The sequence below is a fragment of the Sphingomonas colocasiae genome (assembly GCF_019880585.1).
In the GTDB taxonomy this organism is placed as follows: Bacteria; Pseudomonadota; Alphaproteobacteria; order Sphingomonadales; family Sphingomonadaceae; genus Sphingobium_A; species Sphingobium_A colocasiae.
Genome location: NZ_JAINVV010000011.1, coordinates 280,395 through 395,375, shown reverse-complemented (window position 1 = coordinate 395,375; position 114,981 = coordinate 280,395). Strand labels below are relative to the sequence as shown.

The 114,981-nt window shown below is 66.3% G+C and carries 98 protein-coding genes (2 of these 98 running past the window's edge); 35 read left to right on the top strand and 63 right to left on the bottom strand.

Going from position 1 to position 114,981, the window contains the following annotated elements; genetic code table 11:
* Positions 1-1,087, top strand: partial view of a M20/M25/M40 family metallo-hydrolase gene (locus K7G82_RS23440; RefSeq protein WP_222992375.1) — the 3' portion only. Its footprint begins 332 nt before the window's first position; only the last 1,087 of its 1,419 coding nucleotides appear in the window; the start codon falls outside the window, past its left edge; the stop codon is at positions 1,085-1,087.
* Between the two features lie 5 nt (positions 1,088-1,092).
* Here the strand turns inward: K7G82_RS23440 and K7G82_RS23435 are convergent, their stop codons facing one another.
* The 5 genes from K7G82_RS23435 to K7G82_RS23415 all read right to left on the bottom strand — a co-directional run bounded on the left by K7G82_RS23435 (position 1,093) and on the right by K7G82_RS23415 (position 4,604).
* Positions 1,093-2,136 (bottom strand): alpha/beta fold hydrolase, encoded by a 1,044-nt coding sequence (locus K7G82_RS23435; protein WP_222992374.1) that lies wholly within the window; start codon positions 2,134-2,136, stop codon positions 1,093-1,095.
* A gap of 63 nt (positions 2,137-2,199) precedes the next feature.
* Positions 2,200-2,745 carry a hypothetical protein gene (locus tag K7G82_RS23430; RefSeq protein ID WP_222992373.1) on the bottom strand — a complete coding sequence of 182 codons (546 nt, stop codon included), beginning with the start codon at positions 2,743-2,745 and terminating at the stop codon, positions 2,200-2,202.
* A gap of 10 nt (positions 2,746-2,755) precedes the next feature.
* Positions 2,756-3,592 carry an EamA family transporter gene (locus K7G82_RS23425; RefSeq protein ID WP_222992372.1) on the bottom strand — a complete coding sequence of 279 codons (837 nt, stop codon included), beginning with the start codon at positions 3,590-3,592 and terminating at the stop codon, positions 2,756-2,758.
* Between the two features lie 58 nt (positions 3,593-3,650).
* Complete coding sequence (locus tag K7G82_RS23420; protein WP_222992371.1) at positions 3,651-3,965, bottom strand: DMT family transporter; 315 nt, start codon at positions 3,963-3,965, stop codon at positions 3,651-3,653.
* A gap of 15 nt (positions 3,966-3,980) precedes the next feature.
* Positions 3,981-4,604, bottom strand: coding sequence for an FMN-dependent NADH-azoreductase (locus tag K7G82_RS23415; protein WP_222992370.1), 624 nt, complete (start codon positions 4,602-4,604; stop codon positions 3,981-3,983).
* A 94-nt stretch (positions 4,605-4,698) separates the two neighbouring features.
* Here K7G82_RS23415 and K7G82_RS23410 point away from each other — a divergent pair, with 94 nt between their 5' ends.
* The 3 genes from K7G82_RS23410 (at position 4,699) to K7G82_RS23400 (ending at position 7,031) form a co-directional block, all read left to right on the top strand.
* Positions 4,699-5,529, top strand: coding sequence for a LysR family transcriptional regulator (locus K7G82_RS23410; protein ID WP_222992369.1), 831 nt, complete (start codon positions 4,699-4,701; stop codon positions 5,527-5,529).
* A gap of 69 nt (positions 5,530-5,598) precedes the next feature.
* Positions 5,599-6,093, top strand: coding sequence for a DUF3291 domain-containing protein (locus K7G82_RS23405; RefSeq protein WP_222992368.1), 495 nt, complete (start codon positions 5,599-5,601; stop codon positions 6,091-6,093).
* Positions 6,090-7,031, top strand: coding sequence for a carbon-nitrogen hydrolase family protein (locus K7G82_RS23400; RefSeq protein ID WP_222992367.1), 942 nt, complete (start codon positions 6,090-6,092; stop codon positions 7,029-7,031). Before K7G82_RS23405 ends, K7G82_RS23400 begins: the two co-directional genes overlap by 4 nt.
* Positions 7,032-7,196: 165 nt before the next feature.
* On the opposite strand, the gene K7G82_RS23395 is transcribed toward K7G82_RS23400, so the two are convergent.
* The 3 genes from K7G82_RS23395 to K7G82_RS23385 all read right to left on the bottom strand — a co-directional run bounded on the left by K7G82_RS23395 (position 7,197) and on the right by K7G82_RS23385 (position 11,769).
* Positions 7,197-10,160 (bottom strand): TonB-dependent receptor, encoded by a 2,964-nt coding sequence (locus K7G82_RS23395; protein ID WP_222992366.1) that lies wholly within the window; start codon positions 10,158-10,160, stop codon positions 7,197-7,199.
* Positions 10,161-10,240: 80 nt separating this feature from the next.
* Positions 10,241-11,200 (bottom strand): FecR family protein, encoded by a 960-nt coding sequence (locus K7G82_RS23390; RefSeq protein ID WP_222992365.1) that lies wholly within the window; start codon positions 11,198-11,200, stop codon positions 10,241-10,243.
* Positions 11,197-11,769, bottom strand: coding sequence for an RNA polymerase sigma factor (locus K7G82_RS23385; protein ID WP_222992364.1), 573 nt, complete (start codon positions 11,767-11,769; stop codon positions 11,197-11,199). Before K7G82_RS23385 ends, K7G82_RS23390 begins: the two co-directional genes overlap by 4 nt.
* A 253-nt stretch (positions 11,770-12,022) precedes the next feature.
* On the opposite strand from K7G82_RS23385, the gene K7G82_RS23380 reads away from it, so the two are divergent.
* Positions 12,023-13,006: an alpha/beta hydrolase gene (locus K7G82_RS23380; RefSeq protein ID WP_222992363.1), complete on the top strand. Its 984-nt coding sequence runs from the start codon at positions 12,023-12,025 to the stop codon at positions 13,004-13,006.
* Between the two features lie 154 nt (positions 13,007-13,160).
* On the top strand, positions 13,161-15,617 hold the full coding sequence (locus K7G82_RS23375) for a M20/M25/M40 family metallo-hydrolase (protein WP_222992362.1): 2,457 nt from the start codon (positions 13,161-13,163) through the stop codon (positions 15,615-15,617).
* Between the two features lie 6 nt (positions 15,618-15,623).
* Here the strand turns inward: K7G82_RS23375 and K7G82_RS23370 are convergent, their stop codons facing one another.
* A complete protein-coding gene (locus tag K7G82_RS23370) occupies positions 15,624-16,268 on the bottom strand; it encodes a TetR/AcrR family transcriptional regulator (RefSeq protein ID WP_222992361.1) in 645 nt (214 codons plus the stop codon).
* Positions 16,269-16,386: 118 nt separating this feature from the next.
* Between K7G82_RS23370 and K7G82_RS23365 the strand changes: the two genes are divergently transcribed.
* From K7G82_RS23365 to K7G82_RS23350, 4 genes are all read left to right on the top strand, one after another.
* Positions 16,387-16,983 carry an RNA polymerase sigma factor gene (locus tag K7G82_RS23365; RefSeq protein WP_222992360.1) on the top strand — a complete coding sequence of 199 codons (597 nt, stop codon included), beginning with the start codon at positions 16,387-16,389 and terminating at the stop codon, positions 16,981-16,983.
* Entirely contained in the window at positions 16,955-17,923 is a 969-nt protein-coding gene (locus tag K7G82_RS23360) for a FecR family protein (RefSeq protein WP_222992359.1), read from the top strand. The genes K7G82_RS23365 and K7G82_RS23360 overlap by 29 nt, the downstream gene beginning before the upstream one ends.
* Positions 17,924-18,197: 274 nt before the next feature.
* Positions 18,198-20,666 (top strand): TonB-dependent receptor, encoded by a 2,469-nt coding sequence (locus K7G82_RS23355; RefSeq protein WP_222992358.1) that lies wholly within the window; start codon positions 18,198-18,200, stop codon positions 20,664-20,666.
* Between the two features lie 106 nt (positions 20,667-20,772).
* Positions 20,773-21,828 (top strand): amidohydrolase family protein, encoded by a 1,056-nt coding sequence (locus K7G82_RS23350; RefSeq protein ID WP_222992357.1) that lies wholly within the window; start codon positions 20,773-20,775, stop codon positions 21,826-21,828.
* Positions 21,829-21,861: 33 nt separating this feature from the next.
* Here the strand turns inward: K7G82_RS23350 and K7G82_RS23345 are convergent, their stop codons facing one another.
* The 5 genes from K7G82_RS23345 to K7G82_RS23325 all read right to left on the bottom strand — a co-directional run bounded on the left by K7G82_RS23345 (position 21,862) and on the right by K7G82_RS23325 (position 24,925).
* Positions 21,862-22,593, bottom strand: a complete 732-nt coding sequence (locus K7G82_RS23345; protein ID WP_222992356.1) for a creatininase family protein — start codon at positions 22,591-22,593, stop codon at positions 21,862-21,864.
* A 13-nt stretch (positions 22,594-22,606) separates the two neighbouring features.
* On the bottom strand, positions 22,607-23,479 hold the full coding sequence (locus K7G82_RS23340) for a DMT family transporter (RefSeq protein WP_222992355.1): 873 nt from the start codon (positions 23,477-23,479) through the stop codon (positions 22,607-22,609).
* 100 nt (positions 23,480-23,579) lie between these two features.
* Complete coding sequence (locus K7G82_RS23335; RefSeq protein WP_222992470.1) at positions 23,580-23,735, bottom strand: hypothetical protein; 156 nt, start codon at positions 23,733-23,735, stop codon at positions 23,580-23,582.
* Between the two features lie 152 nt (positions 23,736-23,887).
* Positions 23,888-24,097, bottom strand: a complete 210-nt coding sequence (locus K7G82_RS23330) for a hypothetical protein (RefSeq protein WP_222992354.1) — start codon at positions 24,095-24,097, stop codon at positions 23,888-23,890.
* A 186-nt stretch (positions 24,098-24,283) separates the two neighbouring features.
* Entirely contained in the window at positions 24,284-24,925 is a 642-nt protein-coding gene (locus K7G82_RS23325) for a dihydrofolate reductase family protein (RefSeq protein ID WP_222992353.1), read from the bottom strand.
* 71 nt (positions 24,926-24,996) lie between these two features.
* Between K7G82_RS23325 and K7G82_RS23320 the strand changes: the two genes are divergently transcribed.
* Positions 24,997-25,491 (top strand): winged helix-turn-helix transcriptional regulator, encoded by a 495-nt coding sequence (locus K7G82_RS23320; protein ID WP_222992352.1) that lies wholly within the window; start codon positions 24,997-24,999, stop codon positions 25,489-25,491.
* Positions 25,492-25,593: 102 nt separating this feature from the next.
* Here the strand turns inward: K7G82_RS23320 and K7G82_RS23315 are convergent, their stop codons facing one another.
* The 6 genes from K7G82_RS23315 to K7G82_RS23290 all read right to left on the bottom strand — a co-directional run bounded on the left by K7G82_RS23315 (position 25,594) and on the right by K7G82_RS23290 (position 31,718).
* On the bottom strand, positions 25,594-26,505 hold the full coding sequence (locus tag K7G82_RS23315; protein ID WP_222992351.1) for a DUF2268 domain-containing putative Zn-dependent protease: 912 nt from the start codon (positions 26,503-26,505) through the stop codon (positions 25,594-25,596).
* A 49-nt stretch (positions 26,506-26,554) separates the two neighbouring features.
* Positions 26,555-27,514 carry a helix-turn-helix transcriptional regulator gene (locus K7G82_RS23310; protein ID WP_222992350.1) on the bottom strand — a complete coding sequence of 320 codons (960 nt, stop codon included), beginning with the start codon at positions 27,512-27,514 and terminating at the stop codon, positions 26,555-26,557.
* 30 nt (positions 27,515-27,544) lie between these two features.
* Positions 27,545-28,231: a cysteine hydrolase family protein gene (locus tag K7G82_RS23305; protein WP_222992349.1), complete on the bottom strand. Its 687-nt coding sequence runs from the start codon at positions 28,229-28,231 to the stop codon at positions 27,545-27,547.
* 11 nt (positions 28,232-28,242) lie between these two features.
* Entirely contained in the window at positions 28,243-29,028 is a 786-nt protein-coding gene (locus tag K7G82_RS30095) for a TonB-dependent receptor (protein ID WP_222992348.1), read from the bottom strand.
* Positions 28,973-30,382 (bottom strand): TonB-dependent receptor, encoded by a 1,410-nt coding sequence (locus K7G82_RS23295; RefSeq protein WP_222992347.1) that lies wholly within the window; start codon positions 30,380-30,382, stop codon positions 28,973-28,975. The genes K7G82_RS30095 and K7G82_RS23295 overlap by 56 nt, the downstream gene beginning before the upstream one ends.
* Positions 30,383-30,548: 166 nt before the next feature.
* The gene (locus K7G82_RS23290) at positions 30,549-31,718 is read right to left on the bottom strand and encodes an alpha/beta fold hydrolase (RefSeq protein WP_222992346.1); all 1,170 of its coding nucleotides are present in this window, start codon (positions 31,716-31,718) and stop codon (positions 30,549-30,551) included.
* Positions 31,719-31,918: 200 nt separating this feature from the next.
* On the opposite strand from K7G82_RS23290, the gene K7G82_RS23285 reads away from it, so the two are divergent.
* Entirely contained in the window at positions 31,919-32,566 is a 648-nt protein-coding gene (locus K7G82_RS23285; protein ID WP_222992345.1) for a TetR/AcrR family transcriptional regulator, read from the top strand.
* Here the strand turns inward: K7G82_RS23285 and K7G82_RS23280 are convergent.
* Positions 32,458-33,669 (bottom strand): MFS transporter, encoded by a 1,212-nt coding sequence (locus K7G82_RS23280; protein ID WP_222992344.1) that lies wholly within the window; start codon positions 33,667-33,669, stop codon positions 32,458-32,460. The genes K7G82_RS23285 and K7G82_RS23280 overlap by 109 nt on opposite strands.
* The gene (locus tag K7G82_RS23275) at positions 33,666-35,096 is read right to left on the bottom strand and encodes a M81 family metallopeptidase (protein WP_222992343.1); all 1,431 of its coding nucleotides are present in this window, start codon (positions 35,094-35,096) and stop codon (positions 33,666-33,668) included. Before K7G82_RS23275 ends, K7G82_RS23280 begins: the two co-directional genes overlap by 4 nt.
* Before the next feature lie 514 nt (positions 35,097-35,610).
* Between K7G82_RS23275 and K7G82_RS23270 the strand changes: the two genes are divergently transcribed.
* The 3 genes from K7G82_RS23270 (at position 35,611) to K7G82_RS23260 (ending at position 40,973) form a co-directional block, all read left to right on the top strand.
* Entirely contained in the window at positions 35,611-38,388 is a 2,778-nt protein-coding gene (locus tag K7G82_RS23270) for a TonB-dependent receptor plug domain-containing protein (protein ID WP_222992342.1), read from the top strand.
* A 92-nt stretch (positions 38,389-38,480) separates the two neighbouring features.
* Positions 38,481-40,439, top strand: coding sequence for a serine hydrolase domain-containing protein (locus K7G82_RS23265; RefSeq protein WP_222992341.1), 1,959 nt, complete (start codon positions 38,481-38,483; stop codon positions 40,437-40,439).
* Between the two features lie 72 nt (positions 40,440-40,511).
* A complete protein-coding gene (locus K7G82_RS23260) occupies positions 40,512-40,973 on the top strand; it encodes a cupin domain-containing protein (RefSeq protein WP_222992340.1) in 462 nt (153 codons plus the stop codon).
* On the opposite strand, the gene K7G82_RS23255 is transcribed toward K7G82_RS23260, so the two are convergent.
* Positions 40,961-41,821 (bottom strand): ThuA domain-containing protein, encoded by an 861-nt coding sequence (locus K7G82_RS23255; RefSeq protein ID WP_222992339.1) that lies wholly within the window; start codon positions 41,819-41,821, stop codon positions 40,961-40,963. The two genes, K7G82_RS23260 and K7G82_RS23255, sit on opposite strands and share 13 nt — an antisense overlap.
* A gap of 323 nt (positions 41,822-42,144) precedes the next feature.
* Entirely contained in the window at positions 42,145-42,603 is a 459-nt protein-coding gene (locus tag K7G82_RS23250; protein ID WP_222992338.1) for an Lrp/AsnC family transcriptional regulator, read from the bottom strand.
* Positions 42,604-42,726: 123 nt separating this feature from the next.
* Here K7G82_RS23250 and K7G82_RS23245 point away from each other — a divergent pair, with 123 nt between their 5' ends.
* The gene (locus tag K7G82_RS23245; RefSeq protein WP_222992337.1) at positions 42,727-44,013 is read left to right on the top strand and encodes a cystathionine gamma-synthase family protein; all 1,287 of its coding nucleotides are present in this window, start codon (positions 42,727-42,729) and stop codon (positions 44,011-44,013) included.
* Positions 44,014-44,320: 307 nt separating this feature from the next.
* Here K7G82_RS23245 and K7G82_RS23240 read toward each other — a convergent pair whose 3' ends face one another.
* From K7G82_RS23240 to K7G82_RS23230, 3 genes are read right to left on the bottom strand one after another with little or no spacing between them, the layout of a single operon-like run.
* Entirely contained in the window at positions 44,321-44,638 is a 318-nt protein-coding gene (locus K7G82_RS23240; protein WP_222992336.1) for a DUF3325 domain-containing protein, read from the bottom strand.
* Entirely contained in the window at positions 44,628-46,232 is a 1,605-nt protein-coding gene (locus K7G82_RS23235; protein ID WP_222992335.1) for a PepSY-associated TM helix domain-containing protein, read from the bottom strand. The genes K7G82_RS23240 and K7G82_RS23235 overlap by 11 nt, the downstream gene beginning before the upstream one ends.
* On the bottom strand, positions 46,229-46,483 hold the full coding sequence (locus K7G82_RS23230; RefSeq protein ID WP_222992334.1) for a hypothetical protein: 255 nt from the start codon (positions 46,481-46,483) through the stop codon (positions 46,229-46,231). The genes K7G82_RS23235 and K7G82_RS23230 overlap by 4 nt, the downstream gene beginning before the upstream one ends.
* Before the next feature lie 151 nt (positions 46,484-46,634).
* Between K7G82_RS23230 and K7G82_RS23225 the strand changes: the two genes are divergently transcribed.
* On the top strand, positions 46,635-48,947 hold the full coding sequence (locus K7G82_RS23225; RefSeq protein WP_222992333.1) for a TonB-dependent siderophore receptor: 2,313 nt from the start codon (positions 46,635-46,637) through the stop codon (positions 48,945-48,947).
* A gap of 41 nt (positions 48,948-48,988) precedes the next feature.
* Here the strand turns inward: K7G82_RS23225 and K7G82_RS23220 are convergent, their stop codons facing one another.
* Positions 48,989-50,089 (bottom strand): calcium:cation antiporter, encoded by a 1,101-nt coding sequence (locus tag K7G82_RS23220; RefSeq protein ID WP_222992332.1) that lies wholly within the window; start codon positions 50,087-50,089, stop codon positions 48,989-48,991.
* 79 nt (positions 50,090-50,168) lie between these two features.
* Entirely contained in the window at positions 50,169-51,449 is a 1,281-nt protein-coding gene (locus tag K7G82_RS23215) for an MFS transporter (protein WP_222992331.1), read from the bottom strand.
* Between the two features lie 119 nt (positions 51,450-51,568).
* On the opposite strand from K7G82_RS23215, the gene K7G82_RS23210 reads away from it, so the two are divergent.
* Positions 51,569-52,027, top strand: coding sequence for a winged helix-turn-helix transcriptional regulator (locus tag K7G82_RS23210; protein ID WP_222992330.1), 459 nt, complete (start codon positions 51,569-51,571; stop codon positions 52,025-52,027).
* Between the two features lie 120 nt (positions 52,028-52,147).
* Here K7G82_RS23210 and K7G82_RS23205 read toward each other — a convergent pair whose 3' ends face one another.
* Complete coding sequence (locus K7G82_RS23205) at positions 52,148-55,120, bottom strand: TonB-dependent receptor plug domain-containing protein (protein WP_222992329.1); 2,973 nt, start codon at positions 55,118-55,120, stop codon at positions 52,148-52,150.
* 552 nt (positions 55,121-55,672) lie between these two features.
* Here K7G82_RS23205 and K7G82_RS23200 point away from each other — a divergent pair.
* Entirely contained in the window at positions 55,673-58,075 is a 2,403-nt protein-coding gene (locus tag K7G82_RS23200; protein ID WP_222992328.1) for a penicillin acylase family protein, read from the top strand.
* A gap of 10 nt (positions 58,076-58,085) precedes the next feature.
* Here the strand turns inward: K7G82_RS23200 and K7G82_RS23195 are convergent, their stop codons facing one another.
* From K7G82_RS23195 to K7G82_RS23185, 3 genes are read right to left on the bottom strand one after another with little or no spacing between them, the layout of a single operon-like run.
* Positions 58,086-59,105 (bottom strand): alpha/beta hydrolase fold domain-containing protein, encoded by a 1,020-nt coding sequence (locus K7G82_RS23195; RefSeq protein WP_222992327.1) that lies wholly within the window; start codon positions 59,103-59,105, stop codon positions 58,086-58,088.
* Positions 59,102-60,139 (bottom strand): alpha/beta hydrolase, encoded by a 1,038-nt coding sequence (locus K7G82_RS23190; RefSeq protein WP_222992326.1) that lies wholly within the window; start codon positions 60,137-60,139, stop codon positions 59,102-59,104. Before K7G82_RS23190 ends, K7G82_RS23195 begins: the two co-directional genes overlap by 4 nt.
* 13 nt (positions 60,140-60,152) lie before the next feature.
* The gene (locus K7G82_RS23185; protein WP_222992325.1) at positions 60,153-62,201 is read right to left on the bottom strand and encodes a TonB-dependent receptor; all 2,049 of its coding nucleotides are present in this window, start codon (positions 62,199-62,201) and stop codon (positions 60,153-60,155) included.
* Positions 62,202-62,403: 202 nt separating this feature from the next.
* On the opposite strand from K7G82_RS23185, the gene K7G82_RS23180 reads away from it, so the two are divergent.
* The 4 genes from K7G82_RS23180 (at position 62,404) to K7G82_RS23165 (ending at position 65,778) form a co-directional block, all read left to right on the top strand.
* On the top strand, positions 62,404-62,898 hold the full coding sequence (locus K7G82_RS23180) for a nuclear transport factor 2 family protein (protein WP_222992324.1): 495 nt from the start codon (positions 62,404-62,406) through the stop codon (positions 62,896-62,898).
* Positions 62,895-63,671 carry an SDR family NAD(P)-dependent oxidoreductase gene (locus K7G82_RS23175; RefSeq protein ID WP_222992323.1) on the top strand — a complete coding sequence of 259 codons (777 nt, stop codon included), beginning with the start codon at positions 62,895-62,897 and terminating at the stop codon, positions 63,669-63,671. The genes K7G82_RS23180 and K7G82_RS23175 overlap by 4 nt, the downstream gene beginning before the upstream one ends.
* A 39-nt stretch (positions 63,672-63,710) precedes the next feature.
* The gene (locus K7G82_RS23170; protein WP_222992322.1) at positions 63,711-64,487 is read left to right on the top strand and encodes a glucose 1-dehydrogenase; all 777 of its coding nucleotides are present in this window, start codon (positions 63,711-63,713) and stop codon (positions 64,485-64,487) included.
* A 124-nt stretch (positions 64,488-64,611) separates the two neighbouring features.
* The gene (locus K7G82_RS23165; protein WP_222992321.1) at positions 64,612-65,778 is read left to right on the top strand and encodes a helix-turn-helix transcriptional regulator; all 1,167 of its coding nucleotides are present in this window, start codon (positions 64,612-64,614) and stop codon (positions 65,776-65,778) included.
* 50 nt (positions 65,779-65,828) lie between these two features.
* Here K7G82_RS23165 and K7G82_RS23160 read toward each other — a convergent pair whose 3' ends face one another.
* The 4 genes from K7G82_RS23160 to K7G82_RS23145 form a co-directional block, all read right to left on the bottom strand.
* A complete protein-coding gene (locus K7G82_RS23160; protein ID WP_222992320.1) occupies positions 65,829-66,962 on the bottom strand; it encodes an NADH:flavin oxidoreductase in 1,134 nt (377 codons plus the stop codon).
* Between the two features lie 138 nt (positions 66,963-67,100).
* Positions 67,101-67,988: an alpha/beta fold hydrolase gene (locus tag K7G82_RS23155; RefSeq protein ID WP_222992319.1), complete on the bottom strand. Its 888-nt coding sequence runs from the start codon at positions 67,986-67,988 to the stop codon at positions 67,101-67,103.
* A complete protein-coding gene (locus K7G82_RS23150; protein ID WP_222992318.1) occupies positions 67,978-68,454 on the bottom strand; it encodes an SRPBCC family protein in 477 nt (158 codons plus the stop codon). The genes K7G82_RS23155 and K7G82_RS23150 overlap by 11 nt, the downstream gene beginning before the upstream one ends.
* Positions 68,451-68,789 carry an ArsR/SmtB family transcription factor gene (locus K7G82_RS23145; RefSeq protein ID WP_222992317.1) on the bottom strand — a complete coding sequence of 113 codons (339 nt, stop codon included), beginning with the start codon at positions 68,787-68,789 and terminating at the stop codon, positions 68,451-68,453. Before K7G82_RS23145 ends, K7G82_RS23150 begins: the two co-directional genes overlap by 4 nt.
* 149 nt (positions 68,790-68,938) lie before the next feature.
* Between K7G82_RS23145 and K7G82_RS23140 the strand changes: the two genes are divergently transcribed.
* The 6 genes from K7G82_RS23140 (at position 68,939) to K7G82_RS23115 (ending at position 75,630) form a co-directional block, all read left to right on the top strand.
* A complete protein-coding gene (locus K7G82_RS23140; RefSeq protein ID WP_222992316.1) occupies positions 68,939-69,493 on the top strand; it encodes an RNA polymerase sigma factor in 555 nt (184 codons plus the stop codon).
* A 63-nt stretch (positions 69,494-69,556) separates the two neighbouring features.
* Positions 69,557-70,492: a FecR family protein gene (locus K7G82_RS23135; RefSeq protein WP_222992315.1), complete on the top strand. Its 936-nt coding sequence runs from the start codon at positions 69,557-69,559 to the stop codon at positions 70,490-70,492.
* Positions 70,493-70,613: 121 nt separating this feature from the next.
* Positions 70,614-73,877, top strand: coding sequence for a TonB-dependent receptor domain-containing protein (locus K7G82_RS23130; protein ID WP_222992314.1), 3,264 nt, complete (start codon positions 70,614-70,616; stop codon positions 73,875-73,877).
* 11 nt (positions 73,878-73,888) lie between these two features.
* The gene (locus tag K7G82_RS23125; protein ID WP_246623799.1) at positions 73,889-74,482 is read left to right on the top strand and encodes a biliverdin-producing heme oxygenase; all 594 of its coding nucleotides are present in this window, start codon (positions 73,889-73,891) and stop codon (positions 74,480-74,482) included.
* Positions 74,475-74,882 carry a YbaN family protein gene (locus K7G82_RS23120; RefSeq protein WP_246623798.1) on the top strand — a complete coding sequence of 136 codons (408 nt, stop codon included), beginning with the start codon at positions 74,475-74,477 and terminating at the stop codon, positions 74,880-74,882. The genes K7G82_RS23125 and K7G82_RS23120 overlap by 8 nt, the downstream gene beginning before the upstream one ends.
* A 13-nt stretch (positions 74,883-74,895) precedes the next feature.
* The gene (locus K7G82_RS23115) at positions 74,896-75,630 is read left to right on the top strand and encodes an energy transducer TonB (RefSeq protein WP_222992313.1); all 735 of its coding nucleotides are present in this window, start codon (positions 74,896-74,898) and stop codon (positions 75,628-75,630) included.
* A 4-nt stretch (positions 75,631-75,634) separates the two neighbouring features.
* Here the strand turns inward: K7G82_RS23115 and K7G82_RS23110 are convergent, their stop codons facing one another.
* The 3 genes from K7G82_RS23110 to K7G82_RS23100 are packed head-to-tail and all read right to left on the bottom strand — an operon-like array spanning position 75,635 to position 80,272.
* Positions 75,635-77,062 (bottom strand): amidase family protein, encoded by a 1,428-nt coding sequence (locus K7G82_RS23110; RefSeq protein ID WP_222992312.1) that lies wholly within the window; start codon positions 77,060-77,062, stop codon positions 75,635-75,637.
* Between the two features lie 33 nt (positions 77,063-77,095).
* Complete coding sequence (locus K7G82_RS23105; RefSeq protein WP_222992311.1) at positions 77,096-77,971, bottom strand: alpha/beta hydrolase; 876 nt, start codon at positions 77,969-77,971, stop codon at positions 77,096-77,098.
* Between the two features lie 39 nt (positions 77,972-78,010).
* Entirely contained in the window at positions 78,011-80,272 is a 2,262-nt protein-coding gene (locus K7G82_RS23100) for a TonB-dependent receptor (protein WP_222992310.1), read from the bottom strand.
* A 121-nt stretch (positions 80,273-80,393) separates the two neighbouring features.
* On the opposite strand from K7G82_RS23100, the gene K7G82_RS23095 reads away from it, so the two are divergent.
* The gene (locus K7G82_RS23095; protein WP_222992309.1) at positions 80,394-81,014 is read left to right on the top strand and encodes a TetR/AcrR family transcriptional regulator; all 621 of its coding nucleotides are present in this window, start codon (positions 80,394-80,396) and stop codon (positions 81,012-81,014) included.
* Positions 81,015-81,038: 24 nt separating this feature from the next.
* On the opposite strand, the gene K7G82_RS23090 is transcribed toward K7G82_RS23095, so the two are convergent.
* Together K7G82_RS23090 and K7G82_RS23085 are read right to left on the bottom strand one after the other, a co-directional pair.
* Positions 81,039-81,734, bottom strand: coding sequence for a hypothetical protein (locus K7G82_RS23090; RefSeq protein WP_425517306.1), 696 nt, complete (start codon positions 81,732-81,734; stop codon positions 81,039-81,041).
* A 51-nt stretch (positions 81,735-81,785) separates the two neighbouring features.
* Positions 81,786-82,265: an Lrp/AsnC family transcriptional regulator gene (locus K7G82_RS23085; protein ID WP_222992308.1), complete on the bottom strand. Its 480-nt coding sequence runs from the start codon at positions 82,263-82,265 to the stop codon at positions 81,786-81,788.
* A 220-nt stretch (positions 82,266-82,485) separates the two neighbouring features.
* On the opposite strand from K7G82_RS23085, the gene K7G82_RS23080 reads away from it, so the two are divergent.
* Complete coding sequence (locus tag K7G82_RS23080) at positions 82,486-83,616, top strand: acyl-CoA dehydrogenase family protein (protein WP_222992307.1); 1,131 nt, start codon at positions 82,486-82,488, stop codon at positions 83,614-83,616.
* A 166-nt stretch (positions 83,617-83,782) separates the two neighbouring features.
* Here the strand turns inward: K7G82_RS23080 and K7G82_RS23075 are convergent, their stop codons facing one another.
* The 10 genes from K7G82_RS23075 to K7G82_RS23030 form a co-directional block, all read right to left on the bottom strand.
* A complete protein-coding gene (locus K7G82_RS23075; protein WP_222992306.1) occupies positions 83,783-84,742 on the bottom strand; it encodes an SDR family NAD(P)-dependent oxidoreductase in 960 nt (319 codons plus the stop codon).
* A gap of 163 nt (positions 84,743-84,905) precedes the next feature.
* Positions 84,906-85,925 carry an amidohydrolase family protein gene (locus K7G82_RS23070; RefSeq protein WP_222992305.1) on the bottom strand — a complete coding sequence of 340 codons (1,020 nt, stop codon included), beginning with the start codon at positions 85,923-85,925 and terminating at the stop codon, positions 84,906-84,908.
* 69 nt (positions 85,926-85,994) lie between these two features.
* Positions 85,995-87,272 (bottom strand): MFS transporter, encoded by a 1,278-nt coding sequence (locus tag K7G82_RS23065; protein WP_222992304.1) that lies wholly within the window; start codon positions 87,270-87,272, stop codon positions 85,995-85,997.
* Positions 87,273-87,352: 80 nt separating this feature from the next.
* Complete coding sequence (locus K7G82_RS23060; RefSeq protein WP_222992303.1) at positions 87,353-87,721, bottom strand: reverse transcriptase-like protein; 369 nt, start codon at positions 87,719-87,721, stop codon at positions 87,353-87,355.
* 19 nt (positions 87,722-87,740) lie between these two features.
* On the bottom strand, positions 87,741-88,373 hold the full coding sequence (locus K7G82_RS23055; RefSeq protein ID WP_222992302.1) for an acetyltransferase: 633 nt from the start codon (positions 88,371-88,373) through the stop codon (positions 87,741-87,743).
* 297 nt (positions 88,374-88,670) lie between these two features.
* Positions 88,671-89,165: a hypothetical protein gene (locus K7G82_RS23050; protein ID WP_222992301.1), complete on the bottom strand. Its 495-nt coding sequence runs from the start codon at positions 89,163-89,165 to the stop codon at positions 88,671-88,673.
* A gap of 158 nt (positions 89,166-89,323) precedes the next feature.
* Complete coding sequence (locus K7G82_RS23045; protein WP_222992300.1) at positions 89,324-89,875, bottom strand: outer membrane protein; 552 nt, start codon at positions 89,873-89,875, stop codon at positions 89,324-89,326.
* 434 nt (positions 89,876-90,309) lie between these two features.
* Positions 90,310-90,747: an FxLYD domain-containing protein gene (locus tag K7G82_RS23040; RefSeq protein WP_222992299.1), complete on the bottom strand. Its 438-nt coding sequence runs from the start codon at positions 90,745-90,747 to the stop codon at positions 90,310-90,312.
* Positions 90,748-90,972: 225 nt separating this feature from the next.
* Positions 90,973-91,401, bottom strand: coding sequence for a hypothetical protein (locus tag K7G82_RS23035; RefSeq protein ID WP_222992298.1), 429 nt, complete (start codon positions 91,399-91,401; stop codon positions 90,973-90,975).
* Between the two features lie 65 nt (positions 91,402-91,466).
* Positions 91,467-92,288, bottom strand: coding sequence for a PP2C family serine/threonine-protein phosphatase (locus tag K7G82_RS23030; protein ID WP_222992297.1), 822 nt, complete (start codon positions 92,286-92,288; stop codon positions 91,467-91,469).
* 258 nt (positions 92,289-92,546) lie between these two features.
* Between K7G82_RS23030 and K7G82_RS23025 the strand changes: the two genes are divergently transcribed.
* The 3 genes from K7G82_RS23025 (at position 92,547) to K7G82_RS23015 (ending at position 97,626) form a co-directional block, all read left to right on the top strand.
* Positions 92,547-93,491, top strand: coding sequence for an alpha/beta hydrolase (locus K7G82_RS23025; RefSeq protein ID WP_222992296.1), 945 nt, complete (start codon positions 92,547-92,549; stop codon positions 93,489-93,491).
* A gap of 212 nt (positions 93,492-93,703) precedes the next feature.
* Positions 93,704-96,466, top strand: coding sequence for a TonB-dependent receptor domain-containing protein (locus K7G82_RS23020; protein WP_343228628.1), 2,763 nt, complete (start codon positions 93,704-93,706; stop codon positions 96,464-96,466).
* Positions 96,467-96,651: 185 nt separating this feature from the next.
* Positions 96,652-97,626 carry a hypothetical protein gene (locus K7G82_RS23015; protein ID WP_222992295.1) on the top strand — a complete coding sequence of 325 codons (975 nt, stop codon included), beginning with the start codon at positions 96,652-96,654 and terminating at the stop codon, positions 97,624-97,626.
* Positions 97,627-98,132: 506 nt separating this feature from the next.
* Here K7G82_RS23015 and K7G82_RS23010 read toward each other — a convergent pair.
* The 8 genes from K7G82_RS23010 to K7G82_RS22975 all read right to left on the bottom strand — a co-directional run bounded on the left by K7G82_RS23010 (position 98,133) and on the right by K7G82_RS22975 (position 108,775).
* Positions 98,133-99,908, bottom strand: a complete 1,776-nt coding sequence (locus K7G82_RS23010) for a DUF885 domain-containing protein (RefSeq protein ID WP_222992294.1) — start codon at positions 99,906-99,908, stop codon at positions 98,133-98,135.
* A gap of 32 nt (positions 99,909-99,940) precedes the next feature.
* Positions 99,941-101,245: a spinster family MFS transporter gene (locus K7G82_RS23005; protein WP_222992293.1), complete on the bottom strand. Its 1,305-nt coding sequence runs from the start codon at positions 101,243-101,245 to the stop codon at positions 99,941-99,943.
* Positions 101,246-101,656: 411 nt separating this feature from the next.
* Positions 101,657-102,562, bottom strand: coding sequence for a bifunctional methylenetetrahydrofolate dehydrogenase/methenyltetrahydrofolate cyclohydrolase FolD (gene folD, locus K7G82_RS23000; protein ID WP_222992292.1), 906 nt, complete (start codon positions 102,560-102,562; stop codon positions 101,657-101,659).
* Complete coding sequence (gene purU, locus K7G82_RS22995) at positions 102,559-103,419, bottom strand: formyltetrahydrofolate deformylase (protein WP_222992291.1); 861 nt, start codon at positions 103,417-103,419, stop codon at positions 102,559-102,561. The genes folD and purU overlap by 4 nt, the downstream gene beginning before the upstream one ends.
* Before the next feature lie 432 nt (positions 103,420-103,851).
* Positions 103,852-104,328 carry a sarcosine oxidase subunit gamma family protein gene (locus K7G82_RS22990; protein WP_222992290.1) on the bottom strand — a complete coding sequence of 159 codons (477 nt, stop codon included), beginning with the start codon at positions 104,326-104,328 and terminating at the stop codon, positions 103,852-103,854.
* The gene (locus K7G82_RS22985; RefSeq protein WP_222992289.1) at positions 104,321-107,242 is read right to left on the bottom strand and encodes a sarcosine oxidase subunit alpha family protein; all 2,922 of its coding nucleotides are present in this window, start codon (positions 107,240-107,242) and stop codon (positions 104,321-104,323) included. The genes K7G82_RS22990 and K7G82_RS22985 overlap by 8 nt, the downstream gene beginning before the upstream one ends.
* The gene (locus K7G82_RS22980; RefSeq protein ID WP_222992288.1) at positions 107,239-107,520 is read right to left on the bottom strand and encodes a sarcosine oxidase subunit delta; all 282 of its coding nucleotides are present in this window, start codon (positions 107,518-107,520) and stop codon (positions 107,239-107,241) included. The genes K7G82_RS22985 and K7G82_RS22980 overlap by 4 nt, the downstream gene beginning before the upstream one ends.
* A gap of 10 nt (positions 107,521-107,530) precedes the next feature.
* Positions 107,531-108,775 carry a sarcosine oxidase subunit beta family protein gene (locus tag K7G82_RS22975; RefSeq protein ID WP_222992287.1) on the bottom strand — a complete coding sequence of 415 codons (1,245 nt, stop codon included), beginning with the start codon at positions 108,773-108,775 and terminating at the stop codon, positions 107,531-107,533.
* 554 nt (positions 108,776-109,329) lie between these two features.
* On the opposite strand from K7G82_RS22975, the gene K7G82_RS22970 reads away from it, so the two are divergent.
* Entirely contained in the window at positions 109,330-110,559 is a 1,230-nt protein-coding gene (locus K7G82_RS22970) for a metal-dependent hydrolase family protein (RefSeq protein WP_246623797.1), read from the top strand.
* A gap of 194 nt (positions 110,560-110,753) precedes the next feature.
* On the opposite strand, the gene K7G82_RS22965 is transcribed toward K7G82_RS22970, so the two are convergent.
* The 3 genes in view from K7G82_RS22965 to K7G82_RS22955 are tightly spaced (each overlapping or abutting the next) and all read right to left on the bottom strand, a layout consistent with a single transcriptional unit that may run on beyond the window.
* The gene (locus tag K7G82_RS22965) at positions 110,754-111,980 is read right to left on the bottom strand and encodes a phosphorylase family protein (RefSeq protein WP_222992286.1); all 1,227 of its coding nucleotides are present in this window, start codon (positions 111,978-111,980) and stop codon (positions 110,754-110,756) included.
* Positions 111,977-112,441 carry a response regulator gene (locus tag K7G82_RS22960; RefSeq protein WP_222992285.1) on the bottom strand — a complete coding sequence of 155 codons (465 nt, stop codon included), beginning with the start codon at positions 112,439-112,441 and terminating at the stop codon, positions 111,977-111,979. Before K7G82_RS22960 ends, K7G82_RS22965 begins: the two co-directional genes overlap by 4 nt.
* Positions 112,438-114,981 carry the 3' portion of a tetratricopeptide repeat protein gene (locus tag K7G82_RS22955; protein ID WP_222992284.1) on the bottom strand. The gene runs 891 nt beyond the window's last position, so the window shows 2,544 of its 3,435 coding nt (coding positions 892-3,435); its start codon lies off the right edge, out of view; the stop codon is at positions 112,438-112,440. Before K7G82_RS22955 ends, K7G82_RS22960 begins: the two co-directional genes overlap by 4 nt.

The following is a 114,981-nucleotide window of genomic DNA, read 5'->3' as shown; positions in this document are numbered from 1 at the left end:
CAATGCGCGGCGCGCGGACTGGGAGCGCGATCCGTACAAGTTCATCGAGGAAAATGGCTATTATTACGGCCGTGGCGCATCGGACATGAAGGCGATGGTCGCCGCCTGGGTCGATGCGATGGCGCGGTTCAAGAAGGAAGGCTTCAAGCCGAAGCGCACGATCAAGATGGCGCTCACCTGCGGCGAGGAATCGGGTGCGCGGATGAACGGCGCGCAATGGCTGGCGGAGAACAAGCCCGATCTGATCGCGGCCGAATTCGCGCTCAACGAAGGGGGCGGGGGCCGTACCGACGGCACGGGCAAGGTCGTCACCCAATCGATGCAGGTGGGCGAGAAATCCAATCGCAGCTTCGATCTGGAAGCGACCAATCCCGGCGGTCACAGCTCGATCCCTGTCGACGACAATGCGATCTACGAACTGGCCGATGCGCTGGTGAAGGTGCGCGCCTATAAATTCCCGATCCGTTTCAACGACACGACACGCGCCTTCTTCGCCAAGGCGGGGGCGGCGCGCAGCGACGAACTTGGCCAGGCGATGGTGCGGCTTGCGCAGGATCCGGCGGACAAGGCGGCTGAGGCGATCGTCTCCAGAGATCGCGGCTTCAATTCGATGCTGCGCACCACCTGCGTCGCGACCATGGCGGAGGCGGGGCATGCCGCCAACGCGCTGCCGCAGCGGGCGAAAGCGACGATCAATTGCCGGATCGCGCCGGGCGAGGACCAGGACACGACGCGCGCCGCGCTGCAACAGGCGATCGGCGACCCCAAGGTGAGCGTCACCCTGGTCGGGCGGCTGCGCCCGATCGCCGTCACCCCGCCGCTCGACCGCAAGATCATGGAGCCCGCCGAAAAACTGGTCGCGCGCTATTTTCCCGGCGTGCCGCTGATCCCGACCATGTCGACCGGCGCCACCGACGCCACCTATCTCGCGCCGATCGGCATCCCCACCTATGGCGTGCCCGGCGGCTGGGGCGATCCTGACGGCAACGGATCGCACGGCCTGAACGAACGACGCGCGATCCGATCGGTGATGGTCGGGCGCGAATTCCTCTACGATCTGGTCAAGGCGTACGCGAACCAGCCTTGAACGGGCTACCGCGCCGTTTTCCGTGCCGCCGCGATGACGTCCTTGATCGCGGCGATCACCAGATCGGGGCGTTCGTCCTGTATGTAATGGGCACTGTCGGCGACGCGGCGATTTTCACCGCGTAACGACAGCGCCGCGAGTTCGCGATGCGCTTGCGCCAGATCGAGCTGGAAGGCCGGGATCTGGTCGAACACGGCCTGGGGCGTGCCGGGGGGCAATTGCTGCATCTTCTCGGCGGACAGGACGATGAGCGGCATCGCGCCATAGTCGCGCGCGGGATTGGCGACGAGTTCGGTGCTGCGCGAGAAATTGGCGGTGAGCGAGATCGTCGCCGCCCAGCGCGCCTGGCTCATGTCGCGCGTCTTCAGCGCCTGTGACAATGCCCTGGGGTAAGTGGGCGGATAGGCCAGGCAATTGTCGGGATCGGGGGAGGTGGGGGTCAGCTTGCCGCTCGCCACCGCCGCCGCGCAATCGCGCGCTTTCTTCCGCATGCCCGCATAGATCTCGTCGGCAAAGGCGGGCAGCGCTGGGGCGGCCTTTTTCTGCCGGGCTTCCTGGTGCGGGATGCTGGGATCGACGAGCACCATGCCGATCACCTCTTGCGGGTGGCGATCCTTGAACAGCAATGTTTCATAGCCGCCCATCGAATGGCCGACGAGGATGTAAGGCCCCTTGATCCCCGCGCTTTTGAGCGCGGCTTCCAGATCGGACGTGGTGGTGTCGACGCCCTGTTCGATGGTGCTGCCGTCGCTGAAGCCGAAGCCCGCGCGATCCCAGGCGCAGGCCCGCACGCGGCTGTCCTTCACGATCGCGGGCTGGATGTTGCGCCAGGTCTGCGCCCAGTCGCCGAGCCCCGCGGTCATGATCACGGTGGGCGATCCGCTGCCCATGCATTTCAGATGGATGCGGCGGCCGTCGGGCAGGCGGGCGAGTATGCCGGGCTTCACATAGGGGGTGAGCAGGGGATCGGGCGTTGCGGGCGGTGCCGGCTGCGCCTGCGCGGCGATCGCCATCAGCCCCGAAATGATCGCAAATCCCCAAAAACGCATGTCTCGTCTCCCCGAAGCGGGGATCATGGCATCGGCATCCGATGCTGTCGATGCATCGCCGTGTCAGCGGGAAACCGGAACCAGTTCCATGTCGGGCGCCGGCCTGTCGGGCATGGCGAGAAAGGCCTTCAACTGGGATTCGACCAATGCCCGATCGCGGAAATTGCAGGTCGGCGCGCTGTTGGGATCGCTCGACACGAATCCGCCCGCGCGCTCGACGGCGGCGCGCACCGATCCGCCGCAGGGCAGGATCGTGATCAGGTAGCGTCCATCGCGGACCTGCATCAGCAGGAAGGATGCGCCCAGATCATGCCCCTTGCCGCCCATCTTCTGCATCTGGACGAGGTAATTGCGCTCGGCCGCCGGCCCGAACGGCACGCTGACGATGCGCCACGGCGTCTCGACGGTGACCGACTGGCTGCCATCGTCATTGCCCGCGACGAGCAGGATCTCGTCGCCTTCGGGCGGGGCGCCGGGCTCGACCAGGCGATAGTCGCCGGCCGGGATCACGGCCTGTCCTTCGGTGGCGGGGTACCAGGGCTCACCCTCCCAGCAGGCGGCGAGCAGTAGTGGCGCGATCAGCACCGCGATCGATCTCCACATCTTCATCGTTCGTCCTTCAACCCGATCGCAATATGGCCGCACCCGCCGCGATCACGCAAACCGCCACGATCCGCGCCGTACTGACACGTTCCTTCAGCACCATGCCCGAAATCGCGACGCCGAACAGGATCGATGTCTCCCGGAGCGCCGCGACCACCGCCACCGGCGCCATCGTCATCGCCCACAGCGCCAGGCCATAGGATGCGAGCGTCCCCAGTCCGCCGGCCATCCCCAGATGCCAGTTGCGCGCGGCATAGCCGACAAAGGCGCGTCGCCGCGCCAGCAGCGCCCAGGCGGCGAGCGGCAGGCCGGTCAGCAGGAAGATCCACAGCGTATAGGCGGCGGGCGCGCCCGAGCGGCGCACGCCCAGCCCGTCGATCACCGTATAGCCCGCGATCACCAGGGCATTGAGCAGGGCCAGCAGCAGCCCGGCCCGGTCGCCGCCGCGCCGCCCGTCCGCCGCCATGCCGAAAATGCCCGCTGATAGCACCGCGACACCGGCCCAGGCGGATGCGGACAGCGGCTCGCCGATCCAGGCGGCGCTCGCCAGCGCAACGAGCAGGGGCGCGGCGCCGCGCATCAGCGGATAGGCCTGGCTCATGTCCGCCACGCGATAGGCTGCGGCGACCAGGATGAAATAGACGATCTGGAACAGCGCCGAGACCGCGATGAACGGCCAGCTCGCCGGGGCGGGGGCGGGCAGCAGCGGCAGCGCCGCCGCCGCGACCAGTGCCGCCGATGCCGTCACCAGCACCGTCGTCAGCAGCGTATCGCTGCCGCGCTTGACGATCGCGTTCCAGCCCGCGTGAAGCAGGGCGGCGAACAGGATCAGTCCGAAAACGGCGATCGGCATGGGTGGTCAATATGGGAAACGGACGCGTTCCGCCATGGCCGGCCGCACCGAAAATGGCTCAATCGGCCAGCTTGAGACCCGCTATGCCGAGCAGGACGATGCCCGCAAGGGCCAGTCGCGGTCCGCCCAGCGGCTCCGCGAACATGATCGCCCCCAGCGCGAGCGTTCCGACCGCGCCGATCCCCGTCCAGACGAGATAGGCGGTGCCGAGCGGCAGGACCTGCAAAGCCCGGGTCAGCAAAATGATGAACGCGGCGAGCAGCAGCAGCGAGATCGCGCTCCAGCCCATATGGGTGAAGCCGGCCGATCGCTTCGCGGCATAGGCCCAGGCGACGTCGATAAGACCCGAGGCGACGAGCATCGCCCAAGCCATGGCATTGCCCATCGCTCAGCCCTCCGCCGCGATCGCGGACAGGCGAGCCATCGCCGCCAGCCGCGCCGTCGTCATCGCCTGTGGATCGCCGATCGTCGGGCCTGCGCTCACGATCTCTGCGTCGGTGAGGCCGATGAACGCCAATGCGGCGCGCAGATAGTCGCTGGCGAGATCGGGGCGGCCCCAACTCGGGCCTTCGCGATAATCGCCGGCGCTGGCGAGGATGATCGTCACCGGGCGAGGCGCGAGCAATGGTGCATAGCCGGTGGCGGGATCGAAGCTGAAGCTGAGCCCGGGCTGGGTGATCAGATCGATCCAGTGCTTGAGCTTGTAGGGAATGCCGAAATTCCACATCGGCGTCGACAGCAGCACGCGATCGGCGCGACGCAGGCGATCGACCAGTGCTGCGACCTCCGCCCAGGCGCGTGCCTGTTCGGGATCGAAGGGCTGCCCGGCGAGGCGTTTGTATTTGGCGTCGAGCATCGCGCCGTCGAATTCGGGCAATGGATCGCGCCACAAGGGCAGGTGATCGACCGTCCAGCCCGAGCCTGCGAACGCAGCGGCGAAGGGGGCGGCAAGCGCGGTCGAGGCCGATCGCGCGCCGCGCGGCGAGGCTTCGATATGGAGCAGGATGGGCATTGCGATCTCCCATTGGGTGGTGGGGGAGATCTAGTGTCGCACTTCTGCAAAGACTTGACGTTTCGGTGCATATCGGTTTCGCATCGATGCGAAGATGATCGAGCATGACGATATCGGCCTGGTGGCGACGATCGCGCGGACGGGCGGACCGGTGCGCGCCGCGGCCGCGCTCGGCACGCATGTCGCGACAATCTATCGCCGGCTCCATCGGCTGGAGGATCGGCTGGGGCTGGGCCTGTTCGAAAAGCTCGACGGGCGCTATCTGCCGACACCTTTCGCCGAGGAGCTGATCGCCGCGGCGGATGCGATGCAGTCGACGCTCGACGAACTGGCGCGCAAGGCGGCGGGGCATGACGGGCGGCTGACCGGAACGCTCTGTGTCACCACGACCGATACCGTTCTGCCGATGCTGAGCCAGGCGATCGCGCCCTTCATCGCCAACCATCCGGAATTGCGGATCGACATCGCGATCGGCAATGCGATGGCGGACATGACGCGTCGCGCGGCCGATATCGCGGTGCGGCCGACAAGCACTCCGCCCGAAACGCTGATCGGGCGGCGGATCGGGGCGATCACCTTCGCCGTATTCGCGGCTCCGGGCGGCGCGGAGGGCTGGATCGGTTTCGATGATAGCCTTTCGGCGGTGCCGGCGGCGGTCTGGCTGGAGGAGCGGGCGGGGCAGGCGCTGCGGCTGCGCGTCAACAGCCTGTGGGCGGCGGCGCAGGCTGCGGCCGCAGGCCTTGGCCGCGCCGTGCTTCCCACCTATCTGGCGCGCGGCCTGCCGATCGCGCCGGTCGAAGGGCCGATCGACGCGCTCGGCTCCGATCTCTGGCTGCTCTATCACCCCGATCTGAAACGCACGCCGCGTGTGCGCTATTTCGTCCGCGACGTCGCGCCGCGCCTGGCGAAGCTGCTGGCGGGCTGAAAAACTTTGTGAAGACGGTGCAGCCTGTGCATTGCTGTCACGGTCGATTCAACGCTTCAGGAATCTACCATGCCCGAGATCCGAGACCATCATCTGGCGCAGATCAACATCGCGCGGTTCCGCGTGCCGATGGCCGATCCGGTCAATGCCGATTTCATCGCCAATCTCGATCGCGTCAACGCGATCGCGGAAGGGAGCCCCGGCTTCGTCTGGCGGCTGGTGGGCGAGGGCGGCAACGCCACAGATATCCAAGCGTTCGACGATCCGGACGTGATCGTCAACATGTCGACCTGGGCCGATATCGATGCGCTGGCGGCCTTCACCTATCGCGATCCCGCGCATCTGGAGATCATGCGCCGCCGCAAGGAATGGTTCGAGCGCATGGAATTCGCGATGGTGCTCTGGTGGGTTCCCGCCGGCCATCGCCCGACGCCGGCCGAAGGCAAGGCGCGGCTCGAACTGCTGCGTCGGCAGGGTCCGAGCGAAGACGCCTTCACCTTCGCCCGGCCTTTCGGCCCGCCGGGTACCGGGCAGGCAGAGCCGCTGCTGGATCGCTGCGCATGAGCGGCACCGTTGTCGCCGCCCTCCAGATCGGCTCGGACCCTCGTGGCAAGGCCGCGACGCTGGAAGCGATCCTCGGCTTCGAGGCGGAGATCGCCGCTTCCGGCGCGTCGCTGGTGGTGATGCCGGAGGCGCTGCTCGGCGGCTATCCCAAGGGCGAGGATTTCGGAACGCGGCTGGGCTATCGCCTGCCCGAGGGGCGGGCGGCGTTCGCGCGCTATCATGCCAATGCCGTCGATCTCGACGGGCCGGAAGTGGCGGCGCTGGCCGGGCTGTCGGATCGCACGGGCGCCGCGATCGTGCTGGGGGTGATCGAGCGCGCGGGATCGACGCTTTATTGCACCGCCTTGTTCATCGAGCCCGGCCGGGGCCTTGTCGCCAAGCATCGCAAGCTGATGCCGACGGGGCTGGAGCGGCTGATCTGGGCCAAGGGCGACGGATCGACCATGCCGGTGGTCGAAAGCCGCGCCGGCCGCCTGGGCGCCGCGATCTGCTGGGAAAACCATATGCCGCTGTTCCGCGCGGCGATGTACGCCAAGAATGTCGAGATCTGGTGCGCGCCCACCGTCGACGATCGCGACGTCTGGCGCAGCACCATGCGCCATATCGCGCATGAGGGGCGCTGCTTCCTGGTCAGCGCGTGCCAAGTGATGGGCTCGCCCGGCGAACTGGGCACGCAGGCGGACAGATGGGAGACGGATCGCCCGCTGATCCGTGGCGGCAGCATGATCGTCGGCCCGCTGGGCGATGTGCTCGCGGGGCCGATCGAGATGGAGACCGCGCTGATCACCGCGACGATCGATACCGCCGAACTGGCCGGTGCGCGCTACGACCTCGACGTCGTCGGCCATTATGCGCGGCCCGATATCTTCGAGCTGAGGGTGAACGAGACGCCGCGGCCGGGGGTGGCGATGCGCGTCGATCCGGACGAGGCGGGCTGATGGCGCGCATGCGGAATCGTCACGCAAAGCGGAATATCATGCCCTTCCGATGTCATCCCCGCGTATGCGGGGATCCAGCTTCTTCTTCTTTTCCTGATGCTTCACGGAATAGCTGGATCCCCGCTTTCGCGGGGATGACAGGTTGGTTCAACGCTCACGTCCAGGTCAGAAACTCACGCGCGCGCCGGCCGTGAACATGGTGCCCACCGTGTCGTAATAGATGCTGCTGGTTGTCGTGATCGGCAGCTTGACGTCGAACAGGTTGCTGACGTTGCCGAACAGCGTGAACCGCTCCGCAACCTTGAACTGCGCACCGATATCGACATAGGTCCGCGCATCGATGCTGTTGTCGACCAGCGTGGTCAGCAGGTGGTTGAACTTTCCGCCGCCGATATGCCGCAGCCGCGCGTCGAGCCCCAGCCGGTCATTCTGGTAATTCACGCTGAGCACGCCGCGCCAGTGCGGCATGGCATTGGCGGTCGCATCGCCGACATCGCCTGCCGTGTCGACGCGGGTGAGGCCGGTATCGAAGATGAAGCGATCGACATAGGTCGCCAGCGCGCGGAAACGCAGCGTGCCCGGCAGGCTCGCCGCGATCCGATCCATCGCGACCGAATAGGACGCTTCGAAATCGAGCCCGCGCGTTTGGAAGCTCGCGATATTCTGCGCGTTGGAGAGTACCTGCGTCACCGTGCCGGTGGCGTCGCGGGTGATGCGTGCGCAGGCGGCGGTGCTGCCGCGCGCGCAGGCCAGCGTCAGGTTCGATCCGGAAAGTGTTGCGATCGCGCCCTTTACCTTGATGTCGTAATAATCGACCGAGATGTCGAAGCCCGGAAGGAAGGCGGGCGCATAGGATGCGCCCAGCGTCAGCGTCTTGCCGATCTCCGGCACCAGATCGGGATTGCCGCCGCCATAGGTCGTCACCTGCGCGGGATTGGGGTTGTAGCCCGGCGTGCCGGTGCGGCCGGCCGTATCCTGATCGACCAGCGGCCCGATGCCGATCGCGCGGTTGGAGAAGAGTTCGCTGACATTGGGGGAGCGGATGTCGCGCGATCGGGTGGCGCGCAGCAGCAGATCGTCGAACAGCCGTACCGTGGCGCCGGCCTTCCACGACCAGATGCCGCCGCTGGTGCTGTAATCCGAATAGCGGACCGCGCCGTTGAGATCGGCCTTCACCGCGCCTTCGGCATCGATCAGCGGCACCACGATCTCGCCAAAGCCCTCCTTCACGCTGAACCCGCCCGAAACGGGCGCGCCGAAGCCGGACAGGCCGAAGGCGCCGGCGGCGTCGAGCGCCCCGCGCGATCCGGTCTGTTCCTCCCACCGGGCTTCCGCGCCGACGACGACAGTGACCGGGCCGGCCCAGAGCGAAAAGGGATCGCCCTGGATCTCGAACCCCGCAGAATCCAGCTTCGTCACGACGTTCGAAACCTGCGTGCCGCGCACATAGGCGAGCGCTTCGGGCGTATTGTTGCCCTCCCCGAACGGATTGATCGGGCGGCAGGCGGGATCGTCGTTGCTCGCGATCGCATCGGCATTCACCGCGCAGACGATCTGGCCGTTGCTCGAAACCGCGTTGATCGCCCTGGCGAAATTGGCGGCGATCCTTGAATTCTCGAACCGGGAGCGCGTGTCCACTTCGCCATGGCTGTAATGCGCGCTGTATTTCCAGCCCTTGCCGAAGCGGCCCTCGATCCCGATCGCGCCTTCCTTGTTCTCGCGGACCGAGCCGAAGCGCATCGGGAACACGTCCATGAACACGCGCGACAGGGTGAAGCTGGTCTGGCCGGCGGCGGCGAGCTGGTTGCGGATGCCGGCGGACAGGAACGGGTTGCTTGCCTGGATCGTCAGCGGCGCGATCAGGAAATCGGGAAAGAACACATAGCTGGATGTCGCCCGTCCATAGGCGATATCGGCCCAGAGTTTGGCGTTTCCGATCTCGTAGCTCGCCCGTGCATAGCTGTTGAAGCGTTCGAAGGGGGAGGCGGCGTAAAGATCGTCATACAGGCCGACGGCGTCGCGGCCGCCGATGCCCTGCGCATTGGGGCCGTCGAACGGGCGCAGGCTTCCGTCATTGTTGAACATCTGCCCCGCCAGCACGCCGCTGGCGATGACGCCGCCATGGCTTTGATAGGCATTGACGTCGCGCGCCAGTTGCGTGCGCAGGTCGGTCAGGCTGCCCGGCGAAACGCGCACGATGCCCGAACTGCCGAGATTGGGCCTCGAATTGCGGTCCGCTATGCCGTTGTCGTCGACATATTCGGCGCCGATCATGAAATGGCCGGCCCCGCCGGCAAAGCGCGTGCCGAAGCTCGCGTCGAAACCGAGACGGGCTGCGTCGCCGCGCGACGAGATGCCGCTGGATGCGCCGGCGGAAAACCCGTCGAGATCGTCGTTCAGGATGATGTTGACCACGCCCGCGACCGCGCCCGACCCCCAGGCGGCGGAGGCGCCCCCCGTCACCACCTCGACGCGTTCGACCAGGCCGGTGGGCACGAAATTCAGGTTGTTCTCGCCCGCGAACCGGCGGCCGTTGAGCAAGGCCAGCGTCCTGACATTGCCAAGCCCGCGCAGGTCGACGGGGGCCACGCCGGTCAGCGTGCCGCCGACGGTGACGGCCGGATTGATCGTGGGGCGGAATTGCGGCTGATCGTTCAGCACCTGCTGGAGATTGGCGCGCGCGGCCTGGCGGATCTCGCTCTTGCCCAGAACCGTGGTCGGCGTCGGCTGGGCGAAGCCCGCGCGTTCGACGCGCGACGCGGTCACGACGATCGCGGCATCCTGCTCGTCGTCGGCGGCCGCGCCCGTCGCCTGTGTCTCGTGCGCGCGCATGATCGCGATCGCGCCGGAGGAATCGCGTTCGGCGACGAAGCCGCTGCCCGCCAGGATCCGCGCGAGCGCGGCGTCCACCGGGGCGACGCCGCGAATGCCCTTCGTCCGGGCGCCGCTTACCTCGTCGGGCTTGTAGATGATCTGGATGCCGGCCTGGCGGCTGAAACTGTCGAGCGCGGTCTTGAGATCGCCGGCCGGAACCGAAAATGCACGGTCCTGCGCGTGCGCTGCCGTCGATACCGCGATGACGGCGACGCCGGCCGCCAGGATGTTGCGAAATACATGGCTGGAACTCATCGGTCTTCCCCCCTTTGTGCGGGCGGCTCCAGGGCGGCCCTGCAAGGTTGGACAGGCGAGGGGCGAATTACCCTTGGTCCTCATTCGCTGATTTCCAGCGTGTCGGCGGTTTCGCGGATCTTCAGGCCATAGGCCTTGCCCAGCAGGCGCGCGAAGGCGTCGACATTGTCGGCGTCGAACCGGCCACTGATCGTCATCCGGTCCAGCGCGCCCGATCCGATCCGCAACTGCCGGCGATTATAGCGATTGAACTCCGCCGCCGCGTCCGCCAGCGCCGTCCGGTCGAACAGCAGGGCGCCGGTCCGCCAGCTCAGTGCCGCCGCGATGCGATCCTGCGAGGTGGGCAGGATCAGTGCGTTCGTGCCCGATGCCATCGCCTGATCGCCGGGGCCGAGCAATCTGAGCGGGGCCGTGCCCAGGCTGGCCGGCTGGACGGGTTCGACGCGAACGCGCCCCTCGAGCACGCTGACGCGCATATCCGCGCCATCGCGCCGCACCGAGAATTTTGTGCCGACGACGATCACGCGATGCGAGCCCGCCAGCACTTCGAAGGGCCTGGCCGGATCGTGCGCGACATCGAAAAAGGCCTCGCCGCGTTCGAGCCAGACGCGGCGGCGGTCGTTCGCGATCTCGGTGCGGATCACGGTGTCGGTATTGAGTTCGATACGCGATCCATCGGCCAGCGGCACCGCCGAATGCCCGCCGCGCGCCGTCGCGAACCGTTCGGGCGTCGCGACCGGCGGTGATCGATGGATGAGCACCGCCGACACGCAGAGCAGAAGCAGCGATGCCGCGACCGCCATCGGCCACCAGATGCGCGGGCGCGCCGCGCGCCCGGTTCCGCGCGCGGGCACCCTGAGCGCCGCCAGCCGATCGGCCGCGCGCCAGGCGCTTTCCAGCCGGTAGAAGGAGACCTCATGCTCGATGCACTGGTCCAGCCAGTGTGCGAACGCGGCGGCGTCGGCCGCGTTCCAGTCGCCGCCATCCTGGCGGGCCAGCCAGATGGCGGCTTCCTGTTCGATGATTGCGGCCGTCCTCATGCGCCCCGGCTCCGTGCCCCGGCGCCATGAACCGTGCCCGGATCGGCGGGTTCGCTTCCCTCGCGCATCATGTCCGCCAGGCCCCGCATGCCGCGCGTCAGATGCGCTTCCACCGTCTTCAGGCTGAGGCCGGTATGCGCGGCGATGTCGCGGTGCGACATGCCCTCGACTTTGCGCAACATCACAATCTCCTGGCAGCGCGCCGGCAGCCGGGCGACGGCGGCGCGCACGTGCCGCAGTTCGTCGCGCGCGACGGCATGGCGTTCAGGCGTCAGTTCCTCCGCGGGGGCGGGAACCTCCTCCAGATCCGCGACGAGTTCGAAGGAGACGATCGCCGCGCGGCGCGCATGGTTGATCAGCAGGTTCCGCGCCGTGGTGAAGACGAAGGCCCGGGCATTGCGCGGCAGTTCCTGGCATCCGGCCGCGAAGACCCTGGCATAGACCTCTTGCCGGAAGTCCGGGATATCCTCGCCCGTCCGCCAGTTCCGGCGCAGGAACGCCGTCAGCACATGCTCAAGCGGCAGCACTTCCCGGCAGAACCATGATTTGACTTCGCTGCGCTCGACCATGTGCCTCCTGCTCCGACGACAATCGAGCGCGGCAAAACCCTTGGCTTCGAAAATGCCGATGCGCGCGCGCTGATGGCCGGCGCGGGAATCGGCACAGGGTTCGGATGATCCCGATTGTCTTGCGCTCATGCGGGCCGCATCGAATCGGCTTGCCGGGCATTAAGCTATATGAATTAGCTTAAATTCGTAAATCGGCCAGTGAAGAGGAGTTTTCGGGGTGGTGGCAAAGGCAAAATTCGGAATTGCATTAGCTTTGACGGCGGCGCAGTTGTGCGCGCTCGGTGGTCCGGCGATCGCGGCCGCGCCGCCGGCGGGGCAGGCCGGCGCGGTCGTGCCGGCGTCCGCCGAATGGGACATGCGCTCCGAAGCGACGGGGGCGACTTACAGGATCTCGGTCGCGGAACCGGTTTCGGGCATGCCGGCGGCGGGCGTGCCGGTCCTGTATGTGCTCGACGGCAACGGATGTTTCGGCACGGCGACCGATATGGCGCGCATCCAGGAACTGGGCATGGAAACGCGTGGTGTGCTGGTCGTCGCCATTGGCTATCCGCTGGGCGACGATCCCGCCGCCACGCGCGAGCGGCGCCGGTTGCAGCGGGTGATGGATCTGACGCCCGACGCCCCCCAGGGCGCGGAGGCGCTGGTCGCCCGCCAGATGGGCGGCGCCCCTGTCGGCGGTGCGGCGCGTTTCCTGCAGTTCCTGAAGCGCGAACTCGAACCCGAACTGGCGCGCCGTTATCGGATCGACGCGGCGGACACCGCATTGTTCGGTCATTCGCTGGCCGGCCGTTTCGCGCTCGACACCGCCTTCACCCATCCCGAAAGCTTCCGCACGATCGTCGCGGCGAGCCCGTCAATCTATTGGGGCGGCGGCGATCTGCTGGCGCGCGAGAAGGATTTCGCGCGCCGCGTGGCGGCGGGCGGCAAGGGCCCCAGGCTGTTGATCACCGTCGGCGGACTGGAGGAGACGGTGCTCGACCTGCCGTTGCCGGGCGAGGCCGACCGTGCCGGCTATGCCCAATATGTTCGCGAGGCACGGACCGTTGAGAATGCCCGCGAAATGGCCGGCCGCCTGGCAAAGCTGCCGTCCGGATCGGGCTTCGTCACCGATTTCGCGCTTTTCGAGGGCGAAACCCATGTCGGCACCGTGGCCGCCGCGCTGGCGCGCGGCATCCGCTTCGCGTTCGCCGCATTCGCATTTCCCAAGGCGGATGCCGGGGCAGGCGGCCGGCGCTGATCGGCCTCTGGCCATATAGCCGCATGGCATGCCCCGCCCATCGCCGACGATGGCAGCCGATATGGCGGGCATTGTAGGGTGTACGATCATCGGCGGGCAAGCTAGTTGGATTAGCATCCGCCGCGCGGGCCGCGACAATGAAGGTGACGGGAACATGGATCAGGTGTCTCAGGGAACGAAGCCGGACGCCGGAACGGGCGGGGCGCTCAACTGGCTGCTGATCGGCCTTGCGCTCGCGATCGGCCTGGCTCTCGCCTGGGGCACGACGACATTGCCAGCGCCCGCGCCCAGGTCCGCGCCCGCCGATGTTTTCTCGGCCGAACGCGCGATGGACGATGTCCGCGCGATCGCGGTGCGCCCGCATCCGATCGGTTCGGCGGAGATCGAGCAGACCCGCGCCTATCTGATGACGCGCATGCAGGCGCTGGGGCTCGATCCGCAGATGCGCACGCAGACCGCGATCACGACGCATCCGCATTTCAAGGATCTGGCGCTCGCCGGCCGCGTGCGCAACATCGTCGGCGAACTGAAAGGGAGCGATCCCAAACTGCCCGCCGTGATGGTGATGGCGCATTACGATACCGTGCCGCATTCGCCGGGCGCGGGCGACGACACGTCGGGCGTGGCCGTGGCGCTGGAGACGGCGCGCGCGCTCAAGGCATCGGGCGGGCTGCAGCGCTCGGTCGTTTTCCTGATGACCGATGGCGAGGAAGCCGGGCTGCTCGGCGCGAGCGCCTTTTTCCATGACGACCCCTTGCGCGGCCGCATCGGTCTGGTGATCAATCTGGAGGCGCGCGGCGACAATGGCCGCAGCCAGATGTTCCAGACCAGCCCGAACAGCCGCGGGCTGATCGAGGTCTATCGCGATGTCGTGGCGTCGCCCTCGGCGGATTCGCTCACCGCGACGCTCTACAAGCGGATGCCCAACGACACCGATCTCACCATCCCGCTGATGAAGGGTTATGCGGGGTTGAATTTCGCCTTTGCCGGCAACCAGATGGCCTATCACACGCCGGTCTCGACGCCCGAGAGCCTGAGCGTCGGCAGCCTCCAGCATATGGGCGATCAGGTGCTGCCGACGGTGCGCGCCTTCGCGCAGGCGGGCACCTTGCCCAAGAGCCTCGACGAGATGGTCTATGCCGATCTGCTGGGCCTGACCTTCGTCTCCTATCCCGCATGGTTCGGCTGGCTGCTCGCGCTCGTCGCGGTCGTCACCGCTTTCGGTGCGCTGGGGCTGGGCATCGCCCGGCGCCGCATCGCCTGGAAAGAGGCGGCGCGGGGTGCCGGCGGATTGCTGGCGCTGCTGCTCGGCATCGCCACCGCGCTGCTCGTCGAACTGCGCCTGGCGTCCTTCCTGCTGAAGGACGTCGCCTCGCCCTATGCGCTGATCGCGCAATTCGGCTGGCTGCTGGCCGCCGCCGGGCTGATCGCGGGCGGCGCGGGCGTGCTGCTGTTGCGTGCCGCCGCCAATGGCAAGCGCCGCGCGGCCGCGCTCTGGCTGCTCGGGGCGGGATTGCTGTGCGGCGTGCTCGGCAGCTTCAGCCTGGTCGCGATGGCGGTGGGGCTGGTCGCGGCCTTGCTCGCCTTTGTCAGCTTCGGCCGGCCGGCCGGGCTTGCGGGGTTCTTCGCGGGCGCGGTCGCGCTGGTCGCGCTGTTCACCGTCGCGCTCCAGATTGCGCTGCCCAATGGCGCGCATGCATTGGTCTGGCCTTTGCTGCCGCTGGCCGGCGTCTCGGCGCTGCTGGTGCTCGCGCCCGAACGGGCAGGGCGCACCGCCGCGCTGGCGGGCATCGCGGTCGCCGCGGCCCTGCTGATCGGATTGATGGCGACGCAGAGCTATGGCTTCTTCGTGCTGATGGGGCCGATGCTGCCGATGATCGTCACGCCCTTCGTCGCGCTGGCCGCGCTTGGGCTGGCGCCGCTGTTCTGGTCGCTGAGGGGATCTGCCTGGACCGGGGCGGCCGTGCTTGCGGCCGGCGTGCTGTTGTGCGTGTTCACCGGCATCCATGGGCGTACGCCGACATCGGCGACGCCCGAACTGGTCCAGGCCTTTTACCTGACCGATATCGACAAGCGCGCCAGCTATTGGGCGAGCACCAAGCTCGATCCCTTCGGCTGGACGAAATCGGTGCTGGAGCAGGATGGCGGCGCCGCGACGCGCCGGCCGATGGAGCCGCTGTTCAAGGATCCGTTGCTGTCGGCGCGCGCGCGGCAGGCGGCGTTCGTGCGGCCGGTGCTCGATCTGTCGATGGCCGGAGAGGGCGCGGCACGGCGGATCAATCTGCGCGTCGCCAATGCCAATGGCGGCCGGTATCTGCAGATCTTCATGAAGCCTTCGGCGGATATGACGGGGCTGACGCTGGAGGGCCGGCCGCTGCCGGGCAAGCTCAGCGCGGGCAAATGGTCGCAATTCCCCTTCTATGCCAGCGGCGCCGATCCGGTGACGCTGACGGTGACGCCGGGTGCGCGCGGGCGACTGGAGGTCGAACTGGTCGAGGTGCGCGACGGCTGGCCGGCGGGCGCGAAGGTGCCGGCGCGGCCCGCCAATGTGGTGCCGGTCGGCCGGGCGGATACGAGCATGATCCTCGCCCGGTCCAGACTGGCCTGGTGATCGCCTCTATCGCAGCAGGCTGAGCGCGAGCGAAGCCGCGCGCGATTGCAGGCGTTCGAGTTCGGCCACGCCGATCGCCGCGCTGGTGCCCGAATAGGGCCAGACGAGCGATACCAGGACGGTGCCGAACATCATCGAGAAGAAGCCGGGATCGAGATCGGCGGTGAACGCGCCATCGGCGATGCCGCGCCGATGCGCGGCGCGCAGCGCGTCGACCATGCGCGAGACGCCGTCGAGGCGGGGCGTATCCTCGACCGCGCCCAGCGCGGCCGAGATCGGGCCGAAGCCGCCCGGCGTTGCCAGGTCGCGCAGGATCATCCGGCCATAAGCGGGCTTGTTCGCGAAGAACCAGACCAGGCCGCGCGCCCAGCTTTCCATCCAGGCGACGGGGTCAAGCGCGGGATCGGGGCTCAGGAACTGCGCCAGTTCCTCCACCATCGCGCGCGCCAGTTCGGCGATGATCGCCTCGCGGCTTTCGAAATGACGGTAGATGGAGGGGATGCGAATGCCGACGGCATCGGCGATGTCCTTCAGGCGCATCTCCTCGACGCCGTCGCGCGCGATCAGGCGCATCGCTTCCTCGAGGATCAGGCTGCGCGTGCCCACCGGTTCGTTCTGGCGCAGCCGCCGTCGCGGCGTCCGTTCGCTCATCAATCCTTCCCAGACGTGTCTTCGGAAAGGCTAATTGTCATAGCATCGGGGCGGCTGTCCATGCGTTGCATGCCCATGCTCTTGTCGGCGGGCGCGGTTTCGTATCAATTAGCCGGCTATGCATCGCTATGACGAACGCGCCCTGTGGCTGGCCCGCAACGTGCTTCCGCACGAGCCGGCCCTGCGCGCGTGGCTGTCGCGGCGGCCGGTGGACGGGCTGGACATCGACGATATCGTCCAGGAAACCTATGCGCGGCTGAGCACCACCCAATCGGTGGAGGAGATCCGCAATCCGCGCACCTACCTCATCACCACCGCGCGATCGGTGATCCTCAGCCATATCCGCCATGCTCGCGTGGTGCCGATGCATTCGATGACCCAGCTCGAGGCGATGGACTTCGTGTCGGACGAGCCCGATCCCGAAACCGTCGCCGCCGATCGCGACGAGCTGCGCAAGCTGGCCGAGGCGATCGCGCAATTGCCGCCGCGCACGCGCGAGGTGTTCGTGCTTCGCCGGGTGAAGGCGATGTCGCAGCGCGAAGTGGCGCAGGAACTGGGCGTCGCCGAAAGCACGATCGAAAAACAGATGAGCAAGGGCTTTCGCCGCCTCGCCGATATTCTGGGCAGGGGTGGAAAAGCGGAGGCTGGCGCGTCTAGGGAAGCAACGGAAGGAAATGCCGGGACTTATGCACAGAGAGACAAGCCAGGAGATTGACGCCGTCGCGGCCGATTGGGCGGCGCGGATCGATCGCGGCGCGCTCTCTCCGGCGGACGAGGGCGAACTGGACGCGTGGATCGCGGGCGATGCGCGCCGGCTGGGCGCGTTCATGCGCATGCGCGCGGTGGCGCTCCAGTCGAACAGCGCGCGTGCGCTCGGCCCCGATTTCGATCCCGAGGCCTTTGCGCAGGCGGAGCCGCCCGCCGCCACGCCGATCACGCGCCGCCGCCTGTTCTGGCTGGGCGGATCGGCGGTCGCGGCGTCCGCGCTGGGCGCGATCGGGCTCGGCCTGATGATGCGCGACACGGTGTACGAGACGAAGCTGGGCGAGATGCGCGTGGTGACGCTGGAGGACGGATCGGCCGTCACGCTCAACACCGCCTCGCGCATCCGCGTCGCCTTTGCCGATGCACGGCGAACGGTGACGCTGGAGGAGGGGGAGGCGCTGTTCGACGTCGCCAAGGATCCGGCGCGCCCCTTCATCGTCGAGGCGGGCGGCACCTCGGTCCGCGCGGTGGGAACCAGTTTTTCGGTGAAGCGGCTGAGCGACGCGCCGGTGGAGGTGCTGGTGCGCGAAGGCATCGTCGAGGTTGCCCAACCCGCGACGCCCCGGCCGGTGCGGATGACCGCCAATATGCGCATCGTCACCAGCCATGCGGTGGCGCAGCCGGTCGCGATCGCGCCGACCGAGGTTGATCGCGAGATCGCCTGGCGCAGCGGCCGCATCGCCTTCGAAGGCGAGCCGCTGGCGCAGGCCGCCGCCGCATTCGGCCGCTACAGCGACACGCGGATCATCATCGAGGATCCCGGTATCGGCCGCGAGGAGATCACCGGGCTGTTCGCGTCGAACGATCCCGTCACCTTCGCCAGGGCGGCGGCGGCGAGCCTGGAACTGAAGGCAGTGATCGGTCCGGGTGAGGTGAGGCTGTCGCGCTGAGACTTCGATCTGCCTGTCTCTGTCATTCCCGCGCACGCGGGAATCCAGCTTTTCCGTGAAGCATCAGAAAGAAGAAGAAGCTGGATTCCCGCATGCGCGGGAATGACAGGATGGAGCACTGCGGGTGAAGCGGTGGAGCAATCCAGCGTATGACCGCCGCGTCCAGCCCCCCCAAATATATTTCAGATTTTTTTCAGTACCGGATAGCGGATTTGAAATCGGCCGCGCGTCTAGGCCCGAACGCCCGCAGCAAGCGGGCTCTGGGGGGACGGATATGACACGGAAGAAAAGCATCTCGACATTGGCGGCCGCCTGCGCGATCGCCGCTCTGGCGCTTGGCCAGCCCGCTCATGCGCAGCAGCGCCGCTTCGACGTGCCCGCGCAGGATGCACGCCAGGCGATCCCGCAATTCGCGCGTCAGGCCGGCATCCAGATCTCGGCGCCGACCGGCCGGCTGCGCGGCGTGCGCACCCGCGCGATCAAGGGCGATCTCGACGCCCGGGCGGCGCTGCGCGCGATGATCGCGGGCACCGGCCTGTCGATCGCCAGTGACGACGGATCGATGATCATCCTCAAATATGGGGAGGCGCAGCGCCCGACATCGTCGGCCGCGCCCGCCGAGGCCGCCCCCGAAACCGCGGAGGCCGACCCATTCGCCGACAGCGAGATCATCGTCACTGCCGGCAAGCGCAACGAACGGCTGCTCGACGTGCCGTTCTCGATCACCGCGCTCAAGGGCGATACGCTGACGCGCAACGGCGAAGTGCGGCTGGAGGATTATGCGGCGCGCGTGCCCGGCCTGAACGTGACCAACAACGCGACGGGCGGCGCGCAATCGGGCGTCAGCATCCGCGGCATCACCACCGGATCGGGCAACCCTACGGTCGCCGTCTATATCGACGACACGCCGGTCACCACGAGCACCTTTTTCGGCGGTGGCAATTCGATTCCCGATCTCGATCCCAATGATCTGGAACGGATCGAGGTGCTGCGCGGGCCGCAGGGCACGCTATACGGCGCGGCCAGCCTTGGCGGGCTGATCAAGTTCGTCAACAAGGCCCCCGATTTCAGCAATGTCGGCGGTCGTGTCGAGATCGGCGCCACCGCCATCGACGGCGGCGATGTCGGCGTGGCGGCACGGGGCCGCATCAACCTGCCGCTCAGCGAGACGGCGGCGGTGGTCGCCAGCGGCTTTCACCGTGTCGACCCCGGATTTCTCGACGATCCGGCGCGCGGGCGCAAGGATCGCAACCGTTCGCTCTACGACGGCGGCCGGGTGGCGCTGGCGCTGAAGCCCACAGAGACGATCAGCATGAACCTGTCCGCGCTGCACCAGCGGATCCGTATCAGGGGCAATCCCGTCATCGATGTCGATCCCGCCACCGGGCGGCCGATCGGTGGAGACCTGGTTTCGGCGCCCGTGCCCGGCACCGACGTGTCCAACGCTTCGCTCTGGCTGTTCGATCTCGCGATCAAGGGTGATTTCGACGGGTTCGAACTCGTCTCCGACACCAGCTACAGTCGCCGGCGCTTCAGCGGCATCGTCGATTATTCGCCGGTGCTCGGGCCGCTCATCACGCAATTCTTCGGCGTGCCGGGCGCGGGCGGCGGGCTCGTCACCCAATTGGGCGCCAACAAGTTCACGCAGGAAGTGCGGCTTACGTCGAGCGCGTCGGGGCTGCTCGGCTGGCAGGTCGGCGCCTATTACACGCGGGAAACCAGCACGCTGCACCAGGAGACGAGCAATCTCGACGGTGCGACGGGGGCGGTGCTGCCCACCGTTCCGCTGCTGCTGTCGGTCGACGGCCCGACGCGCTACGAGGAAATCGCGGGCTTCGGCAATCTGACGCTCAACCTGAGCGAGCGTTTCGACGTGCAGGCGGGGCTCAGATACAGCCATAACAGCCAACGGTCGAAATCGATCACCGACGGGCTGCTGACCGGTGCGGGCGTGATCCCGGCTTCGTCCTCTGAAAACCAGCTCACCTTCTCGATCAATCCGCGCTTCCGGATCAGCAACACGCTGATGGTCTATGCCCGTGTCGCCTCCGGCTTCCGGCCCGGCGGCCCCAATGCCGGGCTGACCGGCCCGTTCGCCACCTATGGCGCGGACAAGGTGATCAATTATGAACTGGGAACCAAGGCCGATCTGTTCGATCGCATGCTGAGCCTGGATCTCGCCGGCTTCTTCATCGATTGGGACGATGTCCAGATCCGCGGCACCGATCCGGTCACCGGGCTCAACTTCTATCGCAACGGCGGCAAGGCGCGCAGCAAGGGCGTGGAAGGATCCTTCGCGCTTCGGCCCGTCACCGGCCTGACGATCAACGGCAATATCGCCTATACCGACGCCTATACGCGATCGGCATCGGCGGCGCCGACCTTCGCCAATCCGGGCGATCGCCTGCCCAACACGCCGAAATGGGCGGGGCTGCTGGGCGCCGAATATGGCTTCGCCATCGCCGATGCGTGGAACGGCTATGTTGGCGCCAATTACCGCCATGTCGGCAGCCGGCTGGAGATCTTCACCGCGAGTGCCGCGATCCCGCGCTTCGTGATGCCGTCCTACGACACGGTGGATCTGCGCGCGGGCCTGTCGCACAACGGCTATGCGCTGGACGTCTATGTCCGCAACGTCGGCGATACGCGCGCCTTTCTCAGTAATTCGGGCACCGGCGGGATCCAGCGCATCGCGATCATCCAGCCACGGACCTTCGGTGTCTCGCTATCGAAGACATTCTGATCCATATCGGTTCGTTTGATCCGAAAGTTTAAACCGGAATTGGCATTCGCTGCCGGGGCACCCGGACGGCGAATGCCGGAACATGCGATAAAAGGGGAACAACCCGATGACGAAATCGACGCTACGATCCAGCCTGGCCGTCGGTGCGGCGCTTTTCGCGGCAGCCTGGTCGATGACGGCGCGGGCGGAGGACAAGCCGGCCGCGGCGCCGGTGGCGATCGGCGATTATCACATGCATATCCAGGGGCCGGCGGTCACCGCCGATCTCAGGCGGATGAAGGCGGCGAAGCCCGAGATCTTCGCCGGCATGTCCGACGATATGATGAACGAGCGCAGCGGCGCCGATGCGCTGGCGGTGCTCGACAAGGCCGGGGTGCGCCAGGGGACCTTGCTGTCCGTCGCCTATATGTTCGCGTCGCCGCTGATGCAGCCGGCGCCCGCCGACATGGCCGCGCTGACCCGCACGGAAAATGCCTATAATGTCGCCGCCGGCCTGGCCTCGAACGGCCGGCTCCAGGCGTTCATCTCGGTCAATCCGCTGGCGGCCAACGCGATGGACGAACTGAATTACTGGCGCGACCGGCCGGGCGTCAGCGGGCTGAAGCTGCATCTGGCCAATAGCGGTTTCAATCCGCGTGCCGACGCCGATATCGAGAAGCTCGCCGCCGTCTTCGCCTTTGCCGGGCGCAACGCGCTGCCGATCGCGATCCATGTCCGCAATGCCAAGGATTATACGGCCGACGACGCCCGCGCCTTTATCGATCGGGTGTTGCCGGGCATGGGCGATGTGCCTGTCCAGATCGCGCATGGCGGAAGCTGGGGCGAACTCGACCGGATCACCATCGACGCGCTGGCGCTTTATGGCGATGCGATCGCGAAACAGGCCAAGGGCACCAGGAACCTGCGGATCGAACTGGCCTTGCTCGTGGTGAACGACAAGACCGATCCGGTGCTCGCCGGCGACTATGTGAAGGAGATGCGGCGGATCGGCATGGACCGCTTCATCCTGGGATCCGATTGGCCGGCCATCTACACGCCCGACCAATATTATGCGCTGCTGCGCACCCAGTTGCCGCTGACGCCGGAGGAATGGGCGGTGATCTTCGGCAACGAAGCGCCCTATTTCACGCACCCGAGGGTGTCGCCCCGCAAGGCGCGGTGACGGCGGCGCATCGCACCGTCACCCGCGGTGCGATCACCAGCCGGCCAGAAGATCCTCCGCAAGGCCGCTGACCGCCGTGGCGACGAGTTCGCCGCCGGCTTCGGGCGTGGCGAGCAGGGGGTTGGATCCCATCCGTCCGTCCGGATGGCGCTGCCGGAAATCGGCGGCTTCGCGCACCGGGCCGCTCGATGCGATCTCCGGTTCGCAGGCGGCCTGCTTGATCTGATCGGGGTAGCGCCACTGGGTGATCGCGATTTCCGACGGCGTCGCATGGCTGCCATGGCCCTTGGGAAATTGCCGTTCGGCGAGCCTGGCGATGCCGGGCAGATCCCACCAGTTGCGCAGGCGCAGCGTGTAGCCGAGCGAGCGGCGGGCGAAGCTCGCCTCCGCATAGATTTCGGAAAAGGCGGCCTCGATCGTCGGCACGTTGCCGCCATGGCCGTTGAGGAAATAGAGGCGGGTGAAGCCATGCGCGGCAAGCGACCGCGCCCAGTCCGCGATCGCCGCCATGAAGGTGGAGGGGCGCAGCGAGATCGTGCCGGGAAAGGCCAGGTGATGCTGCGCCATACCGATATTGAAGGTGGGGGCGACCAGGATATCGCGATCGCGCTGCGCTTCATGCGCGATGATCTCCGGGCAGAGCCAGTCGGTGCCGAGCAGGCCGGTGGGGCCATGTTGTTCGTTCGATCCGATCGGGATCACCACCGTCTGCGAGCGTTCGAGAAAGGCGGCGATCTCGGGCCAGGTCGACATATGGAGCAGCATCGGAGATCCTTTTTCAGGCTTGGGGTAAAGGGGCGGGACGGCGCCCGGCGAGCGCGGCCAGCGCCGCGCCGGCGGCGACCAGCAGGCAGGCGATGGCCAGCCGCCCGCTTGCCGCGGCATGGCCGGTGAGCACGAGCAGGCAGGTGGAGAGCACGGGGGCGGCGAAGGCGAGGATGCCGAGCAGGCCGACCCGGCCATGCTTGGTGCCGAGATCCCATGCCAGGAAGGCGATGCCGAACGGCCCGATGCCGATGGCGAGGATGATCAGCGCCTGGGATGTGCCGGGCCAGGGCAGCGCCGCGCCGCCGAGCGCCAGCGCCGCGCCGCCGATCAGCGCGACCAGGCCGAATATGCCGATCAGCGCTTCGCTCGGGATCGCCGCATAGCGGACATTGCGGATGCTGTAGCGCGTCCAGACGATCGCGGCGGCAAGCGCCGCCGCATGGCCAGGTTCGGGCCGGGCGAAGCCGCCGGGCTGATAAAGCAGCAGCGCGACGCCGGCAAAGCCGATCAACGCGCCGGGCAAGGTGCGCAGGATCCGGCTGCGATCGGCGAACACCGCGATCAGCAGCGGCCAGAGATAATTGATCAGATTGGCCTCTGCCGCGGGCGCTGAACGCAGCCCCTGGAAATAGAGCAGGTGATAGCCGGCGAGCGACAGCCCCGCCTCGATCACGAAGGCACGCGGCAGCCGGCGGATATCGAGCAGCGCGGCGCGGCCGGTGGCGGCCAGCCACAACGCGCCGGCGAGGAAGGCGATGCCGAACGCCGCGGTCATCAATTGCAGCGGGCCATAGGCGGCGGCCCCCATGCTGAGCGTGGCGAGGCTCGCCCACAGCAGGATGGCGACGGCGCCGATGGCGGTGGCGGGTCCGGATCGGATCATGCCGCGTCGAAACCCGTCAACCGCCCCCGCCGTCAAGCGGAATCGACCGGAGGCGGGCCGGAACAACGCGGTCAGGAGCCGGCGACGGAGATCGGCCGCTTCAGCGGTCGTCGGTGAAGCGCTTCACCTTGTTGGGCAGGTCCTTGCCCTTGCTGCGCCGCGACGGCAGTTGCACGGGATGCTTCTTCTTCCATTCGGCCCAGGTCATCGGCCCGTCGGGCGTTTCGATGATCTGGTCGTCCAGCGAACTGCTCACATCAACCTCCGCCGCGGCGCGAGCAGGCTGCGCGAAACTTGAATCGCGCAACCTGCTCGCGCTGTTTGTGATCGCATCATATTTGCGGAAAACCGGTTCCCACCCCCGCCTTCGCGAGGGCAGGCTTTTTCCGCACGATGCTCCAGCGCTGCTTATTTGCTGGCGATCTGATCGGTTTCGACGCGATATTGCTCGCGGACGAAGGCGCGCGCGGCGGTCTGCGTCTTGAAGCCGTCCGCCAGCATCTCGCTCGAAACCAGCGGATAGCCCTGAGAATTATAGCGCGTCGTCCGGACGGTGACGCGAAACACGCCATCTTCATCCTTGGCAACAAGATAGGGGCGGACGGCGGTTCTCGACATGGAAAGCTCCCGGAACTGGATGATTTGCGACAATGTCATCGCGGTCGCAAATGGGAACCAGCGCTGCCCTGATGCGATCCGGCATGCCTGGGGCGTGCCTGTGCATCCCCAGTGGGCGCCTCCGTCGCTTTGGACAAGTGCAAGCATGTGCCTGCGACATGCACGCGGTGCATGCCGCACGATGCCCTATCGCGTGATCACGACATGGGTGGCGCGTTCGCCCGCCACGCTTTCGGCGACGCGATAGCCCAACGCCGGCAGGTCGAGCCCGGCGAACAGCGGTTCGCCACGGCCGAGCAGGACCGGCGCGATCGCCAGGTGCATCTCGTCGATCAGGCCGGCGCGCAGATATTGGCGGACAGTCTCGGCGCCGCCGCCGATCTTCACGTCCAGCGCGCCCGCCGCCTGGCGCGCGCGCTCCAGCGCCGCCTCGATCCCGTCGGTCACGAAGTGGAAGACGGTGCCGCCCTCCATCTCGATCGCGGCGCGGAGATGGTGCGTCAGGATGAAGGTGGGTGCGTGATAGGGCGGATTGTCTCCCCACCAGCCTTTCCACTGATCGTCGGGCCAGTCGCCGCGAACCGGGCCGAACATGTTGCGCCCCAGGATGAAGGCGCCGAACCCGGCCATGGATTGCCGCGCGAAGCGCTCGTCCACACCCTCTTCGCCGCCCTGTTCGCCGAACATCTCGCGGAAGGTGCGCGTGGCGAAGGCCCATTCGTGCAAGGATCGGCCGCCCTTGCCCAGCGGATCCTCCAGGCTCTGTTCGGGGCCCGCGCCGAACCCGTCGAGCGACAGCGCGAAACCGGCGACCTTGACCTTGCCCATGGCGATCTCCTGACCGATATTGATTTGCAATCAGTTGCGTCTGTCACAACCAGTTGTATATTGCAAGTAGTATGACGACCATCCGTTCCGGCTGCCCGATCAACCTGACCGTCGAACTGCTCGGCGATCGCTGGACGCTGGTGATCGTGCGCGACATCATGTTCGGCAATCGCCGGCATTTCCGCGAATTGCTGTCGCGTTCCGACGAGGGCATCGCATCGAACATCCTGTCGGACCGGCTGAAGAAACTGCTCGACAACGGCCTGCTGACGCGCGCCGACGATCCGACGCACCGGCAAAAGGCGGTCTACAGCCTCACCGAAAAGGCGATCGAACTGGTGCCGATGCTGGTCGCGCTGGGCGCATGGGGGCGGCGCCATCTGCCGGTGACGCCGCCGCTGGCGATCCGCCAGCAATTGCTGGAGGAAGGCGGCCCGGCCTTATGGGCGGCGTTCATGGACGAACTGCGCCACCTTCACCTCGGGACGCCGTTGCCGGAAGGTCATGAACCGGTGCTCGAACGGCTGACCGCCGAATTCCAGCGCGTGATGGCGGAGCAGGGCTGAGAGTTTGTTTTGAAATGCGCCGGTGCGGCTCTGGAAATGTGCTCTTCCGCACATTTTCAAACGGACTCTGAGGCCACCACCAGCGTCATTGAGATAACGCGTTCAATCCAGCTTCATGCCCGGCTTCCAGCCGCTTGCGGCGAGAAAGGCCCTGGGATCGGGCATCTCGATGATGGCCTTGAGCGCGGCGCGCTTGTCCTTCGCCTTGCGGTAATAGGCCTTGGAAATGCGGTAGCCGACCCAATAGCCGAGATCGCCGGGGCGCTCGGGGGTGCCACGGCCATTGTACAGCCAGTCCGATCCCAGCGCCTTTTTGTCGCTGTCCGCGAGGAAGGCGGTTTCCAGCTCCGCCTCGCGCCCCTTGGTCGCGGCGATCAGATGGCGATAGCTGACCGATCCCGAGATCAGTTCGCCGACGAATTCGGCGGCGCCTTCGGTCAATGCGGCGGTCAGCACGCTTTCGTCGGGATTCTCCACCTGTGCTGCGGGTTGCTGCACATGCGCATATTCATGCGCGATCACATAGACGAAGCGATCCTCCGGGTCGGGCTCCATGAAATCGAAGGCGCACAAGGTTTCCAGCCCGATCATCACGCCCGACGCATTGGCGGTGCCGCCGGTCTTGCCGCGCCCGACGGCGAGCGTAACCGGCGGATAGACGCCCTTGGGATAGAGTGCCGCGAGCTTCGCCAGCGCGGGCGCGAGCCGCGCCTTCACCCGGGGCAACACGGCGTTGCAGCGCCGTGCATCGTCGAACATCTTCGGGTTCGCCGCGATGGCCGCCGCCATGCGTTCGCCGGTGATGGTGCGCAGCCGGGCGAATTCGGCAAGACCCGCGCTGCCCTTGTCCAGATAGTCGCGCTGGAGCTGTTCGGCAGTCGGCTTGCCGCCGGCCGCATCGTAGAGCGCATAGAAGCGCGTCACATCGTCTGTCAGGATCGCCGGACCCTCGCCGGCCGGCGGCGCGGCGGCGGCGAGCAGGGCCAATGGGGCCAGGCGAAAAAGCCGTTTCATGTCATCTCCCGGAAAACGGGGGCACGGTTGTGCGCTATGCGCGCGGCCGTCAAGCCGCCAGGCTGCGCAGGAACAGATCGAACAATTGCGCCTGCGAATGGACGTCGAGCTTGGCGTAGATATGGCGCTTGTGATTGGCGACGGTGCCGGCGTCGATGCCGAGCACGCGCGCCATCGACTTGGTCGAATGGCCCTTGAGCATCAGCTCCACGGTATCGACCTCGCGCGGGGTGAGCGCGCCCGGCTGCATCGCGCGCACCTTTTCGCGCAGGTCGAAGGCGGGGGCGGGCGCAAGGCGTTCGGGCTCTCCCTGATCGGCCCAGGCGATATGCGCGGCCACGAAGCGCAGCACGAAAGGGGCAACGGCGTGCAGCCGCGCCATCTCGGCGGCCGAAAAAAGGGCGCCGCCCTCCCGCTCGATGAAGATATGGACGGTGCGCGCGGCGTCTGGCTGGACGATGTAGCGCAACTCGTCCGACACATCGGTGAATTTGTAGAAGCGGCGATGATATTCGGACTGGGGAAAGGCCTCCGGCATGATGTCACGCATCCGGAACAGGCCCGATGCGCCCTCCAGCGTCAGCCGGTGAAAGGGGTCGAGCGCGTAGAGCCCGTGGATATAGCCGGCCATGCTGTCCTGCATGCGCGGCATGCCGCGATTGCTGTGGATCAGAGCGGGCGACGCATCGGCGCGGAAGACATAGACGATGAAATTCTGGAAGGCGCAGATCGCGCCCAGCTCCGCGCACAGTGCGCCGAAGCCGTCGGGCGTGGCGATCGCGTCGATCAGCCGCGCGCCCGCTTCGGCCGCGGCGGCGAGCCCCGTTTCGTTTCGGTCCTGCTCCATCCTCGTCCCCGCATCGGCGAACGGCATGTCCATGACATGGTCCGCCCGATGAACAGAGCGCGGCGTCGCGGCCGATGCAAGCCCGGCATCACGCCGGCATTGCGGCCGGACAAGGCGATGGAGAGAAGAGGGGGAGGGGGCTTCGATGGCTGTGTGGGTCATTCGCTGCTGCTCCGCGCAAGCGTTTCGGCGTTATCCCGCGCGCGCCGATCCGAGCCCCGCGATCACCGCATCGGCGGTCGCGATCGTGCCGAAGATGCCGTCCTCCACGGTGATCATGTGGATCGCAGCCTCGTGCGCATAGGCGTCGCCGCTCGCGCAGCAATCGATGACGGTCAGGCACTGATATTTGCGGTCGACCGCTTCGCGCAACGTGGTGTGGACGCAGACATCGGTGGTGATGCCGCTGAACAGCAGATGGGTGATGCCCTGGGCATGCAGCACCATGTCGAGATCGGTCTGGCAGAAGGCGCCGTTGGCGGTCTTGTCGACGATGATGTCGCCCGGGGCAGGGCGCAGTTCGTCGACGATATCGAAGCCCGGTGTGCCGCGCAGCAAGGCGGCGGCATCGCCGCCGTCGTCGAAGACGATGCCCGCACGCGCCGCGCGCCAAAGATCATAGGGGGATGCGTCCGCCAGGTCGGCGCGATTGCCCTGCCGCGTCCAGACGATGCGGCAGCCCGCCGCCCGCGCGGCGTCGACCAGCCGGGCAAGCATGGGAACGATCGCGCGCATCGGCGCCGGATCATAGCCCCTGCGCGCGAAATAGCCGTCCGGCGCCAGATAATTGTTCTGCATGTCGATGACGAGCAGCGCCGTCCGCTCGGGATCGAGCCGCCCGTCATAGGGATAGTCGAAGGGTTTCGCCGCGATCACCATGCCTGTCATCCTCAGAAGCTGAAACCCAGCCGTGCTTCCACCGTCCGCGGCGCGCCGTAGAATTCGGTGTCGGCAAAGCCGGCGTAATAGAAGCGCTGCGTCTTGTAGAGGCGGTTCGTCAGGTTGCGGCCGATCAGCGCGACATGCATCCGTCCGCCCGGCAGATCATAGCGCAGATTGGCGTTGAGCAGCGCATAGCCTGACTGGCGCTCGCGTTCGAAATCGGTGAATTGCGGGAAGTTGACCGAGGACTGGTAGCTGACCTCTCCGCGCGCGGTGAGCGATCCGCCGGTGCCCAGATCCAGCCGGTACTGCGCGCCCGTCGTGAAGCTGACCCTGGGACTGAGCGGCATCGGCAGGCCGACGACCCTCTCTTCGGTGACCGGCGAGATGAACTCCTTGAGCCTGGTCTTGAGCCAGGCTCCGTTGAAATCGACCGACAGCCCTTCGGCGGGCCGCACCATCGCCGAGAGTTCCAGCCCGAGGATCGATGCACTGGCGGCGTTGGTGATGCGCGTGAAAATGCCTTCGGGGGTGAACAAGGTCGTGCGGAGCTGAAGGTCGGTATAATCGTAATAGAAGGCGGCGATGCCGAATTCGGCGCGGCCGTCGGCGGTGCGGTTCTTGCTGCCGATCTCGTAGGCCCAGATCCGCTCGGGGCGGAAGACGGTGGCGGTCGTCTCCAGATTGGCGCCGCCGCTCTTGAAACCGCGCGTCGCGCTCGCATAGAGCTTGCCGCCGTCATAGGGCCGGTATTCGACGAGCAATTTGGGGGTGAACGCGTCGCTTTTGGCCACCGCTTCCAGCGCGATCGGGATCGGGCAGGAACAGCGGTGCGGCGAAGACGCCTTCGCTCACCTGCCGCTCGCGCGTGTAGCGCGCGCCCGCCAGCAGCGACAAGCGGGGGGAAAGCGGCACCGAGACCTCGCCGAACAGTGCCCGGCTCTTGCTTACGCGATGTTGCGAGACGTCGGTGTACACATAGGGATCGATCACGGGATAATCGGAATCGATCTCGGTGCCGAAACCGCCGAACGTCTCGCGCGCATAATAGGCGCCCGCCGTCCAGGAGGTCGCACCGGGGCCGCCGCCGGAAATCTGGAATTCCTGCGAGAAGAAATCGGAGTCCACTTCGGAGACCACATAGGCGATCAGCCCGCCCGCGCCGTCGACATCGCTGCGCTCGCGCGTGGAATAGTCGATATAACCGGTGACCGATTTGATCGTGATGCCGCCAAGGTCGAGCGTGAGCGTGCCCGAGAGCAGCAGCGCCTTCTGGTCGAATTCCGGCGGCACGTCGAAATTGACGCGGCGCGGATTTTCACGCTGCGGCGCGATGCTGGCATAGACCGGGGAGTCGGGATTGTTGCTACCGCCGAAACCCGTCGTGCCTTTATCGCGGGCATATTGCGCGGTGAAATCGGCGGTCAGCGTTTCGGTCAGCGCATAATGGCCACGCAATCGCAGTCCGGCATAATGGCGATCGTCGATCTCGCCGCCCGCGGCATTGATAGCCTTTGTATAGCCGTCGTCATTGGCATAGGCGCCCGAGAGGCGCAGGCCGCCGTGCTCGCCAAGCGGCACCGTGACGCCCGCCTGCGCGGTCATCAGGTCGCGGCTGCCATAGCCTATATAACCGTCGGCCGCGAAACTCTCGCCAGGTGCGCGCGAGACGATATTGATTGCACCCCCCGTGGCGTTGCGGCCATAGAGCGTGCCTTCCGGCCCCTTCAGCACTTCGACGCGATCGACGTCGAACATTTCGGCGATGGCGAGACGGGTATTGGGCACGTAGATGCCGTCGAGATGGACCGCGACCGACGGACCGCCCGCTGCGATATTGGTGCCGACACCGCGCAGCGAGATGCGCGTCGAACCGCCGCCCACCGCAACCTTCAACCCCGGCGTCTGATATTGCAGGTCCGCGATCGTCGCGACGCCGCTGGACTGGAGCGTCTCTCCCGAAAACACGTTGAGCGAGGCGGGCACGTCGATCGCGCGTTCGCTGCGCTTGCGCGCGGTGACGACGATCTCCCCGCCCAGCGGATCCTCCGCCTGCGCGGCCTCCGCCGTCTGGGCGGCGGCGGCGGCGGGAATCAGCGCCGCGAGCGCGACGGCGGCAAGCGACGTGATGGGGGCGTGCGCGTTCATTCTCGTTTCTCCCTGCAATGCCTCGCAAATTCCCGCTGCGATGCCGCGGCCTTCGGGCCGTCTGGCGTGTCGGGATTTACGGGGGCGGGAGACGCGCTGGCTATATCCTAGATATGACGGGTGCCCCCGAGCCGGTTGCGCGAAGCCCGGCTTTTCCTGAGTTCCGCTACCGGCCGGTCCCTTGTCGCGCCGGTGCCGGGACCGGAGCCGTCGCGAGCGGCAGCACCTCATCCGTCAATATCTTGAGCAGTCGTGCGGGCTCCTCGAGGAACATGACGTGCGCCGAATGCTGCAGGATGTTCATCGCCTTATAGGGGGCGTCGATCTCCCGCTCCAGTTCGGCGGTCTTGCCGACGGGTGTCGTCAGGTCATGGCGCCCCGAAACGAAGATCATCGGCACGTCGAAGCGCCTGCCCAGATCCTTGCGGAAATCCCAGGCGGCGACCGAACGGACCAGCGGCAGCCTGGTCTTCCGTGAATCGTCGCGAAACAGCGTCGATGCGAATTCCCGGAGCGAAAGGCTGGGTGACAGCAGCGGCCAGCTCAACGTGCGCCGTGCGAGATCCTCGCCGCTTCTGGCATTGTACCAGAAATAGCCCTTGGGTGCGGCCTCCGCCTGGATGGTGCCGCTCCATTCGCCAAAGGCCTCGACATTGGAAGCGGGCGGGCCGGGGGGGATGCGCGTCAGCCGCGCGGCGAAATCCTTGTCGCCGGAGGCGCGTGCGATCGCTAGCATCGCATCCTTGCTGTCCTGGAAAAGCGTCGGCCAATTGGTCACCTGCCCGAGCCCGACATAGGCGTGCAGCAGATCGGGGCGCGCGCGTGCGACGCTGGCGCCGATGATCGTTCCAAAGGAATGGCCGACAAGGATGACCTTGTCCTGGCGATAGCGCTTGCGCAGCACTTCGATGAGTTCGATCGCATCGGCGACCAACTGGTCCTTGGTGACGGGCCCCATCCTGTCGAGATCGACGGCCGATCGCCCGAAGCCGCGCTGATCCCATTGGACGACGGTGAAATAATCCTCCCACGGCTTCTGAAAGGCATAGGAAAAATCGCTCACCGCGCTCCCCGGGCCGCCGTGCACGTAAAGCAGCAACGGCTGGCCCTTCGACATGGCGCGCGCCGTGATCCACTGGCGGACGCCACCGATCGTCACATAACCTTGATCGGCAACGCCATCGGCGCGGTAGATTTCGGATATGCCGGCGTTGATCCTCTGTATCTGCGATCGCGTCCACAATGCACCGACAAGCCACATGGCGAAGAGTAGCAGCGCTATCGCCGATATGAGCAGGGCGTATCGGCATATCCGTTTTGCGAGGGCTTTCGTCACGAAGCTGTTCCTTCTTTTCTGGGGGCTGGGCCGCTCTGCCGGGCCACGGCGTCACGATCGCGCCGAGCATATTTACGCTACATTAAAGTAGCGTAATGTCAAATATCGCTCCACCGGAGTGGCGAAATTGTCAGTGCCAGGCTAAGACTGCGCTGAACTGAAACGAAAATTTCGATCCCGCACGACGGGACGCGAGGAAGATGGACGCCGAACTCAAGCCAAGGGGCAGGCCGAAGGATGCCGCGGTCGAGAAGCGCATGCTGGATGCGGCGATCGACCTGTTGATCGAGGTCGGTTTCAGCGGCCTGACCGTCGACAAGATCACCGCGCATGCGGGCATTCCGCGATCCACCTTTTATCGGCGCTGGCAAACGGTCAACGAAGTCGTGATCGCGGCGATCAGGGACGTCTATGCCGATACTTATCCCACGCCGCCCGATACGGGCCATGTCATCACCGATCTGCGGCAAATGGTCCGAGCGATGGCGAAGCTCGTCGCGGACCGCCGGCTTGGCCGCGTCTTCCGTTTCCTCATCGCCGAGATGGCGGTCGACGCGGATCTGCGCGAGGCGACGATGGAGATCGTCCGCCAGCGCCGCACGATCGCCACGGCGGTGCTTCAGCGCGGCATCGACAAGGGCGAACTGCGCCCGGACATCAACGTCCCGATGCTGATCGAGGTGATCTCCGGCGCGATGTTCTTCCACCAGTTCTTCGGCGAGACCGAGATCGACGAGACCTATGTCGACAATGTCGCGACATTGGTGCTTGAAGGCGCCCTCAACAGCGCCAGCAGCAGCGCTGAAAGCAGCAGCGCGACGGCGGCGAGCACGACCAGCGCGGGATAGCCGATCGCCTGGGCGAGAAGCGCGGCGCTGACCGGCCCGATCGCGGCGCCGAGCATGAAAGCGGCCGCCTGCATCGCATAGATGCGGGAAAAATATGCCAGGCCGAAGAGGCGGCTGACCAGATAGGATGCGACGTCGCTTTCGGCCCCCATGCACAGGCCGAAGGCGAGGGAGGCGCCGATCAGGGCCGCGCGCTGATCGGGAAGGCTGGCCAGCATGAGTAGCCCGGCGGCGCCGATCACGCCGAATATCGCGCCGATCGCGTTTGCCGGATATCGATCCATCAACCAGCCCCCCAGCAGCCGGCCGCCGATCGTCGCGGCCCCGATGCCGAGTTGAAAGCCCGAGGCGCTGAGCACATCGATTTCCAGCCGATCCCAGATCTGGGCGAGTTGAGCGATCACGCCCGCCAGCGCCAGGCCGAACAGCAGGAACGCGGCGGCCATGATGAGGAAGGCGGGCGTTCGTGCGGCCTCGCCCAGCGAATGGCCGTTTCCTTCGGGTGCGATCGCGCCTGGTTTTCGCCGCATATCGCCGGCCGCCAGCGCACCGATCAGCGCCGCCGTCAGCGCGATGACGGCGAGCAGCCGCATCGCACTGCGCCAGCCTTGTGCCGCAACGGCCGGTTCGACGATGTGCGGCAACACCATGGCCGCCACGCCGACGCCGGACAGCGCGATGCCCAGCGCCATGCCGCGGTTATGCTCGAACCGTTCGACGATCGGCCTGATATAGGTGACGGGCGATGCGCCGGCGCCCAAGACCGCCGCGAGCGCAAAGGCCAGATAGAGGCCGAGGTGGCCGGGCGGGAGTGTCGATATCCACCAGAGGCAGCCGGCATAGAGCAGCGCCGAGGCGACGATCGTCGCGCGGGCGCCGATCCGGTCGGCGATCATGCCGGCGGCCGGCAGCGCAAAGATCAGCAACCCCATATGCAGGCTGATCGCGCCGGAGATTTCGGCCGGCGTCATCCGCAGATCGCGCGCCATCGGCAGGGCGAGATAGCTGAAGACGGTGATGAGCAGGACGGTGACGCCGCACGAGATGCCGATGGCGCTGCATAGTGGGATCAACGGCCTGGGCACGCGAAGCGCGACCGTCATGCCGCGCTCTCCAGCCGGGGCCAATGCGTTCTTGGGACATGGCGGTAGGGCAGGCGTTCGAAGCGCAGCGACAGCGCGCCCGGCGTGTCGACATAAAGCACATGATCGGCCAGCGCATCGAAGCCGGCGCGGAAATGCTGGGTGCTTTTCACCGCGATGATCTTCATCTCCTCTGGCGCGATACCCACGGCTCGGAAGATGGCGGGGGAAAAGACCTGGCTGCGCAGCGTCGACATCACGACCGTGAGCGTGTCGATGCGGATCGCCGCGACATCGCCGAAATCGATGGTCACGTCGCCATAGCCTGGCGCGGTTTCGCGATGATCGCGCGCCAAGCCGACCACTTCGCCGACGATGTCGACGGGATCGCCCGACGAGGCGCCGACCTTGCCGCCGATCCTGAGCGCGATCCGGTTGCCGAGGCCGGCCTTGAACGCCAGGCCGACGCTCACGGGATCCCAGATCGCGCCGATCAGGCTCGGCGGCCCGGGCTGCTGGAGCAGGGATTTGAGCAGGAAGGTGGAGTCGCCGGGGGCGCCGCCGCCAGCATTGTCCGCGATATCGGCCATCACGACGATGCCGTCGAGTTCGCGCGCGATCGAAATCGCCCGGGCGGCATCCAGCGGCTTCGGTCCGCACTTGCCGCGCAGGGCGATCATGCGGCTGCCGATATCCGCCGCCAGCGCCCGGCCGCGTTCGATGTCGGACCGGACATAGACGAGGATCTTGGTGCCCAGATCGGCGCTGTCTCCCCAGGGGAAACCATGGATGATCGATATGGAGAGGATCTCCGGATCATCCTCCATCTGCTCGAGTTCCGCCAGCAGATCGCGCATCGGCGCGGCGGCGGTGTAGTAGATGTCGATCTGTGCGCAATCGAAGACGCAGGGCAGCATCGCGATCCCTAGGCACAGGCGCCGGACGCAGAGATCGAACAGCTTCGCCGTTGCATCGGCAATGTCGGTATGCGGATATTCGCGATAGGCGATCAGCACATCGGCATGCCCCAGCATGGCGGGGGTCAGATGGCTGTGCGGATCGAGCACCGCGCCGATGAAGACGCCGGGGCCGACAAGCGCGCGCACGCGACGCAGGATATCGCCTTCGCAATCCGATACCGTCTCAGCCGCCATGGCGCCATGCAGATTGAGGATGATGCCGGAAAACGGGCCGAGTGCCGCAATGTCGTCGATCAGCGCGCGCGTCAGCGCTTCATAGGCGGCGGCGATCACCGGGCCGGCGGGCTGTGCGATCAGGTTAAGGCCCCTGGTCACGGTGCCGCCGACGGCATGAACGGCCTCGAAGACCAGATCCGTATCGGGCCTGTCTGTTGTCAGCAGCCCAGAATCGACGAAATCTTCGACCCCGCACGGGATCGGGGAAAAGGCGTTCGTCTCGGTCGACAGGCCACCATAATAGATCTTCAAATCGCTCTCCCTTGCCGCGCCGGGCGGCGTTCCACCAAGGCGCGCACCGCGCTTCATCGCCGATCGGCAACGCTGCTATCATTACGCAACAAAAATGTATTGTAAATGGCGCGGGCGGTTGTAAACACGGATCAGGTCAGCCCGGCGGAAGATTCGGCGACCTCGGGCAAGGTTTAATTTCATCCTGGAGAGGATCGATGAATCCCTATGTCGGGGAAGGGGAGGCAATATGCTCGCCTTTGCAGAAGATTGTGCGCGAGATGATGTTTCCGATCGCGATATGCGATCGGAACAGGGTGTCGTCATTTTCGCGGTCTTCTCGAAAGCTATCCTGGAAAAAGCATGAGCAGGCCATGATCCGAAATCAACTTCGGCATCTGCTCAAATAAATTCGCACATCATTGTCGCGCCAGCCGGTGATGGCTGGAGAGTCTTGCGCGCGCCCGTGTTCCGCCACGACCGACGGCCGCGCCGCGCATCAGCATGATCACATCGGAAAACAGGGGAGAGGTTCATGAAAACCAGATCGATGACCCGTATGCGCCGTGGAGGACGAGCCGCCTGGGCCGGTGCGCTGCCGCTTGCCTTCGCTCTTCTGGCCGGCCCGGCCATGGCGCAATCCACCGACGAGACCGCGCGGGCGCGAAGCGGCGAGGAGACGGGCGAAGAGATCGTCGTGACCGCGTCGCGCATCAGGCGGGACGGTTTCGTCGCGCCGACCCCCACCACCGTGGTCGGCCCCGCCGAACTGGCGCAGGGCGGGCGGACCAATATCGCCAATGTGCTGGGGGACATACCGCAATTCCGATCGACCGACTCTCCCACGACGACGACCACCACCACCAATACCGGCTCCGCCACCGCCGATCTACGCGGTCTCGGGTCTGTCCGGACGCTGGTGCTGATCAACGGCCGCAGGCCGATATCGAGCGGCAGCGGCGGCACGGTCGACCTGAACGACGTGCCGTTTTCGCTCGTCGAACGCGTCGAGGTGGTGACCGGGGGCGCGTCCGCCGCCTGGGGTTCGGGCGCGGTGGCCGGCGTCGTCAACATCATCCTCGACGATCGCCGCAAGGGGCTCGACCTGAGCGCCCAATATGGCGTGTCGTCACGCGGAGACGGTGACGAATACAAGCTCGGCGGCTCCTTCGGCACCGATTTCGCGGATGGACGCGGCCATCTGAGCGTTGCCGCCGACTATGTCGAGACCAGCGCGATCCGGCCCAAGACCAGCCGGGGCAGGGTGGGGCGCTGGGCGTTGATCCGCGATCCCGATGCGACCGAGGAGAATGGGCGGCCGCTGTTCGTGACCGTGCCCAATGTGGGCTTCTCGATCCTGAGCCGTGGCGGGCTGATCCTTTCGGGGCCGCTCGCGGGCCAGCAGTTCCTGCGCGGCGGCGCGCTGGCGCCGTTCGATTATGGCGCGATCGTTTCGGGCGCCTATACGACGAGCGACGACGCGCCGTCGTTCGACGACGGTTCGGCGCTGTCCGCGCCGGTCCGCAGGATAACCGCCTATGGCCGGGCCACCTATGCGCTTGGCGACGACATCCGCCTTTCCTTCGATGCGTCGCACGCCGATGTCAGGAGCGTTTCCGACACGCGGCCGGATTCCAACTTCGCCGATCTGTTCATCCGTGGCGACAATGCCTTCCTGCCGGCCGCGGTGCGCGCGGCGATCGTCGCACCGGGCCAGGATCCGGCGGAGGCGGGCTTCATCATGGGCCGATACAATGCCGATTTCGGACTGGTACGCGCGGATACGCGGCGCCGATCGACGCAGGGCACGATCGGTCTCGACGGCAGCCTTGGCGATGGCTGGAAATGGGACGCCTACTACACCTATGGCGTGACGCGATCGATCGTGCAGCTTCAGAAGCTGCGGATCGCGTCCAATTTTCTGGAGTCGGTGGATTCGGTGATCCATCCGGTGACGGGGCGGCCGATCTGCCGTTCGGCGCTGACCGTGCCCACCACCGCGTGCGTGCCCATCGACCTGTTCGGCGAAGGGGCACCGTCGGCCGAAGCCCTGCGTTATATCCAGGGCGATCTGTTCGCCAACACCAGGGGGCAACTCCATGTCGCGGCGGCGAGCATCCGGGGCGAACCGTTCTCGCTCTGGGCGGGACCGGTTTCGGTCGCTGCCGGCGCCGAATGGCGACGGGAATCGGCGCGGCTGACCATCGATCCGCTGTCGGCCGGGCTGCGCTTCGCTTCGATCAACGCCTCGGGGCTTTCGGGCGGAGTTTCGGTTCGCGAAGGGTTTTTCGAGACGGTCGTCCCGCTCGTCAAGGACGTGCCCCTGTTCAAGGCGCTGGAGCTCAACGGCGCGGTCCGTTTCAGCGACTATTCCACCAGCGGCGGCATCTTTTCGTGGAAAATCGGCCTCACCAATCAGGTGACCGACGACCTTCGCCTGCGCGCGACCCGGTCACGCGATATTCGCTCGCCTAACGTCTCCGAACTCTTCTCGGCACGCGATACGCTGCATACCAGCATATTCGATCCGGTGAAGGACACGCAGGTCCAGATCGTCCAGTTCACCGGCGGCAACCGCGACCTGAAGCCCGAAACCGCGAACACATTGACGCTCGGCGCTATCTATTCGCCGAAATGGGCGCCGGGGCTGAATCTGTCGGCCGACTATTATTCGATCGACATCAGCGGCGCGATCAAGGCGATCTCGGCGCAGGATATCGTCAATCGCTGCGTGGGCGGAAATGCTGATCTGTGCGGACTGATCGCGCGTGACGGGGCGGGTAACATCGTTTCGACCAATGCCGCGCTCATCAATCTCGCCCGTTTCGAGGCGCGCGGGATCGATTTCGAGCTGTCCTACGAGACCGACCTCACGGCTCTGTCGTCCACGCTCCCCGGGCGCATCCAGTTCCGGCTGATCGCCAATCATGTCGACAAATATATCAATGACGACGGCGTTTCGCGGATCGATGCGCTGGGCGATCTCGGATCCGAAGTGCTGGCGGTGCCGCGCTGGCGCGGCGTGGCGAGCGCCACCTACAGCGATCGCGACCTGACGGTGAATCTGCGCGCGCGCTATGTCGGCAAAGGCGCGATCGACAAAAACCTCTCGATCGCGAACAACCATATCGATGCCCGGACCTATGTCGATCTCGGCTTCGAATATCGGATCCTTTCGGATGCCAAACGTCGCCTGAGCTGGTTCGGCAACGTCAACAACCTGTTCGACCGCGCGCCGCCGCTGAACCCCAATCCGGTGCATTACGACATTGTCGGCCGCTATTTCACGACCGGCATTCGCGCGTCGTTCTGAAACGACCCCGGCCCATCGCGGCGATGCCGGTTGCCGGCGTCGCCGTCCCGGCCTCGCCTGGCGGGGGCCCTTGCGGAAATCGAGTGAACATCATGCCCAAGATCCTGTCCGTCCTGTTCTGGATGCTGGTGCTCGTCGCCCAGCCTGCAATGGCGAAGGCCTTGCCCAATGCTGCGCCCGCGCATTCAGACATGCTGCGGCCGCTCGACCGGATCGATGCGGAGGCCTGGCTCGACGGACTGGTGCCGATCGCGCTGAAACGGGGCGGCGTCGCCGGTGCGGTGGTGGTAATCGTGAAGGACGGCCAGGTGCTGGTCCAGAAAGGCTACGGACATGGCGATGTCGCCAGGGGACGGCCGGTACTGCCGGAACGGACGCTGTTCCGCATGGGATCGCTCGCCAAGCCGGTCGTCTGGACCGCGGTGATGCAACTGGTCGAGCAGGGCAGGCTCGATCTGGATGCGGATATCAGCCGCTATCTCGATTTCCCGATTTCGCGGCGCCCGGACGGGCCGGTGACCCTGCGCCATCTGATGACGCATAGCGCCGGTTTCGAGGAAACCGCCAAGGGCATCGTCTTCACCGATCCCGCCTATATCGTTCCGCTCGGCGCGCGGCTGAAGGCCATTCAGCCGCGACGGATCTACAAGGCGGGTACGACCCCCGCCTATTCGAATTATGGCGCCGCCCTGGCCGGCTATATCGTCGAGCGCGTTTCGGGTGAGCCGTTCGAATCCTATGTGGACCGCCATATCTTCGCGCCGCTGGGCATGACGCGCGCGACCTTCCGTCAGCCGCTTCCCCCGGCCTGGCGCGGCGACATGTCTCAAGGCTATGACGCGAGCGACGGAGCGCCCAAGCCTTTCGAGATCATCGGGCTGCCGCCGGCGGGCGCGCTGACCGCCACGGCGGGCGACATGGCGCGGTTCATGATCGCGCATCTCCAGAACGGTGCTTTCGAAGGCCGCGCCATATTGCGCCCGCGAACCGCCATGGCTATGCATGGCACGCCGATGTCGTTGCTGCCGCCATTGCACCGCATGGTGCTGGGTTTCTGGGAGAACGACATCAACGGCCAGCGGGTGATCGCGCATAGCGGTGATACCGGCGCGTTCCATACCGATCTCAATCTGTTCCTCGACCGGAATATCGGCGTGTTCGTCGCGGTGAACAGCAATGGCGTCGCGGGTGGTTCGGCGGCGCTGATCGACGCGGTGCGAACGGGCTTCGCTGATCGCTATTTCTCCCGGCAGGCGGGCGGCAGGCCGATCGATCCGGGCACGGCGGCGCTCCACGCGCGAATGATGGCGGGCAACTGGATCAGTTCCCGGCGCTGGGACAGCAATTTCATGAGGATCGTCAATCTCTTCTCGCAGCTCACGCTCGACGTGGGACATGACGGATCGATCGAGGCCCCGTTCAAGGGGCCGAACGGCGCTCCACGCAAATGGATCGAGATCGCGCCTTTCGTCTGGCGCGATGCCGACAGCGGCGAGCGGCTCGCCGCGAAGCTGGAGGCGGGGCGTCCAGTGCGCTTCAGCATCGATGGCGCCGCGCCGATCATCGTGTTCGATCGGGCGCCATGGTGGGCATCGGCGGCCTGGCTTGTCCCCGGCCTGTATGGCGCGCTCTGCGCATTCGCGGCGATGCTGATCCTCTGGCCCGTCGCCGCACTGGTCCGCCGCCGCCATGGCGCATCGCTCGATCTGCAGCCGCCCGAACGGCGCGCCTATCTCGTGATCCGGATCATGGCGGCATTGGCGCTGCTGACGCTCGTCGGATGGGGCGTGGCGATCAGCGCCGCGGTCAACGAACATGGCGCACAGTCGTTGCCGATCGATATCGACGTCATCCTCTGGTTCATGCAGATCGCCAGCCTGCTCGTTTTTCCGGCCGCCTTTGCTGCGTCGCTCTGGAATCTGCGACTGGCATGGGCACGCGATAGCGCCTGGCCGGCACGCCTGTGGAACGTCGCCCTCGTCATGTCGGCCGCGATCCTCCTATGGACGGCACTCGCCTTTCGCCTGATCGGCTTCACGACGAGCTATTGATCATCGCCGGCGCCGGATCCGATCGCGCCGTTGCGGGTTGGATGCCGACGATATGGAGAGGAGCGATATGCAATGCCCAGGATCGATATCGCATCGGTGCCGGTGGAAACCGGATGCGACTATCCCGACGTCTTTCGCGCGATCTGCCTGGGATCGACGTGGCGGCGGCTGGGCGACGCCGTCGGGCTGACCGATTTCGGCGTCAATCTCGTCCGCCTGCCGCCGGGCACATGGTCCAGCCAGCGCCACTGGCACAGCCATGAGGACGAATTCGTGATGGTGCTGGAGGGAGAGGTGATCGCGGTCGAAGAGGATGGCGATCACCGCCTTGTCGCCGGCGACTGTATCGGCTGGAAGGCCGGGGTACGCAACGGCCATTGCCTGCAGAACCGGGGAGCGCGCGACGCCGTCTATCTCGAACTCGGCTCGCGTCGGCCGGGTGTGGATGCATGCGACTATCCCGATATCGACATGATCGCCCGGCCGGGCGAGCCGGGTTATCGCCACCGCGACGGGACGCCCTATCGCGGCTGAGCGGAACCCATCGCCTGTACGGGCGCGAGCGACCGGACGCCGTTTCGGGGCACCGGCATGCCGGCGGTCCAGACGATCGCGTTGAGCAGCATCCGGCGGAGATCGGGTTCGTCGAAGGCGTTCAGATAATGGGCACCGGTGAACAGGAAGGCGCGGCCGCCGCCGTCGCGCTCATAGGCCCAGGCGACGGTTCGCGTTTCGGGCGCGATCGCGACGGTCTTGCCCGACTGGAACTGGATGCCGAGCGGACCGCTGAGCACCGGCACCGATCGGCCATGGCCGGTATCGAAGCGCAATGTCGGATAGAATTCGTCCTTGTAGCGGAAGGGGCGCACGCCCTGCATCGTCGGATGGCGGGCGGGCGTGAGTTCGGCCAGTTCATCGGTGCGGTTGAGCATGCCGTAGCGCGCGGCGCCGAGCCAGGCGGGCAGGGGGATGGCGCGGTCGTCGGGCGAAAGCGTGGAGGACTGGTGGAGCGTGACGAGGCCAACGCCCTTTTTCATCAGCCGGCCGAATTGTTCGCGCCGGGCGGGATCGTTGAGCGGGTGGCGCGCCAGCCCGTCGAAATACCAGATGATGGTGGCGGCGTGCTCCAGCGCCGCCGGGTCGTCCGGCCAGCCCTCGGGATAGGCGTCCACGCTGACGCCGCGCAGATCGGGGGAGGTCTCGATCAATGCCTTCAGCACGCGGATGCCGTCGGGATGGGCATGTTCGCCCGGCGCATGGCTTTCGCGCCCGCCGATCAGCACGATATGTTTGCCCGGCGGCGCCTTGGCCATCGCGGCCTGCGCGCCGATGGCGAGCGCGGCGCAGAGCAGGGCTTTGAGGGGGCCGGAAAGACGCATCATGGCAGGCGCTCCGTTCGGTGGATGCCGGGGAGAATAAGCGGGATTGCCGGGGTGTGTCACGGGGGTGGGTTTGGCTCAAAACGCGAGCCCTTCCTGTCGCTGGAGCGACGGTGTTTTCCTTTTAAGCCCAGCACGTCACCCCAGCCCTTCGACTGCCTGCAAGCAGGCGCTCAGGACAGGCCTCGCCTTTGGCGAGGGCTGGGGTCTGCCACAGGATAAAGAGCGATCTGGTTGGCAGACCCCAGCCTGCGCTGGGGTGACGTGCTGGATTAGATATTTCAATTAGTTGCAATTATTTTTTATTGAGAACTATCAGGATTTCCCTAAGCCCGCCGCTCCTTGATCGTGCTCATCACGAAATTGGTCTCGATCGACGCCACGCATTTCAGGCGGGCGACCTTTTCCTTGATAAAGCGCTCATAGCTGTCGAGGCCGCTGCTCATCACCTTGAGCACATAATCGGGCGTGCCGGCGACGAGATGGCATTCGATCACCTCGTCCCAGCCGCGCACCGCATCCTCGAACATGTCGATCTCGTCCTCATGCTGGCGGCTCAGCCGGATGACGAGGATCGCACTCATCGTCCAGCCGTCCACCGCCGGGTCGACGCGGGCGGTGTAGCCGCGGATGATTCCGGCTTCCTCCATGCGGCGGACACGGCGCAGGCACGGGGAGGGAGACAGGCCGACGCGTTCGGCCAGGTCGGCATTGCTGATCCGCGCATCGGCGATCAGGGCCTTCAGGATTCGGCGATCGATGGGGTCGGCAATTTTCTGCTGCATGACTGGCCTGATATCGATGAACGTTGCTCGATCAATGCGAATGATCGGCCGAATTGGCAAGCACCTGTGCCGTGATTATCGATAAATTGCGTGCATCGTCCACCAGCCACTCCAGGAGAGACCATGACCGCGCCGCACCCGTACGAGACGCATATCGGCGATCATCCGCTGCATCCCGAAACCCAGATGCTCAATTACGGCTATGATCCCCAATTGTCCGAAGGCGCGGTGAAGCCGCCGGTATTCCTCACCTCCACCTTCGTGTTCCGTTCGGCGGAGGAAGGCCGCGATTTCTTCGACTATGCGTCGGGCCGCAAGGAGCCGCCGGCGGGGCGCCAGTCGGGCCTGGTCTATTCGCGCTTCAACCATCCCAATAGCGAGATCGTCGAGGATCGCCTGTCCGTCTACGAGCGGACCGAGGCGTGCGCGCTCTTCTCGTCGGGCATGTCGGCGATCGCCACGACATTGCTGGCATTCGTCCGCCCCGGCGACGTCGTCCTCCATTCGCAGCCGCTTTACGGCGGCACGGAAGTGTTGATCGCCAAGACGCTGGCGGAGATGGATATTTCGGGCGTCGGCTTCTCCGACGGTCTCGATGAAGCAGCGGTCCAGGTTGCCGCGGACGCCGCCTGCGCCAAGGGGCGCGTATCGGCGATATTGATCGAGACGCCGGCCAATCCCACCAACAGCCTGGTCGATCTGGCGATGATGGCGCGGATCGCGGACCGGATCGGCGTGGCGCAGGACGGCCATCGCCCGGTGCTGGCGTGCGACAACACGCTTCTCGGCCCGGTCCATCAGCGCCCGATCGAGCACGGCGCGGATATTTCGCTGTACTCGCTCACCAAATATGTCGGCGGCCATTCGGACCTGATCGCCGGGGCGGCACTGGGATCGGCGGCCCTGATCAAGCGGGTCAAGCAGTTGCGCAGCTCGATCGGCACCCAGCTCGATCCGCATAGCTGCTGGATGCTCGGCCGATCGCTCGAAACATTGGGCATCCGCATGGAGCGTGCGGCGGCGAACGCGCGCGCGGTGGCGGAGCATCTCGCCGGCCATGCCAAGGTGGCCGCGATCCATTATCTGCCCTTCGCGGCGCCCGATACGCCGACAGGCCGTGCTTTCGCGACGCAATGCACCGGGGCGGGCTCCACCTTCGCCTTCGATATCGTCGGCGGGCAGGCGGCGGCGTTCCGCTTCCTCAATGCGCTGCGCATCATGAAGCTGGCGGTCAGCCTGGGTGGCACGGAATCGCTCGCCAGCCATCCGGCGACGATGACGCATTCGGGCGTGCCGGTGGAGGTGCGCGAGCGGATCGGCGTGCTCGACTCCACGATACGGCTTTCGATCGGCATCGAGCATCCGGACGATCTGGTGGCGGATCTGGAACGGGCGCTGGCGGCGGCGTGATGAAGGGGGAGGGGGTGATTTTTCACCTCCTCCTGTCGCCCCCGCGAAAGCTGGAGCCTAGGCAAGGCCTGGAACTTTGCTGAAGCGGACGGATCGCATGGGCTCCAGCTTTCGCTGGAGCGACAAGGTTTGCTGGTCCTTATCCCACACGTCACCCCAGCCCTTCGACTGCCTGCAAGCAGGCGCTCAGGACAGGCCTCGCCTTTGGCGAGGGCTGGGGTCTGCCAACCAGATCGCACTTGATTCTGGGGAAGACCCCAGCCTGCGTTGGGGTGACGTGTGGGGCGGAGAATAGGGGTTTTTGCCCCTACGCCAGCGCGAGCGGCACCGCGAGCGCCAGCACGGGCAGCCAGGCCTGCAACGCCCTGTCCGGCCAGCGCGACATGGCGAGGACCAGCGCGATGCCGCTTAGACTCAGCAGGCCGATCCAGGCGATGCTGCCCTGGAAGGGGCCGAAGCGGAGGAACGCCGCGATGCACGAGGCGGCGATCAGCGCCCAGCCCGCCGCCCGCGCCGATCGCGGCGAGGCGAGCGGACCGCGCGGCGCGGCCTTGCGATGGCGGTGGCTGGCCCGCGCCAGGCTGGCGAGGCCGGCATAGCCCAGACAGGCGATCTCAAGCGGCATCGGCCACCTCGCGCGCGGTGGCGGCGATCGGCGCCGGGGGACGGCGGTTGCTCGGCAAGGATGCGGGCCGGCGCGCCGCCTGCCACGCCGTGAAACCGAGCAGCGCGGCGCTTGCCAGCATGACGATGTCGAACGCGACGAACAGCCCGTCGCCGGTCATGATCGAGCGCATCAGTCCGCGATCAGTGGTGACCGCGTTGACCACCGGCACCGCCGCGCACAACGTCGCCGCGATCGTCAGCGTTTCGATCCAGGCGCGCCGCACCGGGCGGATCAGCGAGGCAGCGGCCAGGCCGAACCAGACCCAGAACATCGCCGCGACCTCCATGTCCTGCCGCCCCGGCAGCGCCGCCGGGATCAGCCGGTTGGCGAGCAGGAAGGCCGCCATGCCCGCCGGCAGGCAGGCGATCGCGCCGATATTGAGGCGCTGCACCAGGCGATAGCCGAAAAAGGGCAGGGCGCCCGGCTTGCCGCGCTTGGCCGTCCACAGCATCAGCCCGGTGCCGACCATCGCGGTGCCGGCAAGGCCGAGCAGGAAATAGGCCCAGCGCAGGAAGGGTCTCGCGAAATGGCCGAGATGCAGGCCCAGCATCACCCCCGCCGTCTCGATCGCAGGCCCCGGCGGGGCGGAGGCGGAGAGGCGCGCGCCGGTGACGCCCGAATAGATGATCGACTGGCCGCGCGCATTGAGCGTGTCCGCGCTGTCGCGCGCCACGGTGATCGTCGCCGCCGCGTCATTGGGATTGCGGACGGTGATGCGCGCGGGTGCACCGCCATGCCATTCCCGGGTCGCGGCGCGCAGCAGCGGGGCGATGTCGGTCAGCGGTGCGGGGCGGCCCGAGGCCTCGCTCTCCTCGTCGCGACCATAGGCTTCGGCGGTGAAGGCCGATGGTTCCGCGTAATTGGCGGCGATCGGCCAGGGCATGTACATCAGCATCAGCGTGATCAGCCCGGTATAGGTGATCATCGCATGGAAAGGCAGCGCGAGCACGGCCGAGACGTTATGCGCGTCGAGCCAGCTTCGCTGCCCCTTGCGCCAGCGCAGGGTGAAGAAGTCGGCGAAGATGCGCTTGTGGGTGATCACGCCCGAGACGATCGCGGCCAGCATGAAGATCGCGCACAGTCCGGCGAGCCAGCGGCCCCAGGGATGCGGGATCTGGAGCTGGAAATGAAAGCGGTAGAAATGCTCGCCGCCGCGCGTCTCGCGCGCGGCGACCGTCTTGCCCGTCGCCGGATCCAGGCGGATCTCCGGCGTGCGCGGCGGCTTTGGCGCCTTGGGATCGGGATTTTCACGCGCGCGCGTGAAGATGCGCGTACCCACCGTCCGCTCGTCCGGCAGATAGATGGTCCATTGCTCGTCCTGCGGATGCGTCGCCTGCATATGCGCGATCGCCGTCTGTGCGGCACGCTCGGGCGATGCTGACTGGAGCTCGATCTCCGGCTGCATCCAGCGCGTGATCTCCGGCCGGAAATAGCTGGCGGTGCCGGTCAGGAACATCGCGAACAATATCCATCCGGCAAGCAGTCCAAGCCAGGTGTGGATCCATGCCATCGATTGGCGCAGGCCGGTTTCCCTGGCCGGTTTTGCGCTCATGGCCGTACGCCCAGCAGCATGGCGGCCGCGATCGAGAACGCGGCGAGGCCCCAGACAAGCCCGGCGACGCGCGACAGGCGCGGCTCATGAAAGCACCACAGGCCGATGACGGCATAGAACAGGAACGACAGGATCAGCGCCCAGCCCGTCGCCTCGACGCGCGCGACCGGAAGCAATCGCGCGAGCAGTGCGGCGAGCCCCGATGCCGCGGCATAGCCGCCGACCAGTGCCGTGCTTGCGCGCGCGGCCATGGCCAAGCCCGCGCGTGGCGATTGTGCCCGCCCCTTCGATGTCCCCGCGCTTCTCACGCCGTTTCCTGCCCCGTCATGCTTCGACTCTTGCGCCGCAACATCTTGCTCTTTAGCAGCAACTGCGAATCGTTATCAACATGGAGTGTCAGTCGTGATCGTCAATTCGAATCGGGGGCGGATTGTCCATTCGGGCCGCGCGCTGATCGCTGTTCTGGCATTGCTTTCGCCGATCGCGGCCCATGCCCAGCAGGCGCCCGACGACAGTGCCGACGAGACGGCGCGCGCCGACACGATCATCGTCACCGGCCTGCGCGAGAAGCAGACGGGCGCGGGCACCAAGACCGATACGCCGCTGCTGGAAACGCCGCAGACGATCACCATCATCGACAGCGAGGAACTGACGCGCCGCAACGTCCAGTCGATCAACCAGGCGCTGGGCTATGTCGCGGGCGTGTCGGCCAATCAGCGCGGCGGCATGGTGACGCGTTACGACCAGTTGATCCTGCGCGGCTTCGCGCCCGGCGTCTTCCTGGACGGCATGCGTCTGCTCGCCGGCCCCTATTCGATGCCGCAGATCGATTTCAACCGGATCGACCATATCGACGTGGTCAAGGGGCCGGCATCGGTGCTCTACGGCAATTCCACGCCGGGCGGCCTCGTCAACCTGACGAGCAAGATGCCGGAGGCGACGGCATCGGGCCGGATCGAACTGCAGGCGGGCAATTACGACAGCTGGCGCGCGGCGGGCGACATCAACCTGCCGCTCGATGCCGAAGGGCGGATCCTGTCGCGGATCGTCGCCGGCTGGCAGAAGAGCGACGGGCTGACCCAGGGCACCTTCGCGGAGCGCTGGCATGTCAGCCCTATGCTGACCTTCGCGCCCGATCCGGCGACCAGCCTGACGATCATCGCCACCTATCAGCGCTCGCCCAGCGGCGGCGGTTATTCGGGCGTGCCGGCCTATGGATCGGTGCTGCCCAATCCGGGCGGCGAACTGCCGCGCGACATCAACACCGGCGATCCGGGCTATGAGCGTTACGATCACCGCGCCAAATCGATCGCGGCCTTGTTCCGCCACGAGTTCAACGAGCATCTGGCGTTCCGTTCCAGCGCGCGTTTCCAGAACAACACGCTCAGCTATCGCCAGCTTTATGTCGGCGGTTTCGCGACGACGGGCACGGGGGCCGCGCGCAACAGCGATTTCACCACGATCATCCGCGGCGGCGGCGGCGCCGACGAGGATTTCGATACGCTGACGCTCGACAATAATCTGAACGCCAAGTTCGAGACGGGCGGGATCAGGCACAATCTGCTGGTCGGCATCGACTATCAGCATATCGCGGGCGAGAATGTTCAGCAGTTCAACACCGGCGTTTCCGCCAATCCGCTGACCAGCATCCCCAATCTGAAGCTGTTTGCGCCCGTTTATGGCGGGGTGCTGCCGACATTCGACCTGACCCAGCTCTCCTCAGCCTATGTGAACACCTTCGGCAAGCGCGACCAGACCGGCATCTATATCCAGGATCAGATCGAGATCGGCCGGCTCCAGCTGATCGCCAGCGGCCGTTACGACTGGTACGACCAGATCACGCTCAACAAGCGCAACAGCGCGGTGACCACCCTGTCGCAGACCGCCTTCACCATGCGGCTGGGCGCGCTCTACGAATTCCCCTTCGGCGTCTCGCCCTATGTCAGCTATTCGGAATCGTTCGAGCCGCAGGCGGGCGCCACCTATCTGGGCGAGCCCTTCGATCCGGTGACCGGCCGCCAGTACGAAGCGGGCGTCAAATATCAGCCCGCCGGCACCAATGCGCTGTTCACCCTGTCGGTCTACGATCTCCGCCGCCAGAACGTGCCCGTCGGCGATCCGCGCGCGGGCACCGGCGGAATCCCGGCCAATGCGCAGATCCAGATCGGCGAGGTGCGCGTGCGCGGCGCCGAACTGGAAGGGCGGGGCGAGGTGGTGCCCGGCTTCGACGTGGTGGCGGCGCTCAGCTATACCGACGCGATCATCACCCAGGGCACGCCGGCGGTGGCGCCCACCGCCACCAACAGCGGCACGCCGACCACCACCGGCACCCGCCAGCTCGGCACGCCCAAATGGATCGCATCGACCTTCCTCTCCTATGATTTCGGCAAGTCGGGCAATGTCTCGGGCGGGCTCGCCGGCCTCACGCTCGGCGGCGGGGCGCGCTATGTCGGCGGTTCGGACGGCACGACCAGCTATGCCGTGATCAACAACGTCACCACCTTCCAGCGCTTCACCACCAAGAGCTTCCTGCTGGTCGACGCGCTGATCGGTTACGATCTCGGCCGCCTCTCACCCGCGATGGAGGGCGTCACCCTGGCGGTCAACGCCGCCAACCTGCTCGACAAGAAGCATGTGACGGCCTGCCCGTTCAACAATAGCTGCTATTACGGCGCGGCGCGGACGGTGATGGCATCGGTGCGCTACGCCTGGTGAGCGAACTCTCAAGGCCGGTATGGGCTGAATGGCGACCGGCCCTAGGGGCTGAAGACGAGGATCAGGAAGGTCGCGAACAGCGAAAGATGGACCGCGCCTTCGAGCATGGAGGTGCGCGCGCCTGAAAAGGTGACGCCGTTGAGCACCAGCGTCATCGCCAGCAGCACCATGTTCGCGGCGGACAGGCCGAGGATGACGGGCTGCCCGCTGAGCAGGCCGATCAGCAGCACGGCGGGTACCGTCAGCCCCAGCGTGGAGGTGGCGGCGCCCAGGCAGAGATTGATCGCGCGCGTCAACTGGTTCGCCGCGATCGCGCGCAACGCCGATATCCCCTCCGGCGTGAACACGATCATGGCGATGATGATGCCGCCCAGCGCGGTCGGCGCGGCCAGCGCCTCGATCCCCGCGTCCAGCAGCTTCGCCAGGCCTTTGGAAAGGATGACGATCGGCAGGATGTTCGCGATCAGCAACAGCACGTGCCGGCCGGGCGAACCGGAATGCTCGACATGCGGAAGCGCGCTGGCGTCCTGCCATTCCTCTCCGCCGCCTTCGGGCTGGAAGAAACCGCGATGCCGGCCGGTCTGGAGCCACAGGAAGATGCCGTACAGCGCGATGGTGAGGAGCGAGAACAGGCCGGACTGAAGCGGGGACAAGGTGCCGCCCGCGCTGGATGTCGTGAAATTGGGCAGCACCAGCGCGATGACGGCGAGCGGGATGGTGACGGCGAGATAGGCGCTGGCGCCCTGCAGGTTGAAGCTTTGCTGGTGATGCCGCAATCCGCCCACCAGCAGCCCCAGCCCGACGACGCCGTTGAGCACGATCATCAGCACCGCGAACATGGTGTCGCGCCCCAGCGTCGGCACGGCATTGGGGCTGAGCATCACCGCCGAGATCAGCGCGACCTCTATGATCACGATCGAAAGCGTCAGCACCAATGTGCCGAAGGGCTCGCCCAGGATTTCGGCCAGCTCCTCCGCTTCGTGGACGACGCCGAAGGCGGACCAGAAGATGATGCCGAGCAGCCACATGAAGAGCAGGCCGGCGAGGATCGGAGAGAGTGCGGCCGGGACGATGGCGGGCGCGGCGAACACCGCGCCAACCGTCAGCCAGGCGAGCGGCAGGCGGAAAGTGGAAAGCTGCATCGGCAAAGCGTTACCATCTGGCGGCCTTGATGTCGCGGATGGCCGTGTAACATTTCGTGACGCCGCCATCCATGCCGGGTCAGAGCGCGCGCGTGGCGCTTGCGGGCATCGCCTGCAGCGTTGCCGCCCACAGGAAGATCGTCGCCAGCGCGATGCCGGCGCCCAGCATGCATATGCCGCCCCAGCCCGCATGCGCATAGACGATTGTCGAGGAAGAAGAGCCCAGTGCGCTGCCGATCGCATAGAAGAGCATATATCCCGCGGTCAGCCGGCTCTGCGCCTCCGGGCGGGTGCGATAGATCATCGCCTGGTTGGTGACATGCGCGGCCTGCAGCCCGAAATCGACGATCACGACGCCGAGCACCAGCCACAGCATCGAATGGGGCAGCATGGCGATCGGCCCCCAGGCAGCGAACATCAGCAACAGCGCCGCACCGGTGACGCGCTGCGCATGCCCGCGATCGGCCCATCGGCCGGCGCGGCCGGCGGCGAGCGCGCCGGCCACGCCCGCCAGCCCGAACAGGCCGATCGCGCCGTGCGACAGCGAAAAGGGCGGGGCGCTGAGCGGCAGCACCAGCGGCGTCAGCAGCGTCGTGATGTCGGCGAAGATCAGCATCGCGATCAGGCCGCGGACAAGCAGCACGCGTTCGGTGGCGATCAGTGCGAACAGGGACGCGATCAGCCTGGCATAAGGCATGGACGATGCCGGCTTCGGCTGACGGGGAAGCGTCTTGTAGAGCAGCGCGACGACCAACAATGTCGACAGCGCCGATGCCAGATAGACCGAGCGCCAGCCTGCGAGATCGGTGAGCGCCCCGGCGATCGTGCGCGCAAGCAATATGCCGATCACGATCCCGCTGGTGACGGCCCCGACGATCCGTCCACGCGCATCGGGCGGCGCGAGGCTTGCCGCGAAGGCGACGAACGCCTGGGTGACGACCGCCAGCAGGCCCATCGTTGCCATGGTCGCCAGCAACATCGCGGGGCCGGTTGCGAACGCGATCGCAACCAGCGCGAGCACCGACAGCAGCGATTGGGCGATCACCAGCCGGCGTCGGTCGACAAGATCGCCGATGGGAACCAGCAGGATCAATCCCAGGCCGTAACCCAGTTGCGTCGCCGCCACGATCAACCCGGCATGCGCGCGCGACAGGCCGATATCGTCGGCCATCATGTCGAGCAGGGGATGCGCGAAATAGGCGTTGGCGACCGCAAGCCCGCTGGCGACGGCGAACAACAGCGTCAGGCCGGGCGAAAGGCCGGCGGCGGGATTGGGGGAGCGCGCGGACGGACGGTTCGGCGCACGCGCGTCGGCATTCGCGGCGGTGCTGGCGCACGCCGCTTCATTCGGGACCGGCATGGTGATCAGCCTCGATTCGGTTTAATGATGAAACCATTTGATTGGTATCAGAATGGTTTTATGATGCAACCATGATTGCGCCGGCCGCCCTGTGCGGGTTGGTATGAAGAGGGAGCGGGATGGTCAGGCGCAAGAGCCTCAAAGGAGATTATTGCCCAAGCGCACGATCGCTCGACGCGATCGGCGATTGGTGGTCGTTGCTGATCGTGCGCGATGCGTTCGATGGGCTGGCGCGTTTCGGCGAATTTCAGAAAAGTCTGGGCATCGCCAGGAACATCCTGTCCGATCGGCTGCGCACACTGGTCGATCGCGGCATATTGGAAACGATATCCGCGCCCGGCGGCGGCGCGCACCAGGAATATCGGCTGACCCGGATGGGCCGCGATCTTTTTCCGGTGATGGTGGCGTTGCGGCAATGGGGCGAGCGCCATCTGTTCGCAGCCGGCGAAGCGCATTCCAGGCTGGTCGAGCGCGAAACCGGCCGGCCCGTCCGGCTCGACGTGCGGACCGAGGATGGGCGCCCGATCGAGGCCGGCGATGCGATCATCCTGAAAGTGCCCGTCGAAGACGGGGAATAAGACGGGGGCGATACGGCCCTGCCTCTCAAGCGTGGACAAAGAAAACGGCCCCGTTCCATGCGGAACGGAGCCGTAAGGCAATCCACGGCGCGTTTGGCGAAACGCGCCGTGATTTTCGGGTCAGCGCATCTGGATGCGGAAGCCGACGCGGAAGGAACGGCCGAGCAGGTCCGAGAAGGTGCTGTTGGCGGCAAGCCCGGTCTCGGGCAGCAGCAGCGCGCTCTTGTTGAACAGGTTCGTCACGTTGATGAAGAACTGGCCTTCGCCCTTGTCCCACATATTCACCTTCTGCGCGATGTTGAGATCGACGTAGAAGGTGCCCTTCACATGATTGTCGTCATAGGTCGGGAACTGGGTGGTCGAAAGCGGGCAGCCGGTCTGGCACTCGATGCCGTTGGCGGCATATTTGCCCGAGCTGACGCCGCGGCCGACGACGGTGGCCGAGAAGCTTTCGTCGTCATAGCTGGCGCTGGCGCGGAAGATCCACTTCGGCGTGCTGTACTGGCCACCGTTCACGCCCACCGTGTTGAGCGGCACGACACCCGCGACGCCCGTATCGGTGATGTTGTCGATATAGCGCGTCGCCACGCCGCGCAGCGTGAAGACGCCCTTGCCGCCGCCGAACAGCTGATCCAGCGGCACGCGGTACGAGGCGTCGAAATCGATGCCGCGCACCAGCTTGCTCGCGAAGTTGAACGGCTGGCTGCGGAACAGCTTGTACGGCTGGCCCGGCGCCGAGCGTGCCGGATCGTCGGTGATGGCGTCGCAGAAGGCCTGGATGCCTTCATAGCAGCGATTGATGATCTCCTGCGCGGAGAGCGTGTCGATCGCGTCCTTCAGGTCGATGCGGAAATAGTCGGCCGAGAAGGCGAAGCCGGGGATGAAGCGCGGCGTGACCACCGCGCCGATATTCCACGAATCCGCCTTTTCGGGCTTCAGCGCGGTATTGCCGGTCACCGTCGCCGAATAGCCGAAAGTCGCCGGCCCCTTCGACGGATCGGCCGGATTATAGGCCGGGTTGCGCACCGAGTCGCTGTTCGCGGCGCCCGCCTGATAGAGTTCGTTCAGGTTGGGCGCGCGAATATCGCGCGAGCGCGTGATGCGGACGCGGATATCCTCGATCGGCTGCCAGGTGGCGCCCGCCTTCCAGGTGGTGACATAGCCCGCGGTCGAATAATCGGTCGCACGCACCGCGCCGTTGAATTCCAGGCCGAAGCCCAGCGGCACCACGGTTTCGAGATAGGCTTCCTTCACGCTGTAGTCGCCGTTGGTGGGCAGATAATTGCCCACCGACCAGCGGTTCGTGGTGGTGCCGTTGGCGTTGATGATCGGCTGGAATTCAGCAGGCACGAAACCGCTGATCTTCTCCTTGCGCCATTCCGCGCCGGTCGAGATGCTGACGTCGCCGGCCCAGGTGGTGAAGGGGGTGAGCGTCAGGTTGCCGCCCGCCACATATTGTTCGGCCACCTCGTCGCGATAGGGGCTGCCGAGCACATAGTTGATCGCCGCGGGATCGGCGACGCCGATGCCCAGCCGGTTGAGCGGCCGGCAATTGGGATCGTTGTTGGCCGCATCGGCATCGACGTTGATCGCGCACTGGATCGATCCCACGGCATAGCCGCCGGGATTGCCCGCCAGCGCGAACACCGCGTTGGTCGCCTGGTTCATCCGGTTCACATGCATGATGTTGCGCAGCTGCTCGCGCATCTTGGCGCGGCCGTACTGGCCGTAGATGTCCCAGGTCGCGGTCCTGCCGAACGCCTCGAACTTGCCCTCCGCGCCGATCAGGTAACGCTGGACCTCGCGGCGGTTGTCGACCGCGCGGAAGGGCAGGTCGGCGGCGGTGGTCGCCAGGGTCACGGTGTTGATGCCGGCGAGCTGCGCGGCGCCCAGCGTGTTGATCAGGAAGGCGTTGTTGGCCTGGAGCGTGATGCCCGTCGCCAGGTTGGGGCCGGCGTTGAAGAACACTTTCTGCTTGTTGTACGATGCTTCGGCGAACAGCTCGACGCCGTCGGAAACCTCGAAGCTCAGCCGGCCGAACAGGCCGTAGCGGTCGTCTTCGGGATCCAGGCCGATGCGCCGGCCGGAATCATTGACCTGCCAGGATCCGCCCTGGGTAAGCGTCGGCGCGGCGCTGCCGGTGGGCGAGGGGAAGGTCAGCCCGCCATAGACGAACTGGTTGATCGATCCGCCATCGCCGAAATAGATGCCGCGCAGCCGGTTGGCGACGCCACCGCTGGAGCCCGTGATCAGGCCGCCGGGCGTCGAGTTCGCGGCGCCGACCTGGCGCCGGATCAGGAATTGCGGGGTGGTGCTGTTCGTGGTCCAGTTCGGATCCTGGATGCGGACATAGCCGGTCTGGTTCCAGGGGCGATCGACCTCGAAGATGCCGTCGCGATGCGCGACTTCGCCGCTCAGCAGGATATGGCCGCGTCCGCCCGCGAACGACATGCCGCCCGCCGCGCTGAACGAATAGTTGAAACCGTCGCCATAGGTGGTGATGCCGGTGTCGCCCGAGATCTTCAGCCCGGTATATTTATTGTCGAGGATGAAGTTGGCGACGCCGGCGACGGCGTCCGAACCATAGGCCGCCGAAGCGCCGCCCGTCACGATCTCGACGCTTTTCACCAGCGCCTGCGGAATGGTGTTGACGTCGACCAGGCCGGTGATCGTCGAGCCCACCGAGCGGCGGCCGTTGAGCAGCACCAGCGTGCGCGTCTCGCCCAGGTTGCGCAGGTTGAGCGCGTTGATGCCCGCCTGGCCGCTCGACAGGTTGAGGCGCGAGTTGGCCGGGCGCGTCGAACCGGCGAGCGCGGGCAGCTGATTGACGATATCGGCGATGTTGTTCGACGGAGACTGGTTCTGCAGTTCTTCCTGCGAAACCACGGTCACCGGCGTCGGCGCCTCGAAACCGTCGCGGCGGATGCGCGAACCGGTGACGATGATGTCGTCGCGCGCGGCTTCGGCCTGCGGCTCCTCGGTCTGCGCCTGGGCGGCGACGGGCATCAGCCCGGCCAGCGCGATCGCCGCCAGACTGGCATGCGTGGCGAGGCGGCGGACCTGGCGGCCGGCATGGTGCGTGGTAAACTGCATGGTAATCCCCCTTGATACTAACGCGATGCGCCCGGCCGTTCGCCGGAGTCGCAATGGGTGCGCTGCCGCTTCATGATTTGCATTTCTTTGCAATTTCTTACGGGCGGCAGCCCGATAATCTTCTCCTCTGTCTGCCGCGCCGTTTCGGCGGGACGGGCCGTCGGATTTCTCCCTTATGTCGGCGTGGCATCTGTCCCGCCCGGATGGTCCGGCCCCGGGCAGGTCAAGTCAAGCCGAAGGGGTTTCTTTGCGTTACATCATCCATAACCCGGGGGTATGGACTGCGCCGAAAGCGATGCAAAAAGGCAACATAATTACATAAAACGCGATTTGGAGGATGCCGATGCATCCGGAATCGGCCTGTTGGAGCATGGCGCGGGCGGATCACGGATCCAGATCGAGTCGAGTTCGCCGGCACCGGCGCGATAGCCTTGTTGCATAGCCTGGCTTCTGCTTGGTTATGGGATGGCAGGGCGGCTTTGGATAGCCTCTCCCGCACCGAAGACCGGTTTGCCGACCGGCGCGCCGCGAGGGCCATTGGAGGGACCAGCCATGAAATTCGACCGTCGCGCCTTTCTGGCCGGAAGCTCATTGGCGGCGTTGATGCCGCTTTCGGCGTTGCGCGCGGGCAAGGTGGACGCGGGCGTGAAGACCCGGACGGTGACGGGCGCGGCCGGGCCGATCGAGATCCTCGACGATCAATGGGGCGTTCCGCATATCCGCGCGCGGAGCAAGGCCGACGCCTTTTTCGGCCAGGGTTATGTCGTCGCGCGCGACCGGCTGTTCCAGCTCGACCTGGGCCATCGGCGCGGCATGGGGCGGCTGGCCGAGGCGTTCGGCCCCGCCTTCGTCGCGCACGATCATGCCGAGCGGCTGTTCCATTATCGCGGCGACCTGGACGCCGAACTGGCGAAGCTGCCCGCCGAAGTGCTGGCCTGCGCGAAGGGCTATGTCGCCGGCATCAATGCCCGCATCGACGAGGTGACGGCCGATCCCGCGCTGCTGCCCGCCGAATATCGCATCCTGGGCGCCGCGCCGATGCGTTGGGACGTGCGCGACATCGTCACCGAACGCGGCGCATCGATCGGCAATGTCGACGACGAGATCCGCCGCGCGCGGCTGGCGGCGCTGGGGATGCTGGAACTCGATACGCTGGTGGCGCCGCTGCGCCCGGCCTGGCGGCTGCGCGTGCCCGACGGGCTGGACGTGGCGGCGATCTCCGAGGCGGATCTGGGCATACTCGGGCAGGTGGAGGGCGGCCTGCCGTTCGGCGCCACGCCCAGCCCGGTGCGCGATGTGCGCGATCCGGCGGGCGCGCGGATCGAGGGGGCGAATGCCGGATCCAATGCATGGACGGTGGGGCCGGGGCGCAGCGCCACCGGCCGGCCGATCCTGGCCAATGATCCGCATCTGGGCATCGGCGGCTTCGCGCCGCGCCATGTGGCGCATCTGACCGCGCCGGGGCTCGACGTGATCGGCGGCGGATCGCCGGGGCTGGCGGGCATCATGCAGGGCCACACCGATCGCTTCGCATTCGGCCGCACCAATTCGCACAACGACCAGAGCGACCTGTTCATACTCGAACTCGATCCCGCCGATCCCGAACGCTATCGCCATGGCGGCGGCTGGAAGCGGTTCGAGATCGTCGAGGAGGCGATCGCGGTGAAGGGCGCCGAACCGCGCCGGGTGACCCTGCGCTATTCGGTGCATGGACCGGTGCTGCTGCACGATCCGAAACGGCGGCGGGCGACCGCGCTTGCCAGCGTGACGATGATGCCGGGCGCGATGGACGGCTTCTCGATGATCGCGATCAATATTTCGCGCGATTGGGAAAGCCTGCGCGCCGCGTTCAAATGGCACCCGTCGCCCACCAATTTCCATTATGCCGATATCGACGGCAATCATGGCTGGCAGGTGATCGGTGCCGCGCCGATCCGCGGCGGCGGGCATGACGGGCTGCTGCCCGCGCCCGGCGATGGCCGCTACGACTGGACTGGACGCTATGGCGCGGAAAAGCTGCCGCGCGACTACAACCCTGCCAAGGGCTGGTTCGCGACCGCCAACCAGGACAATCTGCCCGCCGATTATTCGAAGACGCAGGGGCCGCTCGCCTTCTCCTTCCGCGAACCCTATCGCTACGAACGCATCGTCGAAGTGCTGAAGGCGCAGCCGCGCCACACGCTGGCGGACAGCGCGGCGCTGCAGCAGGATGTGATGTCCACGCCCGCGCGCCAGCTTTGCGCGCTGATCCCGACGGCGCCCGCCGCCGCCGCGAGGCCGGCGGCGGACATGCTGCGCGGCTGGAACGGGCGGCTCGACGCCGATAGCGGGCAGGCGGCCTTGTTCCAGATGCTGTGGGCCGATCTCGGCAAGCGCGTGCTCGACGCGATCGTGCCGACACAGGCGCGCGCGCTGGTGCCCTCGATCGCGGCGGGCGAACTGATCCGGCTGATGCGCGATCCCGATGCGCGCTTCGGGCCCGACCGGGCGGCGACGCGCGATCGACTGTTCGGCGAGGCGCTGGCCGCCGCCTGGGCCGAAGCGAAGACGCTGATGGGCGACGATCCGGCGCGCTGGCGCTGGGGCGCGCTCCACCGTGTGCGGATCGCCCATCCGCTGTCGCGCCTGCCCGAAATCGCCGCCGCCTTCCCGCCGATCGAGGGCGGGGAATCGCCCGGCGACAATTTCACGGTCAATGCGCGCTGGGTGGCGGCGAAACAGGGCTATCGCACCTCGGGCGGGGCCAGCTATCTGCAGGTGATCGATGTCGGCAATTGGGACGAAAGCCTGTATCTGAACCTGCCCGGTCAGTCCGCCGATCCGTCATCGCCGCATTATCGCGACCAATATGGCCCCTGGCTCGCCGGGCGCATGCAGAAGCTGCCCTTCAGCAAGCGGGCGGTCGACGCTGTCGTGCGGGCGCGGACGATGCTGGTGCCTGGCAAGCCCGGATAAGCCGGGCTCGTCAGGATCCGGCCTCAGCGCCCGCCCAGTTCCTTCGCGAAGAAGTCGGCGACCACCCGGTAGACCTGCCGGGATTCGGGCAGGTCCGAATTGTTGAAGAAGGCGTGCCACATGCCGTCCCACATATGCAGCCGGGCCCTGGCGCCGGCGCGGCGGAGGCGGCGGTGAAGGCGAAGTCGCGCGTGCCCCCGACGATCAGCGTCGGCGGAAAGCGCTTCAACAGCTCGGGGAAGAAATGCGGCGAGACCAGCGGGTCTTCGGCATCGACGCCCTCCAGATAGCTGGACCAGTGATCGCTGTTCCCCGGATCGGGCGCTTCCCCGGTCAGCGCGAGGCCCCAGAAGCGGGAATCCCCGGACCAGCGGGTGGTGGCCATCGCGGACAGCAGCGCGATCGCGCCCGGCACCGGCAGGCCCTGCTCGAGGAACCAGGCGATCGACATCGCGGTGAGCATTCCGCCGGCCGAGCATCCGAACATGCCGATATCCTGCGGGCGATGCCGGTCCAGCAGTGCCCGATAGACGGCGGCGACATCCTCGCTGGCGGCCGGAAAGCGATGTTCCGGCCCCTGGCGGTAATCGACGGCCATCACGCGGATGCCCGTGGTGGCTGCGATCGGGATCGCTTCGACCAGCCCGCCCAATCCGGCGCCGATCTCGAAACCACCGCCATGAAGATTGACGAGGATGCGGCCTTCATTGTGCGCGGATATGCCCGCAAGGGGCGTGACCACCGCGACGGGGATGCCGCCGATCATCTCTTCGTCGATCGTGCAGGGATAGCGTTCGCGGTGGCGCGTGAGATGCGGCGTATAAAGCAATTCGTCCGCCCGCTGGCGTGTCACGCCGATATCGTCGCCGATCCATTCGGGTGGATCGCGATATCGCGCGATGAAGGCCCGGCGCGCCTCGTCGCTCCAATAGCTGGAAACGGGTATGTCGAACGGCTGGATATGGGCGGTGCCCTGTTCGTCGACGCGCGACAGGGCGGGTGCGGTTTCGGCTTGGGGCTCGTCGGTCATGTCCGCTCCGATCCCGCGGGGGCGGGTTGCCGTGCGTCGCGGGCGCCCAGATGGTCTTCGAAATGGCGGGCGATCAGTTCAAGCGCCTCGATCGCCTCCGGAGTGTTCACATCGTCGAAGACGAAGCCGTGCCCCATGCCCTCCCAGAGTTCGAGCGTGGCATCGACGCCCGCGGCGACGAGGCGGCTGTGCGAGGCGATCGCGGAACTGACCGCGCCGTCACGCGTGCCGCAGACGAACATCGTCGGGGGAAAGCCGCGCGCGGCCTCCGGGAAGAGGGCGGGCGAGACGAGCGGGTGATGAAGATCCTCCGGCCGTACATAGGGCATGCCCGTGGGCGGCGGATTGGGCGCCGCCGCCGGCGCCGGCCATCCCACCAGCGGGAGGACGGTGTAGCGGGAATCGCCGCCCCAGACATTGTCGGCGGGCGCTGAGACGATGCAGAGCGCGCCGGGGGCCGGCAGGCCCTGTTCGGCGAACCAGGCGGCCGCCATGGCGGTGAGCACGCCCCCGGCCGAATTGCCGTAGATGCCGATCCGGCCGGGGGCGTGGGATTGCAGCAATGCGCGGTACACGGCGGCGACATCCTCGCTGGCGGCGGGGAATTCATGTTCCGGCCCCATGCGATAATCGATGGCGACGGTCCGGATCCCGGTTTTCGAAGCGACCGGAATCGCCTCCAGCAGCGCCCCCATGCCCGCGCCGATGCGAAAGCCGCCGCCATGCAGGCAGATCAGCACGCGATCGTCGGTGCGATCGGCGATATCGCTCTCCGCTTCGACGATATCGACGCGGACGCCGCCCATCTCCGCAGACGTGATCCGGGCGGGATACAGCGCCTTCGCTGCCGCCAGCCGGGGCGCGTAGAAGATCCGGTCCATCGCCGCCCGCTGCTCGGCGATGGGCAGCCGGGGATCGAGCGGCGGCGGATCGAACACCGCCCGGATCCACTGCGCCTTCGCCGCTTCGCTCAGGCAGCCGGGCAGCGGTATCGTCATCGGCCGGACACGGACCGTTCCCGCTTCGTCGATCATCGCAACCATCCCCTCAATAGACCAGACGCAAGGTGAGGCCGTAGGTCCGGGGCTCGCCGAAGATCAGCGCGCCGCTATTGGCATAGACCGTATAATCCTTGTCCGTCAGATTGTTCGCCCAGAGCGCGATATTCGTCCTGACGCCGCCGATATCGATATCGGACAGGCTCAATCGCGCGTTGAGCAGCCCTCGCCGGTTGTTGAGGAACGCGATCGCGCCGGTGGTCGAACTGACCTGCGTGCCCGAATAGGCATAGTTGATCAGGGCGGAGAAGGTGCCGAGCGATGCGAGCGGGAAGCTATATTCGCCGCCGACGGTGTAGCTCCATCTGGGGGCGTTGAGGAAAATGACGCTGCCGCTGGTGTGGAGATAGGCAAGATTGCCCTGCAGCCGCAGCCCGGCGGCCGGGCGGACCTCGACTTCGCCCTCGAACCCGTCGAAATCGGCGCTGCCGCCATTGACGGTCGATGCGCAGCCGAAGGGGCAGTTCGGCGTCTGCACGATATCGGAGACCTGGATATCGCTGTAATCATTGTGGAAGGCATTGATGTTGAACAGCAGGCGCTTGTCGAACAGCGTCGATTTCAGCCCGGCCTCATAGCTGACGATATGTTCGGGATCGAAGGCGCTCAGATCCTCGTCGAACAGCGAGAATCCGCCGGTGCGATAGCCGCGCGATATCTTCACATAGCTGTGGATATCGTCGCTCCAGCGATAATCGAGCGTCAGCGATGGATCGAAGCTGCTCGAATGCGTCGATGCACGGCTGAACGCGGTCACGCCGCCGGCGGCCTCGCGCTCGTCATAGGATGCGCGCGCGCCGATCGTGATGTCGAGCCGGCGGCCGGGCAGCGGCGGCGTCCAGGTGACGTTGGCGTACATGCCCGCCGCGACATTGCGGGCCCGGCCGGGATCGAGGAAGAAGAAGGGGGTGGGGAAGCCGGTGGCGATGCCGAACCGCGTCCGCCCGCTTTCCTTGAAAAACAGCGCGCCCAGCGTGTAGCGCACCGACGCGTCCGGGACATCGCCGGTCAGCAGCAATTCCTGGCTGAACTGTTTCTGATGGACGGCGGTATAGCCGGTGATCGGCAACGAAAAGAACGCGCCCGCGGTGTCGGTGACCGCGTTCGTGCCGATCTTGCGGAAGGCGGTGATCGATTTGAGCGAGATGTTGGCGCCCGTGCGCCAGTCGATGGTGAGCGCATGTCCGCTCGCGGTGAAATCGTCGCGCATCGCGGTCGCGATCGGCGGCGAGGTCCGTTTGCGGGGGAAGCCGTTCTGGAAGAAATTGGCGGTGCCGTCCTGCGTGCCGCGATCGAACACATAATCGACGGTCATGTCCGGATCGGGCGTCCAGCGGAGCGCCGCGCGGATGCCTTCGCGGTCGCGCCGGCCGAAGTCGCGTCCGGCGCCGGGGTTCTTCACCCAGCCGTCGAAGCCGGACCGCAGATAGCTGAGCTTCAGCGAGAATTCGGCGAATTTGGGCAGGTTGACGTTGATCAGCGCGCGCGCATGGCCGAAATTGCCGAAATCGAAGCTTCCGTTCACGCCGAACGTGCCGGTCGGCTTGGCGGAGATGAACTTGACCGCGCCGCCGATGGTGTTGCGCCCGTACAGCGTGCCCTGCGGCCCGCGCAGCACCTCGATCCGTTCGACATCGCCCATGTCCATGACGATCCCGGCGGAGCGGGCGACATAGACGTCGTCGACATAGAGGCCGACGGCGGGATCGTTGCTGACCGAGATGGTGTTGAGCGATCCGACGCCGCGAATGCGCAGGTCCACCACGCTGCTCGAATAGTTGAAGGGCTGCAACTGGAGCGCCGGCACTTCCTTGACGAGATCGGTGATGTCGGTGAAGCCGATCCGTTCCAGCGCGGCTGCGCCCAGCACGTTCATCGGGATCGGCACGTCCTGCGCCTTTTCCGCGCGCTTCTGCGCGGTGACGATGATCTCCTCCAGCTCCGGCGCATCGCCGCCGGGCGGATCGGACGCCGCCCGGCCGGCCGCGGGCATCACGCCGATCAGTGCCGCGCACGCTAGAAACAGGCTCGACCTCATTCCCCTCTCCCCTTGTTCTTTTCTGCTGCCCGGCCGGACCGGACGCCACGATCCGAGCCTATGCGGGCAAGGGCGGGGCAAGAATCCCCATTTATGGATGAAAGAACAGGGCGGTTCCGCCTGGGCCCGGCATCCCCGTTTGAGGATATCGAAGGCGCGCCGGCCGCGACAATCATCCGCATGATCCGGGAGAGGGAGCGTGATGACAGAACTGCATCGATTGGCCGACATTATCGAGATTCACCAGCTTTTCGCGGCGCGGCTGCGCGCGCTGGATATGAAGGACTGGGATCTCTACGCCGCCTGCCACACCGGGGATGTTCGCGGGCAGACCTATGGCGATCATCCCGGCGCCGCGACGCCGGATGGGAATGCCCCGGTCTACGACTATGTCGGCATCCCGGAGATGATCGCGCGCATCCGCGACTTCATCGAGGGGCCGGTGCCGCTCATCACCTGCCATCACGGGCATAATCCGGAAATCACCCTGCTTTCCGAAACCGAGGCCAGCGGCATCTGGGCGATGGAGGACCGGCTGTGGTGGAGCGACGGGGAGCGCGCCGAGACGATGCACGGCCATGGCCATTATCACGAGCATTATCGCAAGGTGGACGGTCGCTGGCTGATCTCCTTCCGCAAGCTGACCCGGCTGCATCTCGAGCGTTCGCCGGGTTTCTACGATCGGCCGCGCACATGATGCTCCGGGGCAAGGTCGCCTATATCACGGGCGGATCGGCGGGCATCGGCGAGGCCGCATGCCATGGCTTCGCGGCGCAGGGGGCTGCGGTGGTGATCGCCGATGTCGATGCGGAGGGCGGATCGGCCCTGGCGGAGGCATTGCGCGGCGCGGGCCATCGCTGCCTGTTCGTGGAGACCGATGTGCGGAGCGACGACAGCGTCGCCCGTTCGATCGCGGGGGCGGAGGCGCAATTCGGCCGTATCGACATCCTCTACAACAATGCGGGCGGATCCTCGGCCGGGGACGGGCCGGTATCGGATACCCCGATGGAGGTGTTCCGGGCCGCTTATGAAGTGAATGTGCTCGGCACCTGGCTGGTGTGCCGGCACGGCATCGCCGCGCTGCGCCGAGGGGGCGGTGGCGCGATCATCAACACCAGTTCGACCGCGGCGCTGATCGGCCATCCGGGCTATGACGCCTATACCGCCGCGAAGGGCGCGGTCGCGTCGCTGACGCGATCGATGGCGGTCTCGCTCGCGGCCGACAATATCCGGGTCAACGCGATCGCGCCGGGTGCCACCGGCACAAGACGCGTCACGCAATATGCGGCGGACGGCAAGATCCGGTCGAGCTGGATGGATCGCCATCTGCTGGGGCTGATCGATCCGGCGGACATCGCGTCGGCGGCGCTGTTCCTGGCGTCGGACGCATCGCGCGGCATGACCGGGCAGGTGATGGTCGTGGATGGCGGGGCCACGATCTCCGCCGTTTCGCGCGGCCAATGCGCATGAAGCCGGCGGTTTCTTCGCTCTCGTCAAGGACGGATATCGATGGCTGATCGCGTGAAGGGCAAGGTCGCGCTGGTGACGGGGGCCGGATCGGGCATGGGCGCGGCGTCGGCGACGCTGCTCGCGCGGGAGGGGGCGGCGGTCGTCGTCACCGATATCCGCGCGGATTCCGGTGAACAGGTGGCCGCCGATATCCGCCGGGCGGGCGGTTCCGCCATCTTCGCGAACCATGACGTCGCGGACGAGGAAAGCTGGATCTCGGCGCTCGATCAGGCGCATGCCGCGTTCGGCGGGCTCGACATAGTGGTGAACAATGCGGGGATCGGCGATCCGCTCGGCACCGTCGAGGCGCTGAACCTCGACGAGTGGCGCGCGATGATGCGCGTCAATCTGGACGGTGTGTTCCTGGGCGTCAAACATGGCATCGGCGCCATCCGCCGCACCGGGCGCGGGGGTTCGATCGTCAATTTCTCGTCGATCCTCGGGATGGTCGGCAGCCCGAACACCGCCGCTTATGTGGCGAGCAAGGGCGGCGTCCGCCTGCTCACCAAATCCGCCGCGCTCCACTGCGCCGCCCAGCGCAACGGCATCCGCGTCAATGCGATCCTTCCGGGATGGATCCGCACGCCGATGTCGCAGGGCGCGCTCGAGAACAGGGGCGTTGCGGCCGGGCCGAGCCGGGCGATCGAGGCGACGCCGCTCGGCCGGCTCGGCGAACCCGAGGAAGTCGCCTATGGCGTGCTTTTCCTGGCATCGGACGAAGCCAGTTTCGTCACCGGCACCGAACTCGCGATCGATGGCGGCTATCTCGCGCAATAGCGCCGATGGTTCGGCGCATCGGTTGACATCGGGCTGGCCACGGATCAGTCCTGCGACGATCGGCGGCGGCACCATGCCGCATTGCCGATCGCAAGCAGACGATCGCGCGCGACGAGCCAGGCCGATGACGGATGACGACATTGCGGGCGCGGGCGCGGCCGCCCCGGACCATGAGTGGTCGCAAGCCTATGAGGAGCTTGTCGCGCTCGTCTATCAGGGGCCGCTCGACGAACAGCCCTGGAGGGGCTTTCTCCAGCGGCTGCGGAGTCACCTGGGCAGCGATGTCGCCGCGATGACCCTGCGCCATTTCTCCCGAGACCTGCCGCAACTCGTCATCTGGGAAAGCGGCGGGCAGGGCGACGATGCCGAGGCGGTGCGCGGATCGCGCCTGCGGCTTTGCGATCTGGATCCGCTGGGCAAGGCGCTGACGCGTTCGGGCGACGTGCGCATCCTGGACGAGGTGATCGCGCGCGAAGAGCTGGTGAAGACGAGCTTCTACACCGAATTGATGGCGCCGTTCGGCATCGAATATCAGCTCGGGATACTCGTATCCGAACCGAGCGGATGGAAATGCGGCATGGGCCTGATGAACGGCCCGTCGAAGCGAAATTTCGATCGCGCCGACAAGGCCTGCCTCCAGCGGCTGATTCCTCATCTGGAACGCGCGCTGGAAACCTACGCCAAGCTCGAACAGGCGCGCTCGCGCGAAATGGTGCTGGCGGATACGCTGGAAAGGATGTCGATCGGCACGGTGATCCTCGACGGCACCGGCGCGATCATGGAAGCCAGCCGGATGGTGGAGGACATTCCCCAGCTTCTGATCAATCGGGGGCGGCTGGCCATTTCGTCGAGCCAAGCGAACGCGCAGTTCCAGGCGCTCGTCAAGGAAGCGCTCGATCATCGCAGCCGGAATGGGGCGGCCAGCTTCATCGATGCGCTGAAGGTGGAGGGCGAGGAAAGCGACCTGGGCCTGCTGGTGCGCAGCGTCGAATGCTCCGATCAGACGCGCGGAGACGTCTATCCGGCCGTCATCGTCTATGTCTCGCAGGCGGCGACGCGACGGCTGGCTTCGGACCAGCTTGTCGGGCGCATCTTCGGCCTCAGCCCGACCGAGGCGCGGCTCGCCATGCACCTCGCCAACGGCATGAGCCTGGCCGAAGCGGCGGCGGCGCTCGGCCTCGCCGAAAGCTCGGTGCGGACCTACAGCAAATATGTGTTCGCGAAGCTGGGCGTCAGCCGGCAGGCCGATCTCGTCCGCTTGGTGCTCAACAGCGTGGCGCTGCTTGCCTGACGGGGGCTTGTTCCGGCTGGATCCCTGGCGCTGCTTTACCCATCCACCCTTCAGGCAAGCGTCCGCGTCAGCGCCGGATCGAATGGCGCCAGCGGCTGACCTTCCGCCACGCGGCGGACCAGATCGGGGTTGGCCAGCAATGCGCGGCCGACGCCGATCAGGTCGACATCGCCGCGCGCGATCCACTCGGCGGCGCGCGCGATCGTGTCGGCGCCCGACGCACCCGCGCGCCAGTGTCCGTCCGCCGGGCCGGGGGGCAGGCCCGCGCCGCCGACCATCATCGCGGGCCGGCCCGTCAATTTCCTCGCCCAGCCGGCCAGGTTGAGCTCGGATCCCGCAAAGGCCGCGTCCCAGAAGCGGCGCGTGCTCGCATCGAAGATGTCGACGCCGGCATCGGCGATCGGGCCGAGCAGGGTTTCGAGCTGGTCCGGGCTTTGCGCGAGCCGGGCGCGATAATCCTGCGACTTGTGTTGGGAGAAGCGGAACAGGATCGGGAAGCCTTCGCCCACCGCCGCGCGGATCGCGCGCACCGTCTCCACCGCGAAGCGGCTGCGTCTGGTCAGGTCGCCGCCCCAGCGATCGTCGCGCCGGTTGGTGTCTTCCCACAGGAAACTGTCGATCAGATAGCCGTGCGCGCCGTGGATCGCGATCCCGTCAAAGCCGATCCGCTGCGCCGCGCGGGCGCTGCGGGCATAGGCATGGACGACATCGGCGATATCCTCTTCGGTCATGGCGCGTGCGGGCGGCCCTGCGCGTTCGACATAATCGGGATCGAGCGAATGCACGCCGGGTGAACCCCAGTGGCCCGAGGGGCGCAATTGCTGCGGGGGCGATGCGCCGATGAGCGCACCGAGCAACGGGCCCTGATGCCAGAGCTGCGGAAAGATGCGCCCGCCCGCGGCATGGACCTGCTCCACGACCGTCGACCAGCCGCCGGCGGCGGCTTCGCCGGCCATCCTCGGAATGTCTGCGTGGTCGATCGCGGCGGGATGGTCGATCCCAGTACCCTCGGTCACGATCAGCCCGACGCCCCCTTCGGCCCGTCGCCGATAATAGGCGGCGACATTCCCGCCCGGTATGCCGCCCGGCGAAAAACTGCGCGTCATCGGCGACATGACGAAGCGGTTGCGCAGCGTCAGCCCGCCGATGCCGAACGCGTCGAACAGCGATCCGGCGCCGGTCATGCGCGGCATCCGCCCGGCCGATGAGTCCCGGTGGCGGCGATGCCCATGCAGGGCGGGCGGAGGTGAAGCCTTGTCATGGCCGATCACTGCGGAAAAGCCGGATATCCGGCCACCGCCAGATGGAGGGGGAGCAGCGATCTACCGGGCTTTTCGTGCCATCCCGGCGGCTGGCCCCGCGTCCAGAAACTCCATGATGATCCCCATCGCATGGACCGGCAATTCGCTCTCCGGGATCGCCGCCATCGCCTCGCCGAGATAGGCGCCATGGCCGCCCGGCAGGACGACGAGCTGCGCGCCGGGGATGATCCGGGCCATCTGCGCGACATGCTCCAGCGGCGCGACATCGTCATTCGCCTGCACGATCATCGTCGGCGCCTTGATCGATGCGAGCCGCGCGTCGCTCCAGCCGTCGAAGCCGAGCAGGTTGCGCATCAGCTTGGGCGTCAGCGTATCGAGGCCGCGCGGATCGGGGGCGACCTTCAGATAGGCCTGGCGATAAATGTCCGGCATGCTGCGCGCGTCGGCGGTTGCGAAGGCGCGCAGCAATTCCGGCCTGATCGCGTCGCGTCGATAATAGACCGATCCCAGCACCAGCCGATCGACGAGATCCGGATGGCGGATCGCCAGTTCCATCGCGACGCTGCCGCCATTGCTGAAGCCAAGCACATCGACCTTGCCGGTGCCGAGCCGGCGCAGCAGCGCGGCGGTGTCGTCGGCCATCCGGCTGAAGGAGAGGGGGCGATCGATATCGGCGGTGTGGCCATGCGCCTGTTGCTCGGGCGCGATGACACGGCGACGGGCGGCGAGCATCGGCAGGACCGCGCCGAAACTGGTCTCGATCGTCGATCCGCCGCCATGCAGGATCAGCAGCGGTTTCCCCTGGCCATGCACCTCGTAATAAAGGCGGAGCGGGCCGATCTGCTCGTAACGGCCGCCGGGCGCCGGCTGCGCCTGGGCGGGCGCGGTGGCGGACAGGCACAGGATCGCCGCCGCCGCGACGATCGTCCGGCGGACGTCACGCCGCATCCGGCATGTCCGCCGCGATCGCGTCGACCAGCCGGTCGACGCCCTCCTGCGTGCCCTGGCGGCGCTGCTCGCTGGCGTCGTCGCCCGTCAGAAAGGCGGCCTGTTCGGTGAATTTCATCCGCGTGCGATCGCCCTGCGGCGTCAGTTCGATCGTCACCAGCGAAGCGGAGAGCCGGACGCCGCCGAAGCTCATCTCATAGGCATAGATGATGCGTTCCCGGGGCACGATATCGAGATAATGGCCGTGAAAGGTCAGTTCCTCGCCCTCGGGCGTGCGCCAGCGCTTGATCTCCAGGCCGCCGGGCCGGAAATCGAACGCATCCTCCAGGATGGTCCAGTCGGCATGGCATCCGCTCCAGCGATCCTTGAGCTTCGGATCGCTCCAGAAGCGGAAGGCCTGACGGGGCGGTCCGGGCAATTCGCGCTCGATCACGAAGCTGTGATGCGCGACAGGGTCGGTCGTCATTCTCCATCCTCCTCTTGGCGTAGTTCCAGCATCGCGGCGGCGAGCCGGTCGAACGCCGCGTTCCACGCGGTTTCGCGATCGCGCGCCCAGTCCCCGATCAGGTGCAGCGCGTCGGTCCGGATGCTGAAGGTGCGCGCGCGGCCGATCTTGCGCGATGCGACGATGCCGCCATCCTCCAGCACCTTGAGATGCTTGACCGCGGAGGGCAGCCGCATGCCCGAGGGGGCGGCGAGCGCCTTCACGGTCGCGGGGCCGGCGCTCAATTGCTCGACCATGGCGAGGCGCTGCGGATCGGCGAGCGCGAAGAACATGCGATCAAGGGGTTGAGCCAGCATCGTCCGAGTCCAATAGTTTCTATATGTGGAAACTATTATTTCTTGCGCCGCTGTCAATATGGTTTCTGTGAACGGAAACTGTTGGGGCATTCGGGAATTTATTGCGAATGAATCGCAATTGCCTTAGGCCATTCCGGCGGGTCGCTTCCATGACTCGCGCCGCGCACGAGTTTCCCCTGGCCGACGACGCTCTTTCCCGGATCATCCGCGAACATCATGCGCCGCTGGTGACGCATGTGCAGGGGCGTGTCCGTTCGCCCGGCGATGCCGAGGATATCGTGCAGGAAACCTGGATCCGGGCGATGGCGCGGATCGCGGAGGAGGAGGAGCAGGGTGCGATCCGCAACCTGCGCGCGTTCCTTTATCGCATCGCCGGCAACCTCTCGATCGATCATCTCCGCCGCCGCAAGGTGCGCGCGCATCTGGAAGCGGGATCGATCGACGACGAGGAGGCGCTGCAGGTCGCGTCGCAGGCGCCGCTCGCCGATGCCGCGCTGATCGCCGCCGAACAGCAGCGTGCGTTCGAAGCGGCGTTGCGCGGGCTGCCCGCGCGCGCGCGCAAGGTCCTGCTGCTCAGCCGCGTGGAAGGCTGGACCTATCCGCGCATCGCCGAAGCGCTGGGCATATCGCTGCGCACCGTATCCAACGACATCGAACGCGCGCTCGCGCTCTGCCTCTCGCAGCTGATCGAGCGGGAGGATTGAGATGATTTGCAGGATCGCGCGCCGCCATGCGTCTTATCGGCAGAGGCCGAGGGGAGAGGCGCGATGACGGGCGGCAGGAAAGCGGGCGATGCATTGTCGCCGACCGACGCAAGGGCATTGTCCTGGTTTGTCGCCAACCAGGCGGGCGACGACCCGCAGGGCTTCGAGGCGTGGCGCGCCGCCGATCCCCGGCATGACGCCGCCTATGCCCGGATCGAGCGGCTTTGGGGATCGTCCGCGCTGGCGGGGGCGGCGAGGCGGGTGCGGCCGGGGCGCCGCACGCGGGCGGCAACCACCGCGAGCGCGCTTGCGCTCTGCCTGTTCGCCGTCACCGGCATCGGCCTCAGGCTGACCGGCACGCAGATCGCCTGGCCCGCCGATCACGCCACCGCGATCGGCGAGATCGCCACCGCGCGGCTCGACGACGGCACGCTGGTGACGCTCGACAGCGGTTCGGCGATCGATGCCGATATCGGCGGCGACCGCCGCGAGATCCGCCTGTTGCGCGGCCGCGCCTTCGTGACCGTCGCCAAGGATGCCCGGCCGTTCCGGATGCTGAGCGGCGATGCCGTGATCCGCGATATCGGCACGCGCTTCGCGGTCGCGCGCGGCGCGGCGGGCGAACAGGTCGCGGTGGAGGAGGGCGTGGTCGAGCTGCGCGCGACGGCGGACGCGCCCGCGCGCGCGGTGCTGGGCGCGGGCCAGGCAAGCGCGGCGCGCGGCGCCGGGCTGGCCCCGGTGCACGCGATCGAACCGTTCGAGGCGTTCGGATGGACGCGTGGGCGCCTGTATTTCTCCGGCCGGCCGCTGGGCGACGTCGTCGATGAACTGCGCCGCTATCATCGCGGCTGGATCGTCGTCGCCAATGGCGACGCCGCGACGATGCGGATCAGCGGCGGCCTGCGCCTGGACGATCCCGATGCGGCGATGGCCGAACTGGCGCGCCTTTCGGGCACGCGCATCACCAGCATCGCCGGGCGCATCCTGATCCTGCGCTGAAAAAAATCGGAGAAAATGAATCCATCCTTGCAGGATCGCCCCCGGCTTTGCGTCCCACTAATAAGACTGACTTTCATTAGCATCTACAGGGTGGAGATGCGATCGGTCTCGGGGAAACGGGATGACGGGTATTTCGCGTATCAGGTTGATGGCCGGGCTGCTGGCGGGCGCCGCGCTGACGGGGGCGCTGCCGCCCCCGGCCGCGCAGGCGCAGGCGCAGAAACGGATATCGATCCCGGCGCAATCGCTCGATAGCGCGCTGCATGCGCTGATGGATGCGACCGGCATCCAGATCACCTATTCCAGCGCGCTTTCGGCGGGCAAGAGATCGGCGGCGGTGTCCGGCGACATGTCCGCCACCGCCGCGCTTTCGCGGCTGCTCGACGGCACCGGCCTGAGCTATCGCCAGACCGGCACACGCGCCTTCACGCTGGAGGCCGCGCCGCAGGCGGGCGCCGACGGCGCGACGCTGCTCGGCACGCTGCGGGTGGAGGGCGCCGCCGATGGCGGTGGGGCCGCCGGCACCGGCAGCGCCGGGTGGGACGGCACCCCCGGCACCGAATATCGCACGCCCGGATCGGTCGCGATCGTGCGGCGCGAGGTGATCGAGCGTTTTCCCGGCACATCGCCCGCCGATCTTCTGAAAAGCGCGCCGGGCGTGTTTTCCGGCGAGGCGCGCGGTTCGGGCGGGCTCAACCCCAATGTCCGCGGCCTGCAGGGCCAGGGCCGCGTCGCCGTCACCGTCGACGGCACGACCAACGGCACCACCGTCTATCGCGGCTATCAGGGCATCGGCAGCCGCACCTATGTCGATCGCGATTTCATCGGATCGATCGCGATCGAAAAGGGGCCGGCGACCGGGCCGGGTGGCACCGGAGCGATCGGCGGCACCGTGGCGATGACGACGATCACCCCCGACGATATCGTCGCCGAAGGCGCATCGATCGGCATCCGGCTGAAGGGATCGCTCACCGGCAACACCACTGGCCTCGACATCGCCTATCGCGCCAGCAAGCTGGGTGACGACAATGGCCTGCGCCAGCCGATCGACCGGCCCGGCGCCTTGTCGCCCACGGCGGGATCGGCCAGCATCGCGCTGGGGATCAAGAGCGACCTGTTCGATCTGGTCGGCGGCTTCTCCCACCGCCGCGCGGGCAATTACCATGCCGGCACCAACGGCAAGGGCGCGCCCAGGCCGGGTTCGGCGCCGTCCTATTGCATCGCCAATCCCGAATGGTGCGGCGATGTGCTGCAATGGTATGCGGCGCCCGGCCGCACGCGCTTCGTCGGCGGCGAGGAGGTGCTGAACACCTCGAACGAGACCAAGTCCGGCCTGGTCAAGGCGACGGTGCGCTTCGCGCCCGATCATGCGCTGGAACTGAGCTATGCCAAATATGTGAGCAAGTTCGGCGAGAATTATCCCGCCAGCATCTATCGCAACACCGATACGGTCGGCCAGGGGCGGCTCTCCACCTCCGATCTCGATCGCTATGCCGCCCGTTATGCCTGGGATCCGGCGAGCGAGCTGATCCATCTGAAGGCCGATGCCTGGGCGACCGATCTGGTCGAGGCGAGCCAGGCGCTGGGCAATGGATCGAGCGGCCCCAAATTCGTGAAGATGCGCGGCGGAGAGATCAGCAACCGATCGCGCGTCGGGCTGGGCGGGGGCGAGTTCGTCGCCGAATATGGCCTGCAATATCTGTACGAGAAGACCGGCCCGGTCGCGGAGATGTGGGACGGCATTCCGGGGCGCGAGGGATCGCGCAACGAAACCAGCGCATGGCTGCGCACCCGGCTGGCGCCCGCCAAATGGCTGATGGTGGATGGCGGGTTCCGCTACACCGGCTACCGGCTGCACGACAAGCTGGCCCGGCCCACCGATCCGGAGCGCAAGGACAATGCGCTGGGCTTTTCGTTCGGCGCGACGGTCGAGCCCGTCGACGGGCTGCAATTCTTCGCCAGCTATCGCGACGCGGTGCGCATGCCCGCGCTGCTGGAGGCGACGCGCGGCTTCATCATGTCGGCCGATCCGGCGCTGCGGCCCGAGCGCGCGCACGACTGGGAATTCGGCGCCAATTTCTCGCGCCGCAACGCGCTGTCCGACGGTGACGATCTGGGCCTGAAGCTGGTCTATTTCGACAATGACATCGAGGATTATATCAGCCGCCGCTACAACACCTCCACCTATTCGATGTTCATCTTCAACATCGATCGCGCGAAATTCGCGGGGGTCGAAGCGGCGCTCAACTACAAGACGGGCGGTTTCTCGCTCGATGCTTCCGCCACCCGCTATACCGACATCGCCTTTTGCCGGCGCGCCGAACCCTGCAAGAAGAGTTCGCTGGCGGCCGATTACGCGACGAACCACATCCCGCCCGAATTCTCGCTGAACCTGCTGCTGACGCAGAAGCTGTTCGACGAGCGGCTGACGCTGAGCGGGCGGCTGAGCCATGTCGGCAAGCGGACCGTGCCGTTCGAGGTGCCGGCGGGCGGCGCTTCACCCTTCATCTCCGCCATTCCCTGGGATCCCTATACCACCGTCGATCTGTTCGCCTCCGCCCGGATCGCCAAGGGCGTCGATCTGGAACTGGGCGTCGAGAATGTCGGCGACGTCTATTATGTCGAGCCGCTGAGCCTGGGCCTGGTGCCCGCGCCCGGCCGCACCGTGCGGCTGGGCATCACGGCGGCGCTTTCCCCCGCCACCAACGACGGTGCGGGCATCGCGCCCTTCTGGTCGCGCAAACATGCCCGCGCGGAGGGCAGCTATGACTGGACCGGATTCCATATCGGCGCCAGCGGCGGCTACCAGAATGGCGGCGTGGCGATCACCGGGCTGGAAATCGGCGTCAACGCGCAGCCGATCGAGTGGCGGGAATATGAACTGGGCGATGCCGATGCCGGCATCTACGGCGTGCAGGCGGGCTATACCTATCAGCTCAACAGCCTGTTCGCGCTGGGCGTGGAGGGCGATTACAGCTGGAGCAAGGCCGGCATATCGGGCATTCCCTATACGCGGGCGCTGGCGCAGGTTTCCTATGACAAGTTCCTGTCGGTGCGGGCACGCGCGGGCGTCACGCTCGATCGCTGGTTCGTCTATGGCAGCGCCGGCTGGGTGCGCGCCGACACCGAACTCCTCTACAAGCGCGACCGCACCGTCTCGTTCGCCGATAGCGGCCGCTCGCAGGGCTATACCGCCGGCGGCGGCGTCGAATTCGCGCTGGCCGATCATATCGCGCTGCGCGCCGAATATCGCTTCCAGGACATGAAGAGCACCCGGTTCACCGGCACTTACGAGATCGCGGAATGGGACCAGCTTTTCGATTTCCAGGCGAAGACGCGGCTGAAGACCGATCAGGTCCGGCTGGGCGTGAACCTCAGATTCTGAAAGGACCGATCATGACACCGACGGAGACGATGACGGCGCCGCTTTCCCAGCGCCTCAAATCCATGACCGGCGAGACGCATGACCGGCTGGACAGGCGGATCATGGCGGCGGAGCCCTTTGCCGACATCGCCAATTATCGCCGCTTCCTGGCGGTGCAATATGCGTTTCACCGGGATCTCGACGCGCTTTACGCCGATCCGGTGCTGGCATCGCTGCTGCCCGATCTGTCGGCGCGCAACCGGCTGGAGCGGATCGGCGCCGATCTCGCCGATCTCGATGCGCCCGTGCCCGCCGCCGATGGCACGGCGCCGTTCGCGCCGGGCGCGATCGAGCTGCCGCCGGCGCTGGGCTGGCTCTATGTCGCCGAAGGGTCGAACCTGGGGGCGGCCTTTCTCTACAAGGCGGCGGCGGCGCTGGGGCTGGATGGCGATCGCGGCGCCCGCCACCTGGCCGGCCACCCCGACGGCCGCGCCCGCCATTGGCGCGCATTCACCGGCGCGCTCGACGGGCTGTCGCTGAGCGGGGCGGAGGATGCGCGCGTGATCGACGGCGCCCGCGCCGCCTTCACGCGCGTGCACGCGCTGGTGGAACGCCATTTTGCCTGATCGCGGGCCCCGGCGGCGGCCGGCCGGCGCCGTGCGCGCCGGCTGGCTGCTGCTGGGCTGGATCCTTGTCGGGCTGGGCATCGTCGGCGCGCTGCTGCCGCTGATGCCGACCACGATCTTCCTGATCCTGGCCGCCGGGTGTTTCGCGCGGTCTTCACCCCGGCTGGAGGCCGGGCTGCTCGATCATCCGCGTTTCGGCCCCGCGCTTCGTGCCTGGCGAACCGAGCGCGCGATCCCGACACGCGGCAAGATCGGCGCATGCGCGGGCATGGCGCTGGGGCTGCTGTTCTTCGAAATGGGCGCGCATCCCTCATTCGCGGTGACATCGGCCGTGGCGGTGCTGCTGCTGGGCTGCGCGTTGTGGATCGTCACGCGCCCGGCGCCCGGACGATGCCCGTGAACTTGCCGGGCCCATGAAATTGCCGGATCCCTGGGATATCCGCACGCCCCCCGTGCGCGGCGCCGCGCCGGTGGCGCGCTATGGCGATCGCGATGTGCGCGGCGTGCGTGCCAAGGGGCTTGCCCTGACGCTGCTGCTGCATGGCTGCGCGCTGGCGGGGCTGCTGGTGCAATTGCACCGGCATTCCCCGCCGCCGCCGCAATCGCTGCTGACGGTGAACCTGCTGCCGCTCGCGGCGCCGCCCGATCCGGTGCGCGACGTGAAGGAAGGGCCCGAACAGGTCGAGCAGCCAAGGCAGCGCGCGGCGCCGCAAAAGCCGGCGACGCCGCCGGTGACGCCCGTACCGGCGGCGCAGCCGGCAAAGCCCGCCGAGCCGATCGAGGCCGCCGCCAGGCCGCCCGTGCCCGAGACGACCGCGCCCCGATCGCTTCCGGCGCCGCCGGCCCCGGCGGTGTCGAGCAATATGCGCGACAGTTGGGAAGCGCGCCTGCTCGCCCATCTCGAGCGCCATCGCCGCTTCCCCGCCGATGCGCGCGCGCGTCGCGAGGAGGGGGTGGCGCATATCCGGTTTCGCATGAACCGCGCGGGCCGGGTGCTGGCCGCGCGCATCCTGCGCGGTTCGGCGTCACCCTCGCTCGATCGGGCCGCGCTCGAAACGGTGCGGCGCGCGCAGCCGCTGCCCGCCATTCCCGAGGCATTGCCGGAGGAGATCGAGCTGGACCTGCCGGTCGCGTTCTTCCTGCGCTGAGCGGCTATGCGATATTGCCCCCGAACCAGATCGGCGGCGTGCGGCGCCACCATTGGACCGCGGCCTCGAGCTGATGGGCGAGCGCGAGCAGCAGCGCTTCGCCACCGGGCCGGGTGGCGAACTGGATGCCGATGGGCAAGCCGGTGTCGCTGAAACCCATGGGCAGGCTGATCGCCGGGGTGCCCGCGAAATTGTCGATCCAGCAATAGCCGGCATAATCGACCAGATGGTCGCGCTGGTCCTGCCATGCGCCGTCGGGACCGAACACGCCGATCCGCACGATCTCCGTGCTGAAGGTGGGCGTCATCCAGATATCGAACGTCTCGAAACCGGCGAGATAGGCGATGGCGGCGCGTTCCATCGCGCGCGTCGCGCCGGCGAAGCGCGCATCGTCGATCAGCTTGCCCGCCGCGACCAGTGTCGCCGAGCGATATTCCAGATCCGCGGGTGTGATGGGGATGCCGATATGCGCGGCAAGCACATCGAGCTGGCGGGTGAAGCGGCCTTCGATGAAGCTGTTGAGCGCCGCGATCGTATCGGGGCCGTCGAACGGCAGCCGGCCGTCGCACACGCTATGGCCAAGCCGTTCGAGCAGATGGACGGTTTCAGCGAAGACGCGGGCGACGCCGGCATCCGGCCCCGCACCCGTGCGCATGACGGTGGCATGGCAATGGATGCGCAGCCCGCTGTCGATCGCTTCGGTGACGAGCGGGACGGGCGCGAAGGCGGCGCCTGGATCTCGCGTCTGCGTCGCTTCCAGCCAGGCGGCGCTGTCGCGCACCGTGCGGCTGACGCAGCCATTGACGCCCAGATCGGTGAAGCCGTGCATCGCCTCGTCGCCGATATTGCGCCCGCGCGATGGCTTGAGCCCGACCAGCCCGCAAGGGGCCGCGCCGTGACGGATCGAACCAAGCCCGTCGCTCGCATGCGCGACGGGCACGACGCCCGCCGCCACCGCCGCCGATCCGCCGCCCGAGGAGCCGCCGGGCGCGTGATCGAGGCTCCAGGGGTTGCGCGTCGGCCCGGTCAGCGGCGATTCCGTCGCGACGTTGAGCCCCAGTTCGGGCATGGTCGAGCGCGCGATCGAGATCGGCCCGGCATCGGCGATCGCCATCGTATAGGGGCCGTCCTGTCGGGCCACATGATCGCGCAGCACATTGGCGCCCCAGCTTGCCGGCATGTCCTTTTCGTCGATCATGTCCTTGATCAGCGTCGGGATGCCTGCGAGCGCGCCGGTGCGTGGTTCCCGCGCCTGGGCGCGGGCGCGTTCGAAGGCCGGCCATGCGATGAAGTTGAGCTGGGCGTTGGCGGCGTCCGCGCGTTCGATCGCCCGTTCCACCAGCGCGGCCGGGGTCGTGCGCCCATCCGCAAGGGCGGCGCGCATGTCGATCATGTCGTTCGCCTGGGTGGCGACCGAGGGGCTCTTGGTCATGGGATTTTCCGGAACTGGAGAGTGGATGCCGCGCTATTGCGTGGGTTCGAGCGCGGCCTGCCAGGAGGGCGCATCCTGGGCGGGCACCAGGAAGCGCAGCGCGCGCGCGATCGCCGCACCCATCACCGAGATATGCGTTTCATCCGCGAAGATCGCCAGTTCGGTCGCGACGCCATGCGCGGCGAGCGCCGTCCGCATGCGATAGGCATTGGTGATGATCGATGCGGCGGCGACGGCTTCGCCCGGTTCCTCCTCGCGTGCGCCGGCCGAGAGGAATACCGATATCCCGGCGGGGATCGCGCCGGCGGGCAGGGCGGACACCGCCTCCACCATCTGCGCCGCGCCGGGCATGGGCGGGAAATCGACGAGCGCGGGGCTCATCATCGCATAGCCTGTGAACGCGTCGGGGCGCTGCGTCAGCGCGAAGGCCGCGAAATGCCCGCCCGCCGAGGTGCCGAACAAGATGCGCCTCGTGCCCGCCGTTTCGGGCGCGCGGCGCTCGACCTCCGGCACGACGCCCTCGATCAGCGCGGCGAGAAAACTGTCCGCGCCGCCCAGTTCGAGCGTTCCCAGCCCCGGCAGGTCGAGCGACCGGCGCGGCCCGCGATAGAAGTCGAGCCCGCGTCGCCGGCCGACGAACGCATAGTCGCCGCGCTCCTCGGCATAGCCGATACCCACGATCACCGCCGGGCCGACCTCGCCGCCATAATGCCCCATCCGCGCGGCTTCGACGACGGTGCCGAAACAATAATCGGCGTCGGTCACATAGATGGTCGAGGACGGCGCCGCCGCCGCGCCGGTCGCGGACAGCGGCGGGCGTGCGATCGAGATGCGCAGGCCGGTGCCGAGGCCGCCGGGCGTGACGACGAAGCTCTCGACGCCCGGAATGGGGGAAATCATGTCCGTCATGCGCTGCTCCCTGGGTTGATCATGGTGTAGCAACTGCCATCAATATTTGAACGTCACCGCCGCGCCGATCGTGCGCGGCTGCTGGATGGTGACCTGGTTGATGCCGAGCTGCGTGAAGGCGGCGAGCTGCGCGCGCCTGTCGGTCAGGTTGCGGACGAACAGGTCGATATCGACATGGTCGCTTTCCAGCCCGGCATGCACGTCGAACAGCGAATAGGCGGGCAGCACATAATTGGGAAAGGCCAGGCTCGATCGCGGCGAGCTGTTGCGTGCGCCCACGAAACGCGCGGTGCCGCGCGCCACCGCCTGCCAGCGGGCACTGACCGGCGCGCGATATTCAGCCGACAGCGAACCGCTCCATTTCGGATTATAGGGCAGGGGATCGCCGATCGCGGCGATCCCCGCCGCCGGGCTGATGCGGGTGATCCGGCTGTCCGAATAGGCGAGCGTGCCCGACAGGCTCAATCCCGCGATCGGCCGCAGCGTCGCCGCCGCCTCCACGCCCTGGACGCGCGCATCGCCGGCATTGGCCAGCCCGTTCAGCCCGCCCGCGCTGGCGAAGGCGAGGAAATTCTTCCATTCCAGATAATAGCCGGTGATGTCGATCGAGCCGCGCCCGTTCCAGAATTTGGTCTTGATCCCCAGTTCGTAATTATAGGTCTGGTCGGGATCATAGACCGGCGCGAGGCCGGGGACGGGGAAATTGGGGCCGCCGGGGCGGAAGCCCGTGGCGAAGCGCGCGAAGATCATGCCGTCTTGCGAGAAATGATAGCGTGCGGTCGCCAGATAGGTCGCCACCGTCTTCGCGCCCTTTTGCGCGCCGGTATCGGCCGGCGGTCCGGCGCCCAGGCCGTTGACGACGAAGAACAGCCGATAGGCATCGGCATTGGCGCCGCCCAGCAAGGTGCGGTTGACCTGCTCGATCCGGCCGACGCGGATGCCGCCGGTCAGGTCGAAAGCCGGCGAAAAGGCGTAGGTCAGATTGCCGAAGGCCGAATATTCGGTGAGCCGGGTGGGGATGGTGACGATGAGTGTCGGGTTGATCGCGGGCGCCAGCGCGCCATCGGTCGTCCGCGCATTGACGGCCTGTTCCTGCCGGCTGCGCTCGCGCGTGTAATAGCCGCCGACCAGCCAGCTCAGCGGGCCGCTGCCGGTCGACGCGAGCCGCACTTCCTGCGTGAACTTCCTGAAATCGTTGCTGGTATCGTTGCTGAGCAGGCCGGGCGCCGGGATCGTCACGCCGCCGAGCAGCGGCAGGACATGCACGAAGATCAGGTTCAGCGTGCCGCTATTCTGCGGGACGGCATGATCGGCGTTCAGATGCTGATAGGATGTGACAGAGGTCAGGCTCGCGAAATCGAGATCATAATCGACCTTGCCGATCGCCAGCCTGGTCCGGCGATCGGTACCCGGCACCAGATAGTCGTTATAGACGAGGTCGCCGTCGCGCGGTGTGCGGTCCGCCGCATAGATCACCTGATCCTGGGCATATTGGTTCTGCCGCTGATAGAAGCCGGCGGCGAAGATGCGGAGCCGGTCGGTCGGCTTGAACAGCAGCGATCCCTGCACGCCGAGGCTGCGCCAGCGATTCTGGTCGGTGGCGCCGGTGATCCGGTTGTCGACGAAGCCGGCGCGGCGATCGTAAAAGCCCGACATGCGCAGCGCCAGCCGATCGGTGACGATCGGCACGCTGACCGCCCCGCGCGCGGACCAGCTCGTGCCGCCGCCTTCGGTGCCGCCCAGCCCCGCGCGCAGCACCGCGTTCGGCGCCTGGAGATCGGGTTCGCGCAATGTGTAGGAAATCAGCCCGGCCAGCGTGTTGGCGCCATAGACCGTGCCCTGCGGCCCCTTCAGCACCTCCACGCGCTCCAGATCGATCGGATCGAGATCGAGCGAACTGGCGCCGCCGGCCTGGAAGCTCGAACTCGGCCCGATCGGCGCGCCATCGACGGTGATGCCCACCGACTGGCCGTAATCGGCGCCGGTGTTGATGCCCCGGATGACGGGCGTGCCCGTGCTGAAGCCCGCATTGAACTGCACGCCCGGCGTCTGCCCCGCGAAATCGGCCATGCTGGTGATGCCGTTCTTCAGCAAATCGTCGCCGCGAAACGCGCTGATCGCGCCCGCGACATCCAGGATGCTTTCGGCGCGCTTGTTGGCGGTGACGATGATCTCCCCCGCATCGTCCGCGGGGGTTTCGGCCTGGGTTTCAGCCGATTGCTGGGCAAGGCCGGGCGTCGGCGCGAACGGGCACAGCCCGATCACCGATACTGCGGCCATGAATTTCCGGATCCTGATCATTGGCGCCCTCCCTGCGGCGTTGGCGGCGATCTCGCCTGCAAATCAAATTTAATACAACCTACTTTTATTTGCGCAAGTATAAACAGGTTGATCATATTGTATTTCGTGATAGCGATGGCGGATGACCGTTCAGGCCCCCATCCGGCGCAGCCATGCCGAGCGCCGGGCAACCACCCGGGCGCGGGTGCTTGCCGCCGCGCGCGACGTGCTGTGCGCGCAGGGCTATTCGGGCGCGACGATGAACGTGATCCGCGACGCCACGGGCATGAGCATGGGGGCGATCCAGCATCAGTTCCCGACCAAGGCGCGGCTGATGGCGGCGGTGGTGGAGGCGTTCTCCATCCAGCAGAGCCATATCTACATGGCGGCGATCCGGCGGGGCGCGAGCCCAAGGGAAAAGCTGGAGAATCTGATCGACACCAATCTCGATCTGGTCGGCTCCCCCTACGCTGCGGCCGCGCTGGAGGTTCATCTCGCGCGGCGGAACGATCCGGAACTGGAGATGGAGGTCGATCCCATCGCCAGGCGTTTCGACCGGCGCATGTTTCGCTGGAGCCGCTGCATCCTGCGCGCCGCCGGCATCGACAACGAGGATGCGACGCGGAGCATGCAGATGCTCAGCAATGCCGTCACCTGCGGCCTGATCGTCGAATATATCCGCAATCCGGACGCGGCCGCGATCGAACGCACCAAGCGGATCTGGCGGGCGCAGATGCTGGCGACGATCTTCGGGCCGGAGTAGGGCGCTGCGCCTGGACCCCCGGCGTTATTTCGCCGGCAACAGATCCCGCCAGCGCCCGTCGAGCGTCGCCTGCGCATTGCCGCGCTTCACGCGCGTGACCAGCGAAAGGCCGCGCAGGGTGACGCTGTGGCCGCTGAGCAACCGGCCGGAGATGGTGTAGCCGATATCGTAGATCGCGATATCCTCGTGCGGCGCGCCATCGACCAGGAAACGCGTGGTGATGGCGACGGGCAGCCGCTCGTCGCCCCGGCTGTTGTCGGGCAGTTTCGCCGCGTCGCGCGCTTTCTTGAGCGCACGCTCGAACCATTCGGCCTCGATCCGGGGTTCTCCGGTGGTTTCGGCGGGCGCCGCATCCAGTGCGGCGGGGAAGAGGATCGTCTGGCTCTGCACCGACTGCTCGGCGTCGGCGGGCTTCAGCGCCAGCGTGCCGTCTCCGGCGTTGGACGCGATCAGCAGCAGGGTCGTGGCGCGGGCGGAGGCCTTTTGCGCGTCGACGGTCTTCGTCGCCGCGCTGTCGCGGCGCTCGCTCCAGCTGTTCCACAGCGTCAGCCCGGAGATGACGACCGCGATCACCGCGAGCATTTCGCCCAGCGTGATCCAGCGCCGCCGGATCGCCGCGGCTTCGGCGGCGCGCGCCTCCGCCTTTTCGGTGGCTTTCGGCGCCGGCGTCTCTGCTTCGGGTGAAGCTGTCGGGTCGGATTGAATGGGATCGTCGCTCACGGCCTGTGTTCCATCATCTGCGGTGCGGGGCGTCAAGCCGCTGCGTACAGATCACTTCATCGCGGTGATCAGCGGGGACGGGCGGTTGACGAAAGCGTTGAGCGCGAAGCTGCTCTGGATATGGGCGACGCCCGGCAGCCGGGTGAGCCTGTCGAGGAAATCGCGATAATGATCGAGGTCGCGCACCACCGATCGCAGCAGATAATCGGCGCCGCCCGACATCAGGAATCCGCTCATCACCTCGGGCAGGTCGATCACGCCCGCCTCGAACGCGTCGAGCGTTTCGCGGACTTGTTTTTCCAGCGTCACCGAGACGAAGGCGATCATGCCGCCCGCCAGCCTTTTCTCGTCGAGTTGCGCGAAATAGCCGCTGATATAGCCGGCCTCCTCCAACTGGCGGACGCGCCGGATCGTCGGGGTCAGCGACAGGCCGATCGCTTCCGCCAGATCGCTCCAGGTGATGCGCCCGTCTGCCGAAAGCGTCCTGAGGATCTTGAGGTCATAGGCGTCGAGCGCTGGCGTGGCCGTCAATGGTCGGTTCCTCTAGAAACAAGGTGGTGCGCGGAGGGATGTGCTGAGCTTATTGGGTTTGATGGCATATATTAGCATGATTGGATCATCCTGTGAAAAATATTGCTGACAGTCTGTCGTTCCCGCCTCGGTTTTGGCGGCTTTTGCCAAGCCATCTCGCCTATATGCGCGAACGACTCCGCCGGCCGCCGGCGCCGCAATATGAAAAGGGACGGAAGCGATGAAGGGATTGAGCGAGCTCCAGACGGCCATTCGCGATACGGTGCGTGCCTTCGCACAGGAAACCATCCGTCCGCACAGCGCCCGGTTCGAGGCGGAGGGCGGCTATCCGCCCGCCCTGTTCGAGGAGATGGCGGGGCTCGGCCTGTGGGGCATGACCGCGCCCGAGGCGTTCGGAGGGGCTGAGGCCGATGCGGTTTCCTATGCGCTGGCGTTGATGGAGATCGCGGCGGCGGACGGGGCACTTTCCACCATCGTCTCGATCCAGAATTCGATCCTCGTCTCCGGCCTGCTCAAGGACGGCAGCGAGGGGCAGAAGGCGCGCTTCCTGCCCGATCTGATCGGCGGGCGGACGATCGGCGCCTTCGCGCTGACCGAGGCGGATGCGGGATCGGACGCCTCGGCCGTACGCACGCGCGCGGTGAAGGTGGAGGGCGGCTGGCGCATCACCGGCGCCAAGCAGTTCATCACCTCCGGCAGGATCGCCGGCCTCGTCATGATCATCGCGGTGACCGATCCGGACGCGGGCAAGAAGGGGCTTTCCGCCTTCATCGTGCCGACCGACCGGCCCGGCTATGCGGTCGACAAGGTCGAGCACAAGATGGGGCAGGGCGCTTCGGACACCTGCGCGCTGCGCTTCGACGACATGTTCGTCGAGGATGACCTGCTGATCGGCGCGCCGGGCCAGGGCTATCGCATCGCGCTCGCCAATCTGGAGACCGGGCGGATCGGCATCGCCGCGCAATGCGTCGGCATGGCGCAGGCGGCGCTCGAGATCGCGGTCGCCTATGCCAAGGATCGCAAGAGCTTCGGCAAGCCGATCATCGAACATCAGGCGGTGGGTTTCCGCCTGGCGGATCTGGCCGCGCGGCTGGAAGCGGCGCGCCAACTGGTTCTCCACGCCGCGCGCGTCAAGGATCAGGGGCTGCCCTGCCTGACCGAAGCGTCGATGGCCAAGCTGTTCGCGTCCGAAACCGCCGAGGCGGTCGTGTCCGGCGCGCTGCAGACGCTGGGCGGCTATGGCTATCTGGAGGAATATGGCGTCGCCAAAATCTATCGCGACGTCCGCGTCTGCCAGATCTACGAAGGCACGTCGGACATCCAGCGCATGGTGATCGCGCGCAGCCTGTAGGGAAACGCGCGGGACCCTGTTCCCTGTCGCTCCAGCGAAAGCTGGAGCCCATCGCATGCGTCCACTTCGGCGATGATGGACAGATGGCATGGGCTCCAGCTTTCGCTGGAGCGACAATGTCGGGGGGGAGAGGGGCATCGCGCGCCCCGCCAGCTTACCCCGCCATTTACTTCTTCGCAGCCTCCGCCAGCGCCTCGTCGAGCATCTTCACCAGCTCGTCGCGGCTGAGCGCATAGGCTGGCTGGCTGGCGTTGAGCTGCGCGGTGCGGCCCAATGTCGCGCGCATCACCGCGACGACGGTCTCCTTGCCCGGCGACGCCATGTAGCGCAGGCGCGGCGTGTCGCTGCTCAGGAAGTGATGGACCTGTTCGGCGACCTCGGTCGGATCCTTGCGCTTGGCTTCCGCCTCCTGCACGCCCGTCAGCACCTTCTTCTGCTCGTCGGTGAGCTGCTGGTTCAGGTCATACTTGCCCGTCAGCATCTTCATGGCGACCTTTTCGCGGCCGCGCGACTTGAACGAGCCCGGATCGATGATGCCGACGGTGACGCCCGATGTCGCCAGTTCCTGCGCCAGCGTGTCGGTATAGGCCTCGGTCGCGAACTTGGTCATGCTATAGGCGCCGCCCGACGGGCCGACGACGAAGCCCGAAAGCGATCCGATGATGGCGGTACGGCCCTTGCTCTGCTTGAGCAGCGGCACGAAGGCGCGGTTGACGCGCAGCGGCCCCATCACGTTCACGTCATGCTGCCACAGCACGTCCTGGTCGGAGACGGCGGTCAGTTCGCCGACGGCGGCGACGCCGGCATTGTTGATCACGCCGTAAAGCCCGCGACCCTGCGCCTCCACGAACTTCACCGCCGCGTCGATATCGGCCTGCTTCGTCACGTCGATCCGCACCGCCGTCACATTGGGCATGGCGTTCAGCGCCTTCAGATCCTCGTCCTTGCGCGCGCTGCCATAGACATGGAAACCGCGCGCTGTGAGATATTGCGTGATCGCCAGGCCGATCCCCGAATTGGCGCCGGTGACGAGCACCGAGCGGCGCTTGGAGGCATCCTGCGCGATCGCGGGATGCGAAATGGCCAGCGCGGCCAGCGTGACCAGCAGAAATTTGAACCGATGCATATGGCGCCCCTCCGATGTTCTGGTGTCGTCGGCGCGGCCAAAGGCACAATGGCCGCCGCCCAGTGCTGCTGATTTAATACAGTATGGCGGTGGCGTCGACCGGAATTTTCCGATCGGGCGCCTGGGGGGCTTGATTGTAGAATTTCGGATGTCGCGCACGCGTTCAGCGTCGATGATGTTCGGCGATCCGCTCGTGGGTCAGCCGAAGGAAGCGCGCTGCGTTGTCATAGAATATGTTGCGCTTCTGGCGCGCGCTCAGAAACGGCGCTTCCTCGATTGCCTGGACGGACGGCCCGATGACGCCGGGCCAGATCATCTGGTCGGAACCGAACATGATGCGATCGCCATAGCCGGCATCCACCAACTCGCGCAGATAGGCGTGAAAGGCGGGGCGTGGCTCGGTGTAGACGATCGAACCGATATCGACATAGACCTGCGGATAGCTGAACATCAGCGCGCGCATCCGCTCGGCCATCGGATAGCCCGCATGCATGACCGAGATCCGAAGCCTCGGATGGCGCAGCAGCACCGGTTCCAGCAACAGCGGATCTCCGAGCGCGACCCGGTAGCCGCCTTGCGCATAGGGCTGCCCAGGCTCGCCCGGGCCCATATGGATGGCGACGGGCACGTCCAGTTCCTCGGCCAGCGCCCATAGCGGTTCGAGGCGGGGATCGTCCGGCCCAACGCCCTCATATTGCGCCATGACCTCGCCGATCACCGCCAGCCGCCCCTGCGCGTGCAGGTTGCGCAGCTCTTCGATCGTCCGGGTGGCGACGTGGGGCTGGCCGGCGGTTCCCGGCAACCGATAATCGACCGCCTGCATGATGCGTGTCGGCTCGGCTGCCTGCCATCGCGCGACCATGTCCGGCTCACCGCTGACCATGGCGTGGATATTGTAGCGCTTCATGGCCGCGATCGTGTCACGCATGACCTGTTCGTCGGTGGTGGCGGCTGGAACGGGCTTTTCGCAGGGCGGCGCATCGAAGCTCATCCCTTCATAGACGCCGTTTCCCGGATCGGATCTGGGCATGAGCTGGAACGGCGTACACATTGGCGGGGGCGTGTCGCCGGCATAACGGGCAGCGCGGGCATGGAGATGCATGTCGATGATCGGCTCTCCGGCGCGCTGTGCATCGACGGGCGCGGCCATCGCCAAAAGACAGATGAGAAGCAATCGGCGCACCGGCATCCCCCTTCACGCAACCTGGCAGCCCTTGCCGGGCTCCGCAATGGGGCATGCCTGCCGAACGCTTCACTCCTTGTCCGGTGCCGGCATGCGATCGTCCAGCCGCATCAGCGGGCGTGAGAACAGGCCGGCGAAGCACAGCAAGGCGCCGAGCAGGCCCGAGCCCACGAACAGCCAGCGCACGCCCAGCGCCTCGCCCACTGGCGTCGCGATGGCGAGGCCGATCGGGGCGCCCAGGCCCATCAGCATGTTGAGCAGCGCGAAGACGCGGCCCTGCAGCTGATTGGGCACGATCGCCTGGAGAACGGCGGCCAGCGGAGCGTTGCCGACGACCATCGCGACGCAGGCGGCGGCCCAGAAGACGACGCCGATCCAGAAGAGATGGCCGGGCACCAGCCCCGTCGCCATCAGAGCCAGGTTCGCCGCGATCAGCGCGCCGATGGCGCGGCGCATCGCGCGGCGCGGCACCAGCACCGCCGCGGCAGCGCCGCCCAGGATCATGCCGATGCCCGCCACGCTTTCCAGCATCGCCACTTGCGCCGCAGCCCCGCCGAAATGCGCCTTGATCAGCAGCGGCACCAATGTGGAGGCGGGCATCAGCAGCAGCACGACGGCGGCGACCAGCCCGTAGAGGTTGCGCAGCCCCGTGTCGCGCCACACCAGCCCCACGCCTTCGGTGAATTCGCGCCACAGGCTGGCGCGTTTGTCGGCGGAGGCGAATTGCTGCGGCACCGCGAAGATCAGCAGCGGCACGATGCCGAGAACGGCGGTGATCACGTCGATGCCCAGCGCCCAGCCGATCGGCATCACGCTGATCGCCAGCGCGCCGAGCGGGGCGGCGGCGATCGTCACCACGCCCATCATCATCTGGCTGAGCCCCGATGCGCGGAGCAGGAAGCTGCCCGGCACCAGCATCGCCACGCTGGCGGCGGCGGCGGGCATCTGGAACGCCTGCGCCGCGCTGCGCACGAGCATCGCCGCATAGATGTGCCAGAGTTCGATGCCGCCGCTCGCGAACAGCCACATCAGCACCGCCATGCAGAGCGCGGTGACGAGATCGGCGACGATCATCAGCATCCGGCGGCTGTAGCGATCGGCCAGCGTGCCGCCGATCGGCGCGAGCAATGCCTGGGGCGCCAACGCCGCTACGCCGGCCATGGCGAGCGCGGCGACGCTGCCCGTGGTATCGGTGATCCACCAGATCAAAACGAACTGCGTGAGCGCCGATCCGATCAGCGACAGCGATTGTCCGCCGAAGATCGAGAAATAGCGCAGCTTCCAGTTCGCGCCGGGATGATAGGCGGGCGGCGTCGCGTCGGGTTCGGCGGCGAGGTCGGTCATCATGCCCTGTCGTGAAAGATTGGCCCCGCGCGCCTGTTATCATGAATCGGGCGGCGCGCATCCCCGGTCATGATGCGCCGATGTCAGCGCGGATGCAGCCGGGCGAGCGCGATGCCCGCAAGATTCTGCGTCCGCTTCACATGGCGGATGCGCAGCCGGCCGGTATCCGGCACCATCGCCTGGAAAACAGGCAGATGCGCCAATCCGGCGCCCCGGCAGCGGATCGTGCCATTGGCCTGCCCGATGATGTCGGCGGCATCGCCGAGCAGCAGGATGTCGTCGAGCGCGAGCGAGCGGGCGATGCGCAGCGCCTCGATCAGCGCCAGCCATTCGGCATCGACGCGGGCGCCATGGCCCAGATCACGCCGGACATGCACCCGCCCACCCGCGACCACCGCGATCTCCATCATGCCCGGATTGGGACGGCACCCGCCGTCGAAGAAGATTTTCATGGCCGCCGCCCCGATGGCATTATGCGCGCGATGGCAGCGGACGGGCGGGAATGCCGGCAACGGTGATGCCCGGCTCGACATCGGCGGTGACCACCGCGCCCGCGCCGACGGTCGCGCCGTCGCCGATCCGCAGTCCCGGCAATATGGCGGCGTTCAGCCCCACAAAGACATCGTCGCCGATCCGCACCGTGCCGCCGATCCGCGCGCCGGGGCAGAGATTGGCGTGATCGCCGACGATACAGTCATGATCGACGCTGGCGGCATGGTTGACGATGCAGCCTCGGCCGATCCGCGCCGACGGGCCGATGATCGATCCCGCGAGCAGCATCGCACCCGCGCCGATCGTCGCGCTGGGGGAGATGATCGCGGCCGGATGGATCACGCTGAGCAGCGCCGCGCCCAGCGCGTCGAGGCGATCCGCCGTCGACCGGCGCAACGCATTCGATCCGCAGGCGACGACAAAGCCGTGGCCGTCCGTCGCCAGCCCTGCCAGCGCATCCGGCCCGCCAAGACAGGGGCAATCGAACACGGACGGCGGCGGTGCCGGTCCGATGGTGACGAAACCGGCGATCGCCATGCCCGAAAGCCGGGCGGCTTCATGGACGACCCTGGCGTGTTGCCCGCTTGCGCCTGCGGCGATGACCAATGGCATTGAGACTCCGCCGGCTGACTTCACGCTCCGGCGCGATGGTAGCGGATGGCGGTGGCCGGGCAATCGGCAAAGCCGCCACGCCCGGCTAAGAGTCCGTTTGGGAAATGTGCGGAAGAGCACATTTCCAGGGCCGCACCAGCCCACTCCCCCACCCGGCCTCCCAGAAGATACTGCCGTTGGGAGGCCGGGTGGGGGAGTGGGCGGAACAGGCCAAGGTTCCGGCGATGCGAAGCATCGTTGGAATGCCTGTGGAGGGCGGTGCGGCAATGCGCCAGAGGCGCATTTTCCAAACAGACTTTAAACGCCGGCCGGGAGCAGCGCGGCGATCCTGTCCCGCCACAGCTCCGCCTCGGCGCGGTCGGCGAAGCAGGCCATGGTCAGCGCCCCGCCGCCAGGCAGCCTCAGGGTGAGGATCGGGAAGGGGCCGTCTTCCGAGCTTTCGCGCATGCTGACATCGGGCGCGCCCAGTTGCGCGAGCGGATAGCAGTCGCGGCGATTGACGATCGGGCCGCGCAGGATGCGCACCGCCTGGCCGGTGCGGCCGTCCAGCCGCAACTCGGTCGCGCTGGCGAAGGCGACGACCAGGAAGAACAGGCCGACCGACACCGCGAAGGCGATGCATGCGGCGTCCAGCAGCAATGTGGGGGAGGCGCTGGTCCAGTCGGCATGGATCAGGAAGGGCGCCGGCACGACGATGATCAACCCCGCCGCCAGCACCAGAATGAACAGCCTCAGCGGCAGGCCCAGCGGCTGCTCGCGATAGATGATCGCATCCTGTTCCTGCACCAGCATGTGGCCATTGTGCCGATGATGTCTTTCGGGAACGATAAGGCGTGGCGGGCCATGGGCATGGCGATCGAACCCGGCACCGCGATCACAAGAAAAAAGCGCCGGCGGGAAACCCGCCGGCGCTTGAGTGACGGGCCGGCCGGAGCCGGCCCGTGCCCGAATCAGAAATTGACGCCCACGCCCACCAGGCCCTGGTGGCGGCTGACATCGGCTTCATAGTTGGAATAGCGATACTCGACCTTGCCGTAGAACTTGTCCGAAATGCCGAACTGATAACCGGCGCCGGCGCGGAAACCGTCGAGATTGGAGGCGGCGCGCGTCTTGGTCGTGCCGCTGCGATAGGTCGCGACGGCGCGCGTGTTGGTATAGCCGCCCAGCAGATAGAGCTTGCTGGTTTCGGTGAGGTTATAGCCGACGCGGAAGACCGCGCTCAGGTCGCGTCCCGCGCTGATGCAGGCCCGGCCGGCACCGGACGCCGCGCATTCCTTGGTGGTCGAATCGTCGATGCCGGCCTCGATGCCGAGGGACATGTTCGAATTGACATTCTTGTCAAAGCCCAGCGCCACGCCATAGGCGACGCCGTCGCCGGACTCGCCCGCGATGCTGACATTGTCGTAACCGCCATGGACCTCGGCGCGCAGGCCTTCCGCGCGAGCGGCGGGCGCGACGACGACAGCCGCCAGAGCGGCGGTTGCGAACAGTACAGATTTCATTGGTTTTCCTTCGTGGTTCGAGCGTTCCACGCTGAACGGTGGCGCTCTTGTCTTTCGTGGCTGCATTTTCCGAGCCGTTGACCCTATGCGATCAACCTGAAAATGCTCTCTGTTGGGTCAGCCGTCCCAGTCACCTGACGAGCGCCATGTAGGCGCGGCGCGTGCGGCTTGCCATGAATTTGTAACAAAAACCCGGCGCATCGCCGCCGACTATTGCAATCGTGCAACAGTCCTGTCGCCTAGGGGCAGAGCGGTTCCGGTGCAGGAATGATTATGCAAGTTCTGACGCTGCATGAACCAAATGGCGATCGGATTCGCTTATTTGGCTTGTGGAATCGTTATTTGCCGATCGTCCGATATTCGATCACCGGATTTTTTTCGGTCTTGCGCTTGAACGGAGCGATCTGTGGCTTACCGCGCGGGCGGAAGCCCTGTCATGCGAACGCGCCGAGCACTTGAAGCGGCCAGGGGCCGAGGCTGGCCCGCGCGGCGCGGTGGCGCCAATGCATCGCGACGAGCTGCACGGCTTGCGCGCCCATGGGCAGCGGCGCGGTCAGATCGAAGCTCTCCCCGGGGGCAAGCCGATCGGCATGGGCGCTGGCCCGGCCCAGGATGCGCCCTTCGCGATCGAGGAAGCGCACCGCGACCGCGACGTCGCGATACAGCCTGCCGGCGCGGTTGGTGAAGGCGCCGATCCAGAGCGGCGCGCCATCGGGGCCGAATGCCAGCCGGTTGCCGGTCAGCGCGATGCGATCGCCGGTTCCGTCGCGTCCGGCCGCGAGCACGAGCAATGCTGCCAGGGCCGCCGCCGCGATCACCGCGCCGCCGATCGATGCCGCATCCGTTCCGCCTTGCGCCCGCTTCGTGATCATGCCGCTCTCCTTCGACGTGCGAAGCTGTACGATGGCGGGTTGCAGCCATGATCGCGGCGCCAAGGAGAAACGGTGCACGCAAAAGAAACCCCGGCCCGAGTGGGTGGGCCGGGGCCGGGGCGCTCATGGGAGCACGAGCGCCCCGTCAGTCAAAGGGGGCACTGTATCTACGCGTGAGGCGCCATCATGTTTCCATGGCGTTGCAATGAAATTGCGGGGCGGGCGTCAGGCCAGCCAGCCGCTCCGCCGTGCATGGATCGCCAGCCAGGCGAGCAGCACCGCGCCCGCGCTCACCATCACCGGCACGGCCAGCCCGAACGATGCCAGCGCGCCGCTCAGGAAGACGATCCAGCCCTCCAGTATCAGGAGCGCGACGAGCGAGACGATCAGCACCGGCACCGACCAGCCCTGCCGCAGGAACAGGCCCAGGCTGCCGATCAGCCCGGCAAAGGTGCCGATGGCGAAGGCGCCCATGATCCAGCCGGGGATCGAGGCGGCGGCCGCGCGATCGGTTTCGTTCAAGCCGGCGGAGGGATCGCCGAAGACGCCGACGGAACTGAGATACATGACGACGCCGAAGGCGTTCCAGATCACGGCAAGCAGTGCGACCGGCCGGAACCAGCGGGGAAGGGGCGTGGATGACGCGATGACCATGGCTTTTCTCCATCGTCGTAAAGGCGGCGACTGTGCGCCGCCTGCGCGACGAAGGCAATCGCGCGTCAGGATCCCGCCACGCGCAGCCAGATGGACGAGGCGTCGTCGCTGATCTTGAAGCGCGGGAAGCGGCGGCATTCGGCGTCCTGATTCTCGATGCGGCGCAATTCCACCGCCAGTTCGGCGAGGCCGGCCTCCATCATCCGGGCGAACAGCCCGGCCGCGTCATAGACGCCATAATCGTCGATCAGGGCGCCGAAACCGTCGGTCATCAGCAGCAGGTCGTCGCCCTTCGCCACGGGCGCGCGATGAAATTCGGTGACGGCGCGGCAATGAAGCGGATCGGTGCCGAGCACGCGCTTGGGCCCCTGGCGCGACGCGCGCAGCCCGGCGACGACGTCGGGCACGCGCACGCCGTCGGCGCCGGCCAGCGGGCCAAGCGCCACCGCGCGTGCGCGTTCCGGCGCGGCGTCTGGAACCGGCGTCAGGAAGGATACGCCATCGGCGCTCCGGTGCATGACGACGCAATCGCCGGCAAAGGCGCAGGCCAGTCCGTCATCCTCGATCGCCAGCGCCGCAAAGGCGGCGATCGGCAATTCCCAGTCGCCAAGCGGTTCGCGCCGCTTTTCCTGTGCGTAGCGTGTGGCGACCTCGTCGAAAACGGCATCGCATATGGCGGAAACCGGCCCCGATGCGCGCGTGAAGGCAGCGTTCGCGACGGTCGACAGCCATGCCGCCCCGCCGCGTTCGCCAAGCAGGCCCGGTTCGCCGAGATCGGTGGCGCCGTCGATCACCCAGGCATGGCGTTCGCCGCTGCCGATGCGATCGTCATTGGCGACGCCGGATTTTCCGGAAAGGCTGATGGTCTGGATCAGATCGAAATGCATCGTCCGCGCAACCCGTTGTGACGCCGCCCGGACGGATGGACGACGGATCGAGCGGGTAGTGCGGGTGGCCGCCGGCGTCCACTGCAAACCGTCGGCGTGCGGCGGGGGCGATGAACGCGCGATTGCGCGGCCCGGCATTCGGGCAACTATATCCGATCAGGGTGTTGCAGGCTTGATCGGGTTGATATTCTCCAATTGGGCCCGAGTCGTCGAATGGGGCAAAACCGCGTCCGGGGGGGAAGGTCCATGGGTCGGGGAATGACGTTCGGATGCGCCTTTCTGGCGATGTTCGCGATCGTCGGCATGGGCGCCGGCGCGCAGGCCGAGTTGCGGGCGGCGGACAAGCCGGCGCTGCAACTCGTCGAGAAAAGCGTGGTCGACGATGTGCGGAGCTACACCATCCATTCCGCGATCATGCAGCGCGATTATCTGATCAGCGTGGCCGTGCCGGACGAGCCGCTGGAGACGGCGAAGCGCTATCCCGCCTTCATCCTGACCGATGGCAACTGGGCATTGGCGCCCGCGCAGATCGCCTATGGCGGCGCGCGCGAGGCAATGCCCGGCCCCATGTTCGTCGTCGCGATCGGAGCGCCGCCCGGCACGACGGCCGAGGAACGCGGGATCAGGCGCATCTTCGAATTCTCTCCGCCCGGCTGGGATCGTCAGGACCCGTTCGGTAAGGTCGTGACGGAGGGCTGCGCAAAGCTTGGCGTGTCCGCGGCGCGATGCACCGGTGGCGCACCGGCTTTCTCCCAGTTCATAACCCGCGAGTTGCTGCCCGCCCTGTCGGCGGCCTTCCCGATCGACGAACACAGGCTGTCGCTCGGCGGGATTTCGGCGGGGGGCTTTTTCGGCCTGTGGATGGCGTTCCAGCCCGACAGCCCGTTCCGCAACTACGTCATCTCCAGCCCGGCCATGCAATATGGCAATGGCGAGATCCTGCGGCTTGAGGAGGCCTATGCGCGCACGCATCAGGATTTTCCGGTCGGCATCTATATGGGATCGGGATCGCTGGAGATCGACGATCCGTTCCTGGAAGGGGTGGGCCAGATCGTCAGCGGCCAGGCACGCCTGGGCGGCATGCTCCGGAGCCGGAAATATCCCTCGCTCAGGCTGTTCGGCGAGATCCATCATGGGTTGGGCCATGTCGATGCATCGGCCGCGAGCTATGCGCGGGGAATGCGGCTGTTGCTGGCGAAATAGCGCCGGACGACGGCGCGAAGGGCCGATTGTGCCACTTTCGCAACACCATGCGATGAATCTCTAGGCCCATTCAAATCGGCTATCTTCTGACGCAAATATGCAATAATGATCCTGAGAAGAACAAAAATATCCTGTTCAGGTGTGTGTTTTTCGCTTCTCGCCTGACGGGCGTCGGGCGCGACAACGGTTTGAATTACTGGGGAGTGTTGACCGTGAATCGTTCCAAAATGACCATTCGTGCTGCCTTGATCACATCGGCGGGCATGGCGCTTGCCGTGGCGATGCCCGCCTGGGCCCAGCCCGCGCAGGGCGATGACGCCGCGCAAACGCCGGACAATGAAATCGTCGTCACCGGATCGCGCATCGATCGCGCGGGCTTCGACCAGCCGACGCCGACGGCGGTGATCGGCGATACCGAATTGCGCCAGAGCAGCGCATCGAACCTGCAGCAGGTGCTGAACGATCAGCCGCAGGTGCGCGCGACGGTGATCGGCGCGACCACGGTCGGCAATACGGGCAGCGGCACCGCGCCCGTCGATCTGCGCGGCCTGGGCATCGATCGTACGCTGACGCTGATCGACGGCCGCCGCTTCGTCGGCCAGAACAACCTCAATTTCGTGCCGACCAGCATGGTGAAGCGGCTGGAAGTCGTCACCGGCGGCGCATCCGCCGCCTGGGGATCGGGCGCGGTCGCGGGCGTCGTCAACATCATCATGAATACCGATCTGACGGGCTTCTCGCTCGGCGCCGAATCCGGCATTTCCGATCGCGGCGACGGCCAGCGCTATCAGTTCGAAGGTTCCTGGGGCACCAAGTTCGCCGATGGCAGGGGCCATTTCATGATCGGCGCCGAATATGTGGAGGATAAGGGCCTGCCGCCCGGCAGCCGCCTCGATCGCCACGGCGTGCGCGGCGCGGACATCACGGTGATCAACGGCAACGTGATGCTGGCCGATGACGTCAATATCCCGATCCGCAGCCATACCGGCCTGATCCTGAGCGGCGTGCTCGCCGGGCAGACCTTCAACAATGACGGGACGTTGCGCGCCTATCGCGGCCCAGATGCGAACGGCATCGGCGGCGCGGACGCATCGAACCTGTATGACGACATCTATCTGGCGGCGCCGTTCAAGCGCCTCAACGCCTATGCCCGGCTCAGCTACGATATCGGCGGCGCGACGATCTGGGCGGACGCCACCTACGGCAAGACCAAATCCAACTATAATTTCTTCCCCGATTTCACCGCACCGGGCGATGTCGGCGGCGGGCTGCTGACGGTTTCGGCGACCAATCCCTATCTGTCGCAGACCGTCCGCAACCAGCTTGCCGCGGCGGGCGAGACCAGCTTCCTGCTGAGCCGCGCCTATCGCGACGTCCTGAATTTCCGCTTCGCATCGGATCGCGAGCTGAAGGAAGGCGCGATCGGCATCAAGGGCAGCTTCGGCGGCGGGAAATGGCAATATAGCGCGCATTACAGCCATGGTGAGCTCGACGAATATTCGGCGCTGCTCAACAGCCGGCTTGCCGTCAATTTCAACAATGCGCTGGATGCCGTGCTGAGCGGCGGCCAGATCGTCTGCGCGATCAATGCCGATGCCGATCCCAGCAACAACGACGCCGCCTGCCGGCCGCTCAATATCTTCGGCGAGGGCAATGCCTCCGCCGACGCGGTCAATTATGTGACGGGCACGCAGGGCGGATACAGCAAGGGCACGCTCGATTCGCTGGGCGCCAAGCTGCAGGGCGACCTGTTCTCGCTCTGGGCCGGGCCGGTGACGGCGGCGGTGGGCGTCGAGGCGCGCTGGGAGAAGATGAAGTCGCGGCTCGATGCCGGGGCGACGGCCGGCGGCTTCGGCCTGCCCGTCTATGTCGCGCCGCTTTCGGGTGGCTTCAACGTCAAGGAAGCCTTTGCCGAAATCGTCGTGCCGCTGTTCGATGCGGACGCGTTCAAGGCCGATCTGAACGGCGCCGCGCGTTATTCCGATTACAGCACCAGCGGCGGCATCTGGTCTTGGAAGGTGGGCGGCACCGTTCGCCTCTTCAACGATCTGCTGCTGCGCGCCACGCGCTCGCGCGACATCCGTTCGCCCAACATCGCCGATCTCTATAACGAGACGAGCATCAATATCGGGCCGCAGGTCGATCAGGACAGCGCGGGCCGCACGGGCATTCCGGGCTATACCTCCACCCCGTCGCAGGTCACCACCTTCTCGGGCGGCAACGTCAATCTGAAGCCGGAAATCGGCAGCACGCTTACCATCGGCGGATCCTATTCGCCGTCCTTCGCGCGCGGCCTGCAATTCTCGGTCGATTATTACGACGTGAAGATCGACGGCGCGATCGCGACCCTGAGCGCATCCGACCTGACCGCGGCGTGCGCGCTCGGCAGCCAGGCCGCGTGCAACCAGATCATCCGCGATCCGGTGACGCAGACGCTGCGGACCGTCTATTCGAACGCGCAGAATATCGCGCAGTTCGCGACGAGCGGCTTCGATTTCGAGGCATCCTATGTGCTGCCGATGAAGCAGATCGCGGGCGCCGGCCCGGCGACACTGCGCTTCCGCGCGCTTGCGACCTATGTGAAGAAGCTGGTCTATGACAATGGCCTGACGCGCAACGATGCGGCGGGCGATGTCGGCGATGGCGTGGCGCTCGGCCTGCCGAAATGGCGCGGCACCTTCAGCGCCAGCTATCAGGACGATGTGCTCGGCTTCGACGCGCGTGTCCGCTATGTCGGCGGCGGCAAGTTCAACCATCTGCTCAACGGCGTGGATGGGCCGCTGCTCGCCAACAACGACATCAGCGCGCGCGTCTATCTCGACCTTGGCGCCCAGTACAAGGTGACGGATAACTTCACCTTCTACACCAAGGTCAACAATGTGTTCGACCGCAAGCTGCCCTTCTCGACGACGGGCAGCCCGCATTACGACACGCTGGGCCGCTACTTCACCGTCGGCGCGAACGTGAAGTTCTGATCCGGGGGAGCCTCGGCTCCCTCGCCATTGCAAGCGAAACGAGGCAATCCAGGGGGCATCGACCTCCGGATTGCTTCGTCGTTTCGCTCCTGGCGATGACGCTGGAACGAAGCAGATCGATCATTCGCCGAGTTGCGGATGATCGGCCCAGATGCGAAGCCATGTCTTCAGGCGATGGAGGCGATATGCGGCGATCCGGTACATGGCTGTTGACGATCGGGGCGTCGCTCGCCCTGACGCCGCTTCCCGCCGCCGGGGCGGGCTGCGCCATGTCGCGAGCGGACAAGGCCTGGCTCGACGGCGCGATCGCGAACTGGCGCGCGAGCGAGCGTGATATCCTGAAGCTGATGCCCGCGCCGCTCCCCACGATCATCGCGATCGATGCGGCCTGCACCTATACGGGCAAGGCGGATCGGCAGGGGCGTCTGCGATGGACGGCGGCGGCGCATGGCGATCCCGTCGCGCTGCCGGGCGGCAACAGCGCGCCGATCGGCCCGATCTCGTTCGCGTCGCCCGACAATGGCGCGGCGGGCACCGGCTATTTCGCGATGAGCCTGCCATCGGTGTGGCGCAAGGCCGGGGTGACCAGCGAACTGGGGCTGGAGCGGCTGATGGACGGCGTGATGCTCCACGAGCTGATGCACACCCGCCAATTCTATTTCGCCAATCCCCGGCTGGCGGCGCTCACGCGCGATCATGGCCTGCCCGACGATATCGGCGACGATTCATTGCAGGACGCGTTCAAGGCGGATGCCGGCTATGTCGCCGCGTACGAGGCCGAACGCGACCTGCTTTATGCGGCGGCGACGGCCGCCACCGATGGCGAGGCGCGGGTGCTGGCGGGCAAGGCGCTGGCGAAGATGCGCGCGCGACGGGCCGGCTATTTCACGGGCGCCAATGCGAAATGGCAGCCGCTCGACGATCTGTTCCTGACCATGGAGGGGCTGGGCCAATGGCTCGCCTATGCCTGGTATGTGAAATCCGGCGTGCCCGCGCCGGCCGCGATCGAGGCCGTCCGGCGCAAGCGCAATTTCTGGTCTCAGGACGAGGGGCTGGCGCTGTTCCTGACGATCGACCGGCTGGTGCCCGGCTGGCAGCGCGACGCGTTCGCGGAGCAGCCGTTGCTCGGCGAGGCGCTGCTGGCGAAAGCGGCGGGGTAGGGGCGGTAAGCCTGCTCAACGTCATTCCGGCGAAAGCCGGGGACGTAGTCGACCGTAGGTCAATCTTCTTCGACATGGAGCACGGGATTCCGGCTTTCGCCCATTGCTGTCCGGGATTTCGTTGGGAGCTTGAGGCGGCCAGAATTCTCCTCCCTACGCACAGCGTGGGGAGGGGGACCACGACGCGAAGCGGCGTGGTGGAGGGGAAGGACGATGCCTGCGTTTCGCGCTGCCGTCGAACCGGATTCTCTCAGGCTTCCTGGAGCTGCGGCGCTGGATGATCCATCGCATTTCCCCTCCACCACCGACCTGCGGTCGGCGGTCCCCCTCCCCATCTTCGATAGGGAGGAGAGGTGCACTGCGACTGCAAACCATGTCTCTGCACCGGCATTGTCGGCGCATTCCGCGGAATTGCGAGGTTTGCGCAGATCTCCCGCGAAAAATCCCGGACAGTAGCGGGCTTTCGCCGGAATGACGGTTTTAGGGCTGGGACAACAAGGCCGCCCTCAATTCCTCTTCTTCCCCGCGATCATCCTGTCCACGCTCGCCTCCACCAGCGGCAGCGGGCGGGCGCCCGATCCCAGCACGGCGGCGTGGAAATCGCGGATGTCGAAGCGCTGCCCCAGCGTCTTTTCCGCGCGGCGGCGGAAGTCCCAAAGCGCGTCGTAACCGGTGCGATAGGCGAGCGCCTGGCCGGGGATGCTCACCGAATAGCGCAGCGATTCCGAATCGATCTCGAGATCGGAGAGCGAGGTGACCTCGCGCATATAGGCGCGCGCCTTTTCCAGCGACCAGCCCTTGTCGTTCATGCCGGAATCGACGACCAGCCGCACCGTCAGGAACATCTCGTTGATATAGCGGCCGTAAAGCGCCTCCGGCGTGTCGTACAGGCCCAGCTCGATCCCCAGGCTTGCCGCATATTCGCCCCAGCCCTCGGTAAAGGCGCCGGCCATGTAATTCTTGCGGAAGGGGGAGAGTGCGGCGTTCTCGCTCTGCCCCGCGATCTGGAAATGATGGCCGGGCAGCAATTCGTGATAGATCAGCGTGCCCGCGTTGATCAGCGATCGCTTGTCGAGGTTCGATCCGTTGTAATGATAGATGCCGCGCGGTTCGGTGGCGTTGGGCGGGCTGTAATAACCGAAGGTCTGGCCCGGCTCCGCCGCCGGCGGCAGCCGCTTCACACCATAGGGCGCCCTGGGCTGGGTACGGAAATAGCTGGAGATCTTCGGCTCGATCGCGTGAATGTAACGCATATAGGTGGCTTCGACATCGGCGGGCGTTTTCGCCAGGAAGCGCGGATCGGTGCTGATTCTGTCGTAAAAGGCGCGCGAACTGCCGGTGAAGCCCAGTTGCGTGCGGATCGCCTGCATGCGTTTCGCGACATCGGCCACCTGTTCCAGCCCGCGCTGGTGGATCTGGTCGGGCGTCAGCGGAAGCGTCGTGTAGCGCTGGATGAGCTTGCGGTAGAGATCTTTGCCGCCGGGATATTGGCCGAGCCCGACCGCCTCGGGCGCCTTGGCCTCATAAGCGGGGCCGAGCAGCGTCTGGATACGGGCAAAGGCGGGCTTCACCCGGCCGTCCGCAGCGGTGCGCACGCCGGTTTCGAGCGATGCGCGCGCCGCGGCGTCGAGCGCGGAGAGCCGCGCGGCTGCCGGCTGAAGCGCGTCCGCGCTCGCCGCCAGCGTCGTCCAGGTCGCGCGGATCGGCGGCAGCGCGGGTTTGGGCAGATAGATGCCGCGCGCCGTCTGCGCCTCCACCTTGGCGGCCAGCGTTTCGAGCATCGCGGCATAGGCGCCCGCCAGCCGCACATAATCCGCCGCGTCGGCGGCGGTGGCGAGCGGATGCGCGGCCAGCACCTGCTGGACGTAACCGATCGCCATCGGCGCCTGATAGGGCGTCAGATCGAAGGTGAGCCAATATTCGTTCTCGTCCTCGGGCGTCTCGATAAGGGTGAAGCGGAGAATGTCGTAGGTTTCGCGCTCCACTTCCCCCAGCGCATCGGCGCGGATCGCGGCGAGCTGGTGTTTCCAGCGTTCGCGCTTGGCCGCGTTCCTGGCGACCTCCGCCGGCGAATAATCGACAAAGCCGGAGATGCGCTTGCCCTCGCGGAACTGCGCGCTGAAATTGGTGGCGAGCGAGTCCTGCTCGATCGCATCGGCCAGCGCGGATAGCTTGGCATTCTCGCCCTGCGCCTGGGTGGACGGCGCGGCGGGTTGGGCGGCGGCCGGTGCACTTGTCGCGAGCATGGCGGACGACAGGATCAGGCCGAGTTTCGTCTTCATGGCTATTCCCTCCGGAAAATGGATGCCGCGCATCAGGCGCTGCCCGCGCGGGCGAGGTCCTGCGGCAGCGTGCGGATCGCCGCCCAGAAATGATAGGCCGCCCACAGGCCGGTGAGCCCGGCAAAGGCGAGCGCATAGCGCAGCGACTGCGCCGGATCCTCGATGCGCGGCGCGAGCAGATCCGATGCGAAGCCGATCAGCTGCGGCGCGAGCGCGAGATTGGCGATATTGGCGGTGAACAGCAGCACCGCGACGGTGAAGCCGCGCATGCCCGGCCGCGTCAGATTCTGGATCAGCGCCAGCGACGGCCCGATCATCACGTTGATGAAGGGGATGAACAGCCACAGCAGCAGGATGGCGGTCGCGCGGTCGCTCACCATATGCGCGGCGACGCCGGGGATCGAGATCAGCAGCGTCAGCCAGGCGACGAACTGGCAATGCCATTTCGCCTCCATCCGCGCGAGGCGGAGCATGACGAACACCGCCAGCACCATCGCGATGCCGCCGCCCACGCCGTTCATCAGCCCGACGTCCAGCCCGGCCTCGCCCACCGACATGCCGTGCGAGCGGCCGAGGAACGCGGGCGTCCACCAGACCAGCCCGCCGCCCGAAAAGGTCGCGATCGTGGCGCCGGCCAGCACATGGACGAGCGATTTCTGCGAGCGGATGAAGGCGAGCGATTCCCGGAACGAAGGCTGGGCCTCCTGCGCGTCGGCATGGGCATCGCTGGCGCCGCGCCTGGGCTCGCGCACCGTCCACAGCAGGATCAGCACGGGCAGGCTGGCGGCGGCGAAGGCGATCAGCCCGACGCGCCAGCCATAATGTTCGGCCAGCAGCCCGCCGCCGATGCCGCCCATCGCCGATCCGATCGACACGCCGATCGCGTAGATCGACATGGCAACGCCGCGTTCGGACGGGCGGAAATAATCCGCCAGGATCGAATGCGAGGGCGGGGTGCCGCCCGCTTCGCCCACGCCCACGCCGATCCGCGCGAGCAGCAATTGCCAGAAATTGCCCGCCATGCCGCAGAAGGCGGTGAACATCGACCAGATGGCGAGCGCCCAGGCGATCATGTTGCGGCGATTGACGCGATCGGCGAGCGCGCCCAGCGGCAGCCCGGCGGTGGTGTAGAACAGCGCGAGCGCGACGCCGGTGAGGAAGCCCACCGCACTGTCCGACAGCGCGAATTCGGCCTTGATCGGCTCGATCAGCGTGGAGAGCACGAACCGGTCCGCGATGTTGAGCGCATAGACCATCGTCATGACGAACAGCACCCAATAGCGCGAATTGCGCGCCACGCCGTGCGGGGCGGTCTGGTCGGTCGTGCCGATCGTCATGCGTGTCTCCTCATCCTGCCGAAGCGTCCGGCGTTGCGCCGGTTATAGGGGTTTTGGTCGTTACCGCCTCTCCTCCCTGCGCGCAGCGCGGGGAGGGGGACCGCCGACCGAAGGTCGGTGGTGGAGGGGAAGATTCGATGTCGCCACAATCCCGAAAGCCGATGGGGAATGACGCACCGCAATTCCCCTCCACCATGCCGCTTCGCGTCATGGTCCCCCTCCCCATCTGCGATGGGGAGGAGAAAAGGGGCAGGGCATTGAAATGGGAAAAAAGGCGCACGCCCCATGATCCCGTTCGGGCTGAGCCTGTCGAAGCCCTGTTCTTCTTCGAACGCGGTGCAGAAAGAAAGGAACAGGGCTTCGACAGGCTCAGCCCGAGCGGGAGGGGGCAATCCAGGGCAGCCCCGCCGCTCACGCCGCCGCACCGCCCTCGATCGCGGCGGCGGCCGCCAGCGTATTCTCCAGCAGACAGGCGATCGTCATCGGGCCGACGCCGCCGGGCACCGGGGTGATCGCGCCCGCGACATGGGCGGCTTCGTCATAGGCGACGTCGCCGACGATCCGGCTGCCGCCCGCGCCGTCGTCGACGCGGTTGATGCCGACATCGATCACCACCGCGCCGGGGCGGATCCAGTCGCCCCGGATCAGGCCGGGAATGCCGACCGCGACGATCAGGATATCGGCTTCGCGGCAGAGCATCGCCAGATCCTGCGAATGGCGGTGCGCGATCGTGACCGTGCAATCCTCCATCAGCAGCAATTGCGCCATCGGCCGGCCGACGATCACCGATCGGCCGACGACCAGCGCGCGCTTGCCGCGCAGGGCGACGCCCAGTTCGCGCAGCAGCAACAGGCAGCCGAGCGGCGTGCAGGGGACAAGCGCGGGGCGGCCCAGCGCCAGCCGCCCGGCATTCATGGTGTGGAAGCCGTCGACATCCTTGTCGGGATCGACCGCCGCCAGGATCGCGGCCTCGTCCAGCGGGCGCGGCAGCGGCAATTGCACCAGGATGCCGTGCACATCGGGATCGCGGTTGAGCCGTTCGACCAGCGCCAGCAACTCGGCCTGCGTCGTCGCCCCCGGCAGCACATGCTGCACCGAACGCATGCCCACGGCTTCGCACTGGCGCGCCTTGCGGCGGACATAGATGGCGCTGGCGGCATCGTCGCCGACGAGCACCACCGCCAGCCCCGGCACCACGCCGGTGCGTTCGCGGAACCCGGCGACGCGCTGCGCCAGCGCCTGGGTGCGCGCGGCGGCGACGGCTTTCCCGTCGATCACGCGCGCGGGCACGGGGCGGGGAAGCGGGGATGCGTTCATGCCAGCACCACCGTCTGGTTGCCATTGGGCAGGATGCGGTGTTCGGCATGCCAGCGCACCGCGCGCGAAAGCACCGATGCCTCCACCTCTCGCCCGATCGCGACCATCTCGTCGGCGGAGGTGGCGTGGCTCACCCGGCGCACATCCTGTTCGATGATCGGGCCTTCGTCGAGATCGGCGGTCACATAATGGGCGGTGGCCCCGATCAGCTTCACGCCGCGCGCCTTTGCCTGGTGATAGGGCTTGGCGCCCTTGAAGCTGGGCAGGAAGCTGTGATGGATGTTGATGCAGCGCCCGGCGAGTTCGGCGGCGAATTCGTCGGACAGGATCTGCATGTAGCGGGCGAGCACCGTCAGCTCCGCGCCGCTTTCGCGGATCGTCGCCAGGAAGCGCGCTTCCTGCGCGGCCTTGTCCGCCTTGTCGACGGGCAGATGGTGGAAGGGCAGGCCATGCCATTCGACCAGCGACCGTGCGGTCTCGTGATTGGAGACGACGCCGACGATGCGGATCGGCAGCGCGCCGATCTCCGTCTTGTGGATCAGATCGACCAGGCAGTGATGGAATTTGGAGACCGCGATCAGCACCGGCACCGGCCGGCGGAGATCATGGATTTCCCAATCGAGCTGGAGCTGTTCGGCCAGCCCGACCATGCGTTCCTCCAGCGCCGCGATCGACGCGGTCTCGCTCGCCAGATGGACACGGACGAAGAAGGTGACGCTGTCTTCGTCGCCATGGACGGAGGCTTCGCGGATATCCCAGCCGCTCTCGGCGAGCACGGGGGTGACGAGCGCGAGGATGCCGGGGCGATCGGGGCAACGGAAACGCAGGACGCAGGAGGCGGCGGTGGGGGCAATCATTGGTCTGTCTTCTCTCCGGGCCTTGGGCGTTTACCTGTTGATTTTGATCCACTCTCCTTCGTCACCCCGGCGAAAGCCGGGGTCCATGCGGAGTCCGGCGACAGGTGCCGGCATCGTATGGATTGACCTGCGGTCGACTGCGTCTCCAGCTTTCGCTGGAATGACGGAGTGGGGGATGGCGGTGAGGCAACCACGTCATCCGATCTCCCGCCGGACTCATCTCCACGCGCCGCAACCCTCTCCTCCCCGCGCGCAGCGGGGGGAGGGGGACCGCGACGCGAAGCGGCGTGGTGGAGGGGAAATTCGGTGCGTCATGGCGTGCCGGGTGCTTGGGCGAGGTTTTGGCATCGCAATTCCCCTCCACCACCAGCCTTTGGCTGGCGGTCCCCCTCCCCATCCGCGATGGGGAGGAGAGGGTGAGGGCATCCCCGCTCACCCCGCCACGCCATGGCGCATCAGCAGCGCCAGATATTCGGCGTAACTCTGGTCGGCGATCAGCAGATAGGCCGGGCGATCGTCGATCCGCGCGATCACCACGCCGATCTCGCCGAAGCGCGTGCGCACCGCGCCTTCCTTTGCCAGCCTTTCGCTCCCCGGATCGAGGTCGCAATAGGCGGCCAGCCGTTCCGCCCCGCGTGCGCCGACCAGTTCCAGCGCGGTCACGCCATGGCTGATGTCGATCGCCAGCACCGCGCCGTCGCCACAGGCGGCGCGGATCGCGGCCAGGGTGGCGGCGGTTTCGGCGGGATCGCAGATCACGATCCATTCGCCGGGGGCGGTGCGGTGGCAGGCGGCGCCGTTCAGCGCGGCGCGGATGCCGGCATCGCGATCGCCGCTACGCGCGCGGACGATGATCACGCCGGGATCGCGGGCCAGGATGGCATCCTGCAGGGGCATGAGTTCAGACATTCAGCCGCGCTCCCTGCGGATCGTAGCGGCAGGGTTCGACGACGCGCGCCTCCCGCCACTGGCCCAGATTCCACACGCGCACATCCTCACCCAGCCGCGCGAAACCGCCATCGATCATCGCCAGCGCGACGGGGGCGGAGAGGGTGGGGGACCATGCGGCGGAGGTGATCCAGCCGTCGCTGCCGATCTCCCCCTCCGCGCCGGGCCGCACGATATGCGCGCCGGGTTCGACCGGCCGGCCATCGGCCATCGCGATGCCGACAAGCTGGCGGCGGCCGTCGCGCACCGAATCCGGCCGGCTGGTCGATCGGCGGCCGACATGATCCGATTTCTTGGCCGCCAGCGCGCCGGCAAAGCCGACATCCTGGGGCTGGGTGGCGCCGTCGGTTTCGGAACCCACATGGAGAAAGCCCTTCTCGATCCGCAGCGTCATCAGCGCCTCTATCCCGAACAGCGACAGGCCATGCGGCGCACCCGCCTGCAACAGCGCATCCCAGAGCCGCGCGGCATCGCGCCACGGCACCGCGATCTCGTAGGAAAGCTCGCCGGAGAAGCTGACGCGCGCGATCCGCGCCTCCAGACCGGCCAGCCTGCCTTCGCGATGCGTCATGTGCGGAAAGGCTTCGCGGCCGAAGTCGATATCGCTTTCGATCCCCTCCAGCACCGTGCGCGCCAGCGGGCCGGCGATGTTGAGCACCGCCCAGCAGCCCGTCACATCCTGCGTCACCACCTCCAGATCGATCCATTCGCACTGGAGCCATTCCTCCAGCCGTTCGGCGACGGTGACGGCATGGCCGCTGGTGGTGCCGACCAGGAAATGATCCTCCGCCAGCCGCGTGACGATGCCGTCGTCGAAGATCGTGCCGTTCTCGTCGAGCATCAGGCCATAGCGGCAGCGGCCGGGCTTCAGCGTGCTGACGGTGTTGACATAGATGCGATCGAGCAGCCGCGCGGCATCGGGGCCCTTCACCTCGATCTTGCCCAGCGGGGAGGCTTCGAACAGGCCGACGGCATTGCGCACCGCCAGCACCTCGCGCGCGATCGCTTCATCCTCGCTCTCGCCCGCGCGGGGATAGGCGACGGGGCGCATCCAGCCGCCATATTCCTCCATCTTCGCGCCCGCCGCCTCATGCGCGGCGGCAAGCGCCAGCCGGCGGCGCGCGTGCAGCCCGTCGCCGATCCGGTGCCCGGCGAAGACGCCCAGGGTGACGGGATCATAAGGCGGGCGGAAGCGCGTGGTGCCGATTTCGGGGATCGGCCGGCCGAGCAGATCGGAAAGGATGCCGATGCCGTTGACGTTCGATGTCTTGCCCTGATCGGACGCCATGCCGAGCGTGGTGTAGCGTTTCAGATGCTCGACCGACCGGAAATTCTCCCGCGCGGCCAGCGCCACGTCGCCCGCCGTCACATCATTCTGCAGGTCCACCCAGGCATCGGCATGGGGATCGTCCCCGCGCGAGATCGACCAGAGCGGGCGCACGGGATCGTTTGCGATCTTCGCGCCGGCGCCGCGCGCAGTGGCGAGCGTGTTCGCGATCGAGAAATCCCCCGCAGCCGCCCCCAGGCTGGGCGCGCCGGAAAGGCTCTGCGGCACGAAGCTCTGCAGCGCGGGATCGAGCGCCAGCTTGCCGCCCGATTGCGAATGGAGATGCACCGCCGGGCTCCACCCGCCGGACATCAGCACGCCGTCGCATGCGATGCGCTGTGCGGCGCCGGTCAGCCGGCCCGCACCGTCGAGCGCGGCGATGGCGACGGCATGAACGCCTTTGCCGCCGAACGCCTTTTCGGGCGCGCTGCCGGTGAACACGGCGATGCCGCGCCGCTTCGCCTCCGCCACCAGATGTTCCGGCGGGGCGGGGCGGGCATCGGCGATGGCGGCGATCGTCGCGCCGGCATCGGCCAGTTCGAACGCCGCCGCCCAGGCGCTGTCATTATTGGTGGCGATCACCGGATTGCGCGCGGCGAGCACGCCATGGCGGCGGCGATAGGCGAGCGCCGCGCCCGCCAGCATCACGCCGGGCACATCATTGTTGCTGAAGACGAGCGGCCGTTCGAACGCGCCCGTCGCCAGTATAATCCGGCCGGCGCGCACGCGCCACAGCTTCTGGCGCGGCCCGCGCCGCGCGGCGAGCGGCAGGTGATCGGTCAGCCTTTCGCACAGCGAAACCAGCCCGTGATCGTAGCTGCCGGTGGCGAGCGTGCGGTTGCGCAGGGTCACATTGGGCAGCGCCGCCAGTTCGGCGAGCGCGCGCGCGATCCACGCATCGGCGTTCGCGCCCTCGATCACATCCGCGCCGCCCGCCAGCCGCCCGCCCCAATGCGCGCCGCCGGTGACGATCAGCACGCTGCGCCCGGCGCGGCCATGCTCCAGCGCGGCGGCAAGGCCGGCGAGGCCGCCGCCCACCACCAGCACATCGCACCGCGCCGATGCCTGGGCATAGCTGTCGGGATCGGCTTGCTCTGGCGCGCGGCCGAGCCCCGCCGCCTTGCGGATCGCGGGTTCGAACAACAGCCAGTTCGGCCACATGAAGGTCTTGTAATAGAAGGCGGCGGGGATGAAGCGCTTGAACAGCCCGTTCACCGCCATCAGATCGAATTCCAGGCTGGGCCAGGCATTGACGGGCGCGGCGTTCAGCCCCTCATACAGCTCCACATAGGGGGCCTTCAGATTGGGGATGGTGTTCGCGCCGGTTTCCAGCTGGACGATGGCGTTGGGCTCGTCCAGCCCGGCGGCGATCACCCCACGCGGGCGGTGATATTTGAAGCTGCGGCCGAACAGCCGCACGCCGTTCGCCAGCAATGCGGAGGCGAGCGTATCGCCCGCGAACCCCGCATAGTCGCGGCCCGCCCAGCGGAAATTGACGGGGCGGCTGCGATCGATCGCATGGCCGCCATCGCAGCGCGCGCCGCTCATGCCCGCGGCTCCGGCTTCGGATCGGTCATGCCGTAAATGGCGGTGATGCGGTGATCGACGGTGTTGCGCGCGATATTGAACCAGCGGCCGCAGCCGAAGCGATGCAGCCAGCGTTCCAGATGCTCCCCCTTGGGATTGGTGCGATAGAAGAGATAATCCGCCCATTCGCCGTCGGCGACATTTTCGGGCGGGCCGGGGCGGGCGATGTGGCTTTCGCCGCCGCAGCGGAACTCATGTTCCGAACGGGGGCCGCACCAGGGGCAATCGATCAGCAGCATGGCGGGATCCTCAATGCGCGATGCCGGACGCGGCGGCCTCGTCGATCAGCGCGCCGGTGCGGAAGCGATCGAGCGAGAATGCGGCGGCGAGCGGATGCGGCGTGCCGGTGGCGATCTGGTGCGCCAGGCAATATCCGCCCGCCGGGATCGCCTTGAACCCACCGGTGCCCCAGCCGCAATTGAGATACAGGCCGTCGACCGGGCTTTCGCCCAGGATCGGCGTGGAATCATGGACGACATCGACGATGCCCGCCCATTGGCGCAGCATGCGCACGCGGGAGAATTGGGGGAACATGTCGATCAGCCCGGCCACCGCCTGTTCCAGCGCGGGCAGGCTGCCGCGCTGCGCATAGGATGGGAACAGATCCAGCGCGCCGCCGAACACCAGCTCCCCCTTGTCGGACTGGCTGACATAGACGCCCGTCGCGGGGGCGAGCACGATGGTATCGAGCACCGGCTTCATCGGTTCGGAAACAAAGGCCTGCAGCGCATAGGATGTGATGGGCAGGCGGAAGCCGGCCAGTTGCGCCATCACGCTGCTGTGCCCGGCCACCGCCATGCCGATGCGATCGCAGGCGATGTCGCCCCGGCTGGTCTTCACCCCGCGCACGCGGCCGCCCGCGATATCGAAGCCCAGCACTTCGCAATTCTGGATGATGTCCACGCCCAGCGCATCCGCGCCGCGCGCATAGCCCCAGGCAACGGCATCGTGCCGCGCGGTGCCGCCGCGCGGCTGCAACAGCCCGGCGATGACGGGAAAGCGCGGATCGGGGTTCAGCCCCGGAATGCGGCGGCGAACCTCCTCGCCGTCGTGCATCTCCACCGCCGCGCCGTTGCGCAGCATGGCGTTGGCCGAACGGCGCAGCATCTCCACGCCGTGGCGATCATGCGCGAGCATCCACATGCCCCGGCGCGAGAACATGATGTTGTAGTTCAGCTCGCTGGACAGGCCTTCGTACAGGCCCAGCGCGAAATCGTAGAAGCGCGTGCTTTCGGGGAAGAAATAGTTGGAACGGATCACCGTGGTGTTGCGCCCGGTATTGCCGCCGCCGATCCAGCCGCGTTCCAGCAGCGCCACATTGCGCAGACCATGCACGCGCGCCAGGTAGTAGGCGGTGGCCAGCCCATGGCCGCCGCCGCCGATCACGACCGCGTCGTAACCCGCTTTCGGGCTGGCATCGCGCCAGGCGGGCGCCCAGTTTTTCTGGCCCGAAAGCCCGGCGCGCAGCAGCGACCATGCCGAGTAGCGCGTCATCGCCCGCATCCGATGCTGATCTTCTCTCTCCTGAACATGCGGCAACTTTAGATACAGTTCTGTTTGGTTGCAAGCGGCAAATATGCCGTGATCGATGCCGCATATCGGCGACATTCGTAGCGGTGTGGCTCGGTGCGCGGGCGAGGCGATGGGCGCGGGAAATCCGATCAATATATTGTTTTAAAATAAATTATTCCGAAGATTCTCCGCCGGATCTGGCGCGGTGCCTGTATGGCAGTGCCGCCGATCCATCTCTGCATCGGCTGCATCGATAAAGTGCAGCGTTGCATGGAATATGCCTCTGGGGCACCATGAGGCGAATCGGGATGTCGAGGATTCCCGTCATTCCCGCGTAGGCGGGAGACGTAGTCGGGATGTCGAGGCTTCTTGTCATTCCCGCGTAGGCGGGAATCCATAAACACCGAGCTTCGCGAATTTAGCGGAGGCGCTCGAGTTTATGGATCTCCGCCTTCGCGGAGATGACGATGATGGTGGCGAGGACGGCGGGCTTCCGGCCCCCATCCTCAACACCCCGTATGGAGAGGAATGAAACAATGATTGTTCTGGAGAATGCGCGCCTGTTCGACGGAGTCTCCCCGGATTGCCCGGAGGGTGTGTTCGTGGCGATCGAGGGCGATCGCATCCGCGAAGTCTCCGAAACCCCGATCGCCTGGGACGGCGCGCGCCGGATCGACCTGAAAGGGCGCACGCTGATGCCGGGGCTGATCGACCTGCATGTCCATGCCTATGCATCGGGCATGGACGTGAAGCGGGTGGACGGGGCGGGCGAACCCTATCGCACCGCGCATGCCGTGCGCATGCTGGGCCATGCGCTGGACAGCGGCTTCACCACGGTGCGCGATATCGGCGGCGGCGACTGGAGCCTGGCGCAGGCGCTGCGCGACGGGCTGATCCGTGGCCCGCGCTATTTCTATGCGGGCAAGATCCTCTCCATGACGGGCGGCCATGGCGATTTCCGCGCCGCGAACGAGGCGGCGCACACGCATGGCTATTGCTCGTGCGGCGGCGCGATGAACAGCCTGTGCGTGGTGGCGGACGGGGTGGAACAGTGCGTGACGGCGGTGCGCGAGCAATATCGGCGCGGCGCGCATTGCATCAAGATCATGGGATCGGGCGGCGTGGCATCGCCCACCGATCCGATCTGGATGAACCAGTATCGCGAGGACGAGATCCGCGCGATCGTGAACGAATGCACCGAACGGCGCAGCTATGCGGCGGCGCATTGCCATCCGCCCAGCGCGATCCGGCGCTGCGTGGAATTCGGGGTGCGCTGCATCGAACATGGCACGCTGATCGATGACGAGACCGCCGCCTTCGTCGCCGAACGCGGCGCCTATATCGTGCCCACCATGGCGACGATCTTCGCGCTGCGCGAACTCGGCCCCTCGCTCGGCCTGCCGCCCGTCAGCCTGGAAAAGCTGGAGGGCGTGTACCGGGAAGCGCTGACCGGCATGGAAAGGATGCGCAATGCCGGCGTGAAGATCGGCCTGGGCACCGATCTGCTGGGCGATTCATACAATCAGCAAAGCCGCGAATTCACGCTGCGCGCCGATATCTTCCAGCCAATCGAGATCCTCCGCCAGGCCACATCGATCGGCGCGGAGATCCTGCAGCAGCAGGACGAGCTCGGCTGCGTGAAACCCGGCGCCTATGCCGACCTGATCGCCGTGGACGGCGACCCGCTGAAGGACATCACCCTGCTGGCAAAGGGCGGCGAGGCGCTGACGGTGATTGTGCGGGGCGGGGAGGTGGTGAAGGGGTAGGGAGGGATTTACATCCCCGCCTGATCATCTCGGACACCATTATCTTTCAAAGGGCGCAGATTCTAAAGTTCCGCGCGGCCAAACATCTAGCGCGATTCTTAATCGATTGTTGGTTTGAAGTTAATATGTGATGTGATGCAGAATCCACTTGTATTGAAAATGCAACTATAATATAAAATAATAATTCCTGTTTGTTATGGTCTAATTAGATATTTGCATATAAATTCATATATAAAGCTAGCGCTTGCATGTATGGCGTATGGTCGGGCGTCATCTGACTTTGTTGGATCTGCAAAATCTGAGACTGATTTTGCTGAAAAGGCGATTGGTCGAGGTTGTGCGCAACTATCAGCCGCCATCATGAGTCCGAATATTTCCATCTCTACGCCGTAAAGCTTGCGATGCTGGTTCTTAATTTCTTCGACTACTGCATCATCGCCTAGAACTGATGCACCGCTTGCGACTGCCTCCACATGACACGCGAGACTGTTCGGCGGCTTCGCTCCTGGAAACGAGGCCCGAATCGACGCCAGCATTGCCTCGTCTTTCGACGCTGCTACGAGCATGGGCCGGATGTCCGGGCTTAGGCGCAACTGTTCGGGGCTTGCGGCAAATCGGGGCTTACCATCGATGACCTCATATTTACCGGATCCCCAGTCCCAGCTCGGATCGGCAATTAGGATATCGCCGAGCTCGGTCCGGCCGCGAATGCCTCCACTGATGCCGGCCATCGCCAAATAGGTTGGCCTATAGATGTCAATAACCTTCGAAGCCAAGGCGGCTGTGGCTGCCATTCCCATGCGGCTCGCGGAGACAGTAGTCACCTTGAATGACTTGTCTTGCAGATCGATAATGCCCTCGTGATAGATCGTGCCATCCCCGGTGGGGCTGAAGCGCTTCCAGGCCAGTGGCAGTCGTAATACGCCGTCAAGTTCTTCGTCTAGCGCCGTTAGAATGGCGATATCGCATGGACGGGTCTCCCGTGGCCGACCAGCACTGGACCTGAGTGCGGCCAGCGCATATCTGGCGCGCGCTCGTAGCTGATCGCGCCATTGTGTATCGGTTGCATCGTAGCGGATGACCCCCCACAATTCTCCGACATCGCCGGCGGAGGCGGCTAGGGCGTCGGCATTTCCGGATACTGCTATTACGTGTGCTGGAACAAAAAAATTGGGGCGGGACGAGATCGACCTCATGAAATCCAGGCCGCCGGTCGGCTGCGGAGTTAGGTCGATACGGTCTGGAAGATGTAGGTCAAGTACAATCAAGTCAATCTGGTGTTCGCGCAGAATCCGCTTGGCCTCGACAGCGTCGTTGGCGTGACGGATGTTGCCCGACTCAATGCCGTCGATCTCAAGCAGTGTAGCTGCGAGATTCCTCAACTTGTATGGGTCGTCCTCGACGATAAGTATTCTCATCATGATGCAGGTCCAGTCAGTGCGCCGTCGGCCAGGACACGAAGTTGATCTCGCCATGTGTCGCTAGTCGCGCTAAAGTACACGGAGCCAAGATAGAAACTGTCAAACTCCCGCCGGAGTTCGGTGTCGAGTTGTTCCAGTGTCAAGTGTGACGGTCCGGTGCCAAAGGTATCGAAGCCGGTCACGACGACCACCGGCCAGGTGGCGCCGCGGCGTTTCATCTGGCGAAGCAGCTCGCGACCACCCAAACTCAGGGGCCTTCCACCATCAGAACCTCTTTGTACATCGAAAGTCGGAAGCGTCATATCAAGTAGAACAAGGGTTCGAGGTTTTGCTACGAGTGCTCGAAGACCGGTCTTGTATGAGCGTGCAATCTCGACGGATAGCTGTGGGGCCTCAGTCTGCAGAAAGCCGGTCATCCGATCTACTTTGAAATCGTCGTCTTCGATGATTAGTGCGCTCATTTTACGATCGCCTTCGCGTCAATTCCTATTGTGACAGCATATTTCGTATCGCTGCGGTATCCAAACTCAAGGCTATGCTTGGCAAGGAGGTCATGGCGTAGGATACGAATAATCTTCGCATAGCCAGATCCGCCTTCAGTCGTCGCCAGATCCTGAACCGTAACGATATTTTCGAGGCGTTCGCGACGCGCCGCGAGTTTTGTATTCTCGGTTTCCACGCAGTCAATCGGTGCACATGTGTTGATAAGCGTGCATTCGAGCCAACCACCCTCCAGCTTGGTCTCCAGCAGCAGATCCGGAGCGACATCCGCATATCCGCAATGTTCCACAGCGTTGTCGAGCGCCGTAAACAGAATGTACACTAGGCTCTCCAGGCTGCGACCGCGGCATTCGAATGAGACGTCATCGGATCGCTCGACCTTAATGTCCAGGCTAGGATGGCAAACCCTGATGCTTTCGCGCGCAACCTCAACCGCAATGCCGAACTCGTAATCGGGCCGTTCCATGTCGAGGGCGAGTGTGAACCAGCCAGCCACGTTCGCGATATTGACTGCGACTGCCGTTCGTGCCTTGGCAATCGCATCATTCAAGAGCGAAAAATTGTACCGGATGAATTCTGCTGTAATATCGCGTTGAAAATTATCGGTGATAGATTGGATTGTATCTAAAAAATCTCCTTCAATGTAGTTACGAACTGTAACAAGGCTTGTATCCAGAACTTTCCAGAATCGGTCGATGACCTTATCCATGAACTCATCGAAATTTGTTTCAGATCTAATATCTGTCTGAATTTGAAATGTATCAAAGTTGGTCTGATGGAATACAAACAGGCCATCTGGAGTCTCTTCTGATCGTACTTGGACTCTTTTTCGAACCAGTTCTGCAATCGCTGAATCAACTTCTTCTGAGAATCTGGACAATCGTTCTGATAGCCATTGCGATTGATCAGGCATATGCCATAGTTCCAAAGCCTGCACCCAGAATGTGTCAGCTTGATAAATATCGCCATCTCTTTGCGTGATCAGAGAGTTCATCTCAAATGCACTGCGCAGCTGATTCCCCATAGTGCCGTGACGAACTCGTGTACTCAGATACGCCTCAAGTCCATATTCTTGACTGGATATCAGGAGGCGCATGGCGTCATGGACAAGTCGCTCGAATAATATATCCCGCTCGCTTCCTGGAAGATCAGGGAAATGAATTTGTACGCCATCAACGTGAATTTCTGAAACTAGGCGCTGAACTTGACGAAATCTCTCAAGTCGTTCCGTGCTATGGCTTTCATCGCTTAGCGCAGTTGTATATCGATGGAAATTATCCCGCAGATTCGTTTCTGCCTGACGCTTGACGCCTTCCGTGTCGACATAGATTTTTGTGCGTTCAACTTGGTTAAAGCGATCACGCACGACCCGCCGCCTTGTGATCTCTTGTATTTCCTCTTGGTATCGCTGACGTGCTGTAGCATCGCGTTCCGCTAGAATGCGGCATATCTCGAGCCTCTCTTGCTCTGCATCGTTCACATCCTCGATAGTGATGAACTTGTCGAGGACGGGTGGTGAGCACACCTCCGATAGATAAGTTGTAAAAAGGTCGAGGTCCTCGCCCACTTCTGCGTGGACGATTTTTGACGGCAGGTCAGCGCCTCGGCTGAGCGCAAACTCCTCGGCCGCATCTGCCTGGGCGCTAATGCGTTTATCCTGATTATAGCGATTGTAGACATGATAGCAGATGGACAGGGGCAATTGGTCGAAGGGAGGGCCCTCCGTTTGATTCTCCACCGTGTCGAGCAGCGGTTCCAGTGGAAATATCTCGTGCAGGAGGGGGTTGCGACGATAGGCGCGTGCTACAGTTCGCAGGGCGTCGTGGATATTCCCGGAGCTCGCGAACGCGTTGAATAACTCGCGTACGGCATCGATCGCAATCATCGCAACCGGATGATCGTCGAACGGTTGAAGGCAGGCGATCGCCTCTTCATATCGAGACATTCGGACGAGCGCGCGTGCGCTATACAGCGAAGCTCGTTCATGCGGCAATCTCATAGCGAGAGTCGGATCGAGCTCGCGCCGTCCGAAGCTCAAAACCTCGCGCTGGAGCAGGAGTGCTGCGGAGCCAGGAAAAATGCCGACGGCCTCATCAAGTAGCGCATGGGAGTCGTCGACCGGAACTACCCGTAGCTGAAGCGGTGTTAGTTTGGGCGAGTTCAGCGCCTCGAGTTGAGCATCAAGATTGGTGTCGCTCGGATCGATGACGCGACCTGCAAACAGTGCGCGAATGGACATTGACAGCCCTCGGTGCGCGCCGATCAGGGCCTCTCTGAGAAGTCCAGTGACAGCGATACCTTCGTCCTCGCGAAAGACATGTGCTGTCGCCATCCAGTCTATGATCTGATCGATTGTTGCTGGTAGGGCTGGCCGTTCGCTGACGCGTAGTGTGCTGCGGGCGACAAGGCCGAACATCGCTGTCCGACTTGGTTCGGTACGCACGATCTTGACGCAGGCGTCAACCGCAGCGCTATAATCGCCTAAGGTATAGGCGTCCGC

Coding starts and splice junctions, on each gene's coding strand:
- K7G82_RS23040 (WP_222992299.1), bottom strand. CDS start 90,747: ATGATCACGAAGCGGGCGCAAGGCGGAACGGATGCGGCATCGATCGGC.
- K7G82_RS23005 (WP_222992293.1), bottom strand. CDS start 101,245: ATGACGATCGGCACGACCGACCAGACCGCCCCGCACGGCGTGGCGCGC.
- K7G82_RS23430 (WP_222992373.1), bottom strand. CDS start 2,745: ATGAAGATGTGGAGATCGATCGCGGTGCTGATCGCGCCACTACTGCTC.
- K7G82_RS22975 (WP_222992287.1), bottom strand. CDS start 108,775: ATGACGCGCTACTCGGCATGGTCGCTGCTGCGCGCCGGGCTTTCGGGC.
- K7G82_RS23095 (WP_222992309.1), top strand. CDS start 80,394: ATGACCGTTCAGGCCCCCATCCGGCGCAGCCATGCCGAGCGCCGGGCA.
- K7G82_RS22970 (WP_246623797.1), top strand. CDS start 109,330: ATGATTGTTCTGGAGAATGCGCGCCTGTTCGACGGAGTCTCCCCGGAT.
- K7G82_RS23245 (WP_222992337.1), top strand. CDS start 42,727: ATGACCGCGCCGCACCCGTACGAGACGCATATCGGCGATCATCCGCTG.
- K7G82_RS23160 (WP_222992320.1), bottom strand. CDS start 66,962: ATGACCGGCGCCGGATCGCTGTTCGACGCGTTCGGCATCGGCGGGCTG.
- K7G82_RS23395 (WP_222992366.1), bottom strand. CDS start 10,160: ATGAGTTCCAGCCATGTATTTCGCAACATCCTGGCGGCCGGCGTCGCC.
- K7G82_RS22990 (WP_222992290.1), bottom strand. CDS start 104,328: ATGTCTGAACTCATGCCCCTGCAGGATGCCATCCTGGCCCGCGATCCC.
- K7G82_RS23420 (WP_222992371.1), bottom strand. CDS start 3,965: ATGGCTTGGGCGATGCTCGTCGCCTCGGGTCTTATCGACGTCGCCTGG.
- K7G82_RS23250 (WP_222992338.1), bottom strand. CDS start 42,603: ATGCAGCAGAAAATTGCCGACCCCATCGATCGCCGAATCCTGAAGGCC.
- K7G82_RS23310 (WP_222992350.1), bottom strand. CDS start 27,514: ATGACCCACACAGCCATCGAAGCCCCCTCCCCCTCTTCTCTCCATCGC.
- K7G82_RS23035 (WP_222992298.1), bottom strand. CDS start 91,401: ATGGTCATCGCGTCATCCACGCCCCTTCCCCGCTGGTTCCGGCCGGTC.
- K7G82_RS23140 (WP_222992316.1), top strand. CDS start 68,939: ATGACTCGCGCCGCGCACGAGTTTCCCCTGGCCGACGACGCTCTTTCC.
- K7G82_RS23255 (WP_222992339.1), bottom strand. CDS start 41,821: ATGATGCGTCTTTCCGGCCCCCTCAAAGCCCTGCTCTGCGCCGCGCTC.
- K7G82_RS23330 (WP_222992354.1), bottom strand. CDS start 24,097: ATGTCGAGAACCGCCGTCCGCCCCTATCTTGTTGCCAAGGATGAAGAT.
- K7G82_RS23155 (WP_222992319.1), bottom strand. CDS start 67,988: ATGCGGCGTGACGTCCGCCGGACGATCGTCGCGGCGGCGGCGATCCTG.
- K7G82_RS23315 (WP_222992351.1), bottom strand. CDS start 26,505: ATGAAACGGCTTTTTCGCCTGGCCCCATTGGCCCTGCTCGCCGCCGCC.
- K7G82_RS23015 (WP_222992295.1), top strand. CDS start 96,652: ATGCGGCGATCCGGTACATGGCTGTTGACGATCGGGGCGTCGCTCGCC.
- K7G82_RS23370 (WP_222992361.1), bottom strand. CDS start 16,268: ATGAGCGAACGGACGCCGCGACGGCGGCTGCGCCAGAACGAACCGGTG.
- K7G82_RS23210 (WP_222992330.1), top strand. CDS start 51,569: ATGGTCAGGCGCAAGAGCCTCAAAGGAGATTATTGCCCAAGCGCACGA.
- K7G82_RS23360 (WP_222992359.1), top strand. CDS start 16,955: ATGCACAGAGAGACAAGCCAGGAGATTGACGCCGTCGCGGCCGATTGG.
- K7G82_RS23105 (WP_222992311.1), bottom strand. CDS start 77,971: ATGACGGACATGATTTCCCCCATTCCGGGCGTCGAGAGCTTCGTCGTC.
- K7G82_RS23045 (WP_222992300.1), bottom strand. CDS start 89,875: ATGAAATCTGTACTGTTCGCAACCGCCGCTCTGGCGGCTGTCGTCGTC.
- K7G82_RS23130 (WP_222992314.1), top strand. CDS start 70,614: ATGACGGGTATTTCGCGTATCAGGTTGATGGCCGGGCTGCTGGCGGGC.
- K7G82_RS23410 (WP_222992369.1), top strand. CDS start 4,699: ATGATCGAGCATGACGATATCGGCCTGGTGGCGACGATCGCGCGGACG.
- K7G82_RS23165 (WP_222992321.1), top strand. CDS start 64,612: ATGACGGATGACGACATTGCGGGCGCGGGCGCGGCCGCCCCGGACCAT.
- K7G82_RS23190 (WP_222992326.1), bottom strand. CDS start 60,139: ATGATCGACGAAGCGGGAACGGTCCGTGTCCGGCCGATGACGATACCG.
- K7G82_RS23390 (WP_222992365.1), bottom strand. CDS start 11,200: ATGAGGACGGCCGCAATCATCGAACAGGAAGCCGCCATCTGGCTGGCC.
- K7G82_RS23200 (WP_222992328.1), top strand. CDS start 55,673: ATGAAATTCGACCGTCGCGCCTTTCTGGCCGGAAGCTCATTGGCGGCG.
- K7G82_RS23205 (WP_222992329.1), bottom strand. CDS start 55,120: ATGCAGTTTACCACGCACCATGCCGGCCGCCAGGTCCGCCGCCTCGCC.
- K7G82_RS23195 (WP_222992327.1), bottom strand. CDS start 59,105: ATGACCGACGAGCCCCAAGCCGAAACCGCACCCGCCCTGTCGCGCGTC.
- K7G82_RS23270 (WP_222992342.1), top strand. CDS start 35,611: ATGAAAACCAGATCGATGACCCGTATGCGCCGTGGAGGACGAGCCGCC.
- K7G82_RS22965 (WP_222992286.1), bottom strand. CDS start 111,980: ATGATGAGAATACTTATCGTCGAGGACGACCCATACAAGTTGAGGAAT.
- K7G82_RS23305 (WP_222992349.1), bottom strand. CDS start 28,231: ATGGTGATCGCGGCGAAACCCTTCGACTATCCCTATGACGGGCGGCTC.
- K7G82_RS23145 (WP_222992317.1), bottom strand. CDS start 68,789: ATGCTGGCTCAACCCCTTGATCGCATGTTCTTCGCGCTCGCCGATCCG.
- K7G82_RS23260 (WP_222992340.1), top strand. CDS start 40,512: ATGCCCAGGATCGATATCGCATCGGTGCCGGTGGAAACCGGATGCGAC.
- K7G82_RS23060 (WP_222992303.1), bottom strand. CDS start 87,721: ATGAAAATCTTCTTCGACGGCGGGTGCCGTCCCAATCCGGGCATGATG.
- K7G82_RS23185 (WP_222992325.1), bottom strand. CDS start 62,201: ATGAGGTCGAGCCTGTTTCTAGCGTGCGCGGCACTGATCGGCGTGATG.
- K7G82_RS23280 (WP_222992344.1), bottom strand. CDS start 33,669: ATGACGGTCGCGCTTCGCGTGCCCAGGCCGTTGATCCCACTATGCAGC.
- K7G82_RS23325 (WP_222992353.1), bottom strand. CDS start 24,925: ATGGGCAAGGTCAAGGTCGCCGGTTTCGCGCTGTCGCTCGACGGGTTC.
- K7G82_RS23340 (WP_222992355.1), bottom strand. CDS start 23,479: ATGATCCGATCCGGACCCGCCACCGCCATCGGCGCCGTCGCCATCCTG.
- K7G82_RS23435 (WP_222992374.1), bottom strand. CDS start 2,136: ATGCGTTTTTGGGGATTTGCGATCATTTCGGGGCTGATGGCGATCGCC.
- K7G82_RS23400 (WP_222992367.1), top strand. CDS start 6,090: ATGAGCGGCACCGTTGTCGCCGCCCTCCAGATCGGCTCGGACCCTCGT.
- K7G82_RS23055 (WP_222992302.1), bottom strand. CDS start 88,373: ATGCCATTGGTCATCGCCGCAGGCGCAAGCGGGCAACACGCCAGGGTC.
- K7G82_RS23075 (WP_222992306.1), bottom strand. CDS start 84,742: ATGCATCGGTTCAAATTTCTGCTGGTCACGCTGGCCGCGCTGGCCATT.
- K7G82_RS23080 (WP_222992307.1), top strand. CDS start 82,486: ATGAAGGGATTGAGCGAGCTCCAGACGGCCATTCGCGATACGGTGCGT.
- K7G82_RS23030 (WP_222992297.1), bottom strand. CDS start 92,288: ATGCATTTCGATCTGATCCAGACCATCAGCCTTTCCGGAAAATCCGGC.
- K7G82_RS23295 (WP_222992347.1), bottom strand. CDS start 30,382: ATGAACGCGCACGCCCCCATCACGTCGCTTGCCGCCGTCGCGCTCGCG.
- K7G82_RS23065 (WP_222992304.1), bottom strand. CDS start 87,272: ATGATGACCGACCTCGCCGCCGAACCCGACGCGACGCCGCCCGCCTAT.
- K7G82_RS23175 (WP_222992323.1), top strand. CDS start 62,895: ATGATGCTCCGGGGCAAGGTCGCCTATATCACGGGCGGATCGGCGGGC.
- K7G82_RS23135 (WP_222992315.1), top strand. CDS start 69,557: ATGACGGGCGGCAGGAAAGCGGGCGATGCATTGTCGCCGACCGACGCA.
- K7G82_RS23350 (WP_222992357.1), top strand. CDS start 20,773: ATGACGAAATCGACGCTACGATCCAGCCTGGCCGTCGGTGCGGCGCTT.
- K7G82_RS23285 (WP_222992345.1), top strand. CDS start 31,919: ATGGACGCCGAACTCAAGCCAAGGGGCAGGCCGAAGGATGCCGCGGTC.
- K7G82_RS23215 (WP_222992331.1), bottom strand. CDS start 51,449: ATGCCGGTCCCGAATGAAGCGGCGTGCGCCAGCACCGCCGCGAATGCC.
- K7G82_RS23110 (WP_222992312.1), bottom strand. CDS start 77,062: ATGACCAAGAGCCCCTCGGTCGCCACCCAGGCGAACGACATGATCGAC.
- K7G82_RS23235 (WP_222992335.1), bottom strand. CDS start 46,232: ATGAGCGCAAAACCGGCCAGGGAAACCGGCCTGCGCCAATCGATGGCA.
- K7G82_RS22980 (WP_222992288.1), bottom strand. CDS start 107,520: ATGCTGCTGATCGATTGCCCCTGGTGCGGCCCCCGTTCGGAACATGAG.
- K7G82_RS23365 (WP_222992360.1), top strand. CDS start 16,387: ATGCATCGCTATGACGAACGCGCCCTGTGGCTGGCCCGCAACGTGCTT.
- K7G82_RS23355 (WP_222992358.1), top strand. CDS start 18,198: ATGACACGGAAGAAAAGCATCTCGACATTGGCGGCCGCCTGCGCGATC.
- K7G82_RS23415 (WP_222992370.1), bottom strand. CDS start 4,604: ATGCCCATCCTGCTCCATATCGAAGCCTCGCCGCGCGGCGCGCGATCG.
- K7G82_RS23425 (WP_222992372.1), bottom strand. CDS start 3,592: ATGCCGATCGCCGTTTTCGGACTGATCCTGTTCGCCGCCCTGCTTCAC.
- K7G82_RS23375 (WP_222992362.1), top strand. CDS start 13,161: ATGGATCAGGTGTCTCAGGGAACGAAGCCGGACGCCGGAACGGGCGGG.
- K7G82_RS23010 (WP_222992294.1), bottom strand. CDS start 99,908: ATGAAGACGAAACTCGGCCTGATCCTGTCGTCCGCCATGCTCGCGACA.
- K7G82_RS23100 (WP_222992310.1), bottom strand. CDS start 80,272: ATGATCAGGATCCGGAAATTCATGGCCGCAGTATCGGTGATCGGGCTG.
- K7G82_RS23125 (WP_246623799.1), top strand. CDS start 73,889: ATGACACCGACGGAGACGATGACGGCGCCGCTTTCCCAGCGCCTCAAA.
- folD (WP_222992292.1), bottom strand. CDS start 102,562: ATGAACGCATCCCCGCTTCCCCGCCCCGTGCCCGCGCGCGTGATCGAC.
- K7G82_RS22960 (WP_222992285.1), bottom strand. CDS start 112,441: ATGAGCGCACTAATCATCGAAGACGACGATTTCAAAGTAGATCGGATG.
- purU (WP_222992291.1), bottom strand. CDS start 103,419: ATGATTGCCCCCACCGCCGCCTCCTGCGTCCTGCGTTTCCGTTGCCCC.
- K7G82_RS23240 (WP_222992336.1), bottom strand. CDS start 44,638: ATGCCGCTTGAGATCGCCTGTCTGGGCTATGCCGGCCTCGCCAGCCTG.
- K7G82_RS23405 (WP_222992368.1), top strand. CDS start 5,599: ATGCCCGAGATCCGAGACCATCATCTGGCGCAGATCAACATCGCGCGG.
- K7G82_RS23180 (WP_222992324.1), top strand. CDS start 62,404: ATGACAGAACTGCATCGATTGGCCGACATTATCGAGATTCACCAGCTT.
- K7G82_RS23115 (WP_222992313.1), top strand. CDS start 74,896: ATGAAATTGCCGGATCCCTGGGATATCCGCACGCCCCCCGTGCGCGGC.
- K7G82_RS23385 (WP_222992364.1), bottom strand. CDS start 11,769: ATGGTCGAGCGCAGCGAAGTCAAATCATGGTTCTGCCGGGAAGTGCTG.
- K7G82_RS23150 (WP_222992318.1), bottom strand. CDS start 68,454: ATGACGACCGACCCTGTCGCGCATCACAGCTTCGTGATCGAGCGCGAA.
- K7G82_RS23320 (WP_222992352.1), top strand. CDS start 24,997: ATGACGACCATCCGTTCCGGCTGCCCGATCAACCTGACCGTCGAACTG.
- K7G82_RS22985 (WP_222992289.1), bottom strand. CDS start 107,242: ATGAGCGGCGCGCGCTGCGATGGCGGCCATGCGATCGATCGCAGCCGC.
- K7G82_RS23025 (WP_222992296.1), top strand. CDS start 92,547: ATGACGTTCGGATGCGCCTTTCTGGCGATGTTCGCGATCGTCGGCATG.
- K7G82_RS23345 (WP_222992356.1), bottom strand. CDS start 22,593: ATGCTGCTCCATATGTCGACCTGGCCCGAGATCGCCGCCTTTCTCGAA.
- K7G82_RS23050 (WP_222992301.1), bottom strand. CDS start 89,165: ATGCTGGTGCAGGAACAGGATGCGATCATCTATCGCGAGCAGCCGCTG.
- K7G82_RS23220 (WP_222992332.1), bottom strand. CDS start 50,089: ATGCAGCTTTCCACTTTCCGCCTGCCGCTCGCCTGGCTGACGGTTGGC.
- K7G82_RS23265 (WP_222992341.1), top strand. CDS start 38,481: ATGCCCAAGATCCTGTCCGTCCTGTTCTGGATGCTGGTGCTCGTCGCC.
- K7G82_RS23170 (WP_222992322.1), top strand. CDS start 63,711: ATGGCTGATCGCGTGAAGGGCAAGGTCGCGCTGGTGACGGGGGCCGGA.
- K7G82_RS23230 (WP_222992334.1), bottom strand. CDS start 46,483: ATGGCCGCGCGCGCAAGCACGGCACTGGTCGGCGGCTATGCCGCGGCA.